This window comes from Jeotgalibacillus marinus, from assembly GCF_040801915.1.
In the GTDB taxonomy this organism is placed as follows: domain Bacteria; phylum Bacillota; class Bacilli; order Bacillales; family Jeotgalibacillaceae; genus Jeotgalibacillus; species Jeotgalibacillus marinus.
Genome location: NZ_JBFMIA010000002.1, coordinates 230,687 through 346,029, shown reverse-complemented (window position 1 = coordinate 346,029; position 115,343 = coordinate 230,687). Strand labels below are relative to the sequence as shown.

110 protein-coding genes and 3 riboswitches (1 of these 113 cut by a window edge) are annotated in these 115,343 nt (G+C 36.7%); of the genes, 80 read left to right on the top strand and 30 right to left on the bottom strand.

The window, feature by feature from the left end; translation table 11 throughout:
• On the bottom strand, positions 1-275 hold the 5' portion of the coding sequence (locus AB1471_RS04680; protein WP_367778441.1) for a DMT family transporter. The gene continues 625 nt to the left of window position 1, outside the view; 275 of the gene's 900 nt are visible here — the first part of the coding sequence; the start codon lies at positions 273-275; its stop codon lies off the left edge, out of view.
• A gap of 450 nt (positions 276-725) precedes the next feature.
• Between AB1471_RS04680 and AB1471_RS04675 the strand changes: the two genes are divergently transcribed.
• Complete coding sequence (locus tag AB1471_RS04675) at positions 726-1,910, top strand: Alp7A family actin-like protein (RefSeq protein ID WP_367778440.1); 1,185 nt, start codon at positions 726-728, stop codon at positions 1,908-1,910.
• 12 nt (positions 1,911-1,922) lie between these two features.
• The gene (locus tag AB1471_RS04670) at positions 1,923-2,525 is read left to right on the top strand and encodes a hypothetical protein (RefSeq protein ID WP_367778439.1); all 603 of its coding nucleotides are present in this window, start codon (positions 1,923-1,925) and stop codon (positions 2,523-2,525) included.
• 97 nt (positions 2,526-2,622) lie between these two features.
• Here AB1471_RS04670 and AB1471_RS04665 read toward each other — a convergent pair whose 3' ends face one another.
• The 3 genes from AB1471_RS04665 to AB1471_RS04655 form a co-directional block, all read right to left on the bottom strand.
• The gene (locus AB1471_RS04665) at positions 2,623-2,823 is read right to left on the bottom strand and encodes a hypothetical protein (protein WP_367778438.1); all 201 of its coding nucleotides are present in this window, start codon (positions 2,821-2,823) and stop codon (positions 2,623-2,625) included.
• Between the two features lie 213 nt (positions 2,824-3,036).
• Positions 3,037-4,272 carry a peptidase T gene (gene pepT, locus AB1471_RS04660; protein ID WP_367778436.1) on the bottom strand — a complete coding sequence of 412 codons (1,236 nt, stop codon included), beginning with the start codon at positions 4,270-4,272 and terminating at the stop codon, positions 3,037-3,039.
• Positions 4,273-4,371: 99 nt separating this feature from the next.
• Entirely contained in the window at positions 4,372-4,941 is a 570-nt protein-coding gene (locus AB1471_RS04655) for an ECF transporter S component (RefSeq protein ID WP_367778435.1), read from the bottom strand.
• A gap of 179 nt (positions 4,942-5,120) precedes the next feature.
• A riboswitch (FMN riboswitch) is annotated at positions 5,121-5,256 on the bottom strand.
• Positions 5,257-5,544: 288 nt separating this feature from the next.
• On the opposite strand from AB1471_RS04655, the gene AB1471_RS04650 reads away from it, so the two are divergent.
• From AB1471_RS04650 to thiE, 6 genes are all read left to right on the top strand, one after another.
• Positions 5,545-7,326 (top strand): S9 family peptidase, encoded by a 1,782-nt coding sequence (locus AB1471_RS04650; protein WP_367778434.1) that lies wholly within the window; start codon positions 5,545-5,547, stop codon positions 7,324-7,326.
• Between the two features lie 204 nt (positions 7,327-7,530).
• Positions 7,531-8,289, top strand: coding sequence for an AAA family ATPase (locus AB1471_RS04645; protein ID WP_367778432.1), 759 nt, complete (start codon positions 7,531-7,533; stop codon positions 8,287-8,289).
• 878 nt (positions 8,290-9,167) lie between these two features.
• Positions 9,168-9,284, top strand: a riboswitch (TPP riboswitch).
• Between the two features lie 84 nt (positions 9,285-9,368).
• Positions 9,369-9,863 (top strand): energy coupling factor transporter S component ThiW, encoded by a 495-nt coding sequence (gene thiW / locus AB1471_RS04640; RefSeq protein WP_367778677.1) that lies wholly within the window; start codon positions 9,369-9,371, stop codon positions 9,861-9,863.
• Between the two features lie 3 nt (positions 9,864-9,866).
• Positions 9,867-9,958: riboswitch (TPP riboswitch) on the top strand.
• A 73-nt stretch (positions 9,959-10,031) separates the two neighbouring features.
• Positions 10,032-10,727, top strand: coding sequence for a thiaminase II (gene tenA / locus AB1471_RS04635; RefSeq protein ID WP_367778431.1), 696 nt, complete (start codon positions 10,032-10,034; stop codon positions 10,725-10,727).
• Between the two features lie 302 nt (positions 10,728-11,029).
• Complete coding sequence (thiM, locus tag AB1471_RS04630) at positions 11,030-11,806, top strand: hydroxyethylthiazole kinase (protein WP_367778429.1); 777 nt, start codon at positions 11,030-11,032, stop codon at positions 11,804-11,806.
• Positions 11,803-12,426 (top strand): thiamine phosphate synthase, encoded by a 624-nt coding sequence (gene thiE, locus AB1471_RS04625; RefSeq protein ID WP_367778427.1) that lies wholly within the window; start codon positions 11,803-11,805, stop codon positions 12,424-12,426. Before thiM ends, thiE begins: the two co-directional genes overlap by 4 nt.
• Positions 12,427-12,545: 119 nt before the next feature.
• Here thiE and AB1471_RS04620 read toward each other — a convergent pair whose 3' ends face one another.
• Positions 12,546-13,148, bottom strand: coding sequence for a hypothetical protein (locus tag AB1471_RS04620; protein WP_367778426.1), 603 nt, complete (start codon positions 13,146-13,148; stop codon positions 12,546-12,548).
• 626 nt (positions 13,149-13,774) lie between these two features.
• On the opposite strand from AB1471_RS04620, the gene AB1471_RS04615 reads away from it, so the two are divergent.
• From AB1471_RS04615 to AB1471_RS04405, 43 genes are all read left to right on the top strand, one after another.
• Positions 13,775-14,530 (top strand): YveK family protein, encoded by a 756-nt coding sequence (locus AB1471_RS04615; protein ID WP_367778425.1) that lies wholly within the window; start codon positions 13,775-13,777, stop codon positions 14,528-14,530.
• Positions 14,484-15,161, top strand: coding sequence for a CpsD/CapB family tyrosine-protein kinase (locus tag AB1471_RS04610; RefSeq protein WP_437342330.1), 678 nt, complete (start codon positions 14,484-14,486; stop codon positions 15,159-15,161). The genes AB1471_RS04615 and AB1471_RS04610 overlap by 47 nt, the downstream gene beginning before the upstream one ends.
• A gap of 312 nt (positions 15,162-15,473) precedes the next feature.
• Complete coding sequence (locus AB1471_RS04605) at positions 15,474-17,306, top strand: polysaccharide biosynthesis protein (protein WP_367778423.1); 1,833 nt, start codon at positions 15,474-15,476, stop codon at positions 17,304-17,306.
• Between the two features lie 15 nt (positions 17,307-17,321).
• Positions 17,322-18,200, top strand: a complete 879-nt coding sequence (gene galU, locus AB1471_RS04600; RefSeq protein ID WP_367778422.1) for a UTP--glucose-1-phosphate uridylyltransferase GalU — start codon at positions 17,322-17,324, stop codon at positions 18,198-18,200.
• Between the two features lie 24 nt (positions 18,201-18,224).
• Positions 18,225-19,376, top strand: a complete 1,152-nt coding sequence (locus tag AB1471_RS04595; protein WP_367778421.1) for a glycosyltransferase family 4 protein — start codon at positions 18,225-18,227, stop codon at positions 19,374-19,376.
• Positions 19,361-20,479 carry a glycosyltransferase family 1 protein gene (locus tag AB1471_RS04590; RefSeq protein WP_367778419.1) on the top strand — a complete coding sequence of 373 codons (1,119 nt, stop codon included), beginning with the start codon at positions 19,361-19,363 and terminating at the stop codon, positions 20,477-20,479. The genes AB1471_RS04595 and AB1471_RS04590 overlap by 16 nt, the downstream gene beginning before the upstream one ends.
• Complete coding sequence (locus AB1471_RS04585) at positions 20,476-21,375, top strand: glycosyltransferase family 2 protein (RefSeq protein WP_367778418.1); 900 nt, start codon at positions 20,476-20,478, stop codon at positions 21,373-21,375. Before AB1471_RS04590 ends, AB1471_RS04585 begins: the two co-directional genes overlap by 4 nt.
• 26 nt (positions 21,376-21,401) lie before the next feature.
• Positions 21,402-22,475 carry an EpsG family protein gene (locus AB1471_RS04580; RefSeq protein ID WP_367778417.1) on the top strand — a complete coding sequence of 358 codons (1,074 nt, stop codon included), beginning with the start codon at positions 21,402-21,404 and terminating at the stop codon, positions 22,473-22,475.
• A 70-nt stretch (positions 22,476-22,545) separates the two neighbouring features.
• Positions 22,546-23,598 (top strand): UDP-glucose 4-epimerase GalE, encoded by a 1,053-nt coding sequence (gene galE, locus AB1471_RS04575; RefSeq protein ID WP_367778416.1) that lies wholly within the window; start codon positions 22,546-22,548, stop codon positions 23,596-23,598.
• A 138-nt stretch (positions 23,599-23,736) separates the two neighbouring features.
• Positions 23,737-24,336: a sugar transferase gene (locus tag AB1471_RS04570; protein ID WP_367778415.1), complete on the top strand. Its 600-nt coding sequence runs from the start codon at positions 23,737-23,739 to the stop codon at positions 24,334-24,336.
• A 2-nt stretch (positions 24,337-24,338) separates the two neighbouring features.
• Positions 24,339-24,980 (top strand): acetyltransferase, encoded by a 642-nt coding sequence (locus tag AB1471_RS04565; protein WP_367778414.1) that lies wholly within the window; start codon positions 24,339-24,341, stop codon positions 24,978-24,980.
• A 20-nt stretch (positions 24,981-25,000) separates the two neighbouring features.
• Complete coding sequence (locus tag AB1471_RS04560) at positions 25,001-26,179, top strand: DegT/DnrJ/EryC1/StrS family aminotransferase (protein WP_367778413.1); 1,179 nt, start codon at positions 25,001-25,003, stop codon at positions 26,177-26,179.
• 10 nt (positions 26,180-26,189) lie between these two features.
• A complete protein-coding gene (locus AB1471_RS04555; protein ID WP_367778412.1) occupies positions 26,190-26,540 on the top strand; it encodes a helix-turn-helix domain-containing protein in 351 nt (116 codons plus the stop codon).
• 46 nt (positions 26,541-26,586) lie between these two features.
• The gene (locus tag AB1471_RS04550) at positions 26,587-27,744 is read left to right on the top strand and encodes a glycosyltransferase family 1 protein (protein ID WP_367778411.1); all 1,158 of its coding nucleotides are present in this window, start codon (positions 26,587-26,589) and stop codon (positions 27,742-27,744) included.
• Positions 27,716-28,894 carry a glycosyltransferase gene (locus AB1471_RS04545; protein WP_367778410.1) on the top strand — a complete coding sequence of 393 codons (1,179 nt, stop codon included), beginning with the start codon at positions 27,716-27,718 and terminating at the stop codon, positions 28,892-28,894. Before AB1471_RS04550 ends, AB1471_RS04545 begins: the two co-directional genes overlap by 29 nt.
• Before the next feature lie 12 nt (positions 28,895-28,906).
• A complete protein-coding gene (locus AB1471_RS04540) occupies positions 28,907-29,962 on the top strand; it encodes a glycosyltransferase family 2 protein (protein WP_367778409.1) in 1,056 nt (351 codons plus the stop codon).
• Positions 29,959-31,143 carry a CDP-glycerol glycerophosphotransferase family protein gene (locus tag AB1471_RS04535; protein WP_367778408.1) on the top strand — a complete coding sequence of 395 codons (1,185 nt, stop codon included), beginning with the start codon at positions 29,959-29,961 and terminating at the stop codon, positions 31,141-31,143. Before AB1471_RS04540 ends, AB1471_RS04535 begins: the two co-directional genes overlap by 4 nt.
• On the top strand, positions 31,130-31,546 hold the full coding sequence (locus AB1471_RS04530; RefSeq protein ID WP_367778407.1) for an FAD synthase family protein: 417 nt from the start codon (positions 31,130-31,132) through the stop codon (positions 31,544-31,546). Before AB1471_RS04535 ends, AB1471_RS04530 begins: the two co-directional genes overlap by 14 nt.
• 21 nt (positions 31,547-31,567) lie before the next feature.
• Positions 31,568-32,539, top strand: a complete 972-nt coding sequence (locus AB1471_RS04525; RefSeq protein ID WP_367778406.1) for a glycosyltransferase family 2 protein — start codon at positions 31,568-31,570, stop codon at positions 32,537-32,539.
• A 210-nt stretch (positions 32,540-32,749) separates the two neighbouring features.
• Positions 32,750-34,561: an ABC transporter ATP-binding protein gene (locus AB1471_RS04520; protein ID WP_367778405.1), complete on the top strand. Its 1,812-nt coding sequence runs from the start codon at positions 32,750-32,752 to the stop codon at positions 34,559-34,561.
• A gap of 1 nt (position 34,562) precedes the next feature.
• Entirely contained in the window at positions 34,563-35,741 is a 1,179-nt protein-coding gene (locus tag AB1471_RS04515) for a phosphotransferase (protein ID WP_367778404.1), read from the top strand.
• A 90-nt stretch (positions 35,742-35,831) separates the two neighbouring features.
• Positions 35,832-37,013: a phosphotransferase gene (locus AB1471_RS04510; protein ID WP_367778403.1), complete on the top strand. Its 1,182-nt coding sequence runs from the start codon at positions 35,832-35,834 to the stop codon at positions 37,011-37,013.
• An 82-nt stretch (positions 37,014-37,095) separates the two neighbouring features.
• Complete coding sequence (locus AB1471_RS04505; protein ID WP_367778402.1) at positions 37,096-38,112, top strand: polysaccharide pyruvyl transferase family protein; 1,017 nt, start codon at positions 37,096-37,098, stop codon at positions 38,110-38,112.
• Complete coding sequence (locus tag AB1471_RS04500) at positions 38,109-39,374, top strand: peptidase (RefSeq protein ID WP_367778401.1); 1,266 nt, start codon at positions 38,109-38,111, stop codon at positions 39,372-39,374. Before AB1471_RS04505 ends, AB1471_RS04500 begins: the two co-directional genes overlap by 4 nt.
• A gap of 15 nt (positions 39,375-39,389) precedes the next feature.
• On the top strand, positions 39,390-40,910 hold the full coding sequence (locus tag AB1471_RS04495) for a lipopolysaccharide biosynthesis protein (RefSeq protein WP_367778400.1): 1,521 nt from the start codon (positions 39,390-39,392) through the stop codon (positions 40,908-40,910).
• A gap of 139 nt (positions 40,911-41,049) precedes the next feature.
• Complete coding sequence (locus tag AB1471_RS04490) at positions 41,050-43,101, top strand: hypothetical protein (RefSeq protein WP_367778399.1); 2,052 nt, start codon at positions 41,050-41,052, stop codon at positions 43,099-43,101.
• Between the two features lie 4 nt (positions 43,102-43,105).
• Complete coding sequence (locus AB1471_RS04485; protein ID WP_367778398.1) at positions 43,106-43,801, top strand: HAD family hydrolase; 696 nt, start codon at positions 43,106-43,108, stop codon at positions 43,799-43,801.
• Entirely contained in the window at positions 43,791-44,885 is a 1,095-nt protein-coding gene (locus AB1471_RS04480) for a class II aldolase/adducin family protein (protein WP_367778397.1), read from the top strand. Before AB1471_RS04485 ends, AB1471_RS04480 begins: the two co-directional genes overlap by 11 nt.
• Positions 44,886-44,908: 23 nt before the next feature.
• On the top strand, positions 44,909-46,228 hold the full coding sequence (locus AB1471_RS04475) for an NTP transferase domain-containing protein (RefSeq protein WP_367778396.1): 1,320 nt from the start codon (positions 44,909-44,911) through the stop codon (positions 46,226-46,228).
• 131 nt (positions 46,229-46,359) lie between these two features.
• A complete protein-coding gene (locus AB1471_RS04470) occupies positions 46,360-46,533 on the top strand; it encodes a hypothetical protein (RefSeq protein WP_367778395.1) in 174 nt (57 codons plus the stop codon).
• Complete coding sequence (locus AB1471_RS04465; protein ID WP_367778394.1) at positions 46,530-46,928, top strand: GtrA family protein; 399 nt, start codon at positions 46,530-46,532, stop codon at positions 46,926-46,928. The genes AB1471_RS04470 and AB1471_RS04465 overlap by 4 nt, the downstream gene beginning before the upstream one ends.
• Positions 46,925-47,632, top strand: a complete 708-nt coding sequence (locus AB1471_RS04460) for a glycosyltransferase family 2 protein (protein ID WP_367778393.1) — start codon at positions 46,925-46,927, stop codon at positions 47,630-47,632. The genes AB1471_RS04465 and AB1471_RS04460 overlap by 4 nt, the downstream gene beginning before the upstream one ends.
• Positions 47,632-48,222, top strand: a complete 591-nt coding sequence (locus tag AB1471_RS04455; RefSeq protein WP_367778392.1) for a phosphatidylinositol-specific phospholipase C/glycerophosphodiester phosphodiesterase family protein — start codon at positions 47,632-47,634, stop codon at positions 48,220-48,222. The genes AB1471_RS04460 and AB1471_RS04455 overlap by 1 nt, the downstream gene beginning before the upstream one ends.
• Before the next feature lie 26 nt (positions 48,223-48,248).
• The gene (locus tag AB1471_RS04450) at positions 48,249-49,973 is read left to right on the top strand and encodes a DUF6798 domain-containing protein (RefSeq protein WP_367778391.1); all 1,725 of its coding nucleotides are present in this window, start codon (positions 48,249-48,251) and stop codon (positions 49,971-49,973) included.
• A 325-nt stretch (positions 49,974-50,298) separates the two neighbouring features.
• Positions 50,299-52,239, top strand: a complete 1,941-nt coding sequence (locus tag AB1471_RS04445) for an asparagine synthase-related protein (protein ID WP_367778390.1) — start codon at positions 50,299-50,301, stop codon at positions 52,237-52,239.
• A gap of 16 nt (positions 52,240-52,255) precedes the next feature.
• Complete coding sequence (locus AB1471_RS04440) at positions 52,256-52,411, top strand: paeninodin family lasso peptide (protein ID WP_367778389.1); 156 nt, start codon at positions 52,256-52,258, stop codon at positions 52,409-52,411.
• A gap of 254 nt (positions 52,412-52,665) precedes the next feature.
• The gene (locus AB1471_RS04435; protein WP_367778388.1) at positions 52,666-54,462 is read left to right on the top strand and encodes an ABC transporter ATP-binding protein; all 1,797 of its coding nucleotides are present in this window, start codon (positions 52,666-52,668) and stop codon (positions 54,460-54,462) included.
• A 354-nt stretch (positions 54,463-54,816) separates the two neighbouring features.
• Positions 54,817-54,930 carry a paeninodin family lasso peptide gene (locus AB1471_RS04430; RefSeq protein WP_367778387.1) on the top strand — a complete coding sequence of 38 codons (114 nt, stop codon included), beginning with the start codon at positions 54,817-54,819 and terminating at the stop codon, positions 54,928-54,930.
• Positions 54,931-55,082: 152 nt separating this feature from the next.
• Positions 55,083-56,048 carry an aldolase gene (locus tag AB1471_RS04425; protein WP_367778676.1) on the top strand — a complete coding sequence of 322 codons (966 nt, stop codon included), beginning with the start codon at positions 55,083-55,085 and terminating at the stop codon, positions 56,046-56,048.
• Entirely contained in the window at positions 56,026-56,322 is a 297-nt protein-coding gene (locus AB1471_RS04420) for a lasso peptide biosynthesis PqqD family chaperone (RefSeq protein WP_367778386.1), read from the top strand. Before AB1471_RS04425 ends, AB1471_RS04420 begins: the two co-directional genes overlap by 23 nt.
• 41 nt (positions 56,323-56,363) lie before the next feature.
• Entirely contained in the window at positions 56,364-56,810 is a 447-nt protein-coding gene (locus AB1471_RS04415; protein WP_367778385.1) for a lasso peptide biosynthesis B2 protein, read from the top strand.
• Positions 56,811-56,828: 18 nt separating this feature from the next.
• Complete coding sequence (locus AB1471_RS04410) at positions 56,829-58,016, top strand: nucleotidyltransferase domain-containing protein (RefSeq protein ID WP_367778384.1); 1,188 nt, start codon at positions 56,829-56,831, stop codon at positions 58,014-58,016.
• Between the two features lie 276 nt (positions 58,017-58,292).
• The gene (locus AB1471_RS04405; RefSeq protein ID WP_367778383.1) at positions 58,293-59,285 is read left to right on the top strand and encodes a metallophosphoesterase; all 993 of its coding nucleotides are present in this window, start codon (positions 58,293-58,295) and stop codon (positions 59,283-59,285) included.
• 82 nt (positions 59,286-59,367) lie between these two features.
• Here the strand turns inward: AB1471_RS04405 and AB1471_RS04400 are convergent, their stop codons facing one another.
• The 3 genes from AB1471_RS04400 to rluF form a co-directional block, all read right to left on the bottom strand.
• A complete protein-coding gene (locus AB1471_RS04400; RefSeq protein WP_367778382.1) occupies positions 59,368-60,051 on the bottom strand; it encodes an ABC transporter ATP-binding protein in 684 nt (227 codons plus the stop codon).
• 12 nt (positions 60,052-60,063) lie between these two features.
• Positions 60,064-61,476, bottom strand: coding sequence for an ABC transporter permease (locus AB1471_RS04395; protein WP_367778381.1), 1,413 nt, complete (start codon positions 61,474-61,476; stop codon positions 60,064-60,066).
• Positions 61,477-62,083: 607 nt separating this feature from the next.
• Positions 62,084-62,791, bottom strand: a complete 708-nt coding sequence (gene rluF, locus AB1471_RS04390; RefSeq protein ID WP_367778380.1) for a 23S rRNA pseudouridine(2604) synthase RluF — start codon at positions 62,789-62,791, stop codon at positions 62,084-62,086.
• A gap of 248 nt (positions 62,792-63,039) precedes the next feature.
• Between rluF and tlp the strand changes: the two genes are divergently transcribed.
• Positions 63,040-63,261: a small acid-soluble spore protein Tlp gene (gene tlp / locus AB1471_RS04385; protein ID WP_367778379.1), complete on the top strand. Its 222-nt coding sequence runs from the start codon at positions 63,040-63,042 to the stop codon at positions 63,259-63,261.
• A gap of 282 nt (positions 63,262-63,543) precedes the next feature.
• On the top strand, positions 63,544-64,743 hold the full coding sequence (locus AB1471_RS04380) for an NAD(P)/FAD-dependent oxidoreductase (RefSeq protein WP_367778378.1): 1,200 nt from the start codon (positions 63,544-63,546) through the stop codon (positions 64,741-64,743).
• 173 nt (positions 64,744-64,916) lie between these two features.
• On the opposite strand, the gene AB1471_RS04375 is transcribed toward AB1471_RS04380, so the two are convergent.
• Both AB1471_RS04375 and AB1471_RS04370 read right to left on the bottom strand, forming a co-directional pair.
• Positions 64,917-65,594 (bottom strand): HAD family hydrolase, encoded by a 678-nt coding sequence (locus AB1471_RS04375; RefSeq protein ID WP_367778377.1) that lies wholly within the window; start codon positions 65,592-65,594, stop codon positions 64,917-64,919.
• 266 nt (positions 65,595-65,860) lie between these two features.
• Complete coding sequence (locus AB1471_RS04370) at positions 65,861-66,103, bottom strand: hypothetical protein (protein WP_367778376.1); 243 nt, start codon at positions 66,101-66,103, stop codon at positions 65,861-65,863.
• A 769-nt stretch (positions 66,104-66,872) separates the two neighbouring features.
• Between AB1471_RS04370 and AB1471_RS04365 the strand changes: the two genes are divergently transcribed.
• Positions 66,873-68,243 carry an aspartate kinase gene (locus tag AB1471_RS04365; protein ID WP_367778375.1) on the top strand — a complete coding sequence of 457 codons (1,371 nt, stop codon included), beginning with the start codon at positions 66,873-66,875 and terminating at the stop codon, positions 68,241-68,243.
• Between the two features lie 143 nt (positions 68,244-68,386).
• Positions 68,387-69,322 carry an arsenic resistance protein gene (locus AB1471_RS04360; protein WP_367778374.1) on the top strand — a complete coding sequence of 312 codons (936 nt, stop codon included), beginning with the start codon at positions 68,387-68,389 and terminating at the stop codon, positions 69,320-69,322.
• A gap of 12 nt (positions 69,323-69,334) precedes the next feature.
• Here AB1471_RS04360 and AB1471_RS04355 read toward each other — a convergent pair whose 3' ends face one another.
• On the bottom strand, positions 69,335-70,216 hold the full coding sequence (locus tag AB1471_RS04355) for a LysR family transcriptional regulator (RefSeq protein WP_367778373.1): 882 nt from the start codon (positions 70,214-70,216) through the stop codon (positions 69,335-69,337).
• A gap of 319 nt (positions 70,217-70,535) precedes the next feature.
• On the opposite strand from AB1471_RS04355, the gene AB1471_RS04350 reads away from it, so the two are divergent.
• Complete coding sequence (locus AB1471_RS04350; RefSeq protein ID WP_367778372.1) at positions 70,536-71,855, top strand: GntP family permease; 1,320 nt, start codon at positions 70,536-70,538, stop codon at positions 71,853-71,855.
• Positions 71,856-71,905: 50 nt separating this feature from the next.
• On the top strand, positions 71,906-72,682 hold the full coding sequence (locus AB1471_RS04345) for a 3-hydroxybutyrate dehydrogenase (protein ID WP_367778371.1): 777 nt from the start codon (positions 71,906-71,908) through the stop codon (positions 72,680-72,682).
• A gap of 216 nt (positions 72,683-72,898) precedes the next feature.
• Here AB1471_RS04345 and AB1471_RS04340 read toward each other — a convergent pair whose 3' ends face one another.
• Complete coding sequence (locus tag AB1471_RS04340) at positions 72,899-73,201, bottom strand: hypothetical protein (protein WP_367778370.1); 303 nt, start codon at positions 73,199-73,201, stop codon at positions 72,899-72,901.
• A 163-nt stretch (positions 73,202-73,364) separates the two neighbouring features.
• Here AB1471_RS04340 and AB1471_RS04335 point away from each other — a divergent pair, with 163 nt between their 5' ends.
• The 4 genes from AB1471_RS04335 (at position 73,365) to AB1471_RS04320 (ending at position 77,044) form a co-directional block, all read left to right on the top strand.
• Positions 73,365-73,649 (top strand): hypothetical protein, encoded by a 285-nt coding sequence (locus AB1471_RS04335; protein ID WP_367778369.1) that lies wholly within the window; start codon positions 73,365-73,367, stop codon positions 73,647-73,649.
• A 231-nt stretch (positions 73,650-73,880) separates the two neighbouring features.
• Positions 73,881-74,492: a TetR/AcrR family transcriptional regulator gene (locus AB1471_RS04330; RefSeq protein WP_367778368.1), complete on the top strand. Its 612-nt coding sequence runs from the start codon at positions 73,881-73,883 to the stop codon at positions 74,490-74,492.
• A 160-nt stretch (positions 74,493-74,652) separates the two neighbouring features.
• On the top strand, positions 74,653-75,783 hold the full coding sequence (locus tag AB1471_RS04325) for an MFS transporter (protein ID WP_367778367.1): 1,131 nt from the start codon (positions 74,653-74,655) through the stop codon (positions 75,781-75,783).
• A gap of 235 nt (positions 75,784-76,018) precedes the next feature.
• Positions 76,019-77,044 carry a serine hydrolase domain-containing protein gene (locus AB1471_RS04320; RefSeq protein ID WP_367778366.1) on the top strand — a complete coding sequence of 342 codons (1,026 nt, stop codon included), beginning with the start codon at positions 76,019-76,021 and terminating at the stop codon, positions 77,042-77,044.
• Between the two features lie 146 nt (positions 77,045-77,190).
• Here the strand turns inward: AB1471_RS04320 and AB1471_RS04315 are convergent, their stop codons facing one another.
• Positions 77,191-77,697, bottom strand: a complete 507-nt coding sequence (locus tag AB1471_RS04315; RefSeq protein ID WP_367778365.1) for a hypothetical protein — start codon at positions 77,695-77,697, stop codon at positions 77,191-77,193.
• A 393-nt stretch (positions 77,698-78,090) separates the two neighbouring features.
• Between AB1471_RS04315 and pxpB the strand changes: the two genes are divergently transcribed.
• Genes pxpB through AB1471_RS04295 form a run of 4 tightly spaced genes read left to right on the top strand, consistent with a single transcriptional unit; the run spans position 78,091 to position 81,783 of the window.
• The gene (gene pxpB, locus AB1471_RS04310; RefSeq protein WP_367778364.1) at positions 78,091-78,795 is read left to right on the top strand and encodes a 5-oxoprolinase subunit PxpB; all 705 of its coding nucleotides are present in this window, start codon (positions 78,091-78,093) and stop codon (positions 78,793-78,795) included.
• A complete protein-coding gene (locus AB1471_RS04305) occupies positions 78,792-79,784 on the top strand; it encodes a 5-oxoprolinase subunit C family protein (RefSeq protein ID WP_367778363.1) in 993 nt (330 codons plus the stop codon). The genes pxpB and AB1471_RS04305 overlap by 4 nt, the downstream gene beginning before the upstream one ends.
• 20 nt (positions 79,785-79,804) lie before the next feature.
• Entirely contained in the window at positions 79,805-80,566 is a 762-nt protein-coding gene (locus tag AB1471_RS04300) for a 5-oxoprolinase subunit PxpA (RefSeq protein ID WP_367778675.1), read from the top strand.
• Positions 80,567-80,595: 29 nt separating this feature from the next.
• A complete protein-coding gene (locus tag AB1471_RS04295) occupies positions 80,596-81,783 on the top strand; it encodes an NRAMP family divalent metal transporter (protein WP_367778362.1) in 1,188 nt (395 codons plus the stop codon).
• A 103-nt stretch (positions 81,784-81,886) separates the two neighbouring features.
• Here AB1471_RS04295 and AB1471_RS04290 read toward each other — a convergent pair whose 3' ends face one another.
• The 5 genes from AB1471_RS04290 to AB1471_RS04270 form a co-directional block, all read right to left on the bottom strand.
• The gene (locus tag AB1471_RS04290; protein ID WP_367778361.1) at positions 81,887-82,237 is read right to left on the bottom strand and encodes a DoxX family protein; all 351 of its coding nucleotides are present in this window, start codon (positions 82,235-82,237) and stop codon (positions 81,887-81,889) included.
• Positions 82,238-82,260: 23 nt separating this feature from the next.
• Positions 82,261-82,710, bottom strand: coding sequence for a MarR family winged helix-turn-helix transcriptional regulator (locus tag AB1471_RS04285; protein ID WP_367778360.1), 450 nt, complete (start codon positions 82,708-82,710; stop codon positions 82,261-82,263).
• Positions 82,711-82,974: 264 nt separating this feature from the next.
• Positions 82,975-83,331, bottom strand: a complete 357-nt coding sequence (locus AB1471_RS04280) for a DoxX family protein (RefSeq protein ID WP_367778359.1) — start codon at positions 83,329-83,331, stop codon at positions 82,975-82,977.
• A gap of 326 nt (positions 83,332-83,657) precedes the next feature.
• Entirely contained in the window at positions 83,658-84,206 is a 549-nt protein-coding gene (locus tag AB1471_RS04275) for an isoprenylcysteine carboxyl methyltransferase family protein (RefSeq protein ID WP_367778358.1), read from the bottom strand.
• 1 nt (position 84,207) lies between these two features.
• The gene (locus tag AB1471_RS04270) at positions 84,208-85,299 is read right to left on the bottom strand and encodes a type III polyketide synthase (RefSeq protein ID WP_367778357.1); all 1,092 of its coding nucleotides are present in this window, start codon (positions 85,297-85,299) and stop codon (positions 84,208-84,210) included.
• Between the two features lie 172 nt (positions 85,300-85,471).
• Here AB1471_RS04270 and AB1471_RS04265 point away from each other — a divergent pair, with 172 nt between their 5' ends.
• The 5 genes from AB1471_RS04265 to AB1471_RS04245 all read left to right on the top strand — a co-directional run bounded on the left by AB1471_RS04265 (position 85,472) and on the right by AB1471_RS04245 (position 89,736).
• Positions 85,472-85,648 (top strand): hypothetical protein, encoded by a 177-nt coding sequence (locus tag AB1471_RS04265; protein WP_367778356.1) that lies wholly within the window; start codon positions 85,472-85,474, stop codon positions 85,646-85,648.
• A gap of 745 nt (positions 85,649-86,393) precedes the next feature.
• Positions 86,394-87,047, top strand: a complete 654-nt coding sequence (locus AB1471_RS04260) for an ABC transporter permease (RefSeq protein WP_367778355.1) — start codon at positions 86,394-86,396, stop codon at positions 87,045-87,047.
• Between the two features lie 18 nt (positions 87,048-87,065).
• Positions 87,066-88,058, top strand: coding sequence for an ABC transporter ATP-binding protein (locus tag AB1471_RS04255; protein WP_367778354.1), 993 nt, complete (start codon positions 87,066-87,068; stop codon positions 88,056-88,058).
• A 4-nt stretch (positions 88,059-88,062) separates the two neighbouring features.
• The gene (locus AB1471_RS04250) at positions 88,063-88,800 is read left to right on the top strand and encodes an ABC transporter permease (RefSeq protein ID WP_367778353.1); all 738 of its coding nucleotides are present in this window, start codon (positions 88,063-88,065) and stop codon (positions 88,798-88,800) included.
• A gap of 27 nt (positions 88,801-88,827) precedes the next feature.
• Positions 88,828-89,736: a glycine betaine ABC transporter substrate-binding protein gene (locus AB1471_RS04245; protein WP_367778352.1), complete on the top strand. Its 909-nt coding sequence runs from the start codon at positions 88,828-88,830 to the stop codon at positions 89,734-89,736.
• A gap of 142 nt (positions 89,737-89,878) precedes the next feature.
• Here AB1471_RS04245 and AB1471_RS04240 read toward each other — a convergent pair whose 3' ends face one another.
• The 5 genes from AB1471_RS04240 to AB1471_RS04220 form a co-directional block, all read right to left on the bottom strand.
• On the bottom strand, positions 89,879-91,618 hold the full coding sequence (locus AB1471_RS04240) for a carbon starvation CstA family protein (protein WP_367778351.1): 1,740 nt from the start codon (positions 91,616-91,618) through the stop codon (positions 89,879-89,881).
• A 418-nt stretch (positions 91,619-92,036) separates the two neighbouring features.
• Complete coding sequence (locus tag AB1471_RS04235; RefSeq protein WP_367778350.1) at positions 92,037-92,960, bottom strand: ArsA family ATPase; 924 nt, start codon at positions 92,958-92,960, stop codon at positions 92,037-92,039.
• A 33-nt stretch (positions 92,961-92,993) separates the two neighbouring features.
• The gene (locus AB1471_RS04230) at positions 92,994-93,254 is read right to left on the bottom strand and encodes a cory-CC-star protein (protein ID WP_437342329.1); all 261 of its coding nucleotides are present in this window, start codon (positions 93,252-93,254) and stop codon (positions 92,994-92,996) included.
• Between the two features lie 74 nt (positions 93,255-93,328).
• Positions 93,329-95,068 (bottom strand): carbon starvation CstA family protein, encoded by a 1,740-nt coding sequence (locus AB1471_RS04225; protein ID WP_367778349.1) that lies wholly within the window; start codon positions 95,066-95,068, stop codon positions 93,329-93,331.
• A gap of 559 nt (positions 95,069-95,627) precedes the next feature.
• Positions 95,628-96,476, bottom strand: coding sequence for an aminoglycoside 6-adenylyltransferase (locus AB1471_RS04220; RefSeq protein ID WP_367778348.1), 849 nt, complete (start codon positions 96,474-96,476; stop codon positions 95,628-95,630).
• A 301-nt stretch (positions 96,477-96,777) separates the two neighbouring features.
• On the opposite strand from AB1471_RS04220, the gene AB1471_RS04215 reads away from it, so the two are divergent.
• From AB1471_RS04215 to AB1471_RS04195, 5 genes are all read left to right on the top strand, one after another.
• On the top strand, positions 96,778-97,320 hold the full coding sequence (locus AB1471_RS04215; protein WP_367778673.1) for a GNAT family N-acetyltransferase: 543 nt from the start codon (positions 96,778-96,780) through the stop codon (positions 97,318-97,320).
• A gap of 159 nt (positions 97,321-97,479) precedes the next feature.
• The gene (locus tag AB1471_RS04210; RefSeq protein WP_367778347.1) at positions 97,480-98,268 is read left to right on the top strand and encodes an ABC transporter ATP-binding protein; all 789 of its coding nucleotides are present in this window, start codon (positions 97,480-97,482) and stop codon (positions 98,266-98,268) included.
• Positions 98,265-99,887, top strand: a complete 1,623-nt coding sequence (locus AB1471_RS04205; RefSeq protein ID WP_367778346.1) for a hypothetical protein — start codon at positions 98,265-98,267, stop codon at positions 99,885-99,887. The genes AB1471_RS04210 and AB1471_RS04205 overlap by 4 nt, the downstream gene beginning before the upstream one ends.
• A gap of 61 nt (positions 99,888-99,948) precedes the next feature.
• Positions 99,949-100,443 (top strand): GNAT family N-acetyltransferase, encoded by a 495-nt coding sequence (locus AB1471_RS04200; protein ID WP_367778345.1) that lies wholly within the window; start codon positions 99,949-99,951, stop codon positions 100,441-100,443.
• A 19-nt stretch (positions 100,444-100,462) separates the two neighbouring features.
• Positions 100,463-100,723, top strand: coding sequence for a hypothetical protein (locus AB1471_RS04195; protein ID WP_367778344.1), 261 nt, complete (start codon positions 100,463-100,465; stop codon positions 100,721-100,723).
• Positions 100,724-100,972: 249 nt separating this feature from the next.
• Here AB1471_RS04195 and AB1471_RS04190 read toward each other — a convergent pair whose 3' ends face one another.
• The 3 genes from AB1471_RS04190 to AB1471_RS04180 all read right to left on the bottom strand — a co-directional run bounded on the left by AB1471_RS04190 (position 100,973) and on the right by AB1471_RS04180 (position 103,515).
• A complete protein-coding gene (locus tag AB1471_RS04190; protein ID WP_367778343.1) occupies positions 100,973-101,947 on the bottom strand; it encodes a hypothetical protein in 975 nt (324 codons plus the stop codon).
• Positions 101,948-102,160: 213 nt separating this feature from the next.
• Entirely contained in the window at positions 102,161-102,295 is a 135-nt protein-coding gene (locus AB1471_RS04185; protein ID WP_367778342.1) for a hypothetical protein, read from the bottom strand.
• 176 nt (positions 102,296-102,471) lie between these two features.
• The gene (locus tag AB1471_RS04180) at positions 102,472-103,515 is read right to left on the bottom strand and encodes a CAP domain-containing protein (RefSeq protein WP_367778341.1); all 1,044 of its coding nucleotides are present in this window, start codon (positions 103,513-103,515) and stop codon (positions 102,472-102,474) included.
• A gap of 528 nt (positions 103,516-104,043) precedes the next feature.
• Here AB1471_RS04180 and hutU point away from each other — a divergent pair.
• The 4 genes from hutU to hutH are packed head-to-tail and all read left to right on the top strand — an operon-like array spanning position 104,044 to position 109,541.
• Complete coding sequence (gene hutU / locus AB1471_RS04175; RefSeq protein WP_367778340.1) at positions 104,044-105,723, top strand: urocanate hydratase; 1,680 nt, start codon at positions 104,044-104,046, stop codon at positions 105,721-105,723.
• Positions 105,724-105,752: 29 nt separating this feature from the next.
• Positions 105,753-107,009, top strand: coding sequence for an imidazolonepropionase (hutI, locus tag AB1471_RS04170; RefSeq protein ID WP_367778339.1), 1,257 nt, complete (start codon positions 105,753-105,755; stop codon positions 107,007-107,009).
• A 13-nt stretch (positions 107,010-107,022) separates the two neighbouring features.
• The gene (locus AB1471_RS04165; RefSeq protein WP_367778338.1) at positions 107,023-108,030 is read left to right on the top strand and encodes an agmatinase family protein; all 1,008 of its coding nucleotides are present in this window, start codon (positions 107,023-107,025) and stop codon (positions 108,028-108,030) included.
• A 2-nt stretch (positions 108,031-108,032) separates the two neighbouring features.
• Entirely contained in the window at positions 108,033-109,541 is a 1,509-nt protein-coding gene (gene hutH, locus AB1471_RS04160) for a histidine ammonia-lyase (RefSeq protein ID WP_367778337.1), read from the top strand.
• A gap of 169 nt (positions 109,542-109,710) precedes the next feature.
• Here the strand turns inward: hutH and AB1471_RS04155 are convergent, their stop codons facing one another.
• The 4 genes from AB1471_RS04155 to AB1471_RS04140 form a co-directional block, all read right to left on the bottom strand.
• Positions 109,711-111,603, bottom strand: coding sequence for an FtsX-like permease family protein (locus AB1471_RS04155; protein WP_367778336.1), 1,893 nt, complete (start codon positions 111,601-111,603; stop codon positions 109,711-109,713).
• The gene (locus AB1471_RS04150) at positions 111,578-112,354 is read right to left on the bottom strand and encodes an ABC transporter ATP-binding protein (RefSeq protein WP_367778335.1); all 777 of its coding nucleotides are present in this window, start codon (positions 112,352-112,354) and stop codon (positions 111,578-111,580) included. Before AB1471_RS04150 ends, AB1471_RS04155 begins: the two co-directional genes overlap by 26 nt.
• 120 nt (positions 112,355-112,474) lie before the next feature.
• The gene (locus AB1471_RS04145) at positions 112,475-113,494 is read right to left on the bottom strand and encodes a sensor histidine kinase (RefSeq protein WP_367778334.1); all 1,020 of its coding nucleotides are present in this window, start codon (positions 113,492-113,494) and stop codon (positions 112,475-112,477) included.
• Positions 113,491-114,192, bottom strand: coding sequence for a response regulator transcription factor (locus AB1471_RS04140; protein ID WP_367778333.1), 702 nt, complete (start codon positions 114,190-114,192; stop codon positions 113,491-113,493). The genes AB1471_RS04145 and AB1471_RS04140 overlap by 4 nt, the downstream gene beginning before the upstream one ends.
• Before the next feature lie 307 nt (positions 114,193-114,499).
• Here AB1471_RS04140 and AB1471_RS04135 point away from each other — a divergent pair, with 307 nt between their 5' ends.
• Positions 114,500-115,219 (top strand): YebC/PmpR family DNA-binding transcriptional regulator, encoded by a 720-nt coding sequence (locus AB1471_RS04135; protein ID WP_367778332.1) that lies wholly within the window; start codon positions 114,500-114,502, stop codon positions 115,217-115,219.
• The last annotated feature ends 124 nt before the right edge of the window (positions 115,220-115,343 follow it).

Genomic DNA, 115,343 nt, shown 5'->3' with positions numbered 1-115,343 from the left:
GTATACTGAAGTGCTTCATAAAGTAAATAGTTATATCCAACGATTCCTAGACCAGCCATGATCGAAAGAGGTTTCCAAGACTTCCACACTTTTTTCCACTCAGGTCTTTCAATCCAATGAGCAAGGGGAAACAACAGTACAATTGCTATTAACCATCGTATAAAAGTCATTTGTAATGGAGTCATTTCTTGTACAACATACTCTCCAAAGACGTAATTCCCCGCCCAAAACAAGGGTGCCAAAATTAAAAACCATAAGACGTAAAATTTCTTCATGACAAAACCGTCCTCTTCTAATGTTTGCCTTAATAAACGTTATTGTTTTCACTATAAATGAGAAGGCGGTATTTTAATAGTGTGTTAGCTTCGATTCATTTCCCCTTGGTATATGCGCCCGAAGATGTAGATATGAGAAAAGTTTAATAGGTTAGCCGAGATCTTTGGGGGTAAAATGGAGGAAAACACTATTGTGTATACAATTTGTATACAAGAAAACAAATTGTATACACTCTGTATACAAAAACGTGTACTTGTACACAACTGTGTACACAACCTTGTGTGACAACATGTATACACAATAGATTAGTTGTATACAAAAACGTATACAACTAATCTATGTAGAATGCAACTTATGAATGATTGACGTTTGTGTTAGTTTTCTATAATCTTATATTTAGTGGTAAATGAAATACCTTTGTGAAATACATACTTGAGAGGAATGATTGGATGAGCAATTCAAGAATTGCAGCAATTGATGTTGGAAATGATGCCGTTAAAGCATTGTTTGGTAAGGCTGACTTTGAACTAAACATTCCCAATGTAATCGCTAGAGACCGTGAAGACCGACCTGTTATAGGAATAGAAGATTTAAACGAAAAAAATCCATTAGATGGCATTCATATTCGAGTGCACTCCCCTGCCCTTCAAGAGAACAATGTGATTTATCGTGTGGGAAATCTGGCTACGAAAAGTGACAACGCTACAGAGTTAGATCCAGGTAGCAGTAAATCAGAAGAAGATCAATCACTTGTCATGTTGTTTGCAACGCTTGCTCTTGATGCAGTGAGAGGTGAAAATTCAAATCAATTTAAAAAGAACAATAACGTCCTAGACGCAAATTACACCCTAGGAACTGGATTACCTTTGCGTGAAGTTAAGGAAGGCAAAGATGTAGGCTTCCGTTCACAGCTTCTAGGATCTGTGCATCAAGTGGAATTCCTAGTGACACCTAAATACCAAGGTCAAAAAGTAAACATCAAATTTGATGAAGTGAAAGTGTATCCTGAAGGATTTGCCGCTTTTATTAACCTAGTAATGGATAATGAAGGGAACATTATTAACCGTGACTTGATTGATAAACAAATTTTGATTCAAGATATTGGTGGCCTGTCAACTGATATCGCTGTCATTCGTAACCGCAATGTTGATGATGATAAGGCGCAAGGCTTCAATCTAGGTGTTTCTGAGTCATTAGAGGCTATCAGAGAAGAAATACGCACAAAGCATGGTGTTGAGCTAGATACTCGTCGTGACGTTGTGGACATCATTACAAAGAAAAAAGATCGCAACCATATCATGGTCAAAGGTAGTCGTACAAGTGTACATGACATTACTGACCGTATCCTTCTTGATCTAGCTAAAAAAGAATATCGTCATCTACGTAACGTATGGCAGAAAAACTCTCAAACTGAGATTTGCTATTTCGTTGGTGGTGGAGCAATGGTCTTAAAAGAGTATCTAAAAACGTTAAATAATAATTTGGATGGCTATAATATCGATTTCTTTGAAAATGAAAAAGAAAGTATTTGGATGATGGCAAATGCTTACTATAAACTAATATCTGATTTTTCTAGGAAAAATAATAAAGAGACTGCTCAGAAACCAAAAGAGAAAACAGCAGTCGGAAAATAACAGGGCCTATTTATGAGTGAAATGTCTAATAGTGGTATTAAAAGAGGGCAAGCGATAACATTTCGCATCCCAGCTAATACCCCGGATCACATAATTCGAGAACTGCAGAAACTTAAGGAGATAGAGCGCAGAAATTTTTCAAGTAAAATCGCTGAGTTTGTGTTAGAAGGTGTGGGTAGTCACTCTCAATCAAAAGAGAGAGAAATCGTTTCGGTCCCTTTGCCTAAGCCATTAAGCAAAGAACAACGTAGTTGGATTCGCCATTCACACTCCGAAGCACTCCTTGGGAACATCATTTATCAACTTTTAGCAGATCCTGTGCGAGCAACATCTATATTAGCGTCTATGAATAGTACTGCTTTAGATATTGATGAGGCCTTGTACCTTCAAGAAGATGTTAAACGGTCATATGCTAAAAATGATGAAGAAGGTTCAGTAGATGAAGAGGAAAGTGAAGTTGCTGTAACAAGCAATGATGACGACCTAATGAATTTTGATTGGGATATGGCTAAATCTAAAAGAGATCATAGCGATGCTAGCGAAGATGAAGTTGAAGATAAAGTAGAAAACATCGATGATTTGCTTGGTGGTTTCTTAGATCGGATGAATAAATAAAATAAATAAAAAGACATCTATTGGGTATAGGTGTCTTTTTATTTTAACAAAAAACCTTTATTTGTATAATGATTAAAATAAAATACTGTTTAATCTGCTATTTATTGTCGGTAGATTCCTCTTTATTTTTACGGTATCGGCTATTCGTAAAAAGTATAACCGCACCAACTGTAGAGAGGAATAAAACCATATAATCAACTGGTTTTGGGTCGGCAGACGTTGCAATTATGTAGAAAATGCGGATAGAATTCAAAAGCAAAACAACACTAAGAACAAGATCAAGTTTACGCATGTTCATCTAGTCACCACCTTGGAATTTTTACGTAGGAATTATTTAGAGTTTATACTTTATTGTATCAAAATAATAAGAAATGAGCCTTTAAAATTTATAACGGATTGATAGACTACTACTTGATTTTGTCCCATTGATCGAAGTCATAAAGGAGCGTAAAAAAGCAAATCAAGTTAGGTGAAAGGAGCCCATAAATCGGCTCCTTTTGTCTAATGAACCTTATTTTCCTTCAGCTTCAAACAATTTCACAATTTCAATAATGGTTTGTGTTGCTTTTTCCATATTTTCAACGGAGATGTATTCAAATTTGCCGTGGAAGTTTTCACCGCCAGTAAAGACATTGGGTGTTGGCAGTCCCATGTAAGATAGCTGTGAGCCGTCCGTTCCGCCGCGAATGGGTTCAATAATCGCTTTTATGTCAAGGTTGTTCATTGCTTTTTCAGCGTAATCAACAATTTGGTGTTCGGGTTCAATTTTTTCACGCATGTTGTAGTATTGATCTTCCATTTGGAGCGTCGCCGTACCTTTTCCGCGTTTAGCGTTAACTTCTTTAACAATACGCTGTAAAAGTTTTTTACGTGCTTCAAATTTTTCACGATCGTGGTCTCGAATGATGTATTCCATTGTTGTTTCCTCAACATCGCCTTCCATTTTCATTAAATGGAAAAACCCTTCGTAGCCTGACGTAAACTCTGGTGCTTCGTCAAGTGGTAATAATCCATTTAATTCTATGCTGGTTTTTAACGAATTAACCATTTTGTTTTTTGCGGTTCCAGGGTGAACGTTGGTCCCTTTGACGACAACTTTTGCGCTTGCTGCGTTAAAACTTTCGTATTGAAGCTCGCCAAGTGGTCCACCATCGATGGTGTAGGCGTACTTAGCATCAAATGCTTTCACATCAAACTTGTGAGGACCGCGTCCAATTTCTTCATCCGGTGTAAATGCCACACGTATGCGACCATGTTTGATAGCAGGATTTTGCACTAAATAATGCATCGCAGTCATGATTTCAGTGATTCCAGCTTTGTTATCAGCACCAAGCAATGTAGTGCCATCTGTAGTCATGAGTGTATGCCCTTTATAGTTTGCTAGCTCTGGAAATTCTTTTGGTGTCAGGACAATATTCAGCGCTTCGTTTAACACGATGTCATTGCCGTCATAGTTTTCTACGATTTGAGGATTAACGTTTTTGCCAGTAAAGTCTGTTGCTGTGTCAACGTGGGCTAGAAAACCAATTGTTGGAATGTCTTTATTGGTATTTGAAGGTAAAGTAGCCATTACATAAGCATGGTCATCAATTGTTACTTCTTGCATACCAATATCCTTTAGTTCATTTACAAGATGTCGTGCAAGCTCCCACTGACTTTTAGTGGATGGTGTCGTCGAAACGTTTGGGTCTGATTGTGTTTCCATTTTTGCATATGTAGTTAACCGTTTAATTAAGTCTTTTTTCATCATAAATCCTCCTGTTCCTTCTGCTTTTTTTCAGTATATCATTTAAGGGTGCCAGCTACCTCTCAAATAAGTAGAGAAGTTGCTGGCACCCTATTGTATTTAGTCTGTTTGAACTTGGTTGTGTAGTATCCAAGGTCGTAATTTTATAAATAACGGGATAAACAAAGCGGTAATAATAACCCCTTTGATTAAATTAAATGGTAGAATCGCACCGATTGTGGTGTACCATTTGACAGTTGGATCTAACATAAAGTCCATGCCGAAAAACCACGCGTAGGCTGGAAGAATTAAAAAGTAATTTAAAACAGCTAGCAAAAGCGCCATAATGATTGTGCCTGACACAAGTCCAGCTGCCAACGCCTTTTTCGTATTTCTTTTATGGTAAATGAATGCGGTTGGAAGAATAAATGCACACCCAGCGATAAAATTAGATAATTCGCCGATTGGTACGCCGCTACTACGAAAAAGGTAGTACAAAATGTTTTTCAACGCTTCAACGATGACCCCTGCCATTGGTGAAAACAAAAGTGCAGCCAGTAAAGCTGGTATGTCGCTAAAATCAATTTTCAAATATTCGGGTAAAAACGGTAGTGGAAAATTGAGTAGCATTAAAATAAATCCAATTGCACTAAACATCGATAACTTCACTAACATTTGAGTGTTTTTCATACGAGTAATCTCCTATTCCTTCGTTCCACTCATTGAAGTTTTTGGCACATTGACGTGGCTCATATTGGAATAACCATATTTTTAGCCCACAAATAAACCCCTCTGACGCGTTCAGAAGGGGAGAAGGCAGCTTTAAAAAGAGGGTATTATTCCACAGAAAAGAACCCTCGTCGCAATGCCTCCATCTTCTCCCATCCAGACTGTAACTGTCGGCCTCCGGTTCGCACGGAGTCAGCAAATAGAAATCTATTCGCTCGCGGGCTCAAACAAAGTTTTACCGCCGGTCGGGAATTGCACCCTGCCCTGAAGATGGAACGATATTTTATTTTACTCTTTAGTTATACACTGCTGGGTCATAAATTTCAATGAATCGGTACTTTCATTAAAATAATGGTGAGGTAAATGGGATATCGAAGTTTGGTGAAATATACGCGTTTCCTCCTTTTTTTATCGAAGCCAATGCTTGTTTTATCCGCAACTCATTGACCTATGAACTATAAAACACACCTTTTATAGAAAAAATTTTACATTTCAGCAGGGTTTTCACCATATATTGGAGAAGTACGTCAGTAGATTGAATTATAGTAGGGGGTTTCAACGAATATGATTTCATTTAACCAGCCTGATGTAGAAAACTTTTTCCAAACGTTTGGAATTCAATCATTTGCCGTAAGTCCAGACGAATCACAGCTTGTTTTTAGTACAAATTTAAATGGGAAATATAATTTATGGGCGATGGATTTGCCGAATACGTTTCCTTATCCACTAAGCTTTCATAATCAAAGCTGTTCAGAGCTCAAATATGATAAGAACGGCAACTTTATCATTTCTATCATGGATAAAGATGGTGATGAGAATGGTCAAATTTATGCGTTGCCACCTCAAGGCGGGGATTTAAAGCCAATTCGTCTAAAGGAAGATTCACGTCATATGGTCGCTCAGCTTTCGGATGACGGTAATCGCTTGTATTATACATCCAACAAAGATGATCAAACGTATTTAAAATCATATTGTTATGATGTGACGACTGGTGAGGAAGAAGTCATCATTCATGGTGAGGGCGCTGCAACATACTTGGTTACGAAAAGCCCGAATGAAAAGAATTTCATTTACCTTAAGCATTTTGCAAATACATACACATTAGCTTATGCGAAAGTTGGAAATAATGATGTATTGCTAACGCCTGAAACGGATAAACATCATACTGTTTCAAGTGCTGTATTTGTGTCTGACAACGAAATTTATTTTGTTACAAATTATGAATCAGACTACTCGTATTTAGCTAAATTTGATTTAGAGAAAAGTGAATTTAAAAAAGTGATTGAGGTTGAAAATGAAGACTTCATCGATGTTCAATATGACAAAATAACCAAATCACTTTACCTCGCAAGCCAGCAAGGAGTTAGTGATAACTTATACCAGGTTCATCTAGAGGATGAATCGATTGAAAATGTAGAGTTACCAGCAAGTGTCATTGAAGGGGTAACGATTGCTGAATCGGGAAACCTTTATATTTTGGCAAGTTCAGCTACTCGACCGGCGAACCTTTTCCAACGAAAAGAAGGCTTATGGAATGCGCTGACAAATTACGGTGTACCGGGTGTAAAAGAAGAAGATTTAGTAGAACCAGAAGTCTTTTCTTATCCGTCTTTTGATGGGCTAGCCATTGAAGCACAATTATTCAAGGCGAAAGAAGAGAATAGTAACGGCCATGTCATTTTATGGCCACACGGTGGACCGCAATATGCTGAGCGTGCAACGTTCCGCTCTTTGTTTCAGTTCCTCGTTCACCGCGGCTACAGTATCTTTGCACCAAACTTCCGTGGTTCAACGGGATACGGTCTAGCTTTTACAAAAATGGTGGAAGGCGACTGGGGGCATGGGCCAAGGCTTGATAACATTGAAGGGCTAGAGTATTTGATTCAGCAAGGCTATGCCGATCGTGAAAAAATATTGCTGATGGGTGGAAGCTACGGTGGTTATATGGCACTGCTTCTGCACGGCAGACATCCTGAATATTTTAAAGCGGTGGTCGATATTTTCGGGCCTTGTAATCTGTTTAGCTTTATTGAATCGGTTCCTGAACATTGGAAGCCAGTGATGAAGCAGTGGGTGGGCGATCCTGTTGAAGATAAAGGAAAGCTGACAGAGGACTCACCGATTGAATACCTTGATACGATGACAAAACCGATGCTTGTCATCCAAGGTGCGAAGGATCCACGAGTTGTTCAGGCAGAATCCGATCAAATCGTTCAAGCGTTAAAGGACAAAGGGCGAGAGGTCGATTACCTTGTGCTTGAAGACGAAGGACATGGGTTCTCCAAAAAAGAGAATGAGATCAACGTTTATCGTAAAGTGTTAGCATTTTTTGATCAGTATATTTAAGTAAATGAAATCAGTTTTCTCAAACTTTGAGGAGGCTGATTTTTTTCAATAAATAAGCTGATGTTAACGCAAATAAGTATTTTTCCTATATATTAAACCTATTCGTTTATACCTAATGAATAGGTTTAGTTCTCTTGAAGATAGTTAATTCGGTGGAAAAGATTTAATATAAAAATATAAAGGAAAGTAAGAGGAGGTGCGAAGATGGCAAAATTGCGTTCAGAAAACCAATATATTAAATCAGTTAGACTAAAAAGAGACCAAATTAAATCTTTCAATCATTTCCCACTCAATCTCCCTGCCATCCAATCGTTGGATAATCTATTGTTCCATCCAAATATCACCTACATCATTGGTGAGAATGGGATGGGGAAATCAACGTTGCTTGAGGCGATTGCTGTTGCATTAGGGTTTAATGCCGAGGGTGGATCAAAGAATTTCAATTTTTCAAGCTATGACTCCCATTCTTCTTTGGATGAGTACCTACGAGTTGCAAGAGGTGTACAAAGGCCAAAAGATTGTTTCTTTTTTCGAGCGGAAACATACTATAACCTTGCTACAAACATAGAAGAAATGGATCAAGACTCTGTGGGAGGAGCGAAAATCATTGATGGATTCGGTGGAATTTCGCTTCATAAACAGTCACACGGTGAATCATTTTTTGCAGCATTTCTTCATCGTTTTCGCGGACATGGATTATACATATTGGATGAACCGGAAGCAGCACTATCTCCCCTAAGGCAAGTATCGATGCTTGGCCGTATCAATGAATTGGTTCAAGAAGGATCACAGTTTATTATTGCAACACATTCCCCGGTTCTTATGGCTCATCCAGATTCTACAATTATTCAATTATCCAACGAGGGCATGAATGAACTAATGCTTGAGGAAACAGACCATTATACGGTCATGAAACAATTCTTTGACGACAAAGACCGATTGCTTCATCACTTATTTAAATAAATTACCATGGGGTTCAGGGGGATATCATTTTGCTATTACAGTTGATAGTAATCGAACTGAATGCCACGTTTGCTCCGCTCAATATCTCAACAAGATCAATTGACGGTTTTGTCGAATGATATTTTTTATCTAATACAGTAAAAACCCTAAAGAATGGACTAGATTCTTTAGGGTTATCCACTACTCATATGGATTTTGGACTTTCCGTGCTTTCTGCAATGGGTTGCATTACATAATGTACTTTGAATAGATTAGAAAACAGTTTACGCTACTAATCTAATTTATCATAAGTAAGCGCTAATGTGTATAGATAAAAAACCCTATAATGGAAGCGTTATCTATAGGAGTAATCACCTAGCAATAAAAGAAATGTGAGAATATAAATGACACTACCGTATTGATTTTACCTGTTATTTGTTCTTTAATTCCTTATACAATGAGCCTTTGACTCACCTGTTTTCTCCGTGATCTCCTTGATACTGTATTTCTTTGTATCGTATAGATCGTCTTTGATAAAACCCATTTTAATAGAATTGAATCACCTTGAATCTTTAATACTTACAAACATACCTTCCCACTCCTACTTATTATTTTGGGATACTGAACATGTTCCACAAGCTAAGATATCATACACCCCTGAAAGAAAAAACTTAAAAGCCAGTTTTTTCTTTCGGGGCTACAGTAATGCTTAGTTAGATAGTGATAAGGCGATTAGTTCTTATTCTAGATCGATTGCTGGAAACTAAACTAAAACTTTAGCGGATAATTCTATCAATTTTGTTGATCCCTAGTTCACTTTACCAAGTGAGTATTACTTTTAATTGTAAGATTCCAATTCATTTGTTATGATGAATCCTGCTAGATCAATTTCATACTTTTTAAACTACTAGGGGTGCCCAAATTGCGTGGGCTGAGAGGAAAGCGCGTCAAAACTTACCGACTCTTATGGACCTGATCTGGTTAATACCAGCGTAGGGAAGTAGTCGGACGTACTGCGTCTATTAACTCTACCCTTACCAAGTCAGGTCCTACAATGGAACTGGCTTTTTTGTATTTATAAAGAAGGGAGGGGGCGGCTGATTAATAGAACACATTTATTGACCACGATGGCACTCTTTGTTGCGGTTGGCGTAGTCGGAGCTCAGTTTATTTGGTTTCCAGCGGGAATAGCAAAAGCGTATCCAGTACAACATGCAGTAAACGTGATTGCAGCGATCATGCTTGGGCCTATTCCAGCTTTAATTATTGCTTTCTTAATTGGATTGGTACGCAATCTACTTGGACTCGGTACACTTCTCGCATTTCCAGGTGGGATGATCGGTGCGTTACTTGCTGGACTGCTTTATAGAAAATTTAGGCGCAAAGCTTGGGCGGTGGCAGGAGAAATCATTGGTACGGGTTTCATCGGCGCGTGGTTTGCAGTGCCTTTTGCAAAAGTTGTAATGGGAACGACATTTGCAGCATGGTTTTTTGTACCACCGTTTCTGGTGAGCAGCGTGACAGGCGCTGTACTTGGATGGTTTGTTCTATCTAGAGTAAAGCAAGATCAATTAGTGGTGAAAGTGAACCAGTAACCGGAAAACTACTAGGGGTGCTTAAAAAAGCTGAGAAGATACCCTTGGAACCTGACCTGGATGATACCAGCGTAGGGAAGTAGTCGTGGACATCAATTTAAACCTACCTCAATCCATCTACTTCTTCCATTGTCCTAGTAGCTTCCTAAAAAAAGAGGAGGCAATAATATGACATTCACATCGGCATTGCGTAAAGAAAATGAGGATGTATTTCAATCCATCTTTGACCACAACTTCGTACAAGGAATTGGTAAAGGTAAGGTCCCAAAAGAAGCACTCATCCATTATGTAAAAGCAGATTTTGAATATTTAAATGCTTTTATGAAAGTCTATGGAATTGCGATTTCAAAATCGACAACACGTGAGGATATTGCTTATTTCACTGAAAAGATCAACTTTGTATTAAATAGTGAGGTTCATCCACACAATAATTTTTGCGAGCAGATCGGCGTATCTTACGAGGAACTGCAAGGTTACCCTCTGCCGCCAACTGCTGACCACTATATTAAGCATATGATGTATCACGCCCAACAAGGGAGTTTGGGAGAAATTCTTGCGGTATTGCTTCCTTGCCCGTGGACGTATCTTGAAATTGGACAGGAACTAGTGAAGACATATAAACCAACTGTCGATCATCCTTTTTATCCATGGATCAGTTTTTACGCAGATGAACGAGTAGAAACAGTTGTACATACTATGCGCAATCGATTAGATCAGCTTGCTGAAGAATCTTCACCACAAGAACAAATGGGAATAAAAAACGCTTTTCGTAAAAGCTGCCAATTAGAATGGTCATTTTGGGAAATGGCATTTACATGTGAAGAATGGGTAGGAAAAAAAGAGGTAGTAACTGCAAGTGAATAGTCTATCGTTTGCACGAACCGTGGGGGTTGATCCTATCGAGGGTGCAGGGGCAAGCAGATTAAAAAAATTTCACTAGATAAAGAGGCAATATCAACTGAGAGAACCGAAAGAAAGAATACGCATGACAAAGGATGTACCTATTAGAAGGGGCGGTTTCTCATATTTAAGTCAAGGTGATTCTTTATCTAACGCAGATGAACGAGCGTTAAAGTTTGTCACTCTTGGTATTTGACATTCTTTTTCTTTAGGGGAAGGTAACGGATCAAATAATCACTAGGTAGCACGAGAGAAGGAAATAAATTATGAACGCTATGCTTATTAATGAAGTACGAAAGAAGAGACCGTTAATTCATCATTTAACTAATCAAGTCGTAATGAATTTTACAGCAAATGGACTGCTATCATTCGGTGGTACACCGATAATGGCAAAAGAAGAGAAGGAAGCTACCGAAATGGCAAGGATGTCGGATGGTGTACTGCTCAATATTGGTACCATCATCGAACAGGAGATTCCTGCCATGATCCAAGCAGGGAAAGCAGCAAATCAAAAAGGAATTCCCGTTGTATTAGATCCCGTAGGAGTGTCTGCAACCTCTTTTCGTAACGAAGTTGTTCGAAGAATTTTGACAGAAGTAAAACCAACAGCGATTAAAGGGAATGCTGGTGAGCTAGCTCATCTTGTTGGTATTGCCTGGGAAATAAAAGGCGTCGATTCAATTGGACGAGGGAATGTAGGAGAAATTGCTCGAAAAGTAGCGAATCGCTATCAAACGATTGCGGTAGTTACGGGTGAGGTTGACGTGATCAGCGATGGAGAGATAACCATTGAAAATAAAACCGGTAGCGCAATGTTGGCGAATGTAACAGGAGCAGGCTGTCTATTAGGCTCAATACTGACCGCCTGCTTTGCTTCGAACGATTCATTAATGGAAAGTGCTCAGACAGCTGTTGAATTTTACGGCTTAGCGGCGGAGTATACTGTAGCATTACCCGAAGTAAAGGGATCGGGAACGTTTAGTCCAAGGTTTATTGACGTATTATCGTATGATGTGGCGATAGTAAAGGGGGATCATCAATGAATCTTGATGTTAAAAACATGCTCAGAAGGTATCTTGTAATGGGAAGTCAAAATTGTGTACATGAGCCTGAAGAAACACTTAAACAAGCAATCGCAGGAGGTATCACAGCTTTCCAATATCGTGAAAAAGGACAAGGTGCTTTGGTTGGTCAAGCCAAAGAAGAGCTTGGCTGGAGACTGAGAAGGATATGCAAAAAACATGATGTTCCTTTCTTTATCAATGATGACATAGAATTAGTGGAATCATTGGAAGTAGACGGTATTCATGTTGGTCAAGACGATCATCATGTAGATGACGTGCGCCGCAAGCATCCCGATAAAATAATTGGGTTATCTGTATCAACGATACGAGAACTTGAGAGAAGTCCGATTCATCAAGTGGACTATCTTGGAGCAGGTCCTGTTTTTCCAACTTTGACTAAAGTAGATGCGAAACGAGCGGTTGGCATTGAATGGATTACAACGATTAAAAAAAACTATCCAACCCTTCCTATTGTCGGCATTGGGGGAATTGATCAACAAAATGCTGCGTCCGTTCTTAAAGCAGGTGCGGAAGGGATTGCTGTCATCTCTGCGATTACACATGCGATCAATATTGAACAAGCTGTCCGTAATCTTTAAAAGATAGATTCTCACTATCATTAAAAAACCTCGTGCATCTAAAAAAGATGCACGAGGTTTTTTAAAAACATAGATGACATAGTTATAATCCGAGTTTGCTCCTTGTTAAATGTCTGTTGTTAAAACTTCTCCAGAAAGTCCTTTAATGCTAGGTGAAGAACATCAGATTTATTGACCCTCTCAGCTTTGCAGAACTCATCTAAACGTTCACCGATCGCTCGATCAATAACGATGGTCTTTCTTGTCTTATTTCCTTGTGGTAACTGTTTAATGCGTTCATAAAGAGTTTGCTCATTAGCTTGTAACGTTGGGGCAACCTCTTGCCAAGATTTAAGCATTTCCTTAATCACCTTCACTTCAGCTTGTGTGAACTGCTCATGAACATCTGTTGAATTCGGTGTGAATTTCACATTATCTTCAGTGAACTCCTTATTACTTGATGTGACATGTCTATGAACTTTGGGTGAACTCTGCTTCTTTGGTGATGAACTCCGTTTCACATAATCAAAAATGCTCTTATCTAGTGGATTTTCACCCTCTCCTACAAAGTGCCATCCTTTTGGTGTTTGATTACTAAACTCGTACCCTGCAGCCTTTAATGCGTTTCTAAATGGTTTTTCACTTATTCCTGGGATTGCTTTAGCGACATCAGCCGTTTTGACACCCTCAACCGACAACCTTTCTAAAATGCTTCGTATGGATGATTTTTCATCTACACTCATACACTTTTCACCCTTTTCACACGGAATCATATATTTACTATTCGATATAAACAGTGCATGAACCTTCAATCAATTTAAAAAAAGCGTATGCAGAGGTTCAGTAGTATACCGATGAATTTAATGTACTCTTTCAAAATGGGTCTAGGTTTCTAATTTCTTCATATTCACTACCTATAACTATCGGAGGCAGGAGTTACTTTTAGTGAATCATTTATCTAGCATCTCCTAATATCGATGTCTATTGTTCGACCCGACTACCACAGCTAACCGTACATTTGTATATTCATCCCTTAAAACTCATGATTGACAGCAAAATAAGAAGGGTGATACGGCTCTGTTTTGTTCTCTATATTGAACTTTCGACATACACATTAAGATAATTAAACAATTGACTACCATCATAATAAATTCTTTAAAAAGAACATAATATAATGATATAGAAGGTTTTTTCAAACTTAATCCTATTACCACTCATGTAATGGTTGACTTGTTCTTTATAAAGAAATATACTTATGGATAATATAACACCCTAAATTTTTAGTGATCATAGTTGCTCCTTTTATGAATAATGTTCTTTATAAAGGTTTTTCGGTCAAGTGAAATCTCTAAAAGTGAAGGTGATAGTAGTGGCGAAGAACAGCAACAGAAAAATTCAATCTCATTTGATAAGAGATATAAATCTACATGATTATTTTAGTGTAATTAAAAAGAGATTGTGGTTAATCGGATTGATTTTCCTTATTACTACTGGTCTTGGATATTACTTTAGTGAAACAAATAATGTTTCACTATATGAAAGTGATAAGCGAATCATTATTACAACTGACAGTGAATATATGAAAACGCTGATGGTTATGATCAAAGACCCAATTATTATGAATAAAGTCATTGAAGCATTAAAGTTGGAGAAATCTCCTGAAGAACTTGCAAGTCAAATTGTAGTAACTAGAATTGATGACTCGCAGGTGATTAGTATATCGGTAACTGATACAGATCCAGAGCTGGCAGCGGCGATCGCGAGTGAGACAGCTGAATCATTCAAAAGAGAAATTAGCTCAATATTGGAATTTGAAGAGGTTCAGCTATTATCTGTAGCTGCGGTCAATCCTGTTCCTATAAACGAAACTCAAAACAAAAGTATAATTATGTTTGCTGGGTTCGGTTTAATCGCAGGTGTCGGACTAGCCTTTTTCTTAGAAATGTTTGATGGAAGGATCTATAAGGAACAAGAGGTTGAAGAAATTCTAGGTATACCAGTTATCGGTGTAATTTCAAATCTTAACAAAAAGAAAATGCTCGTTCAAAAAAGAAAAAATTCAGATGTAAATATAAGGAGTGAAATCGTTGATATTACGCAAAAAAGGGCAAGTAATGATGGCTAAAAAAAGAAAGAAAAGGAATCTAGTGACCTATCTTTATCCCGACTCTTACATTGCTGATCAGTTTAGAACGATCAGAACGAATATTCGTTTTATCACAACCGGCAGTAATAAGAGAACATTTCTGGTTGCCTCTCCGGACGCAGGTGAGGGAAAGTCGATTACCATAGCAAATTTGGCGGTGTCCATGGCACAGCAAAAAGAAAAAATTTTATTAATTGATGCAAATCTAAGAAGCCCAGTACTCCATACCATTTTTAAACTACCGAATGATAAAGGAATCACAAGTATTTTAAAGCATAAGGTTCCAATAAATGAAGCAATTTGTCACACTGAGATTGGAAAACTAGATGTTTTAACAAGTGGTTCAGTATTTTTTAATCCAGGAGAAATAATAGGATCTGATTTAATGAAAGAATTATTACAAAACGCTGCAAATGAATACGATATTGTTTTGATCGACTCGCCAAGTGTATTGGAATATACAGAAACGAGAGTATTAGCAAATTATTGCGACGGTGTGTTATTGCTATTAAAGCATGCAAAAACCGAATTAGAGAAAGCTTCAGAGGCCATTAGAGTGCTAGATCTTGCTCATTCGCAAATTGTTGGTGCAATTATAAATGATAAATAGACGAGATTTTTTTACTCAAATTGTTCTTTATTGAGAATTATAAATTCTTTATAAAATTTAATACTGAGTGATGTCTCCTTACTATTATCAATGGAGGCACTCGATCATGCTGTGGGTTGAAATAGACCTTAGACGCGAGTCGTCGTTGGTATGGGGTGAGGATGGGTTAAATGCCCATTGCTTTTATAAAGTGATTATGTGTGAGGTTTTTGTAAGACCTCACACATAATCACTTTAATATATTAATTCCTCTGTTTGGAGGACAAGGTTAAAAACTTACTAAATGCTAAGAGTTGAGAAGGGAGGACGTGTATGTCCTATAGGCAAAGGCTCTCACTGTTTATTGTCATCGATTCAATGATTGTATTAACAGCGATCTTTATTAGTGGGTTTTTAGTTAATGCAAATATTTACGTGCTAAACTATCCCGTTTTGTTAAGTTCAATTGTTATTTTATCAAGTTATCTTTTATTCTCTTTGAAGTTTAAGCTTTATAAAAAGGTATGGCAGTATGCAAGTGTGGGAGAATTATTAATCGTCTGTAAAGTGGTTTCTTATTCCATCATTTCTACCCTGATCGTACAGCAACTCATTTTACAAGAAGTATTCTTTAGACTGCTGGCAGTTACGTGGTTGCTGCATCTTCTATTTATCGGAGGTTCCAGATTTGTCTTGAGGATGTACCGAGAGCGGATGATCAATCGTTACCAGAATAGGAAAAAGACACTTATTGTAGGTGCTGGATCAGCAGGGACAATGGTGGTAAGACAGCTTCTTCAAAATAAAGATTGTGATCTAATCCCCATAGCGTTTATTGATGATAATCGTAATAAGCATAACCTCGATATTATGGGCATACCGGTTATAGGTGGAGTTGGAGAGATCGTACGTGTTGTAGAAGAATTGAATATAGAAAATATTGTAATTTCCATTCCATCTCTTAGTAAGCAGGAACTGAATATTATTTTCAATGAATGCGTTAAAACCGATGCTGACACGAAAATTCTTCCGATGCTTGAAGACCTTGTAACCGGAAAGGTATCTGTAAATCAAGTAAGAGATGTTCAAGTAGAAGATTTACTAGGAAGAGATCCAGTAGAGATGGACATTGATTTAATTTCAGATACGATTACCAACAAAGTCATCTTGGTCACTGGAGCAGGAGGTTCCATCGGTTCTGAGATCTCTCGTCAGATTTCACGATTTAATCCTAAGCAGCTTATATTGCTAGGTCATGGAGAAAACAGTATTTATACAATTGAGATGGAACTAAAAGAACGCTTTAAAGGATCATCTATCGATTTCATTACTGAAATTGCTGATTTGCAAGACGCTAAAAAGATGATGAAAGTCATGAATGACTATCACCCTGATGTGGTGTATCACGCTGCTGCTCATAAGCATGTGCCATTAATGGAACGTAATCCAGAAGAAGCGGTTAAAAATAATATGATCGGTACAAGAAATGTAGCGCAAGCAGCGAGTTCGAATGGGGTAGAAACATTTGTGATGGTGTCGACAGATAAGGCGGTGAACCCGACAAGTGTCATGGGTGCATCAAAAAAACTTTCTGAAATGATTGTTCAACAGATCGATCAAGTCAGTAATACAAAATTTGTTGCCGTTCGATTTGGGAATGTATTAGGGAGCCGAGGAAGCGTCATTCCACATTTTAAAAAGCAAATTGAAAGGGGCGGGCCTGTAACGGTCACACACCCTGATATGCTTCGTTACTTTATGACAATACCTGAAGCATCAAAACTGGTCATACAAGCAGGGGCATTAGCTCAGGGCGGTGAAATATTTGTTTTAGATATGGGAGAGCCCGTCAGAATTGTTGATTTAGCTAAGAATCTAATAAAATTATCCGGCAATTCACTTGATGACATTGAGATCGAATATACCGGCATACGCACAGGTGAAAAGTTGTTTGAGGAACTGCTGACAGAGGAGGAGGTTAGAGAAGAGCAGGTCTTTCCAAAAATTCACATTGGGAAAACAGCCGAACTTTATATGGATGACATTGAAGAAGTCATCTCAACGTATTCATTGCTAAGCAGAGAAACATTGAGAGATACATTATTAGAACTCGCAAATCGTAATCCTCGATCGAAACAGAAAAAAGTGCTACCAATATCAAGTTAAAAGGAGATTAACTATATGAAAGTTAGAAAGGCGGTCATTCCAGCGGCGGGATTGGGAACTAGGTTTCTTCTAGCTACAAAAGCGATGCCGAAAGAAATGCTACCCATTGTAGATAAGCCGACCATTCAATATATTGTCGAAGAAGCAATAGAATCTGGAATTGAAGATATCATCATTGTAACGGGTAAAGGAAAACGAGCAATTGAAGATCATTTTGATCATTCGTTTGAATTGGAACAGAATTTATTTGATAAAGGAAAATTTGATTTATTAAATGAGGTGAAAAAATCATCAACATTGGTAGATATCCATTATATTCGCCAGAAAGAACCAAAGGGACTAGGACACGCAATCTGGTGTGCGCATAAGTTCATTGGAGATGAGCCTTTTGCCGTACTTTTAGGTGATGATATTGTGAAAGCAGAGAAGCCGTGCTTAAAACAATTAATAGAACAATACAATCGCTACAATGCATCAATTATTGGGGTACAAGCGGTTAAAGAAGAAGTAGTATCTAGGTATGGAATTGTGGATGGAAGTTTCATAGATCATCGATTATACAACGTAAAGAATGTGGTGGAGAAACCAAATCAACACGAGGCACCATCAAATCTTGCCATCCTTGGTCGATACATTTTGAGCCCAAAAATAATGGATTTATTAAGCAATCAAAAACCGGGTGTAGGTGGTGAAATTCAATTGACAGACGCTATTGCTGAATTGAACCATCATGAAGCAGTTTATGCCTATGATTTTGAAGGGAAACGTTACGACGTTGGGGAGAAAATGGGATTCATTCAAACAACCATTGAATTTGCGTTAAAGCGAGAAGAATTAAGGTACGATTTATTAGAGTATCTGTCAACGATCATCGATAAAGAATTAGCTAACTGAGTGTTTAATATGGGAGGGTTGTTTTTGGCGAAAAAAGTGCTTTTTGGTGCAACAGTCGATTACCATTTCAAAGCATTCCATCTACCGTATCTAAAGTGGTTTAAGGATCAAGGGTGGGAAGTGCATGTCGCAGCAAAGGGTGACTTAAAATTGCCGTATGTCGATCATAAATACAACATTCCTATTCAGCGTTCTCCAATTTCAAAGGGAAACATTGAAGCATACAAAAAGCTGAAATGGATCATGGATAACCATCATTATGACCTGATCCATTGCCATACACCGGTAGGCGGAATGCTTGCAAGATTAGCAGCAAAAAAGGCAAGAAAGCGCGGAACAACGGTAGTTTACACCGCACATGGTTTCCATTTTTGCAAAGGTGCTCCCTTGAAGAATTGGTTTATTTACTACCCTTTGGAAAAAATCATGTCTCGTTTTACGGATTGCTTAATTACGATCAATCAAGAAGATTATCAACTTTCTCTCAAGCAATTTAATGTAGATAAGATCGAACATGTGCATGGAGTAGGGGTAGATACAATTGATTTTAAACCGTTAAGTGAGCAGCAAAAATATGAACGGAAAAAGTCATTTGGGTATCATCCGAATGACTTTTTATTAGTTTACGCAGCTGAATTTAATCGAAATAAAAATCAGCATTTTCTACTCAAGTCCTTTGCTTCCCTTAATGCTGAAATTCCAGCTGCGAAGTTATTGTTGGCAGGAGAGGGGGCTTTGCTGGAACAGTGTAAGGAATTAGCGCTAGAGCTAGGGATCAGTGATCATGTTCATTTTTTGGGATTTCGAAATGATATAAGGCAGCTGGTTCAAATGTGTGATATAGCAGTCGCATCAAGTTTTCGTGAGGGGCTACCGGTCAATGTTATGGAGGCTATGGCTTGCGGACTTCCAGTTGTAGCAATAGATAATCGAGGCCATCGAGAACTTATTCAAAATAACAAAAATGGCTGGCTCGTCAATGGCGAAGATCAAGATGCATTTAACAGCAAAATCAAACTGCTTTTTACTAATGAAGATATAAGACGAAAACTTGGTCAAAATGGGAGACAAACGATCGTAAATACCTACAGCATGAATCAGGTATTAGCTGAAAAAAGCGCGATCTATCAATCCTTCATGACAGAAACGGAGGATGCAAAATGGGTGGTCCATTAAGAGTGTTACATGTTGTAGTGAACATGAACCGAGGTGGTGCTGAAACACTAATAATGAACTTATATCGCAACATTGATCGCACGAAGGTGCAATTTGACTTTTTAACATGTCACGAAGGTGTTTTTGATGAAGAAATTAAAGCGATGGGTGGGAAAATTCATCGCATTGCCTATGTGACGAAAGTAGGTCATCGTCTTTATTTGAAAAATCTAGATCAATTTTTCAAACAACATCAACACTATAAAATTGTGCATTCCCATATGGATAAAATGAGTGGATTTGTACTAAGAGCAGCTGCTCGAGCAGCTATTCCGGTGCGAATTGCACATAGTCATAATACAAGTAGTGAAGGCGGTCCTTTGTCAAAAGCGTATAAATGGTATGCAGGAAAACACATTCTTAAATATGCTACACAATTTTATGCATGTTCTGAAACGGCTGCCAACTGGCTTTTTGATAAAAGTTCAAATCAATCATTGATTTTAAAGAATGGAATTGAATGTGATCGCTTTGAATTTTCTGTTCCAAATAGGAAAAAAATGAGAGAAGATTGTCATTTAGATCATCATTCTTTTGTCATTGGCCATGTAGGGAGGTTCAATCAACAAAAAAATCACTTGTTTTTGTTAGAGGTTTTTGCCGATCTAGTTCAATACGTTCCGCAGGCACAACTTTTATTAGTAGGAGAGGGAACCTTACAAACGTCGATCGAAAAGAAAATTCAAGATTTGCATTTAGTAAATAATGTTCATTTACTAGGTGTGCGTGAAGATGTTCATTTACTGATGCAAGGATTTGATGTTTTTGCTTTTCCTTCGTTGCATGAAGGATTGCCAGTTACCTTAATTGAAGCGCAGTGTGCTGGTATTCCATGCCTTATATCAGAAAACATTACGGATGAAGTGGACTTAGAGATGGGGCTAGTGCAGAAGATTTCCATTACCAACAAAAAAATATGGGTGAAAGCACTGTTACAAACGAGAAAGCAACATCAAGTGCGAAAAACAAATGAAAAGAAGATAAGCCAAAAAGGGTATAACATTCGTCAAACGGCTGTAACTACGGAGAAATCTTATCTGAAACTAGGAGGGATAAATAGTTGAAGAAACTCACTATCTTCACTCCTACGTATGATCGTGCCTATTGTCTAGATAGCTGTTATGAAAGCTTAAAACGCCAGACAAACAAAGATTTTATTTGGTTGATTATTGACGACGGTTCTACTGATAATACAAATAAAGTCGTGAACAATTGGATTAATGAGGGATTAATCGACATTCACTATCACTTTCAAGAAAATCAAGGAATGCATGGAGCACATAATACTGCTTACCAATTGATCACTACAGAATTAAATGTCTGTATCGACTCAGATGACTGGATGCCAGAGCAAGCGGTTGAAAAAATCATTTCCTTTTGGAATGAACACGGAAATGAAGATGTAAGCGGAATTATAGGGTTAGATGCTTGTACAAACGGAGACATCATAGGGACACGATTACCGAAGAATCTAAAACGTTCAACCTTATTTGACCTTTATAATAAGCATGGTGTTCAGGGAGATAAGAAGTTAGTGTATCGCAGTGAATTGACCAAAAAATTTCCTTATCCCCTGTTCGAAGGAGAAAGGTACGTTGGGTTAGCTTACAAGTATTATTTACTGGATCAGCATTTTAAACTACTTCTCATGAATGAGGAGATATGCATTGTAGAATACCTGCCTGATGGATCTTCCAACAATATGTTAAAACAATACATGAATAATCCAAGAGGTTTTGCATTTTACCGAAAAGAATTGATGAAGCTTCCGTTTGCTGGAATGGTTTTTAAGTATAGACAAGCCATTCACTATGTATCTAGCAGCATAATAAGTAAGAACAGGAATTTTATTAACGAATCACCAAACAAATTTCTTACCGTTTTAGCACTTCCTTTAGGTGCTACACTTTATTTATACATTTCCAGAAAAGTGCTGACAACCCATAGCTCTAAAAGCTAGTTCATGTAACGGAAAGGGTAAATGATATGACCATACTTTGGATCAATCTTATAGTCGTCTTTTTGTTAGCTTTTTTCGCACGGTACGCCGCGGTTCCTGTGGGTCATAACGAGTCAACGCTTCCCATTCAACCAAATAAATTATTGATTATTTTTGCGGCACTAACGTTAGCCGTTGTTTCAGGATTACGATCGAATATTGGTGATACATTTAATTACGTTAACATGTACACTCAAGATGTTTTTACATGGGACTTAATTTTAGCGAATAAAGATATTGGGTTTGGTTTTTTACAAATGATTTTGCAAAAGGTGTCAAGTGATCCTCAGATTTTGCTTGTTACAACGGCATTGCTTACAAATGTGTTAATCGTAATCGTATTATTTCATTATTCTAGAATGATTGAATTGAGCCTGTATGTTTATATAACAGGAGGCTTTTTTCTCGTTTCCATGAATGGGATTAGACAAACATTGGCTGCAGCTATTGCTTTTTGTGCGATTAAGTTCTTGTTAAATGGAAATTTTATTGGCTATTCACTCGTTATTCTATTAGCAACGAGTATTCACCAAAGTGCCCTAATTTTGTTACCGATGTACTTTATTGTGCGAGTAAAAGCTTGGTCCATAGCAATAGTAGCTTTGATGCTCTTAGCCATTGCGATTCCCATTGGTTTTGAAATATTCTCAACTGCATTATTTTCGGCAATTGAAGGGACTCAATATGGAGCTTACAAAGATTTTGATGAAGGTGGAGCGAGTGTCATTCGAGTAATCGTTGGAGCTGTACCTCTCGTTATTGCCTATTTAGGACGAGAAAAATTAAGAGCAATTTTTCCTAAAAGTGATGTCATTGTTAATATGTCCCTATTAAGTCTCATCTTTTTGATCGTGTCAACTCAAAGTTGGATCTTTGCTAGGTTTTCTATTTATTTCAATTTATATCAATTCATTCTTATTTCTTGGATCGTTAAGCTTTTTAGAGAAAAGGATGAAAAATTCGTTTATTTTTCTATTTTGGTTTGTTATTTCGCTTACTACTATTATGAAAATGTAGTGAGTTTGGACATTGTGTATAAAAGTAATTTTTTCAATTTTTAATAGGAGAAATTGGAGTGACTTTGGCCGAGCCAAGGTCATTTTTTATATATAAATGAAGGAGGAATCGCGAATGGCCATTCTTGTAACAGGTGGTGCTGGCTATATAGGCAGCCATACGTGTGTTGAACTTCTAACTGCTGGTTATGACATCATTGTGGCAGATAATTTTAGTAATAGTAAATCGGAATCGTTAAAAAGAGTGATCGAACTAACAGGTAAGATTTTTACTATTTCTCAAGTAGATCTACAGAATCGAAATCAAGTAGAGCATATATTTAAATCTAATCAAATTGATGCGGTGATCCATTTTGCAGCATTAAAAGCGGTAGGTGAATCGGTTGATTTTCCATTGAAATATTATCAAAACAATCTTTCCGGAACACTTATTTTGTTAGAAACCATGAATAAATACGGCGTGAAAAAACTTGTTTTTAGCTCATCCGCCACTGTTTATGGAGCGACAGATCAAATTCCCATAACGGAGGATGAACCGATCGGTGCAACGAATCCATATGGGCGTACGAAGCAAGTGATCGAAGAAATATTACAGGATATTTACAAAGCTGATCAATCCTGGAGCATGGCCATTCTGCGATACTTCAATCCGATTGGAGCACATAAGAGCGGTCGAATTGGTGAAGATCCAAATGGAACCCCAAATAATCTTATGCCTTATTTATCACAAGTGGCAATTGGTAAACGCGAGCAACTTCAGATCTATGGAAACGACTATAACACGAAAGATGGGACAGGTGTTCGCGATTATATTCACGTAGTTGATCTGGCAAAAGGGCATATAAAAGCACTCGAAAAAATACAATTAACCTCAATGCTCGGTACCTATAACCTCGGTACAGGGAACGGTTACAGTGTCCTGGAAATGGTTGAGGCATTCCAAAAAGCAACAGGTAAGAAAATTAATTTTTGTATTGGAGCGAGACGATCAGGTGATATCGCCATTTGCTATGCAGATCCGACAAAAGCGAGAGAAGAGCTTGGCTGGACGGCATCGAAAGGAATCCAAGAAATGTGTGAAGATACTTGGAGATGGCAGCAGCAAAATCCAAGTGGTTACGGTGAAGAAACAGAACTGCCGGTTGTAAACGAAGCTACACGTGCTTAAATAACAATGCTTTTTTGTAACAAGAGCTTTGGGTTTTGTATGGTCAAAAGGCATCAAGCACAATCGATTCCTTTACCGAAAATTGAAGCCATGAAATATAGCCTGTTGAATAAAATTTTTAGTTAGGAGTGAGGGCTTATGAAACGAGTATTAGATATCATGCTGTCACTCCTGTTGTTGGTTTTTCTTTCTCCAGTTTTTCTTGCGGTGGTGGTTATGATCGCGTTGAAGATGGGAAGACCAATCTTTTTCACGCAGGAGCGACCGGGTTTGAACGGAGTGCCTTTTAAGCTCTTTAAATTCAGAACAATGATGGATTTGTATGATCAAAATGGTGATTTTTTTTCAGACGAAATGAGATTGACGAACATCGGAAGAATGATTCGAAAATATAGTCTGGATGAGCTACCGCAACTGATTAATGTGCTTAGAGGAGAAATGAGTTTAGTTGGTCCAAGGCCGTTGTTGATGGAGTACCTAGTGCTTTATTCCGATGAACAGCTTGTCCGCCATGATGTTAAGCCAGGAATAACAGGATGGGCTCAGATTAACGGTAGAAATTCGATCACATGGGAGGAGAAGTTTAAGATGGATAGCTGGTATGTAAAGAATCAAAGCTTTCTACTCGATTGCAAGATCCTTCTAAAAACTTTGAAGAAAGTATTGAAAAAAGAAGGAATTACTCAACGGAATCACGCGTCGTCGGAAAAATTCACGGGTTCGAAAGAAGTGATATAAACGTGGATATTGTGATTGTTGGAAACGGTGGGCACAGCAAAGTCATTCAAGATCTTGTTTCAACCCTACAGGCCTTTGAAATCAAAGCCATTCTTGATGATTCCTTTAGTGAAAGAATTATAGAACACAACATCATTTATGACTCGATTTCTAGCTTGCCAAGCCTCTACGAGAAGCGTGTGAAGGTTGTGATGGCAATAGGAAATAACGAAAGAAGAAAACAGGTGGTGGAGAAGCTTTGCTTGCCAAAAGACGCCTATATTTCACTTATTCACCCATCGTCTGTCGTGAGCAAAAGTGCTGTGATCGGAGTAGGGACGGTCATCATGCCTAATGTGGTAATTAACGCGGATGCGGTCATTGGAGACCATGCCATCATTAATACAGGAGCAATTGTTGAGCATGACAATGTGTTAAATGATTATAGTCATCTTTCACCAAATGCCACATTGACTGGAAATGTCACACTTGGTGAAGGCGTTCATATAGGAGCTGGAGCAACGATCATTCCAGGAATTGACGTAGGTGAATGGTCAGTGGTGGGAGCGGGTGCTGTCGTTATACAATCCATTCTTACTTATCAAAAAGCAGTGGGATGCCCGGCTAAAGTAATCAACAGTACGAGAGCAATCGAGCAAATTTGATAGAAGGAGGCATTTAATAGATGAATTCAAAAATTTATCTTTCTCCTCCACATATGAGTGGAGATGAAACTCATTTTATTGATGAAGCTTTTCGAACGAATTGGATTGCACCATTAGGACCGCATGTTGATGCTTTTGAAAAAGAGATAGCTTCTTTTGTTGGAGTAAAGGAAGCGGTTGCTCTTAGTTCAGGAACAGCAGCCATTCATTTAGCACTTGCTGTATTAAATGTTACTGCGGGTGACAAAGTATTTTGTTCGACACTTACTTTCGTTGCAAGTGCGAATCCTATCTTATACCAAGGAGCCGATCCAGTATTTATTGATTCGGAACCTGAAACGTGGAACATGTCACCTGATGCATTGGAAAGAGCGATGGAAGAAGCTTGTTTGAAAGGAAAGCTGCCGAAAGCCGTCATTGTCGTGAATTTATATGGACAAAGTGCAAAAATGGATGAACTCGTAACCATTTGTGATCGATTTGACGTTCCGCTCATTGAAGATTCAGCTGAATCACTTGGATCGCTTTACAGGGGCAAGGCAAGTGGAGGATTTGGTAAGTTCGGGATCTTTTCCTTTAACGGAAACAAGATTATTACCACGTCTGGAGGAGGAATGTTGATATCAAATGATATGGAAGCTATACAGCAGGCAAGATTTTTAGCAACTCAAGCTCGGGATTTAGCCTCTCATTATCAACATAGTCAACGTGGCTATAACTATCGCATGAGTAATCTGCTTGCCGGAGTAGGAAGATCGCAGCTACAAGTACTTGAATTAAGAGTTGGAGCAAGAAGAAAGATTTTTAATGGTTATAAACGGGAGCTAGAACACTTACCTGGTGTTGATTTCATGCCGGAATATCCAGAAACAAAAACAAACCGCTGGCTAACAGCTATGACTATTGATAAAAAAACAGGAATATCCATTAAACAAATAATTGATTCTTTAGGTAACCACAACATAGAGGCTAGACAAGTATGGAAACCTCTGCACTTACAGCCTTTATTTCAGGGAGTAGAGTATTACCCTCATCGTGTTGATGAGCACGTAGCTGAACACCTTTTCAACACAGGTATTTGTTTACCTTCAGGCTCAAATCTTACAGATGATGAGCAATCCAGAGTGGTTACACAATTTAAAGAGGCTCTAAACACGGCGGGTACCAGTCAAAGGAATACTTTGATCCGGAAACTATGAGGGATTGCATATGATCGGAAAAAATATTGTAAAAATAAGAAAAGAAAAAGGTCTTACCTTATCGGAACTAGCTGAAAAAGCAGACGTGTCCAAATCGTATCTAAGCAATATTGAAAGACACATCAAACAAAATCCATCCATACAAGTGATGGAGAAGATTGCTACTGTACTTGATGTGGATTTGAATACTTTACTCGAGGAATCATCACCTGAAAACAACAATAAATCGAAAGTTCAGGAATGGAATCATTTTTTAAACGAACTTAAAGCAAGCGGTATTAACCAAGAACAACTTCGAGAGTATCGAAGTGTCCTTGAATTTATTAAATGGAAAAATAATCAGAATAAAGGATTGGACTAACGATTGATGGTGTTATCAAACATGAAAATGGTTGAGGGTGAGAAAAATGAACCAGACAAAACCAGTTAAAGTATTACAAGTAGTAGGCGCAATGAATCGAGCAGGAACAGAAACAATGCTGATGAATGTATACCGAGGAATAGACAAAAACAAAATTCAATTCGATTTTGTCTCCTACAGCAAAGAAGAATCACACTATGATGATGAAATTAAAAGCTACGGTGGAAAGATTATTAAGCTTTCAAATACATGGTCAATAAAAGAAATGGTCGGAAAGATTAACATGCATGGACCGTATGATGCAGTACATTCTCATACACTTTTTAATTGTGGAATTGCAAATACAGCAGCACAAATAGCAGGTGTGAAAATAAGAATTGCTCATGCTCATACAACGAATGATTCCAGTGATTCGCTTATTAGAAAAATCTATCTAAAGTGTATGAGGAAAATGATTCTACACAGTTCAACCCATCTATTAGCGTGCAGTAAGGGCGCGGGTCACTATTTGTTTGGTGAAAAAGGAGTGCAGAACGAGAATTATTCCTACTTTCCAAATGCAATCGATTACTCCCCCTTCTTGCAACAGGATAATAATTCGGAGGCAAGAAAATTCAAAATGCAATGTGGCTTTGGGAACAACTTAGTGATTGGCCACATTGGGAGGTTTATTAAAGCAAAAAATCACTTATTTTTGTTGAGGATCATGCAATGCTTACTAGAAAAAGATCCTTCGGTCAAGTTGTTATTAGTAGGAGAAGGAGAAGAAAAAAAGCGAATTATTAATGAAGTGAAAAAGGTTGGACTAGAGAAAAACGTTGTATTTGCTGGTATTCGAACAGACATCCCAGTCATGCTTCAATGCATGGATGCCTTTGTATTTCCATCCATTTATGAAGGGTTAGGTTTGGTCCTGCTAGAGGCGCAAGCAAGTGGGATGCCGTGTATCGTTTCTGAAGCGATTCAACCAGAAGCAGATTTGGAACTTGGTCTGATTTCAAAACAATCCCTTGATGAGCATCCAAGGATCTGGGCAAACCGAATAATGGAAGTGGTGGGGAAGAAAGAAAAGGATTTTTTAAAAATAACACGTGCGTTTGAAGAAAAAAACTACGCTGTTTCAGTTTCAATTGCAAAATTGATGTCATTATACTCAGCAACTTCTGGAGGTACCGATGAAAACTATACTGATCGCCTCATTTGATATGGAGGTTGGAGGAGTCGAGAGAAGTTTAATTAGTATGCTAACTAATTTTGATTATTCCAATTATCGAATTGATTTGATGTTGTACAGTCATACAGGTGATTTTTTGAATCTATTGCCTGAGAAATCCACATTGCTTAAGGAGAATAAAACGTATAAAACCTTTCGCATGTCTATCAAACAAACGATAAAATCAGGTCATCTTCCAATCGCTCTTGCTAGAATTTTAGCAAAGTATAAAGCAAATCAAGATCAGTCTTCAGAATCTGGTTATAAACAAATGCAATACATGTGGAAATACGCAAGTCCATTTTTGCCAAAAATGAAAAAAGAATATGATGTAGCGATTAGCTATTTATGGCCTCATGATTTGATAGCGAAAAAAGTAAAAGCGAAAACCAAGGTTGCCTGGATTCATACAGATTTTTCAACCGTTGAGACGGATCAGAAAGTCGATATGAAAGTTTGGGATCACTTTCATCACATCATCGCTGTTTCTGACGATTGTAAAAAAGCATTTGTTTCAAAATATCCGTCACTTACAAACAAAGTCCATGTCATTGAAAACATTACGTCACCTGAATTAGTCACGACTCTAGCTGAAGAAAAAGTAAACCACCCCATGATGAGTGATGCTAGATTCAAGCTAGTAACCGTCGCAAGACTTTCGCATGCAAAAGGGATTGATCAGGCAGTCGGAGCAATTAAAAAGCTGAAAGACTGTGGCTATCACGACATAGCATGGTATGTCGTCGGGTATGGTGGTGATGAGAACATGATAAGACAATTAATTAAGGAGTATCAACTGGAAAAGCAATTTTACCTTATAGGAAAAAAAACAAACCCCTATCCCTATATCAAAGCAGCTGATTTATACGTTCAACCTTCTCGTTATGAAGGAAAAGCCGTTACGGTTAGTGAAGCTCAAATATTATCAAAACCGGTTCTCATTACCAACTATCCAACTGCTAAAAGTCAGGTAGTCGAAGGATTTGATGGTACGATCTGCGAGCTATCTGTTGAAGGAATTGCAGAAGGCATTGAACGACTTTATCACGATGGTGAACTGAGAGAACGATTGGCGCAAAACTGCGAAGAAAAAAATCATGCAAATGATCATGAACTTGAAAAATTATATCAACTATCTTAGGAGGAGCAATGAATGTTACAAGAAAATAGAGTAAGCGTTATTGTTCCGATTTACAAGGTAGAAAAGTATTTAGACAGATGTATAAAAAGCATATTGAATCAAAGCTATGAAAATTTAGAAATTATACTTGTCGATGATGGTTCACCTGATAGATGTGGGAAAATAGCTGATCACTATAAAACCACTGACTCTCGTGTAAAGGTGATTCATAAAGAAAACGGTGGGCTGTCCGAAGCAAGAAATTATGGAATGAAGGAGGTCACTGGAGAGTATGTGACATATGTTGATAGCGATGATTGGATCGATGAAAAAATGATTGAAACGATGATGAATACGCTCAATGAATATGAAGCAGATAGTGTTCAATCAAGTTTTTATTATGCATATGAACGGCATAATCTTTATGATCATCGTTATTATTCAAGGGAGGATTCACCCGTTATTTTAAATAATCAATCGCTCATTCGGGAATTGGTCATTAATGAACGGATAAAAAGTTTTGCGTGGGGTAAGCTTTTTAAAACAAAACTGATCAGAGATATTCCTTTTCGAAAAGGCGTATTATTCGAAGATGTTTATTGGGCACATGAAGTGATGCGGAAAGTGGAAAAATTTGTTCTTATTCACGACCCGTTATACAACTATTTTCAGCGCGATGACAGTATTGTTGCCAATTATTCGCTAAGAAATCTTGACCAAATTAAAGGATTAAAAGAAAGACATGTATTCATCACTGAAAATTACAATAATCTTACAGAAGAATCTCACAAAGCCATTTTAAAATCTTGTTTAATTCATTATAAATTGCTTCTTTTAAATCGAAGGAAAGATAAAAGCGGTGTCCATCGAAAAGAGGTTCAACAGTATATTAAAAAAAACTATTCTAGATTTAAAAAAGCAGTGAAAGATGATAAGGAGCTTACTCAGCAATTAACGTTATTTTATTATCACCCATATATGAATTTGCTTTACTTGGGAGTTAAAAAAGGTCTTCGTAAAACAAAATTAATCGCTCAACCAGTGGGACTTCAAAAAATTAGAAAGAGCGAAGGGGTTGTCATCAAGTGAAAGGAAAAGCTCGAGTAAAAGAAATTATCTCTATTCTATTAATCTATATTTTTAATTGTTTCCCAGTTAAAAATAACAAAATATTTTTATTTAGTTATTATGGTAGTCAGTACGGGTGTAATCCAAAATCGATATCGGAATACATCACTCAGCATGATTTAGAAAAAAAATACGATGTCGTTTGGGCGTTAAATGACAGTCAACAATCCAAACAATTACGTCGTGTTAGAACAGTAAAAACGATGTCTTTAAGATACTTTTACGAGCTTTGCACATCAAAAATTGTGATAACGAATTTTCGAACGACATCCCATTATGTGAAAAGAAAAAATCAATATTACATTCAAACGTGGCACAGTTCGTTGCGATTAAAGCAAATCGAAAAAGATGCTGAGAACTCACTGTCGAAACAGTATATAAAAATGGCGAAAAAAGATTCTCAGAAATGCGATCTGTTGTTATCGGGCTGTAAATACAGTACGAGAATTTTTAAGCGCTCTTTTTGGTATACAGGTGAAATTTTTGAATACGGTACACCGAGGAACGATGTCCTATTTAAAAATAATAAACAAAGAAAAGATGAAATTATAAAAAATCTAGGTCTCAACCCTAGTAAAAATATTATTTTGTACGCACCAACTTTCAGAAAAAATAATAGCATAGGTGTTTATGATTTAGACTTTAAAAAAATAAAAGAGAAATTAAATAAAAAGTTTGGAGGGGAGTGGGTGTTTTTAGTCAAGCTACACCCCCACCTTCTGGATATGTCAAATCAACTAATTCATGATAACCAAGTGAAGGATGTAACATCCTATGACGACATCCAAGAGTTACTCCTAATTGCGGATGTGTTAATTTCGGATTATTCATCATTAATATTTGATTTCTCGTTAACAGGTCGCCCGTGCTTTTTATATGTTCCGGATTTTAAAGAATATACGAGCAGTGAACGACAGTTATATTTCGAGTTATCAGAGCTGCCATTTATAACGGCAACAAGCAACGTTGATTTGGAGGGAAAAATAATTGAATTTGATGAAAAAAAATACAAATCAAATGTAAACGAATTTTTGGATGGAATCGGTTCATTTGAAGAAGGGCTGGCATGCAAAAAATTGATGGAACGGATTGCTGCCATTTGCTTTGAACAACAAAGGAGTGAAATGAATGAAGCAATTTAAAGTGGGGTATACAACAGGAGTTTTTGACTTGTTTCATGTAGGTCATTTGAATATTTTAAAAAATGCCAAAGAGCAGTGTGAGTACCTCATCGTTGGAGTGAGCACAGATGAGCTCGTTATGGAATATAAAAATAAGCTTCCAGTAATTTCACATGCAGACAGAATGGAAATTGTTGAGGGAATCAAATACGTAGACCAAGTTGTACCGCAATTTAGTAGAGATAAGTTTTTTGCTTGGGAACGTTTACATTTCAACGTCATGTTTGTTGGTGATGATTGGAAAGGAAATGCTCTTTTTGATGAAGTTGAAAAGAAGTTTAATCATGTCGGGGTAGAGGTTGTTTATTTTCCGTATACAAAGAATGTTTCATCGACACTTGTGAAAGAGAGAATAAAATTATAAAGAAATGGGATTGGTGGCTCTATGAAACCAATAATAAGCATTATTGTACCAGTATATAATGTGGAAAATCACCTTAGAAAATGTCTTGATAGTCTACTCGCACAAACATTAACAAATTTTGAGGTCATTGTAGTTAATGATGGGTCAACAGATAGAAGTGGCAAGATATGTGATGAATATTCAGTGAAGGATATGCGAATTAAAGTCATTCAAAAAGAAAATGGTGGTTTAAGCTCTGCAAGAAATGTAGGAATAAAGGCAGCCGAAGGGCAATATATAGGTTTTGTTGATGGAGATGATCGAATTGACGTAAATATGTATGAAAATCTTTATAGACAAAGTATTGATACTAAAAGTGATATCTCTGTTTGTACTCTAGGAAGAGAAATAGATGGAACACTAGTTAATGAAGAGAAAGAGAAATTAGTAAAAGAAATGGATAATGTGGAAGCTATGAGAGAACTTTTTAAAGGGGATTTATATAGATTTTCTGTATGTAATAAACTATTTAAAAAGCACTGTTTTGAAAATGTTCAATTTCCTGAAGGGCGAATTCATGAGGATCTATCCACAACGTACAGACTTTTTGCTAATTCTAATAAAACCGTATTTAACAACCATATTGGATATATTTATGTGAAAAGAAAAGACAGTATTCTAACATCACAATTCTCCGAAAAAAGATTAGATTCATTTACTGGGTGGAATGAAATCCTTTTGTTTATGAATAAGAAATACCCACAACTATATAGTGAAATTTTAGCGGCATTTACTTTTTGGTGCGTGGATAATATGTATTACATTATTAATCAAGTTGAGACGAAAGAAAAAAAGAGAGAATATTTGAACGTAATTCAAAAAAATGTGAAAAAGAATTATATAAGTATCATGAAAAACTATGATTTGTCATTAAAATATAAATATTTAATAACGTTGATAAATTACAATGTTGATTTAATGCTGTTCATGAATAAACTAAAAAAACTAATGTAAAAGTTTTGCGGTGAATGTATTAGATATATAGTTTTCCATACTTTTCCTAAAATATGATTACAGACATCGTCTATGAAAAAAGTGTATTTTTTAATCTAAATAAAATATTTCACCTCAAATTTTAGTCGGGTTCTCTTTTTTAGCAGTAGGTATGTATAAATATAATTCGGAAAATTTTAAATTTAATAACGAGTTGAGGGAGTGACTAATTTGAGAGAAACATCGAAGAAGGTGTTAATGCTCTTTAATAAAAAAGAAAAGAAAAAATTAGCTTATTTGTTTATCATGATGATTTTTGCTGCGTTATTAGAAACAGCCGGGATTGGCTTAATTGTTCCCCTTGTTGGATTGCTAATGACACCAGAGAGTATAAACGAACAAGCCTTTTTATCTGCTATATACAAAGGATTAGATTTCCAATCAACCACAGCGTTTATCGTATTTGCAGTAATGGCATTGCTTGCTGTGTTTATCATAAAAAATGTATATCTTTTTATATTTAGTTATGCTCAGCTCAGGTTAATTTTAAATCAACAAGTAAAGCTCTCACGAAATTTATTTAAATCCTATCTAACGAAGCCTTATACATTTCATTTACAGCGCAATACTGCTAACTTGCTGAGAAATATAAATAGTGAAGTTCCGAAAGTTCTTCAGGGTATCGTAATGGCAAGCTTTCAACTGTTAACCGAAGTTTTGGTGATTCTGTGTATTTTGCTGTTACTGCTGTATACTGCCCCCTTAGCAACCCTTACCGCTTCAATTTTATTAGGGTGTAGTGTTTCTATTTTCTTTTTAATCTTCAGGAAGAAAATTAGTACTTTAGGAAAAGAACAGCAAAAAGTAAACGGTGGCATGATTAAATGGGTGAACCAAGGGCTGGGTGCAAGTAAAGAGGTAAAGGTGTCTGGGAAAGAAAGCTTTTTTATTAACGCTTATGCGAAGAAAAGCCAAGTCATGGCGAGCAATAGTCGATATATGGGAATGCTCCAGCAAGTACCAAGACTTTTTATCGAGACCCTTTTGGTTTCTACCGTTCTTCTAACGATGCTGATAACTGTTTTCCAAGGAAAAAATACAACCGAACTTGTCGCAACAATGGCACTTTTTTCTATGGCAGCTTTTCGCTTAATGCCTTCTATCACACGCGTTGTGGCCCTTATAACAACCATTCGATATAGTCAGCCGGCACTAAATGTGATTTATGAAGATTTGTATAGAATGGAAGAGAGTATGATAACTAGAAATCTTGGTCAAGAGCAGGGCGCTGCTTTTAATAATGATGGAAAGAAAGTATTTAACCAATCAATTGACCTAAATCATGTGTCCTTTCGTTATCCAAATCAAGAGGAGATGACTATTAAAGATGTTAGTCTAACGATACCGATCGGACAATCTGTCGCTTTTATAGGAGAATCAGGAGCTGGAAAAACAACGTTGGTTGATATTATTCTCGGTCTATTACATCCCGAAAATGGAGAAATATTAATTGATGGAGACAGTCTTAATGATAAGAAAACGCTCTGGCAGCAAAAGATTGGGTATATCCCTCAATTCATTTTCTTATCAGATGATACAATCCGAAGAAATGTGGGTTTTGGGCTTGAAGAGCATCAGATTGATGATAAAGCCATATGGGCAGCATTAGAACGAGCGCAACTAAAAGAATTTGTTAAGTCCCTTCCAGATCAACTTGATACCTCTGTTGGAGAAAGAGGTGTAAGACTTTCAGGTGGGCAAAGGCAAAGAATTGGCATTGCGCGCGCCTTATACCATAAGCCTGAAATATTGTTTATGGATGAAGCGACTTCAGCTCTTGATAATGAAACGGAAAAAGAAATTATGAAAGCAATTGATGGATTGAAGGGTGAGAAGACCTTAATTATTATTGCTCACCGTCTCAGTACGATTGAAAATTGTGACATTGTTTTCAAAATGAACAATGGAGAGCTAGAGACTAAACAGGATAAAAACAAGAAAATTATATCTGATCTAAACAAGTATAAGGATCAGGGGGCATAGGATGGGACAGGAGAATAGTTATATTCTTGTAGATAATTATTTATACGTAAATAGGCGTATAAGCTTGATTACATTGTATTTACTGTTATTTTTTAAAGCCAAGCCATTTGAGTATTTTGAACAGCCGACTAAATTTAACGTGATTAATGCATCTAAATTGCCAGTAATTAGAGCGATTAGAGTGTTTAAATTCGTATGGTTGTTTCAGATACAAAAGAAGGTCGAAAAAAAATCAACATTTCTAGACATTCATTGCTACGGGCATTGTGCTTTACTTTTGGCAGAGAAGGAATGTAAGGTATTCGATTTACAAAAAGAAATGGTTTATACGATCTACCCACCCTCGCGTTCAGAGTCGTATATAAGAAAAAAATTAGAACAAGTAAAAATGGCTGGAGAATTGATGGTTGGACCGAAATATATTTCGGCAAATATAAAAGAAAGAATAGTAGTTGAAGAATATATAAACGCTTACAGACTTAACTATTCCGTTTGTGATTCAACAGATCTATTTCCATTATTGAAAAAAATGGTTGCTGTTCGTGGTCAAAGGGAAGTTAACCTCTTGGAATATTTGAAGGATAGGCGAGCTACAATCACCTCTTTACTAAATGAAAAAATAATGTGTGATATCTCTTCAGAAGAAAATATGTTAGTGATTGAAGAATTTAAAGATCAAATAAGTACATGTATACAACAAATATATAAAGGAGAAAGTGTTTATTTATGTTTATCTCATGGTGATTTGTGGCATGGAAATCTGTTAAAGGATCAAACTCGGATTCGTGTAATTGATTGGAATACATTAGATGTTCGAAACTGCTATTATGATTTCTTTTTTATGTCATTTGTGGCTGCTAAAAAAGAAAATATTTTTGTACATTTAACCTCAGAAAATAGTGTGTTGCTTCTAGATCGAATCAATCAACACTTTTTGTTGATGCAGTCAAACTTATCGGATGTGATTGAGCCTTTATATAGAAACAAAACGGATGCAAATCTACAAAGATATATATTTTACCTCGAATTCATTGAGCTAAAGTTACAACTAATAAAAAAGGGTCATATAAATTATATTAATGGTTTGCTGAATTGGATAGAGCGATTTACATCTTTTGAAAAAAACGTAGGAGCTATTCTTTTTAGTAATGTTCATGATGAAGGCAATATGGCGAAATGAAAAGATCAACTAAGTTTTTATTGACTTAGATAATGCTTGTTCTGAAGGAGATGTGAAATCGAGGGAATTTATATTAAGGAGACTGATACGGTGAATAATAAAATCTATAAATATATTCTTATCGACAATTCAATCTATATAAATACAGAACAAGGTGTTATCGATCTATTTATAAATTTGTATAATATGAAGCCGTTCTCATTTTTCGGAAGAACAACTAGAAGTGAGGTATTCAACCGTTTGCCTGCATTCATAATAAGAGGTTTACGAGTTCTTCAGTTCATTTATGAATTTCATAAAAAAAGATTAAATGGAAGTTCAAATCGAGTAATTACTTCTCATTTTTTTGGGGGGGTTATGTTAGAGCTTCGTCAAGGAGGGTATAAAATTTTTAATTTAAAAAAGCAGGAAGTAATGACAGTCTTCCCGAAACAGATGCCCCTTTTAGAAATTGAAGAAAGAATACGTACTACAAGAGAAGCAGCTCGGTGTTCGTTAGCTCCAAAAGTAATTAAGTGGAGTGTCGCTGAGAGATATTTAACAGAAGAATATATTAATTTAAAGTCACCTTTGTATTCTTTTGATAACCGGGAAAAGTTATGTTCTGAGGTGTTCCCTATACTTGAAAATATTTTATTAACTACTGAACCTGAAGTATTACCTTTCGAAACATACACCAGAGATAAAGTTATTCATTTAGAACTTTTAATTAACAGACTGCAAAGTACGACGAATGAAACGATTAGTAATGTAGAAAAAGTAAAGGGGTTTATTTCCTTGTTGAAAATGAGACTTCAAGAATACTCTCGTCAAAAGGAGATCGTATTGACATTTTCACATGGAGATTTTTGTGAAGGGAATATCCTCATTGCGAATCAATCTTCACGTGTCATTGATTGGAATACACTTGGTAGTAGAAGTTTCTATTTTGATTTTTACCATATGATGTTTAAGGTTGGGCGTTACGAAAACATGGATCAACAAGAAATAGCTAGGTATAGAGAAGAATTAGAAGCAGGTGTTGAGCTGTTTTATACTAAATTAAGGGAAAATGCGAATTTTCATTCTCTACACGAGGTTAATGAATTAAATAGTTTTGCTGTTTATCGTTATTTATTTTATATAGAGCTAATTATTCTTAAATTACAATTTACTGGGTTTAGTGATGATGAAAAAATAACAAGGTTGATGAAATGGATAAGAAGGATTGAGGTTTTTGAAAAAGTGGATGCTGAATCGTATGGTCAAATAGGTAAATCCATCGCTAATTAATTTGTTCTCTATAATGAATTTTACCAGTTGCTTTTACTATCTCAATATTTTTGATAATACAAAACTGGGAGGTTTTATCTTAATGGATAATGTTTTATTACTTGATACATCAGTGGGTTCCCTTAATAAAGGTGACGATATAATCATGAAATGTGTTCGGTATCATTTAGAGGATATCACCAAAAATGACTATATACTAACTTTGCCAACTCACGTTTCCCCTTTTCATTGGTATCAGGTAATGAGAAGGTCGAATAGAGTGAAGGTCTATAGCGAGGCCAAACATAAATTTGTAGGGGGTTCAAATTTACTAACAATGGATATGTTAACTCATTTCCCACAATGGAATATTAATATCTTTAATTGTGGCCCTTTAAAGGGAAGTATATTGTGCGGTGTTGGTGCAGGGAAAGGCAATAAGATAAACGGTTATACAAAAATGCTTTATAAAAAAGTTTTGTCGCATGATTATATTCATAGTGTCAGAGATGAAAGAACAAAAAAGATATTAGAAGAAATGGGATTTAAAGCGTTAAATACAGGTTGCGCATCATTGTGGACACTCACTCCAGAATTTTGCAAGGAGATCCCAACACATAAAGCCGATTCAGTCATTTTAACATTGACACATCATACTAGAGACAATAAATACGATCAACTATTAATAGATGTCTTAAACGAAAATTATAAAAATATCTATTTTTGGATTCAGGATAAGAAGGATCTAAATTACTTTAAAACTTTTGATAATATACAGGATATTAAAATTGTCCCACCTACAGTAGAAGCTTTTGAGAAAGTACTTAATAAACATATTGATTACATTGGAACTCGTTTACACGGTGGAATACTTGCAATGCGACACAAAAAACGAACAATTATTATTGGTATAGATGAGAGAGCTCGTGGAATGAGTGAAACATATAACATTAATCAAGTTGATAGAAATGAGTTAAGTGATCTAGAAAAGACCATTAATTCAACCATTGTAACAGATGTAAATATAAATTTTGATCGTATAAATACTTGGTTAAATCAATTTATACATCAACAAAAGAGTGAATCAGATAAAGTAACTAAAACAAGGGACATAATATGAAAGGTATAACTTTAAATAAAATCGTTGTTAAAGGTAAAAGGGTGGACTACTTTTTTAGTGTTAATGGAAATGTTCAAAAGTACTTTAAAAAAAGCAATCATTTGTTTTTTGAATACAATTATGATGTTTCTAATCTGCCAATTAGCATTTTAACTATTCCATTTGTAGCGAATATCGCACCACTTGTTTGGATTACAGACTGTCAACTAAGTGTAGAGGAATTGGATCAGTCATTCCATGAGTGCCTTCTCAATATAAGAGAAGCTTATCAAATGATGTATCCAGGTGTTCAGTTTCAGGGAGAAGTACTAGCATCAAGTATTGTTAATAACTCATATACTTCAGAGTACGAAGCAGCACAATTGTTCAGTGGAGGTCTTGATGCACTGGCTACATTTATTAGAATAAAAGACAAACAGCCATTATTAATTACTGAATATGGGTGGCATAAAGAAGATATAAAAGAAAGTGATGTATGGAACCAAGACAAAAAACATGTGGTTGATTTTGCAAAAAATTATGGGTTGGACAATATTCTTATCCATTCTAACTATGGAACGTTTATGAACGCACAAGTGATTGACCGTGATTTTCTAAAAAAATTGGGCGATTCTTGGTGGCACGGATTACATCACAGTTTGGCAATTATATCTGCGGCTATCCCTATTGCTTTCAAGCTAAAGGTAGAATGCATTTATATAGCTAGTTCATATTTTGAGGGATATAAAGCAAAATGTGCATCGGATCCAACCATTGACAATGAGATAAAATTTGCCTCGGGTAGAGTATTTCATGATGGATATGACATTCATAGGCAAGAAAAAGTTAAAGTTGTCGTTGATTACTCCTTAAATAATAATCAACATATCAATCTAAGAGTATGCTTTTTAAATGAGGAAAATTGTTGTAACTGTGAAAAATGCGTTAGAACAATTATAGGTATTGTAGCTGAGGGTGAAGACCCGCGGAAATTCGGCTTTAATATTTCTGACAACCTCTCACTTCACATAAAAGATTTCTTAAAAGATAATGTTAAATTTTTCACACCTGCAAGAGTCATGCAGTGGAACTTATCCAAAAAAAGAATGATAAAAAATCGTGACAATATCTTTAATAAGGACTTATTAGATTGGTTTTTGGATTATGATTTTGTCGTTGAGCGAAGAAAGTCATTACTTAAATATAGAATCACTAAATTTTTACCTATCGTAAAAAGGAAGATTAGTACAAGAGTAAATCGCATATTTGAAACAAATAATTAAAGTGGAAAGGTTACTATGAGAATTCAAAATTCATTAAAGAATATGTTTTTTGGTCTATCTGGTCAAATTATTAGCCTAGCGATGGGTATGGTAGTTCGTACTGTTTTTATTTACACACTCGGAATAGAGTATTTGGGTGTAGATGGACTGTTTACAAGTATATTCTTGATGTTATCGTTAGCAAATTTAGGTTTTGATACAGCGATGATTTTTAGTTTATATAAACCATTAGCTGAAAGCGATACTTACAAAATACAGGCTCTGATGAATTTATATAAAAAGGCTTATAGGATAATAGGGGGAGTAGTATTATTAATCGGTTTATCATTATTCCCATTTCTATCTTATTTAATGAATGGTGAAACAAAGATAGATAATATAAATACTATCTATCTTTTATTTTTACTGCAATCAGTACTTTCTTATTATTTTGTGTATAAGCAGTCAATTATTATTGCTGATCAGCGGAACCATATTATTTCTAAGATACACAGTATTTTTATCATTATATCTAACCTCATCATAATCATTGCGTTGGTGACGATAGGGAACTATGTATTAGTACTTTCAATACAAGTCGCCTTTAGAATTATTGAAAATGTTTATATTGCAAAGAAAGCAGACAAATTGTATCCATTTTTAAAAGAAAGTAATAACGCAAGCTTAACTAAACCAGAAAGGAAAAATTTTTATGAGAATTTATATTCTCTTTTTTTATACAAAATTAGTGGAGTTGTAATAAATGGAACTGACAATATTATCATTGCTATATTTGCAGGAATTACATGGGTAGGGATCTACTCGAATTATTTACTGATAATTACCACAATTACTACTTTTGTGGGTTATATTTTCTATTCCATTACTGCTAGTGTTGGAAATTTAAATGTGAACGCAGGCAAAGAAGAAAACTATTTTATATTTCGTGTCATGAACTTTGCGAATTTTTGGGTGTACGGTTTTTGTGCCATTTGTCTTTGGATATTAATAAATCCCTTCATTTCAATTTGGTTAGGTGAACAATATCTTTTGAACATGTTAATTGTCTTTGCGATAATTTTAAATTTTTATACTGCTGGAATGCAAAATGCTACTACAACTTTTAGAGAAACTACGGGTTTATTTAAGAAAGGAAAATACAGACCTATTATTGCTGCCATTATAAATATTGGGATCTCGATTACTCTCACCCAAGCAATAGGAATAGTAGGTGTATTTTTGGGAACCGTTATTAGCAGGCTGTGTGTATATTTTTGGTACGACCCGTACGTTATATTTAAGTATGTGTTTCACAAGTCGGTTAAGTCCCATTTCACTCGTTATATGTGGTTTACTTTGTTGGTTATTGTTACTGCAATAATATGTGAATTTGTTGTAAGTCTTTACAGTAATAATATGTTAATAAATTTCATCTATAGGTTGGGCGTATGTTTAATTATCCCTAATATTATTTTTTTTATGGTATTTAGAAAGTCCAAAGAATTCATATATTTATTAAATATAGTTAAACAGATAGTTAATAAAAAGACGATTTAAATTATTATCATGGGTACAAACCTTACAAATACCTTGCCTTTCAGTTCAATTGAGTACAAATAGCTACACCTTAAAGAAAGTACTAGTTTAGTGTTGACATATCACTTTAACAAAGGAGTATTTATCTGGAGGGGGATTTATGAATAAGCTTAAATTTAAAGATCTTTTAAGGAGTAAGTGGTTTATTTTTATTACTATAATAAAAATAATAACTATTTATGTATGGATGCCTAAAGAGATTATTGATTCGATTATCCCTTTTATATCACACTTTTTATCTACTCTTGAAAACCCATGGCAATTTTTTTACGAAAACAATGAAGATCTCAATACTTTTCCATATCCGTCCGGAATGCTGTACATCTTGTCAGCTTTCTTGCTCCCTATTAAGCTAATTTCAGTAATTCCTGAACAAATTCAAGTCTTTTTAATACAGTTACCAACGCTATTGGCAGATATTTTTATCTATTATTTCTTGTTGAGAAAATTTCCAACGAAACAAAAGTATGTAACGTTCATTTATTATGGTTCCCCTATTATATTTCTAGCTAGTTATATTTACCCCAATCATGATTTAATCGCCATTGCAGCTTTATTTATTTCAGTATTTTACCTGATTAGAAAAAAACTTTTATTAGCAGGAGTGCTTTTTGGAATAGCGCTATCAATAAAAATGCCAGTTTTTTTTGCATTACCATTACTACTAATTTACTTAATTAAATCTCATAACAAAATAGACGTTTTAAAATATAGCATAGTTGTTTTTCTTAGTTGGTCAGTTTTAGTAAGTCCTTTTCTCTTTTCAAAGGGGTATCAGATGTTAGTCTTCAATAATGAAGACCAATTTAAAATGTTTAAGTTTTATTTTGAAATAGATTATCTCAAAATTTATATTGCACCATTGTTTATTGCCTTAATGTACATTCATTTTTTAAGATTTGAAAAAATAAATGTTGATCTATTATTTACCTATCTTGGCATGCTTTATTTTGCATTTGTGCTTTTTATTCCACCAATGCCACATTGGTATGCCTGGTCCTTTGTATTTGCATCGGTATTTTTTATAAATACATTTGAGAATAAGCACAATATGTACCAATATTTATTGCTAACTATCGCTTACATGGGCTATTTTACTCTTTTTTATCCAAGCACAAACCATACAATACAGTCTATGGCAAATGTTCATGTAGATTATTATGAAAACTTTTTAGCGAATGTAGTTTTCACCCTGTTCCAAGGTATTTTATTATTTTTAATTTGGATATTTTATAGATATGGAATTATAAGTAATTCGATATATAAGATTAATTTGAAGCCAACTGTCATTGGAATAGGAGGAGATAGTGGAGCTGGTAAAACCACATTAACGAAAGGGTTAATGAAATTGTTCGGGACGGAGAGGTTGTTAATTGTAGAAGGAGATGGCGACCATAAATGGGAGCGGGGACATGATAAATGGAGTGAATTTACTCATTTGAATCCGAAAGCAAATTTCTTACATGAACAAGCATCAACACTAGAGAAATTAAAAAATGGAAATTCTGCTCAAAGAGTAGAATATGACCATAAGAATGGAAAATTTACTAGTCCAAAAAAAATCGACCCAAATGACTTTATTGTTATGTGTGGCTTACACCCTTTATTGTTGTCCAAAACTAGAAAAATTGTAGACCTCAAGATTTATGTTGATACTGATGAAAAATTACGTAGACATTGGAAAATTATTAGAGACTGTGGTGAACGTGGCTATACTTTAGAGAAGGTTAAGAGACAGATTGAATCTAGAATGGCAGATGCCAAGAAATATATTTACCCACAAAAGGAATTTGCAGACTTAATTATTAGGCAATTTACTGAAGAGGATTTTAGTGTGGGGGATCCAAGTGAGAATCCATTAATTAAGTTAAAACTTACTTGTGATGCCAATTTATTCTTAGAAAAGATTATAAATAAAATGGATGACTATAAGATCAACTATATTCATGATTATGACAATAACCTAAAGCATCAAATTCTTATTTTGGAATCCCCGATAGGTAAGGGGCTAGTAAATGAAATCGCCAATAGCTGTATTAAAAACTTAAACGAAGTTACCCGAGGGCAAATCATTGAGTGGAGCGATGGATATGATGCATTTATACAACTTATTTTACTACTATGTATAAGTGAGAAAATGAAGGGAGAATAGCTACATGAGCTATAAGGGGATTTTATTAGATCTTGACGATACGCTTTATAACTATGAATTTGCTCATAAAAAGGGAATTGATAAAGCTTTTAGACATGCATCAGGGATCTTAAATAAAAATAGAGATGACATTGAGATAATGTTTTTGAAAGCAAAAGAATCTGTCAAATTAGAGTTAAATGAATCAGCAGCTTCTCATAATCGAATGCTCTACTTTCAACGTATGTTTGAAAATTTCAATGTAAATGCTCAACTACATGCTTTAGAAACATATGAATTGTATTGGGCTTCTTTTCTAAAGTCTATGCATTTTTATAATGGGGCGAAAGAATTTCTGGAATTTAATCAAGACATTCCGATTTGTCTAGTAACTGACTTAACTGCTCACATTCAACATCGGAAGTTAGAAAGACTCGGGGTTCAAACTTATATTAACTTTATGGTAAGTAGTGAAGAAGCAGGGAAGGAAAAGCCGCATCCATATATATTTATGAGCGCTTTAAACAAATTAGGGCTACATGCAAAAGATGTCATTATGATTGGAGATAACTTAAAAAAGGATATTATCGGTGCAAGTTCATTAGGGATTAAATCTTTCTGGTTAAATCACTACCAGAAAGAAACGCCCAATCACTTCAAGCATTCTGAAACCATTGTTGACTTTCTGCAACTAAAGGAGAGGCTAAGTTATGTTTATTGATGAAGAAATACAGAAGAATTTTATAACTATATCAAAATTTGCTGGAGAGCGCTACGACCTTATTCAGGCAGGAGGGGGCAATTCTTCAGCTAAATTAGAAGAGGGTAAGATGTTAATTAAAGCATCTGGCCATTTACTATCAGATGTAGGTGTGAATAACGGGTATGTTTTAGTGGATATAGAAGAGGTATTAGCGATATTCGAGGATTCTTCAATAATCAGAGAAAAAAATAAAAGGAAAAGGGAAGATCAAGCAGCTGTTCTGATGAAGAAATCAATTGTTCAATCAGATGGTAGGAATAGACCATCTATCGAGACGTTCTTACACGCAATATTATACAAATATACACTTCATACACACCCAATAGCCGTTAATATGCTCACATGTAAAAATGGTTGGGAAGAACAGTTGAAGGACTTATTCCCGAAAGCTTTGTTTGTACAATATAAAACACCAGGAATCGATCTTGCATTAGAACTTAGAAAAGAGTGTGCGATCTATCAAAAACAAATAGGTCGACTACCAAAAATTATTTTTTTGCAAAACCATGGGTTAATTATTAGCTCAGATGATCCTATAGAAATTTTCACTTTAACGAACAAGGTGATCTTTGTAATTGAAAATGCTCTAGGTGTTGATTTAAAAAGATACAAACTAACGAATGAATTAACAACTATTATGAGTGAATTAGGAAATAACCAAGTGATTTCATACTTATCAGAAGACTCCTATCTAACTAAGAAATTACTACTTGGTAATCGTTCGTTATTAAATCAACTTCCTTTATGTCCTGATACACTGGTCTACTGTGGTTATCGCGCTGTTGAAGTGGTAGATGATATCGAAGTACACAAAATAGAAGAATACTATGATATGTATCGTCAATTTCCAAAAGTAGTCGTGTATAAAGGCTGCTTATTTTTTGTATCTAATACAATTAAAAAAGCTAAAGAGGCAGAAGAGGTATTTAAGGGTCATATTATGACGCTTGAACATATGGTCGGACAAGGAGACTCGTTGCCACTAAATGAATTAAGGTATTTGGACAATTGGGAAGCTGAAAAATTTAGACAAGGAGTTTAGCAGACTATAGGGGAGGGAATGGTATGAAAATAGTAATACCAATGTCTGGTAGAGGGAATCGCTTTTTACAGGCTGGTTACAAAGATCCTAAGCCATTAATTGAGGTTGATGGAATGCCAATGATTGAACATGTGGTCAATATGTTTCCTGGAGAAACTGATTTTTTGTTTATCTGTAGTCGTGACCACCTTGAAACTACTAATATGAAAGAAGTTTTAACACGAATTGCTCCGTTGGGGAAAATTGTTGGAATTGACCCTCATAAGAAAGGACCGGTATTTGCAGTATCCAAGGTATTGCAAGAATTAGGTGATAGTGACGAAGTCATTGTAAACTATTGTGATTTTTCCTGCTATTGGGATTACAGAGACTTTCTGAAGAATACTCGGGAACGAAATGCAGATGGGGCAATACCCGCATATAAAGGTTTTCATCCACATATGCTAGGAAGTACAAACTATGCCTTTATGCGTGAAGACAATCTATGGTTGCAAGAAATAAAGGAAAAAGAGCCATTCACTGATAATAGAATGGAAGAATATGCTTCTAGTGGGACCTATTACTTTAAAAAAGGATCTTACGTAAAAAAATATTTTACAGAGCTAATGGAAAAAGGTATTCATTTAAATGATGAGTATTATGTAAGTTTGACCTATAACTTACTACAAAAGGAAGGTTTAAAAACGAACATCTACGAGATACAGCACATGCTCCAGTGGGGCACCCCAGAAGATGTTGAAGAATATAATCGCTGGTCCTCATACTTTCAGGATGTAGTTCAGAAAAGAACCCAACTGAGCTTGCCATATCATACAACAACGATGATTCCTTTAGCAGGAGCAGGAAGCAGGTTTTCTAAAGCTGGATATAAGGATCCAAAACCTTTAATTCCAGTCTCGGGTAAGCCAATGGTAATTCAGGCAAGTGAGTACCTACCCAAATCAGCACATCGGATATTTATATGTCTAGAGGAACACTTACATCGCTATGAATTAGAAAAATGTATTACTTCATTTTATGAAAAGACAGAAATTCTCTCGATAAAACAACTAACAGAAGGGCAAGCGAAAACATGTGAGATAGGGCTTGAGAATATCAATCTTGAAGATTCTCTACTTATTTCCGCTTGTGACAATGGCGTGTTATGGAACCAAGAACAATACGATCAATTAATGCGTGACAAGGATGTAGATGCAATCGTATGGACGTTTAGAAATCATGTTTCAAGTAAGAGAAATCCAGAAATGTATGGATGGGCCAAAATAGATTCAAAGCAGAATGTAACCTCTGTATCAGTAAAAAACCAATTAGTGAGGACCCGTTTCATGACCATGCGATCGTAGGAACTTTTTTCTATCGAAAAGCAAAGTATTTCAAGGAAAGTATTGAAAGCCTATTTTTGAAAAACAAAAGGGTTAATGGAGAGTTTTATGTTGATAGTACTATTAATGAGTTAATCAAAATGGGGTTGAATGTGAAAGTTTTTGAGGTTGATCATTATATTTGTTGGGGAACGCCTAATGATTTGAAAACATTCGAATACTGGCAAAGCTTTTTCCATAAATGTAATTGGCATCCTTACACTTTGGACAAAGATCCATATTTGGATAAAGGTAAAATAAAAGAATTAGCTGAAACATATCGATGAAACAAGTCAGTTTACAGGAGAAACATAAAGTTGATACACAAATTAAGCGTTTCATGATAGCCGGTTTTTCCGCGGTTACCATGGATACTCTCGTATATTTTTTGTTAGTACAACTCTACTCGCCATCATTATCTAAGGTACTCTCATTTTTGTGCGGAACACTTGTTGCTTATCTTTTAAATAAATTCTGGACATTCAAAAAAAATTCCCATTCCTTAAGTGAAGTTTTAAAGTTTATTATTTTATATACTTCGACTCTGGTAGTAAATGTAAGTGTTAATGCTTTATGTCTGATTTATATAAGTTCTGCCAAACCCATTGCATTTGTAATTGCAACAGGTGCAAGTACAATTTTAAATTTTACTGGACAGAAATGGTGGGTGTTCAAAAAATGAAAAAATATTCGATCGTCATACCTTGCTATAATGAAGAGAAAAATATTCCTTTAATTCTAGACAAATTTCAAAAAGTTATCAATAGGGATGATATTGAAATTCTCTTGATAAACAATGGCTCACAAGATCAAAGTAAAAAAGTCCTAAATGAGTTAGTTCCCCAGTATCCTTTTGCTGAAGCAGTGGAGGTTGAAGTGAATCGGGGCTATGGATTTGGCATTTTATACGGACTAAATCAGGCTAAAGGTGACTATTTAGGTTGGACGCATGCCGATATGCAGACGGATCCGATTGATGTGATAAAGGCTATTGAAATAATTCAAAATAATCATTCTCCAACAGACATTTTTGTTAAAGGAAGTCGTAAAAACAGACCTTTAGTTGACCAGTTCTTTACAGGTGGAATGAGCATGTTCGAAAGTGTTTATTTACGAGAAAAGTTACAAGATATCAACGCCCAACCAAACATATTTCACAGGAGCTTTTTGCTTGAATGGGAAAATCCCCCTTATGACTTTTCTCTCGATTTATATGCGCTCTATATGGCTAAAAAAAGAGGGTTAAATATTCACAGATTTAATGTTATATTTCCCGACAGGATTCACGGTCAATCAAGTTGGAATACTGGGATTGCTGCCAAGGCGAAATTTATTAAACGTACATTACATTTTAGTAGTAGGTTAAAAAAGGAGCTGGGGAAATAATGAATTTTATTGCACATAGGATAAACACCATTGAAGAACTGAAAAATATTCCATTGAATTATGGCGTTGAAATTGATTTGCGAGATTTAGGTGAAAGGCTGATTTTGCAACATGATCCTTTCAAAGATGGAGAGGATTTTGAAGAGTATTTAAAACATTATCACCATGGAACAATGATAGTAAATATTAAAAGTGAAAGAATTGAGCATAAGGTATTGGAATTGCTTAAGCTTTATAACATCACGGATTACTTCTTCTTAGATTCTTCCTTCCCAATGATTCATTTATTATCAAAAAATGGTAAACCTAATATCGCTCTAAGGTTTTCGGAGTTCGAAGGATTAGAGACAATTCTTGCTATGGAAGGTAAAGTTAAATGGGTTTGGATTGATTGTTTTACTAAACTGCCGATAACCAAAGAAAATTGCACTACATTAAAGAATGCAGGGTTTAAGTTATGTTTGGTTTCACCAGAGTTACAAGGTAGGCCTGAAGATATTATGCCTTATAAGCAATATATAAATGAAAAAGATATTATGTTAGATGCTATATGTACAAAAAGTATTAATATTAATGCTTGGAGATCCTGACTATATTATGAAAAGGAGAGACTATCATGGAAGGTGGAAAATCCTCAAACTTTATCTTTAATCTTACTTTAATTTTAATTGGATTATTTTCAGTCTTTTTTTATCAAATTGCTTGGGGATGGCCTATTGTTGATAGTTATCCTCAAGTCGAAAGATTATTAGACAGTGATTATTTAAAGAATGACTTCTATACTAATACATTTGAAGAGTTTTCTCCAAGGTTATATATAGCGTACTTTTATATTTATGGTTCATATTTATTTAATATTGATTACACTAATTTTATTGGTTATCTTAATTTACTAAGAATATTTCTACTAACGATTTCTGTGTTTGTATTTTTGAGAGCTCTCTCTGGAAATAAGTATATCGCTTTGATTGGATGCTTTATAGGGTCCGTCTCGTTTTATAGTATACCTAAAACGGTAGCGTGGTTTTTCAGTACACCTGTATTTACTGCGGCGGAGTTTTCATTGATCTTTATTATATTTGGATTGACTCTTATATATAAATCGAAAATTCCCCTAGGATTACTACTGTTTTCAATTGCTATGTTTTTTCATCCTGTTATAACCGCTCATGGTATAGCTCTTGCTGGTATTTTATATATTTCAAAGTATGGATTTAAGCATTTGAAAAACTTAGTTAATATCAGTTCAGTTCTCAGTTTAATTGTATTGATCAGTGTTTTTCTACTAAGTTATCTTCCATATAAGAGTTCTTTAAAGGGACTCGAATTGTTATCTAGCGAAGAGTTCACTCAAATCAATGCAACAATACGACATCCTCATCATTATATTCCATCTGCATTTGGTTTAGAGACATGGTTCATATTTATCCTGTACATCGTAACCTTTTTTTATATGATCTATATGTTAAGAGACCAAATGGCACAGCATATTTATAGATTTCTAAAATATTATTTATTTTTTCTTGGTCTGGCTATGGTAGCAGGATATCTTTTTGTGGAGGTTTATCCTGTAAAATTAATCGTCACTTTAACTCCGTATCGGTTTATGGTATTTTTTTCTTTAATTTATTTATTAGTTTACAGTTCCTATATGCATTACAAGTTCAAGAATAAGGATTATGTATCTTTTTTATTACTCCATATCCCTTTTATCCCGTTTATTACCGAAAACGTAAAAGTATCCACTCTTGCGATAGTAATAGCCTTTTCGTACGCTATTCTAAACGACATTCTATTGAAAAATAATATAAGGCTAAAAATCTATGTTGATGAATATATCTTCGAAAAAATCAACTTAAAATATTTTTACTTGATTCTCATTACAGTTGCAATTGCAGCTTCTTACTTGTTTTTGGATAAAAATTTAAGGTTTAATACTCCCAATATTGATGAAAAAGAAAATGAAATTTATTTATGGCTAAATGAAGAAACGCCAAAGGATGCCACGATACTATCTGAAATTAACGTAGACGATTTAGTAAATCAAAAAATAAGATTACTTGCAAAGAGAGCTATTCCGTCTAGTAAGGATTTTCCTTTTAATGAACAGTATTACAAGGAGTGGAGTGAAAGATATTTAGAGGTGTATGATGGTGTATATGAAAACAAAGGTTATATAGATAACTTAACAGTGGATGAGTTGAATCGAATATCTGAAAAATACAATATTAATTATATTCTTAGAACAAAAAAACTGAACCAAAGTGAATATTTTAAATTAGAGGATACAATACAATTATTTGATAGAAAAATATTTATATATTCTAGAAAAGAAGTGTAGGATATTTCGAATGAACTGAAAAGTAAATGTAATAAAAAAGGATACCACGCCGTTTGTTGGATGGATTAAAAGGAAATACGGTGATCACTACAGGGAATGTTGGATTACCTTTTGACCGTAAACAAGGTTCTTCATATTTGTCGATTTAAATATATTGAAAATTTCGTGAATGTATTGACAAGGTATGAAATAAGTGTAAAATCAAACTATAAATTTCTTTATAAAGAACAAAATAGGGTTATTAATCGAGAAGGATGGAAGTCCTAATTTTTGTATCTGTTTCGTTCTTTTATGAGAACAAATTTTATTAACAAGGGAGCATTATATGAGCGCAATCGCTGGTCTTATTAATACAAACCAAGAACCGATCGCAATTGAATACGGACAAGCAATGATGAGATCTTTGGCTCAGTTTCCTTCGGATGATCGGCAAGTTTTTCATAAGAAAAATGTATTCATGGGGTGTCATGCGCAGTGGATTACACCAGAGTCCGTTGGAGAACAGCTTCCCTATTATGACTATGATCGGCACTTGATTATTACAGCCGATGCGATTATCGATAATCGTGAGGAGCTGTTTGAGAGGTTGCAAGTAAAAAAATACGACCGTAATGAAATACCCGATAGCCAATTAATCTTACTTGCTTACGAAAAGTGGGGAGAAGAATCTCCTAAACATCTAATGGGCGACTTTGCTTTTCTGATATGGGATGAAAGAAAGCAAATGCTCTTTGGTGCAAGGGACTTCTCGGGAAGTCGAACCCTTTATTTTTATAATAATCAACAGCAGTTTGCTTTTTGTACAGTTATTAATCCTCTATTTACACTGCCGTATATTAAAAAGCAATTAAATGAAGAGTGGCTGGCTGAATTTTTGGTAATTTCAACTACGGTGGAAGCGGTTGATATGTTTTCAACAGTTTACAAATCCATCCAACAAGTACCTCCTTCACATAGTATTACTGTTGTAGATGGTAAAGTTTTACTTTCAAGATATAACACCATCGAGGTTAAAGATAAGTTAAATCTTAAATCGAATGATGAATATGAAGAAGGGTTTCGACATGTGTTTCAAAATGCAGTAAAGGCTAGGCTCCGTACTCACGGAGAAGTAGGATCACATTTAAGTGGTGGATTGGATTCTGGTTCTGTCGTTAGCTTTGCAGCAAAGGAACTAAAAAAGGAAAATAAACCATTACATACCTTTAGTTATATTCCAGAAGAAAGTTTTAGAGACTGGACTCCTAATTATTATGTGACTGATGAAAGACCATATATACAAGAAACAGTAAACCATGTAGGTAATATATCAGATAACTATTTACGCTTTGAAGGAAAGTGCTCTTTGTCTGAAGTAGATGATTTCCTAGACATAATGGAGATGCCATATAAATTTTTTGAAAATTCTTTCTGGTTAAAAGGAATTAGTCACAATGCAAGACAAAAAGGAGTGAAAGTCCTTTTAAATGGAGCTAGAGGAAACCACTCTATTTCCTGGGGGTCGATGAAATTAACGTACAATTTTTACACAGATTTATTTAAAAAGTTAAAATGGATTCGACTTTTAGATGAATTAGATTCATACTGTAAAAATTTTAGTACGGGTAAGTCAGTTATGGTTCCATTCATTGCAAAAAAAGCATTTCCGGCAGTTTTTACAAAGAACGAAGAACATAATTATCTACCCACATATATCAACCCGTCATTTGCACAAAAAACACATGTCTTTGAAAAGGTAGAGGAACATGGAATTGATACAAGTGGCAGTCCTGTTAATGATTTAACTGAATATAGAAATAATTATTATAAGAAATTGTACGTGTGGAATAAAAGTGGTGTTGTTGGAACGAAATTATCGTTGCGCAATTCATTATGGGACCGTGATCCAACCAACGATTTAAATGTTATACGTTTTTGTTTAGCGTTACCGGAAGAACAATATGTCATAAATGGAATGGATAGATCGATAATACGTAGGGCTATGAAGGATCATTTACCTAATAAAGTTAGACTAAATCAAACAAATCGTGGAATACAAGGAGCCGATGTGGTTCATCGTATGGCTTCAAGTTGGAGTACATTTATCACGGAATTACATGAGCTTACTAATACCTCTATTATCAATGAATTTATTAATGTTCAAGTGGTTAAAGACTCATTATTAAAAATAGGGAATGAACCGAAGCCTGAGTTGGTATTCACTGATGAATTTAAAATTCTAACACGTAGTTTAATTGTTCATCGCTTCTTAAAGCGTTTTAGTTAAGGGGGTGATATAAAAAATGAATAAGTCTTGGGAAAAACCAATGTTGGAAATTATTGATATTAACATGACGTTGAATGGACCAGGAAATGCAAATGCTGATTGTTTTGATGAATCTGAAGGACTTCAAGAGACTCATCCTGGTAGATCAAATGCTAGTTGCTTGGATAGTTAGGAACTAGCTATTAATTTATTTAAGAAAATAGCCCTTTTTCTTTTTGTCGTAAAAGGGCTATTAAAAAGGTGGGTGAGAATATATATCGTTTTTTGCGCTAAATTTTTGTACACGTTTCGATAAAATAACGCCACCATTAGCCTCGTATTATTACATCAAGTAATTGTGTTACCAATACAATCTACCCACCAAAATGCTGATATTGTTGAAGGTGAGAAAGACGATGGAAACACGCACTACCTAGGGGGGGTTAGATGAAAGATGTGGTCTTTTTTTTAAAGCAAATCCATTCTTATGCGGGAAAGATTCTTTATCTAAATCTTGCTGCCATGATCTTAATTGGATTACTTGAAGGCGTAGCTATTTTACTTCTAATCCCGATGATCAGCATAAGTGGGATTATCGATCTTAATGTAGATGGGATTCCCTTTATTGGAATGTTTTCTTTTCTTAAGGCTACTCCGGTCTCAATAGGATTACCAGTTGTATTGAGTACTTTTGTTTTATTGGTTGTGAGTCAAAATTTACTGCAACGAAAAATCTCGATTCGTAATTCGATTATTCAACAAGGTTTTTTAAGATACATTCGAGTGGAGACATATAAAAAACTGATTTATTCAAATTGGAGCTTTTTTGTTGAAAAAAGGAAGTCTGATCTTATTAATATTCTTACTACAGTAATTGGGCGAGCGAGTGCAGGAACTCAGGCAGTTTTGCAATTTATGTCTTCTTTTATTACAACAATTATCCAAATAGTGTTGGCATTTTTACTTGCGCCTACCATCACTATTTTTGTTTTGCTTTGTGGAGTTGTACTCATGTATTTTAATCGGACTTTTTTAAAGCGTTCGTTCGTCTTAGGAAAACGAAACATTAATTTATCAAAAAGTTATATTGCAGGAATTACAGATCAAATGAATGGCATAAAAGATATAAAAAGCAATACACTGGAACATTCAAGGTTGGAATGGTACGAAACGATAACTAAAGATATGGAGTCTGAACAAGTAGAACACATGAAATTAAGATCAACGTCCCAATTATATTATAAAATTGCTTCGGCTTTATTTATTGCTATCTTTGTCTATGCTTCAATTAATTTATTTAACGCTCAAGTTGCTCAACTAATGTTAATTATAGTCATTTTTTCACGCCTTTGGCCAAGGGTGGCGGGAATTCAAGCTTCTCTAGAGCAAATTGCAGCCATTATTCCTTCATTTAAAGAAGTCAAAGCATTGCAAAATGAATGTATGGATTCAGAAGAACTTGAAATAAATGTTAATAGAAAAATTGAACCAATTTCTTTCCAAAATGAGATTGAATGCCGTAATGTTTTTTTTCGCTATAATCAAAATGAACCTGAAAGCACATTAAAAAATATAAATATACTTATTCCATCTTATAAAATGACAGCTTTTGTTGGACGATCTGGGTCCGGTAAAAGTACATTAATTGACCTATTAATGGGGTTGAATCAGCCTGAAAAAGGAGATGTTTTGGTTGATGGTGTTCCCTTATCGAGTGAAAATTTATTGTCATTAAGGCGTGCAATTAGTTATGTACCTCAAGAACCTTTTCTTTTTAACACAACCATAAGAGAAAATTTAACGTTGGTTGAACCGGATGCAAGTGATGAGCAGCTCTGGGAATCATTGGTGTTTGCTTCAGCAGCCGAGTTTGTTGGTAAGCTTCCTCATGGGTTAGATACAATTATCGGTGATCGAGGAATTCGCCTTTCTGGTGGTGAGAGACAAAGGATTGTGCTGGCGCGAGCTATTTTAAGAAAACCATCCATTCTTGTGCTAGATGAAGCAACAAGTGCGCTTGATACAGTCAGTGAAGAGAGAATACAAGAAGCGATTACTCGGTTGAAAGGTAAGATGACCATTGTTGTCATCGCTCATCGATTATCGACAATAAGAAATGCAGATCAAGTCATTGTACTAGACCGAGGGAGAGTTATTCAACAGGGTCATTTTGATCAACTTTCCCAAGAAAAAGGAAAAACGTTCAGCCATTTATTAAGGAAACAAGTTGAATTAGCACCTTAGATATATCAAAACGGAAAATATATTAAATTTTCTGTATACTATTGACAAGAGAGAAAATCAGTGTGAAAATCAAACTATAAAATTCTTTATAAAGAACTAAATGTGATGGTTAACAGGGGTATTCGTTTTTTTTACCTGAGTTGTTCTTTAGAAAGAACAACTATTCTTCATATGATATTTATGAATATAATCGCTGGTCTTAAAAATCGATCGTATTTAATATGGTCAAGCGATGATGAGTTCTTTTGCTCTATTTTCCTTCTAATGGTCAGTAGCCTTTTCAACATAAAATCATTAAAAAGATGATGTGAGAATATGTAAATATTTTAAGGGTATTGCTTGAAGGGAGGTGAAATGGTGAAAAAAGAATGGAAAAAGCCAGAAGTTGAGCTATTGAATGTGCAAATGACAATGGATGGTCGGTGGCCTTGGCCTTGGAGACCCGGTAAACCCGGCGAGGATAGTTAACATATTTAAACATTAATATTTGATACTATACTTAGAATATTTGAATTATCTACTACAGAGCCTCTGTATATTTATTTAAGTATGGAGGCTTCTCTTTCAAAAAAGATTGTTTTTCTTTTTTCTCAAATAGCATTCAGGCCATGCATTTTATAATGTTTATTTTGGAGGAAATAACTGTGAGATTATCTTTTTATAAAGCATTTGGTTTAACGATTTCAAGTGAAGTGAAAATTCGTGGATTACGTGAACTATCGTTTGATCATAACAAAATTGATGTCACCATTAGAAAAGAAGATCTTAATAATTTATGGTTATGTAGATTTGAAGAAAATAAACACTTTTATATAAAGAAGGATATTATTATGTTCGAAATACCGAACGTAGCTATCTTCCTTATAAAAAATGGCTCGGAAATTTATGTATCACCGCATGAATTTTCAAAACAGGATAAAATCTGTCTTTATATTTTAGGAACCTGTATGGGGGCAATATTAATGCAAAGGTTTGTTTTTCCTCTCCATGGTAGTGCAATTGCTATCGGCGAAAAAGCCTATGCCATCGTCGGTGAATCAGGAGCGGGTAAGTCCACACTTGCATCAGCGCTATTAAAGAAAGACTATAAATTGCTGAGTGACGATGTAATTCCAATAACATTGAATGAATCTGGTGTTCCAATTGTTACACCAGCTTATCCACAACAAAAGCTGTGGCTCGAGAGTTTGAACCAATTCGGCATAGAGTCTTCTAAGCTTCGACCGATTATTGATCGTGAAGCTAAATTTGCCGTCCCGGTTGAATCGCAATTTGCTTCAAATACAATGCCACTAGGAGGGGTATTTGAATTAATAAAAACGGACTATGGAAGTATTGAACTCCAGCCAATCAATAATCTCCTACGCTTTCAAACAATGTTTACTCACACCTATCGACCATTTTTTGTTAACCCACTTGGTTTAATGGAATGGCATTTTACTACTTCTTCAAAAATCATCAATCATATCAAACTTTTTCAACTTAGAAGACCACAAGATGAATTTACAGCGCACGAATTAGCTGATTTAATCTTATCGACCATTAAGAAGGAGGCAATTGTACATGAATCATACTCAAATGCTTAGTACAAATCATATAGTCTCTCAAAAACCTGGGAACATAGTAAGTGATATGGATGGAGAAAAAGTTATGCTTAGTGTTAAAAATGGAAAATATTATAACATGGGTGACATAGGCGGGGTGATATGGGAAAGAATGAAAGAGCCGATTGTAATTGATAAGCTCATTACCGAGTTAACTAATATATATGATGTAGCAGTTAGTGTATGTGAAGAACACGTATTAAGCTTCCTCGATCACTTAGCGAAGGAACAGTTGATTCGTGTTACGACTCATTGATAAATCAGTACTAATTCTTCTAGAAAGGAACGTTAAGTATTATGGGAAAGTTTAAGGCTTTTTTCTCATTTAATAGAGAAGTTAAAATGATGTTATTAGAGTCTTATGTTTATTTAGCGAGAGCACGATTAGCGAAGGCCATTCCTTTTTCCAGGGTAGCTCCATTTTTAGGGGAACATATGGCTGAAACAACGTTTAGGGTCAATCCAGCGAACAGAAAGAAGTTGGCCAGTGTATCTCAAACCATTCATATCATGAGTCGTTACACATTCTGGGAAAGTCAATGTTTAGTGAAGGCGATTGCTGCTATGAAAATGTTAGAAAGACGGAACATTGAAAGTACCCTTTATCTAGGAACGGGAAGAGATGATGAGGGGAAGCTAGTAGCACATGCATGGCTGCGGAGTGGTTCTTATTACATTACGGGCTCTGAAGGAAAGGAAAGGTTCACTGTTGTGGGGAAATTCGCCAAATATATTAATCTTTAATAGATAGAAGGGGAGAGAATGGGACAAACATTTTGCCTTGATTCTAGTAAAATATCCAACGAATTAAAGTTTATTCTAGAACTGCTAAAAGCTGATACTGATCAAGCTGTGCATTGTATTAATCCTAATCTAGTTGAAATGATTGATTGGAATTTATTTATCGCTCAAGCCAGGCACCATCGTGTCTATCCTGTTCTTTTATCAAAAGTTAAAGTAATGGATGAAAAGCTTATACCATCATTTGTTGTGGATACTTTATCACGTGAATATAAACAAAATACTTTTAAGATGCTTCACATGAGTGCGGAAATGGAGCAAATCCATCAGTTGTTTGAACAACAATCGATTCGTATGATTTGTTTAAAGGGGCCAATACTTGCAAACGAATTGTACGGTGATCTGTCGTTGAGAACTGCAAATGATTTAGATATTCTCATCCCTATCGAGGATCTGCTAAAAGCAGAAAATCTACTTATAGAGGCGGGTTATCAAAAGGATGACTATATTCAGACGGTACTTAATGATTGGAAATGGAGACATCACCATGTGACGTATTTTCATCCACAAAAAAGAACCAAAGTTGAGGTGCATTGGCGATTGAGCCCCGGACCAGGTAAAGAGCCTAGCTTTTTAGAGTTATGGGAGCGAAAGCAGAAATCCACACTATTCGGTTCTTCTGTTTATTTACTAGGGAAGGAAGACCTTTTTTTCTTTCTTGCTGCACATGGTGCCAGACATGGCTGGTCACGTCTTCGGTGGTTAGTTGATATGAAGCAGCTGATGAAGATGGACCTTGATTGGGTTACGCTACAACAATTATTAAAAAAGTACTATATTCAGCATATAGGTGGGCAGAGTATTGTATTAGCAACACAATTACTAAAGGTACATTATACGAGGGAAATGATGGTGCTATTAAGAACAAAGCGTGCACAAAAGTTAGCACAACAAGCGATTTTTTATATGGAAATTATGATCAATTTACATACCTATCCTGTTCCAGGAGAAGTATCGAAATATCACAAAAAGCATTTATTTTCACTGATGTCAATTCAGCAAAAAAGCCTTCATATCTTAAGTACACTTCATCCGTACCCAGAAGATGTTAAAACATTACCTTTACCCGTTAAATTTCATTTTCTCTACTTCCCTCTTCGTCCAGTGTTATGGATGTGGAGAAAAACGAGGAAACATGCTCTACCTTAGAATGGATTTCTCATTGACGATGATTTTAATACAAATAGATGAGATTTTCTAGAAATCTTAAGAATGGACAAGGCGGAATGAGTTCAGTTGCGAGCGAAGTATGGCTCCGAACGGCTACTCATTTCTTTTTATGTGTCGATCGTTATTTGGACCGATATGCCGGTGCCGAATTCCGTTACCTTTGGCATTTTCTCCATGTAACTCCAACTATATATTCCCCGTAACAGACGTGGTCACACAAAAAATTATTAGTTTGAGAAAATGGGGCGCTCAACATTGAAAAAAACAGTGATAACCCTCTTCATTGTAATTGTAGTTATTATGTTAGCTGCTGTTGTTTTTAGTTATTTTAGTAACAATCGAATTATAATAGAACAACAGGATATTCGAATAAATCAACTCCCAGAAGATTTTGAAGGTTTTACTATTCTACAAATTACGGATCTGCATGAAAAGGAATTTGGGGACGACCAAGAACAACTAATTGCAGCGATAAATTCGCTTCAATATGATGCCATTGTCTTCACTGGCGACCTATTAGATGATACCAGTAGTTTAAATTATGAATCGTTCTATAAATTGATACGGGAGATCAAAAACAAAGAACATGCCCTTTATGTGGCAGGTAATAATGATCCTGAAAATTATATTCTGAGCGCAGAAGGTGTGCTTGAAAAAAGTGAATTCGTCAAGGGAATGGAAGAACAAGGGGTTATGCTTCTGGAATCACTAAACACGATACAAAAAGGGGATGCCGAGCTGCATTTTGTTAATTTTGATCTTTCTATTATGGATCCAGAACATGGATTTCAAGATATTAATGGCAGAGAACAACTATTGATTGAATCTGATGCTCAATATATTGAACATCAAAACGAACGCCTTCAAGATTTTACTATCTTAATGGAGCGGGAGGATGATGTGCTTGTCGCACTTAGCCATTACCCAATCGCTGATGCTCAAATCGATTATTTCGAAGACGCTTCTCAGTTTACGCTTAGAGACTATGACCTAATCATAGCGGGGCATTATCACGGAGGACAAATGCGTCTCCCTTCTTTAGGTGCCCTTTTTGTTCCAGAGGCGTGGAATGAAAGAAACGGTTTGTTGCCTTCACAAGACCGTGTAAAAGGGCTTTGGGAATATCAACAAATCCAACAGTATGTAAGTGCAGGACTTGGCAGCAGTGAGTCTTTTCCATTTTTAAATTTTCGGGTATTCAATCCCCCTGAGATCAATTTATTACGACTCACAAATGAAAAAAAGTAGCGTGAATCCAAATAAATTAGGGTTCACGCTACTTCTTTCATCGTAAGGGCTTAGCAAATCTTTTATATAAAAGAATATGAAACTATGTTTGTTTGTTGTGAATAATTTCAAAATTCCCTTTTGACATTCTTAGCGTCACATCTGAACATTTAGCTATGCTGTGATCGTGTGTAACGACGATGATACATTTATTCTCTTCGTGAGCGAGATGTTGAAAGAGCTTCACAGTTTCACGAGCTGTATCTTCATCTAAATTCCCAGTTGGTTCGTCAGCTATGATCAGGTCTGTTTCACAACAAAGAGCTCGAGCAATCGCGATACGTTGTTGTTGACCTCCACTGAGCGTGAGGACCTTTTGTTTGGCTTGCTCTGGTGAAATACCAACCTTTCGTAACATGTCTAAGGCGATTTCTCTTTTGTTTGTTTTCTTTACTTTTGTGATTTCCATCGCTGTCAAAATATTTTGAAGTGCCGTCATGTAAGGCAATAGATTGTATGATTGAAAGACAATGGATACATACTGATTTCTAAACGTTGAGTAGCCGATAGTTGAGATATCTTGGCCATCAAAGTGGATCATGCCTTCCTTAGGGATGTCTAGGGCACCCGCAAGAGAGAGAAAGGTCGTTTTACCTGATCCAGAGGGACCAACGATGGTATAAAATTTGCCTTTGTCAAACTCAAGGTTCACATTTGAGAAAATAGTTGAACGCTTCTGATCGTTCGAATACCAATAGCCTACATCTTTAAATTGTAATAAACTCATCTACTTAGCCTCCTATTCCTGTTTTGTGAGTATTGTTTTTGGTTGAAGTCTTAGCACAGAAAGAGATGGAATCAAAGTTGAAATTAGAGCAATCATAATCCCAATGACAGCCATTATTCCGAAGTCTTGTGGAGAAATGTTGATTTGAAGTTCATCAATTGCTTCGGCATTATCAGACTCATCACCAAAACCACCACCCACGCTTATCATCATTGTTCCTTGTTCTTGTTGTTCTTGTGATTGTGTTATTTGTTGCTCAAGTAATTGGTCTCCTATCGCCCCAGCGATCATTTGACCACCTACAGAAGCAATTCCAAGTGCTAGTATGGCTACGATTAAAATTTCTGTGGCAAATTGACCAATTAACTTCCATTTTTGTTCACCAAGTGCAAGTAAAACACCCATTTCGTATTTTCGCTCTCGGATTGCCATCATAACGATAAGCCCCATTATAATAGCGCCTGCAATGGCAACTAGATACACGACATTGTTAGTGATTGAGGCAACGTTCTCAATCGGTCCCGTCATTGTCTGATAAGCCTCGTCATGAGCTGATAACGAGTAGAAATCATTTAAATCAGCAGTCGCTTCAGCTTCCTCTAAAAACTCATCTAGTTGAGATGGCTTTTGAAGGTAGTAAACTGCGCTTTGAATCACTGGTTCCTCATTTTCTTGCTCACCAAAACCAAACTCAGGGGCTACTATGTATGGAACATAAAGTCTGTTATATGGATCTAAAACTGGACTACCCGGAAATGGTGATGTCTCCGTTGTTGAATAAATACCGATGATTTCAAGTTCCAAACTTTTTTCTTCGTAAGTGCTTCCGACAGTCAGTGTATCTCCGACTTCTAAATTGTTTAATTCAGCAAGATTTTGCTCTATCATTACTACGTTTTTGTCCATGTGTTCTTCTGTAATAGGTTCTCCTTCTTCTAATACAGCGTCTCCATTTATAAATGAGGGAGATGAATTGGAATCCAACACGCCACTAAGAGTTATTTCAGGTTGTGCAAACTCTTCGCCAGCTATACTTTCTGCCATAACCCCGCCGGATTCTTCATCTTCTTCATCAGGTGAAATAAATTCAAAATCGTCAGCTACAGCAAATCCTTCTGTGAAAAAATTGTATCCCTTTAAAAAGTCTAAAGACGCAATTTTTTTCGCCTCTGATACGGGTACTCCATATATCGGTTCTATATCTTCACCTTTTTGATCTGCATTCATCATCGATTGGTAATCGACACTAAGGGTGACATCTGCTCCTAGCGTTTCTCTGGCTAATTCACTCGATTTTTTGGCTGCACTCTGAATCGCTAATCCAGATAATACAAGCGCAAAAATGGCTGAGAAAATAAAGATTTGCAAGAAGCTTTTTCCTTTTCTTTCCTTCACGCTTAATAAGGCACGTTTTATAAAATTCACTTGTTATCCTCCCCTGATATAGTTTGTTCTATCTGTGTCTTCATTTGATTTAAGACAAATCTATTATTACTAGGCAATATGAAATTTAGATGAAATTAAAATGAAACTAAAATGAAATTTATATAATTTTTTAAATAATTAAGTAGTTACGTTTAAAACCATCGTTTTATGCACGAAAAAAGCCCACCTTTGTTCAGTCGTCTTCAAATTTTTTCCGCGAGCGATTGGACGATTCGGATCGAATAGTAAACCTTAAGTTAATCAGAGAGGACGATCGAGTTGAAACGAGACAGAATCCAAGAAAAATTAGGCTGCCATCTCTCCAAAAGAATTTGGAGAGATGGCAGCCTAAAGGGTGTTTTATATGTGGCTCATATCGCTAGGTATTTGTATAAGATTATAGGTGATGGTACACCTGGTTTTACTGGACTGACATTATAAAAGAAGTTGGCTCGTATCTTAGAGAAAGACTCGCTCTGCGGTTTAAACACAATGGGTTCTATTTTTTACGTAGGCGCCGAATAAGAAATTCAATACTCTCCTTTGGATTGTTTTTTCTTATACTCGTATTAAACCAATCATATCTGTAGTTTGTATGTTTTAATGTTTATCGCTGTTTAGGTTTGTAGTCTAAATCCGTAAATAGTTGATTTCGTTCATGTTCAGTCAAATCACGCCATTTTCCATGTTCGAGCCCTTCTAAATGGATGTTCATGATGCGTATGCGTTTTAAACTGCGTACGCTATATCCAAGACTTGAACACATGCGACGTATTTGACGATTTAATCCTTGCATCAGCGTGATTTTAAACACATGACTTGAGAGTTTTTCGACTTTACACGGAAGCGTTTTTGTATCTAGAATTTCCACACCTTGGGACATTTTTGTTAGAAAATGCTCCGTAATCGGTTGATCAACAGTGACGATATATTCTTTTTCATGCTTGTTCTCTGCACGTAAAATTTCATTTACGATATCGCCGTCATTTGTCAGTAAAATTAATCCTTCTGAGTCTTTGTCCAGGCGTCCTACATGAAAAATGCGTAAAGGATGTTTGACGAAATCTACGATGTTTCCTTTAATATGACGTTCAGTTGTACTTGTGATTCCTACTGGTTTATTTAAAGCAATATAAACATAATCTTGCTCAAGTGTGACAAGGTTGCCATCTACATGAACTTTATCGTTTGACTCTACGCGGCTACCCAGTTCAGCTAGTTCACCATTGATTTTAACTCGACCGTCTGCAATCCATTTATCCGCTCCGCGTCGAGATACAATCCCAGATTCACTTAAATATTTATTTATACGCACTCATAACAACACCTTTTTGCTTATTCTGTGTACTTAAGATAACGCATTTTACTCTACAAATACAACCTTGGTACAAAAGCATAGGCGTCGCACCATGGAATTAGGGGGACGAGTAAATGTGTACATGTTAGTTACTGGGAATTCTGTTTTTACCGCTACCCTTGTATATTTCCTTTCGCTCTAAGGAATAATACAGCCAGTAATAAATGAAAGATTTTTAATAAAATTTGGGAGGCAGGGAAGAGATTATGACACACAACAACACGCCTAAGCCGGATGATCGATCGGATAATGCAGAAAAATTAAAGGATATGGTACAAAATACAATTGGAAATATGGAAGCAGCAGAAGAAACAATGGCTTTTTCAGATGGTAAAGAGAGAGATGCGATTAAGGCAAAAAATGAACGTCGAAAAGAAAGTATTGAAGGTATGCGTAATGAAATAAAGGATGAAATATCACAGGAATAACAAATCGAAAAAAGGGTAGCAAGTCATACTATAACGACTTTTTATGGTTGAAAATTCAAGAGCCAACTTCCTATACCCTAGGAAAGTTGGCTTTTGTTCGATCATTTTTCCTGAACTAAACACCCGTACAACCTTCCTCTGATACTCCAGTTGATTTCATCGTATAAGTAACACTAAAAAAAACTGCCAACTGTAGTCGATTTTTTAGAAGTGGCTTGTTTTTGGGTTTTGAGTATTCACTCACTGGGGATAGTTAAGATATATATTAAGGAGGAATAGGGGATGAGATTACATAATGGAAGCCTGTATTGGCCTGAGACAGAAGTGGATAAAAAGAAATACCCAACACTTGAAGAAGATATCACATGCGATGTTTTGATTGTTGGTGGAGGGGTAGCGGGAGCATTATGCGCCGAAGAATTTTCTCGAACATCACTTAAAACAACCCTCGTTGAAAAAAGTACAATTGGAAGCGGAAGCTCCTCAGCAAATACCGGTTTGCTTCAATATTCCAATGACACGATGCTTCATGAATTCATAGAAGACATCGGTGAAGAGAAAGCCGTACGTTTATATAAATTATGTCTAGAAGCAGTCGAAGAGTTGCAACAAGTCACGGAAACCTTGTCACATACGGTGGAGTTTGTTCGCAGACCAAGTCTATATTACGCAAGTAACAAAAAAGGTGTAGCTAAAATAAAAAAAGAATATAAAGTGTTAAAAAAACATGGGTTTAAAGTAGATCTCTTGGATAAAGAAAAAATAATAGAACTTTATGGTTTTGAAAAACTGGCTGCGATTATGACGTACGGAGATGCCGAGGTTAATCCGTATCGGCTTGTTCGTGCGCTAATCGATAAAGCTCATACACGTAAAGTGAGTATCTATGAACACACTGAAATCAAAGAAGGGGGGACAGATGGTGAGTATGTACGATTTGAATCACCAAAAGGAACCATTTTATCTAAAAAAGTGATTTATTCAACCGGTTATGAAACCGTACCATTTGCAGAAAAATTAGGGGCTGACATAAATCGCACCTATGCGATCACCACTACACCGATAAATGATTTTCCTAAATGGACAAATCGTGAGTTAATCTGGGAAACGAAGCGACCCTACTTTTATATGAGGACAACAGAAGACGGTCGCATCATTGCGGGCGGACTTGATGAGGACAAAAGGGAAGCACCACTTGATGAGGACATCATTAAAGATCGTGGACAAAGGCTATTAGACCGCGTAAAAGAACATTTTCCAGCGTACAACATTGAAGTCTCACATGCATGGGCTGCGAGCTTTGGAGAATCAGATGATGGACTTCCATTTATCGGCCGACATCCTGATAAAGAAAAGGTATATTATTGTCTAGGTTTTGGTGGGAACGGAACCGTCTATAGTAAATTTGGAGCCAAACTACTTTGCCAAATGCTTCACGGTATAGAAAACGAAGATGCAGAGATTGTTCGCTTGTATCGATAAAAAAATTGTTTGTAAAAGTTCACCTAGTAGGAAAAGGTGAACTGTCGTTTGCATTCTTCTTTAACTAACGCAAACGTAAGCTCCTTTCTCATTGGTCCTGTCCCTGCTTGCGTAAAGCAATTGGGGACAGGACGAAAACCCTTGGCAAGAATTCACTGACTTTCTTTATCGCTTCAACGTACGGCGGATCTGTCCCACAATTGAACGATCTCAATCAACTCACTTAATTCATCAATTTCAGCATCAGCCTGCACATTTTGGCTGTACGTATGCTTTTTCCAAACAGCCTTCATTCCAACATGTTGAGCTGCTGAAATGTCTTTTTCTGCATGGTCACCCACAAATATTGCTTCAGTTGACGTGATATCAAGTCGATTCAACGCTCGATTGAAAATCTCTGGATCTGGTTTAGCGCAGCCTTCTTTTACGGAAATTAGGATTTCATCAAAGAACGGTTCAATTCCAAGTCCTTGAATAGATCGAGTTTGGACGAGTTCTAAACCGTTTGTAATCATACCAAGTTTATACCCTTTTTCTCGGAGTGTCTGAAGCATAGTATGTAATCCAGGGTAGGGGATGCAGCTTTCTTGAAAATGGTCTGTGTAGTCCTGTACGAGTAGCTCGCTCGAACAACCACTAATGTTAAATTCTTCAATGAGTTTTTTGTAAACATGCTCTTTCCAAACGTAGCCACGTTCTTCAAGCTCGTTAAATCTTTTTATGAAGGTATTTTTGGGGATGTTTTTTAACCAAGGTTTCAACCTGTCATATTGTCTTTCTAAAAATAAATCTATTGAAGCTTCACGGTCTAATAGGGTGCCATCAAGGTCGAAAACAATTGCTTTAATCATATGCTCCTCCTTTGGATAGTCCCGGAGACAAGAAGGACTATAAACTAAGATAAAACACCATAATCAGCAAGACGTATGGGGGGAGAATCGATAGTCTGAGTGTAAAATCGTTGTTCACTCTTTCTTCATTGCTCAACCTCCATACGGTTTATTTAAGGTTATCACGTTTTATTAAACAGGTGCAACGGAATCCAAGGGAACAGTATAGTGATTACATACGTCCATTCTGTGTCTTCAAGGCGGTCTCCAATGGGGAATGGCTTGCCTTAGCCTATTAAATTGGTGAGAAAATATAGAAATAAAAAAAGACCAAAAGAGCCAAGGTTTGTAAAAAGAACGACAAGCGAAAGCGTTAAATACTCCCCTTTTGATAGGAGAACTCCTGGAACAATAATCCCTATGATAAATAAGACTCCCCAAAAGTGAAGCATAGGATCTGAACTGATTAGCAGATTACCAATAAAAAATAGGTTAGCTAACAAAAATAAAACTAGAATAATTTTTTTCATTTACGCCTCTTTTTCTTTTTTTTCCTAATAATAACATCGATCCCCTAACAGTACTACCTTGATATCACGAGAATATATATAGGTTATAACGAACTCTCTGCCTAAATTATCATGCAGGGAGTTCTAATTAATTTGGGCTGAAACCTTTATAGGTCTTTAGCGATTTAACGTCACCATAGGGAGTGTCCCTATAAATGCTTTACCGCATCAACACTATAGCTTGTTTTTCAAGCGATAACTTTCTGGCCAAAGGTTGCTGCCGAGGGGTAGAACAAGTTTCCTAGTTCCCCTTAATTAAAGTGATGAGCGGAAAATATTTAAAAAAATCAGAAAAATACAACGTAGGAGAATTAATACGTGTATATTCACCCAGGATGAATGTATAATAATCTGTATATTTATTTGTGTTCTCAACTGGACATAAAAAGGATGGCGACTCACAATGTATTTAACAATTACAGAAACAGCAAATACTTTACCCCAATCAACCATATTAGTGCATGAACAGCGTATTGAGCTTCGATTTCATAAGGTATTAATAGTTTGGTAATAATTTGTTCATATGTTGTTGCTACGATAGTGATTCAGTTTGTGATCAATCGCGATCAATTTCGACATATAAAACAAGTAGAAAAGCCCAAAAAGTAGCTTGATGAATGGAGAAATGAGCCTACCCATAAAGAGATGTAAAAGAGGAAGATTAATTATTTTTGAAAATAACGTTTGTATTTAACATTAGGACAAAAATGTGTAAGGGAGTTTTGTCTGCATGAAAGTGGCGAAATTTGGTGGGAGTTCTGTTGCGAACGCTGTTCAATATAAAAAAGTGGCGAATATTATTCTGTCGGATGCAGAGCGTAAAGCTGTTGTCGTTTCAGCACCCGGGAAACGACATAGTGACGACGTGAAAACGACAGATTTACTGATCAACTTAGCTACTAGTATTAACGAAAATGGCTATGATGAAGCGGTTTTCAACGCAATTCTTGACCGTTATAAAGAAATTATTGAAGGTTTAACTTTAGATGATGAGTTACTTAAAAGCATTTCAGATAGCTTGCAAGAAATCATTTCACTATATCGCTATGACGAAGAGCGGTTATTAGATGCACTTAAATCGAGCGGTGAAGACAATAATGCAAAAGTCATGACAGCCTATTTAGTTTCGCTTGGTCAAAAAGCGACTTACATTTCACCAAAAGAAGCGGGATTGATTGTGACAGACGAGCCTGGAAATGCGCAAATTCTACCTGAAGCGTATGAAAAGGTTGCTGAATTACGTAATCGTGAAGGGATTTTAGTTATTCCGGGATTTTTCGGTTATTCGTATCAAGGGCATATAGTAACGTTCCCTCGAGGTGGCTCTGATATAACTGGATCAATCATTGCTGCAGGGATGAACGCTGTTGAATACGAAAACTTTACTGACATTGATTCGATCTATTGTGTCAATCCGAATATGGTTAAGAACCCATGTGCACTAAAAGAAATAACGTATCGCGAAATGCGGGAACTTGCTTATTCAGGATTTTCTATTTTTCATGATGAAGCGCTACAGCCTATCTTTCAAAAAGGAATTCCTGTTTGCGTGAAAAATACAAATCATCCAGAGGCCAAAGGGACAAGAATCGTGTTAGAACGGGAGCTAAATGAAGAACCAGTCATTGGGATTGCAAGTGACGCTGGCTTTTGTAGTGTCAATATTACAAAATATTTAATGAATAGAGAGCTTGGTTTTGGACGTCGTCTGCTGGCTATTTTAGAAGATGAAGGCATATTGTATGAACATACACCTTCTGGAATTGATAATTTGTCTATTATTCTTCGTGAGCATCAGCTTGACAACGGCAAAGAAGAGCGGGTCTTTAATCGAATTCGTCAGGAGTTGCTCGTAGATAATGTGAATATTGAGCGAAATCTAGCCATGATCATGGTAGTGGGCGAAGGGATGAAACATGCAGTTGGCATCGCATCAAAAGCAACACAAGCACTGGTGGATTCAGGCTCAAATATTAAAATGATCAACCAAGGGTCATCAGAGGTGAGTATGGTGTTTGGAGTCGATGGTGATTCGGTGAATCGAGCTGTTAATTGCTTATATAATGTTTATTTTCCGGTACAAGAAAAGACATTCCAGTGAGGGGTGTCTTTTCTTGTGGTGGGGATGGTCCTTACATCCCGAACACAGTAAATTTTAGATCGATTCAGATTTATGGTAAGTGTTAGTATAGTTGATGGAATCATGTCATGATGAAAGAAAAGGTATTGGAGAAGGTGTTTGGAATGAATCTAGTCGAAAAGTTGTATCCGTTATGGATTATAATGGCGGTTGGTGTGGGGGTGTTGCTTGGAGGAGTTTCTAGTGTTCAGCGGATTGCTTTAGAATTCGTGACGCCTCTGCTCATCGCCATGCTCTTTTTCGCATTCCTGCAAATCCCTATGATGCAGATTCGACAAGGATTTTCACACCGTCGATTTGTGTGGAGTAGTGTGACGTTGAATTTTGTTGTGACGCCACTACTTGCTTGGGGATTAGCAGCATTATTTTTAGCAGATTACCCTGCTTTGTGGATTGGCTTTATCATGCTGATGGTGACACCGTGTACAGATTGGTATATCATTTTTACGCAAATGGCGAAAGGGAATGTAGGGCTATCAATGAGTATACTGCCACTAAATTTAGTGATGCAACTCATTCTTTTGCCTTTATACTTCTATCTTTTTACTAGTACTACGGGATTGGTGGAAATGTCATTTGTTTTAGAAAGCATCGTGTTCGTATTGTTTCTTCCATTTATACTTGCACTCATTGTGAAAAGACTTTTTAAAAGAAACCAACATCTGCTAGTGAAAGTAGGGGGCGCACCGATCTTCTTTCTTTGTTTAACGATTGTGGCGATGTTTGCTTCACAAGGGACGTTGCTTTTTAATAATCAATATTTATTAGGAAGGTTGCTTGCTGTCATTCTTTTATTTTTCGTTTTGATGTTCATCATCGGAAGGTTGACTGGAAGGTGGCTTCGTTTTTCGAATGCTGATAAAGCGAGTTTAAATATGACCACGCTCGCACGAAATTCACCGATCGCTTTAGCTATTGCACTCACTGCATTTCCAAATGAACCGTTAATTGCATTCGTATTAATTATTGCACCATTAATTGAGCTACCTGTTTTATCTGTGGTAGCGTTTGCTATTGCATTGTTGGATCGCCGGGAGTAGGTATGTGTTTGCCTATGGTTGTGGCAATGACTTTACAAGTTGAATAAATGCCCTAGATGCATAGGGTACATACCTGTTTTTAGCTAAAATAATGCCGAGTACCCAAGGAAATGAGTTAGTGAGTGAAATCATTTTAACGGGACCATCTTTTACACGATCACAAATTAGCTTTGGCATAAGAGTGACGCCCAAGTTTTTTTCTACCATCCCCACGATGAAATCCCACTGAGAGCTTTCGTACGCAATTTTTGGGGTGAATCCCTCTCTGATACAAACCTCTATCGTTCGACTATTTAATGTAAATTCCTTATTCAATAAAAGGAATGAATCGTCTTTTAATTCAATTAGATCGACCACGTCTCGATCAGCAAGTGGGTGGGATTTATGGATGAGCAATTTGATTTCCTGATGCACAAAAGGGATAACGTCGAATTTTTCTCCGTTGACTGGAAGTAATACAAAACCTAAGTCTATTTCACCGTCCAGAACCTTTTGTTCGACTTTTTTCGCACCGTCTTCAGCGAGCATGACCGTTACAGCAGGATAAGCTTTCTGAAATTCTGCAATAATCGTTGGGAAAAAAAGTGTACTAATAACAGGGGGAATCCCTATTTTAATTTTTCCTTTTTTAAAATTCATTACGTCATACAACGACGTGGACAAATCATCTAGTCCATTCACTACTTTTTGCGCTTGTACAAACACTATTTCACCAGCATCTGTTAAGGAGATTTGCCGAGCAGATCGATCAATAAGGGTGACATCTAACTCATCTTCAAGCCCTTTGACCATTTTACTTAAGGCTGGTTGTGTTACATGCAGTACGCGAGATGCTTTTGTAAAGCTTTTATTTTTTGCTACTTCGATAAAATAACTTAGCTGTCTAATGTCCATTCTAGAACTCTTCCTTTCTATAACTTTTTGTTATAAGTATTATAGCTATTATTCATTTTACCTATTGAAAATGAAAAGGTACACTGTAAATAGTTAATTAGTCATAATTTTCATTTAAATTTTATTTGGTAAAAAAAGAGATGTTCATTTTGAAATGTGTATATACGTCATTTGATAAAGTGATTGAATCCCATGAAGCTTTGTTAAGCGTAAGTGATTGAGTAAAAGAAGAAGCATATTAATCATGGGAAGGCGCTCTCTGCTGAATTTTTTAGTAGAGGGTTTTGTTATAAAAATGCATAACAAGGGTGGAAAAGAAATGTTAAGTATGATCGGGTTAGTCGGCGGACTTATTCTTCTCATCGTATTAACCATGAGAGGCATGAATTTGCTTGTGGCTGGTCCGCTTTGTGCATTAGTAGTTGCACTAATGAGTGGTATGCCGCTATTTCCACAGCTTGTGGAAGAAGGTGGATCGGATTTTCTAACTAATTACATGGATGGATTTTCAAGCTTTATTACCTCCTGGTTTCCAATGTTCCTACTTGGAGCGATTTTCGGAAAAGTAATGGAAGACAGTGGAGGAGCAGACAGTGTATCAAGATGGCTGGTTGGGAAATTCGGTTTAAAACAAGCGGTGCTTGCAATTGTTCTTGCGTGTGCAGTCTTAACTTATGGAGGCGTTAGCTTATTTGTTGTAGCGTTCTCGGTTTATCCAATGGCACTGAGTCTTTTTAAGCGAGCAGACCTTCCGCGACGTTTTATTCCAGCAGCACTTGCGTTTGGTTCAGTAACATTCACGATGACATCCGCTGGGTCACCTGAAATTCAAAATTGGATTCCAATTGACTATTTAGGAACGACTCATTATGCAGGATGGGAAGTCAGTCTAATTGTGGCAGTATTTATGGCTGTGCTTGGTTACTGGTGGTTGAAACGTATGATCAACAAAGCAGTGGCTAAAGGAGAACGATTTGAAGCAAGTGAAAAAGATCCTGTGGTGGAAAATCGTGAACTACCACATCCTTTAATGGGTCTTATACCGTTATTAGTTGTGTTCGTTATTTCGTTTATTTTCCATGATGAGTTAAAAACATCGGCGTTAATAATTGCTTTATTTGGTGGGATTATCGCAACGTATCTATTAAACAGAAAATATTTCTTGAACTTTGGAAATGCGATGTCAGAAGGAACGGTTGGTGCACTGATTGCAATTGGCAATACTGCAGCTGTTGTAGGATTTGGAGGCGTTGCTAAAGCTGTTCCAGCATTCGAAGTAGCAGTTAGTGCAATGACAGGAATTCCGGGAAGTCCGTTAATTGGTGGAGCCATCGCAGTCAGTGTGATCGCTGGTTTAACAGGATCGTCTTCAGGAGGTCAGGTTATCGCTTTACCACTCCTTGCACCTCACTACATCGAGCTCGGAGTTAATACAGAAGCGCTTCACCGTACGCTTGCCATTTCTTCTGGTGCACTAGATTCATTACCACATAACGGCTATGTTGTAACAACCATTCGTGGTGTTTGTGGAGAATCGCATAAAGACGCTTATGGTGCTGTCGGCGTTGTAACAGTTATTGTTCCGTTAATCGGTCTTGTCATTGCGATCGCTCTTTTTTCATTAGGTTTAGGGGTGTAGTCACAAAAAAATAATGTATCGAGGATATTACTGTACAAGGGGGAGTAAACATGGTTGAAAATAAGGTTGTGTTTATTACAGGAGCCGCTAGTGGTATTGGTTATCAAATGGGTGTTGAATTTGCAAAGGATGGAGAGAAAATTGCCTTTACTGATATTAATGAAGACGCGGTAAAAGAGGCTGTTAAGCTTTTAACTGAAGAGGGCTTTGACTGCATCGGTTTGAAATGTGATGTCACGAGTGAAGAGGAAATACAACGTGCAATCGACCAGACAGTTCAGCACTTTGGCAGACTGGACGTATTAATTAACAACGCTGGATTACAACATGTATCAGCTATTGAGGAGTTCCCAACTGAAAAATTTGAGCTATTAACGAAAGTCATGCTTGTAGCTCCATTTATGGCAATAAAGCACGTTTTTCCGATTATGAAAAGACAAGGATATGGTCGTATCATCAACACGGCGTCAATCAATGGGCTTGTTGGGTTTGCGGGGAAAGCTGCATACAATAGCTCCAAGCATGGTGTCATCGGCCTAACGAAAGTGGCGGCATTAGAAGGCGCAGAGCATGGGATCACCGTAAATGCGATTTGCCCAGGGTATTGCGACACACCACTTGTTCGCAATCAGCTCGTAGATTTAGCCGAAAACCGAAATATTTCATTAGAAAGGGTCTTAGAGGAGGTTATTTATCCCCTTGTACCTCAAAAACGTTTATTGTCCGTACAGGAAATCGCTGATTACACAATGTTTTTAGCGAGCGATAAAGCAAAAGGCGTTACAGGTCAGGCTGTTGTGCTTGATGGTGGGTATTCAGCGCAGTAAATAACTAATAAGAGGTCGAGGTCACAGGTGCACTCACTGCATTTCCAAATGAACCGTCAATTGCCTTCGTGTTAATTATCGTAATGTTTGCCGGTGAAAAATTATTTTGTGACTTGATGAAATAATCAATTTTGATCCTGTAATTAAAAACAGAAGCCCCGTTGTGTGGATCACAACGGGGCTTCTGTTTTCATGTTCGAACCATTTCCATTTAATTTAATAATAGCCACCATACCCATAAGGAGATCCATAAAAATATGGGTAAGCGTATGGAGCAAGCAAGAGCCCACCAAATCCAAACGGTCGACCGAAACCGTATGGTCGTCCAAATCCAAACGGTCGACCGAAACCGTATGGTCGTCCAAAACCAAACGGCCGTCCGAAACCGTATGGTCGTCCAAATCCAAATGGTCGACCGAATCCGAAACCGAAACCGAAACCTCCGAAACGTTCATCTGTTGAAGGCTCATCATTTTCATAGGTGTTCACAATAGGTAAAGAATGCAAAGAGGTGTTCATGAGCATCAGCCTCCTAAATGTCTGTTCAATAAAGCATATGCCTATTGATAAAGTGTTTCTTGTGTGAATATCCATGTTTTTAAAAAAAGAAGAAAATGGAGTTAAAATATTCGAATGGGATCTTCGATAAAAAGGGAAACTATATAAAAAAGGGGAGCAGATCATGAATTTTCCTACTATCTATACAAATATTTGGGATGTCTTTTTGGCTGTTCCTCTTATTATTATCACAGTACAAACATTAAAAATAATGTTGAAAATACCTAAAACATACGTACCTTCTTTAGCAACTGTACTGGGTTTGTTTATCTCCATGTTGATCAGTCATAGAGGTGAAATCACGGCAGGAATTTTCATGGGGTTTTTTTATGGAGGAGCAGCAGTTGGAACGTATTCGTCTATTAAAACGACGATTATTTCGTTTCTTAACAAGCGTAATATTAATTGATGCTATTACCTAGGTGATGTATTGGGGACTTTTCCCACAGTACTCTAAACGAACTCCCATTTCAAATTTTGTCAATTAGGACAGACGAAGCTTTGCCGCTTGATTGTGTTTAGCACATTCATTGTGGAGAATTAAAACTTCTTAAAAATGTAAAAATATGTTGACTGTGCCTGAAAATGGTGTTATTTTTTGATTGAGTAATCAATCAAAAAATAAAGATGGGAGAAAAGAATGCCAAAGACAGTAGAGCAGAATAAAAAATTAAAAGAAGAGAAAAAAAAACTGATATTAAAAGAAGCTATAAAGTTATTCTCACAGAATGGATATTCGAATACGACAATTGAAAAAGTAGCAAAAGCAGCTGGAGTAAGCTTTGGAAGTGTATTTTCATATTTTAAAAATAAAGAATCACTATTTAACGCTGCTGTTTTAGACCCGTTGTCTGATAGTAAAAAATATTTAATGTGTATTGATGATTTTGAGGGAACACCTTTAGAAAGAGTTAATCAAGCAATTGATAAACATATTTATTACTTTTCTAGGAACGGTGAGTATTTACGCTTGCTCCAATTTGTATTAGCTCAGCCAAATCGTTATCCGGCTTTAATTTTAGAACTAGACTGCTTTCTAATGGACTTTCAAACATCTTTAGTTAAAGTAATTAAAGAAGGACAACAAACAAAAGAACTTTATACTACTAACCCTGAATGGATCGCTTTGTCATATTTTAGTTTTTTAAATGGTGCTCGTTTAACATTAACGGTTGAACCAGATCACGACATATGGAAACTGTATAAGATGCAAGCATTAAGATTATTTGCTCCTTTGCAAGAAGATATGTAGTTGAGGGGCTAAATGTTTAAAAGTTAATAGTTGCGAGAAAGGTTACTAAAGTGTTTTTTGTAGCACTATAAGGCTTTTCTTTGTGATTAATTATTTGAATAATCACTCTATATTTTAGATTAAAATTTTATATAAGGATAAAAAAGAAAAGAGGGGTGTCTTGAAAAGAATATTGTACATAGTTTTTATGTTTAATTTTTTGTTTATGTCATTGACTTCTATTCTTCCCTTACTGGTCTTTTCTCTTTCAAACTCTTCGGCTTCTTCAGGTTATGTAATGGCAACGTTTATGCTCGCACTGATTACAGTAAGGGTGTATTTGTTTTACAAGTATATACCACTTAAATTTTTAAGTAGAGTCGGTATTATTTCGTACTGTTTAGGTTTTTTAGTACTCGTCATGTTTTCTGAAACAATGCTTTCTTTTTATATTGGTGCGGTCTTCCTAGGTATGGGTGTTGGTATAGTAGTCCCCATTTTATTAACATTACTAACAAAATCAGCTACAAACAGAAACGGAATGATTAACTATCATAATATTCTTCTGGCTCTTGCCTCCTCTACAGGTCCGTTTATAGGAATGTATTTATTTGATAATCTAGCAAGGCAACAATTATATCAAATACTACTTTATATGGGACTTTCTATGGTATTAGTAAGTCTCTTTTTAGGTAAAGACCCTAAACAAGAAAACACTTCGATGAGAGGGTTAAATTTAAAGGCTATTTTTCTTAATAAAAATTATTCTGTTAATTTCTTCGTTTTTTTTATTACTTCTATTAATTACGGGTGTATAATTGCATATTTACCAATTTTATTAGGAATACGGGAAATGAGGATTGACTTCTTTTATTCTATATTTTGGTTATGTTTCGCATTAGCACAGATCTATACTTCTAAGCTTGCAAAACGTGTGAATGAGAAAAAGCTAATGTATCTTTTTCTCCTCGTTTTAACGATATGCACAGCTACTCTTGCTATTGTTGGTGAATATAAATTTCTCATACCAATCGGAGGATTGTTTGGGTTTTGTTACGGGGCATTGACAAACTTATTTTACAATAACATAGCCTTGATTGATGAAGAAAAGTATAAGACGGATGCTTTCTCTATTTTTGGATTAATGTCTTATCTAGGAGTCGGTGTAGCTTCCTTCTCATTAAGCCCTATCGCAGAATACTCCTTGTCACTGACATTTTTGTTAGCAGCTCTGTTTACATTGATCATCGTATGTATGTTTATTATTTTCAATACGATTTCAAATAATAAAAGACAACGACAGAGAGCGTAAAATATCTTACGTGTTGTAACGATACGATACAATTCAAGATGTTGGGGGCGTTCCTTTTTCAATGTACTAAAAAGTCAGTTACATTTAAAATTTACTTATAGAAAAAAGGTTTTTTATATTGGTTTGAAGAATTAAAAAATGAATCGATCGATATGAGGGTGGTCCATGCATACCAGTTAAATTACTGGATCTGTATGATTAGGAAATGTCGATAAGTAAAAGGGAGCGATAAATTATGTTAAATAACGTAATGTCTATAAATGATAGGTTAAAAGAGATTAAAAAAGAGGTGAACTTTTCGGGGGTTATTTGCCTAAAAAATGATCATGATACGGCCTTGGAAAGTGCAAGTGGTTATTACAACAGAGCAGATGAACTAACGAATAATATTAACACAAGATTTGGAATAGCGTCAGGGTGTAAATTATTCACATCCATTGGTATTTGCCAACTGGTAGAAAAAGGAGTTATATCATTTGATACAAAACTTAAAGATTGCTTAGATATTGAATGTCCAAATTTTGATGAGGAAATTACTATACATCATCTATTAAGCCATACTTCTGGCATTCCAGATTACTTCGATGAAGATGTTATGGATAATTTTGAAGACCTTTGGAAAGAAAGACCTATGTATCTTTTGAAGAGTCTTAAAGATTTCCTGCCAATGTTCCAAAATAATAAAATGATGTTTAAACCGGGAGAAAGGTTTTATTACAATAATGCAGCATTTATCCTTCTTGGTTTAATTATTGAGCAACAAACAAAAGTATCGTTCACTGATTATATTGAAACAAATATTTTTAAAAGAAGTGGAATGAATCATTCAGGATATTTTTCAATGGATAAACTTCCAAAAAATACAGCGTTAGGTTATATCGGAAATGAAGATGGCTCATGGAGAACTAATACTTATTCCATTCCTGTTAAAGGTGGAGCAGATGGTGGAGCCTATATAACAGCACCTGACATGGTGAAGTTTTGGGAAGCGCTATTTAACTATAAACTTTTGAGTAAAAGAACGGCAGATCTATTATTGACCCCTCATGTACAACAAAAAGATAATGAGTATTATGGATACGGTATATGGATAACCAAAAAAGACGAAAGTATATTTAAGTACCATGTGATGGGATATGATCCCGGTGTAAGCTTTAAGTCATCTGCTTATCCGAATCATGGAATTAAACTTGTGGTAATTTCAAATAAGGGCGGTGGTCCTTATCAAATTACTGAAGAAGTTGAAAAATCTTTGGTGTAGATGAAAAACTAAAACGAAAAGCCGTTAGATCACACACTTTTTTCCGTTTCGATCAATTTGTTAATACTTTTGAAAAAGAAGGTTCTAAAAGCTGAAAAACAACCGATCCCAATTAGAGGACCGGTTGTTTTTATATACTGAAGCGTTCAAAATAAAAACACGAAAAATAAATAAGCAGCAATTGTAACAAAAAATGAGCGGTGAATAATCGTTTCAGAAGAAGCTTCATCTTGAAACCGGATTAAAACGGAAACGACCAATAAATAAAACAGCAAAAGGAAATAACTTAACATTAGGTCAAGGACCCATCTGTACTCGATTCCAAAATTCACAGGTATACTCACGGTTGTGAACACGGCCATCAGCACAATTGCAGATAAAGTAAATACACCTACTAATATCAACGGCATCTTCTTCCACAATTTGTGTGAGAGAAAGGTGCCAGTTTTCTTTTCTTGAAAAAAGGTCAGTAAGTAGAAACAGCCTATGAGAAATATAAAGAAAAGCAAGGAGCTAATGATTGATCCTGGAATAAACAAGATATCGCTATGTAACAGTTGCTGCAATCGTTCTGCAACCTGGCTAAGTGTGAAAAAGACAGCAAGCATAAATAAAAGGATGCCGAGCTGTAAGGTACTCCATTTGGAAAGCATAGCCCTCCCCCCAATCTGTCAATGTATCTCTATCTGTCAATACGATATTTTTTTGAACTAACCACCACTTATCCGACTTTACGGTTTGGATTGAAGTGGTCTCTATCGTGATGAGTTCCACAAGCCACTTTCTTTTAGATAAGTTAATTATACCATTATTCAAGTGAGTTTTGACTGACGTCCACCGAAATTCGTCCTCCACTTAATGCTGGGCTACGCTCTCCACGTATTTGAAGTGGAAGTATTCTTTCGGGAAAAGATAGATAAAAGTTTCACTCATCGGTAAGACAAAAGATAGGAATCTAGACATTGGGTTGATACATTGTTTACAAATACGATACAATGCATCTATGCGAAATTTTCAGAATTATGTCTAAAAAGGAGGGTATCCGTTTGGACTATTCACTCCATCCATTAGGAGATCAAGCCATACTCATTGAGTTTCCCCAAGAAGTAAATGCTTTTGTGCATGCGGATGTACAGAAGGTGAAAAGGCTACTTGAGCAGCAAGTAGCAGACTGGTTAGTCGAGATCGTACCTGCATTCGCATCTGTTGCAGTTCATTACGATATTCGTAAACTTATACAGCACCCTTTGCCATATGATTATGTGGCTAAACAGATCGCTTCAATACTTGAGCAAAATGAAAAAACGGAAAAGCCTAAGTCTCGGATGATCGACATCCCCGTTTTTTATGGTGGGGAACTGGGACCTGATTTAGAAGAGGTTGCCAAACAGAACGATGTCACACCTAAACAAGTAATTGATTTACATATGGCTGCAAATTATACCGTGTATATGCTCGGTTTTGCTCCTGGATTTCCATTTATAGGTGGATTGAACGACAAAATTTCCACACCTAGAAAATCAAAGCCAAGGCTGAAAATTCCGCCAGGTTCAGTAGGCATCGCAGGGAAACAGACGGGTGTTTATCCCATTGCAACGCCAGGTGGGTGGCAAATCATTGGTCAAACACCTGAACCTTTATTCCGACCGGATAATGAAGCGGAGCCTACACTGTTGCAAGCAGGTGACACGGTCCGATTCTATGCGATTTCAGAAGAGGAATTCCGTGAGCGAAAGGAGAGAAACACATGATTCGAGTAAAAGAACCAGGTCTTCTCTCAACCGTTCAGGATGAAGGACGTCATGGCTTTCAACAATTTGGCGTCATCACAAGTGGTGTAATGGATCCTTTTGCCTTGCGCATTGCTAATCTTCTTGTCGGAAATGATGAAAAAGAAGCAGCGATTGAAGTAACGTTGACGGGACCAACGATAGAATTTGAAGAAGACGCACTTATTGCAATTTGTGGTGCAGATTTCTCGGCTGTACTTGACGAAGAACCTTTGCCTCTTTGGCGTCCTGTTGTCGTGAAAAAAGGTAGCACATTACATATGAAATTTAGTAAAACAGGATGTAGAGCGATTATCGCAATGGGTGGGGGACTTGACCTGCCTTTCATAATGAATAGCAAATCTACATACGTACGTGCTGGAATTGGCGGGTTTGATGGACGGGCATTTGATAAAGGAGATGTGATTAACGGAAAGCCTTTGTCAAAAACATCTTCTCAAATCGTTCGTTCTTTAACGAAAAAGACTAGGAAAGCGCTAACGGCAAAGTGGTCGATCTCCTCTGTCTATTTAGCTGAACTTTACAATCGAAAGACGATTCGCGTAATCAAAGGAAGACAATATGATGATTTTTCTGCTGAAAGCCAACAAGATTTTTGGAATGAGCAGTACAAGTTATCTTCTCAATCTGATCGAATGGGTTTTCGGTTAAATGGTCCAAACTTGGAACGAATCGTATCAGAAGACTTGTTATCTGAAGCTGTAGCATTCGGTACGATACAAGTTCCATCAGATGGTCAACCAATCATTTTACTTGCAGATCGTCAAACTATAGGTGGCTATCCGAAAATGGGACAAGTGGCATCTGTGGATTTACCCGCTTTAGCCCAAAAAAAACCAGGAGAAACGATGCAATTTCAAGAAGTTTCTCATCAAGAGGCTCAACGACTGCTTTTAAAAAGGGAACAGGATATTCGTGAATTAAAATGGATTATTGATAAAAAAAATTAAGGTTGAAGGGAAGAATGAACATGCTACGAGTTGATTTAAACTGTGATATGGGTGAAAGCTTTGGAGCATATAAAATGGGAAACGATGAAGACATTTTAAATTATGTTACCTCTGCGAATATCGCATGTGGTTTCCATGCTGGAGACCCATCAACGATGAAGAAAACGGTTAATCTTGCTTTAGAAAAAGGGGTAGGAATAGGTGCACATCCTGGGTTCAATGATGTTGTTGGATTTGGTAGAAGGAATATAGCCATGACACCAGAAGAAGTCTATGACCTCGTTGTGTATCAAATTGGGGCATTAAATGGTTTTGTAAAAGCTTCAGGCGCAACACTTCAACACGTAAAGCCTCACGGTGCCTTGTACAACATGGCTGCGCGTGATCGTAATCTAGCAAAAGCGATTGCGAAAGCTGTCTATGATGTGGATTCAACTCTTGTGCTATTTGGACTTTCAGGTGGAGAGCTTATCTTGGCGGGAGAGCAAGCAGGATTAAAAACGGCCAGTGAAGTTTTTTCTGATCGCACCTATCAAGTAACAGGTGAACTGACTTCTAGAACAGAAGCAAATGCATTGATTGAAGATGACAATCAAGCTGTCGAGCAAGTTGTTCGCATGATCAAAGAACAAAAAGTACAAGCTACAACAGGTGTCGATGTAGCTATTAAAGCGGATACGATTTGTATTCATGGCGACGGCGCGCATGCGTTAACCTTTGCAAAACAAATCAATGAAACATTAAAAGCAGAAGGTATTGAATTGACGGGAATTGGTAAATAATTAGCTTTTGTTGAAATGGGGAAAATAGCATGAAGCAATCGAATCGTAGTATCCTGCTTGGCGCAGCCTTTTTGATGGCGACGTCTGCGATCGGACCGGGATTTTTAACACAAACAACAACGTTCACTCAAACGCTCGCAGCAAGTTTTGGGTTCGTCATATTAATATCTATTATTATTGATATTGGGGCTCAGTTGAACATTTGGCGTATCATCGCCATTTCTGAAAAACGAACACAGGATATTGCCAATGATGTATTGCCTGGGTTAGGTTATGTTCTTGCAATATTAATCGTCATGGGAGGACTTGCGTTTAATATCGGAAACATCGGGGGAGCGGGTCTAGGAACCAATGTGTTATTTGGCGTTTCTCCTGAATTGGGTGCGTTATTTAGCGGACTTGTTGCGGTTGGAATCTTTTTAGTGAAAGAAGCGGGGCGCCTGATGGACCGTTTCACACAAATACTCGGCTTTCTTATGATTGGTTTGACGATTTTTGTCATGTTCCAGTCGCAACCACCGATTGGTGAAGCTGTGACGCGTACCTTCATTCCTGAAACGATTGATTTTTTTGCCATCGTTACACTTGTTGGTGGAACGGTAGGTGGTTACATTACCTTTGCTGGTGGTCATCGTTTACTTGATGCTGGGTTGAAAGGGAGAGAAAATATAAGAGAAGTGACGAAAGCTTCGGTTTCTGCCATCGGAATTGCTTCGATTATGAGAATTTTCTTGTTCCTTGCAACGTTTGGTATTGTGGCACAAGGTTTACAAATTGATCCGAGCAACCCCCCTGCTTCAGTATTCCAGCTTGCAGCAGGTAATATAGGCTATAAAATCTTTGGAGTCGTGATGTGGGCAGCTGCTGTAACGTCCGTTGTAGGTGCAGCCTATACGTCTGTTTCCTTTATTAAAACGTTTAGTCCAATCTTGGAGAAATATGAAAAGCTAGTCATTGTCAGCTTTATTGTCATTTCAACGACGGTTTTTGTGATTGTAGGACAACCCGTAACGATTTTAATTCTTGTTGGTTCAGTCAACGGACTCATCCTGCCATTGGCACTAGGCATTATGCTTATTGCAGCACATAAAACAAAAATTGTTGGAGATTACAAACACCCAATGTGGATGACTATTTTCGGTGTAATCATTGTCGTGATGATGTCGTATATGGGTATCCATACACTTATCAATGGGATTCCTCAGTTACTTTCATAAGAATATTTAAATACGCCTGATTGAACAATAAAAAAGACATACAGTTCAGAGCTGTATGTCTTGAATTTTTTATTTGAATACCTTTTCTTTTGTGTGAAAAATGTTATTTTATCTTTCCAATAAAAACAACAATTCCTAAAACGAAGAGGACCAATGAACGCATTGCTTCTTCAAAACCTTGCCCCGCATTAAAATGCGAATATGCTGCACCGCCCATGAGTAACACTAATCCTCCAGAAGCAAGTAAAGCAATCTTCGACTTCCAAAATCCAATCAGTAGTCCAAGGGCTCCTAAAATTTCACATACACCTACAAAGTACATGAATGATTTAGAATAATCGAAAGTTTCCGTAAACAGTTCTACTTGATCTACATTACCAGTTAGCTTCATTATACCGGCCATAACAAATGCAACTATAAGGAGAGCTTGAAGAATACGAACAACCCACTTCATAAAAAGCATTCTCCTTTCTTTACTTATTTTAATTCTTTAGCACCAAGCCCAATTTTCTTTAGTAAATGAATCAATTGTTGTTTCTCCTCTTTATTGATAAACGATAAATTTTGAGATATCGTTTCAACATGTTTTGGAAAAATCTCGTCAAATAGCATTTTTCCTTTTTCAGCAAGGACCACATTTGAGGTTCTTCGATCCGTTGGTGTAGGTTGTCTTTTTACTAATTCTTTTTTTTCAAGTTTATCTACTACGTACGTGATGCTTCCACTTGGGATAGAAAAAATTTCACTAATTTTTTGGACTGGATGGGGACCTTTACTATATAAAAGTTCTAGAATCATAAAATGATCACGACTAATTCCACAACGGTCAATATCTGCTGTAAGGTTATCAAATACGGTTTTGGAAGCCTTCGACCAGACACGAAATAGTCTTAAATCAAGATGGCTTTGTTCATCTCCTAGATACATAAACGTATCCTCCTTTCAAATAACCACTATAACATTTATCTTGGTTTGCGGTACAAAGGAGGATCGTTAACTTCAGTAGTATCACCTTATCTTTCCTGTGCACCAGTATTATATGCTCTTGGAAGATCCTCATGCGTAAACGTTGAATAGATTAGTCCTCGTTTAAATATGGTTAAAGACAGGTGAGGAGTTCTTCATTTAGTCCTCCGATTTTACGCTTCGAGTCTTCATTTGTAATCTATTACTTTTTTAAAATTCCATCTCTCACACCAATAGGGAACTCCAATTCAAAACGACAACGATCAATCCCAAGATTAATAAAATAATGGGCATCATTGCTTTTGATACAGGATCCTTTACACGTAGGTGGGTAAGAATGGCTCCGACCATCGTGAAAGATATTAACAAACCGCCTATAACTGCAAATGTAGTATTCCAAATACCGGCGATTATAAAAGCAGCCCCGATGATTTCAACCAAACCTGTTACAACCCGAAACCATTGTGGCAAGCGAAAACGATTGAATTCATCTACCATTTGCTTTGCGCCGAATTTCATTAGACCGAACATCAGGAATCCTAATCCTAAAATACTTTGAATAACAATTGATAAAACATTCATTGTTACTTCCTCCTTATATTATCCTATTATTAGATATCCTAACCTTAGGGTGATTATATCCTAACATTAGGATATGTTTGTGTCAATAAAAAATGCACCCCAATTTTATAAATAATTGAGATGCCGGATCGTTTGCGAAAGGTTTCCTTTTTTAGTTTCCATCGTAACCTCAGCGGTGTACAACGGATTATTTGAGGAATGATGATACGGTTGTTGTGTTTAAACTTGATCGACTAGCATAGAGGACAAAGCAGTTAATTGATCTTTTGGAAGTATCGAACGAACGTGGTATTCCATTTCAATCAACATCAACAGCGTAATTTCCATCAAATCCTACTATCCTTTTTAGCATGTAAAAAAATTTCATTATAATTGGTTACTTTCATTAAAGCCTTCTCTTCCTCAGGGATTCTCACAGATAACATAGCTACATTTAATAGTGAAAAAACGATTGCTGTAAAATATGCTTGGAAAAGTAGGGGGAGTAGAAGGATTTCCATAGTGACGATTAAGTAATTAGGGTGTCTGATGAATTTGTAAGGTCCTTTTTTGACTACCTCTGCCCGTGGAAGTACGAGGATTTTTGTATTCCAAAACCGTCCAAGAGACAGTAAACACCAAATGCGGGCTGCTTGTGTGAGTAAAAACAAGGTAATTAGCGACTGCCACGAAGGTGAAATGGCTCGGTCAAACAATATGACCTCAACCAGTAAACTTAGAAAAAAGCTCGCATGAAGTGCAATCATGAAGGGGTAGTGACTTGAACCAGCTTCAACAGCACCTTTATCTAGCATCCATTTTTCGTTTCTTTTAGCAATCCATAGTTCGATAAGTCTTTGCACACAAACCATCGCGATAATGAATAAAAATAGCATATTATCCTCCTTGATTTTTCCATTCTATTAATAGAAGTTCTCCACTGAAACCAGGTCCAAGAGCAGCCATTAACCCAGTGTCTCCACTAGAACATGGATTTTTCATAAAATGCTCGAGAACATATAAAATGGTAGGAGATGACATGTTCCCATTTTCCTCTAAAATTGCTCTGGATCCATCTGTTTTAGATCGATCGAAGGCGAGTGTCTCTTCATAGGCTTCTAGCACTTTTTTGCCTCCAGGATGTGCAACAAAATGGGTGATATCCTGTGCAGACTTGTTATGGGTGGATAGAAACTGCTGAACAAAAGGCCCAAGCCAACCTCGTATAATCGTAGGAATGTTTTTAGAAAAGACAACATGAAGCCCGTTGTTTTTCATGTCCCATCCCATGATATTTTCCGAGTCAGGCATCCATTTTGAAGCGGTGGCAATTATGGATGGAATCGCTTTTTGAATTGGAATGTCAACATCATCCCCACATACTAATGCACAAGCTACACCGTCAGAAAAGAGGGACGCTCCTATTAAGTTGCTTTTTGAATGGTCTTCACGTTGAAACGTCAGACTGCACAATTCAACACATACTAGCAGTACTTTTTCTTTTGGGTGTGCAAGGCAGTAGTCAAAAGCACGGCTTAAACCACTTGCACCGCCCGCACAGCCAAGTCCCCAAATCGGCACTCGTTTTAACTCGTCATTAAATGGAAGACGATTCATGATTCTCGCGTCTATACTTGGTGTTGAGAAACCCGAACTGGAAACAAAAATGATGGCATCAATTGAAGAGGGATCAATATTTTCTAATAAAAATATTTTATTTTGTAAGCATTTTTTTATGGCCTCAACTCCGTAAGTAGTGGCAAGCTCTATGTATAAATGATTACGTTCTTCTAGTGTATGTGGTTGACCGAACCATTCGATTGGGACACAAAAGTGTCGTTTTATAATTTCCCCGTTTTCAAATACTTTTAACAATCGTTCAATGTCTTCGTAGTTCTCCTGAAATAATTCTCTCGTTAAGCGCACCGCATTTTGTTGTGTAATCACATACGGGGGCTGATATGTACTGATAGAGAGGATCTTTGGCATAACTATATCCACCAGCTTTCAAATTTTTAGACTGATTCTTATTTTTCCCTAGCGGTTGTTTTCCATACTTAAAGACATCTTGTAAACGATGGAAACTCATTGTTTTTTAATAATTTTCCATACATACATTCATCTTAAAAAGGTTAAATTAATCTTCTGGAGGCGATAGACAATGAAAAACAAACAACCAAATCACAAAAATGGTAACCAAGCCAAGGGTCAACGAATGCAAGCTACTGAATCGAATAACCAAAAGTATGGTACTGAATTTGGAGCTGAAACAAACCCAGCTCAATCAAATGCTGAGCGTGCAAGACAGCGTAATCAACAAAAACGAAATAATCAATAATATTAGCAAAAAAACCAAAAAACCTTCTAAATTTGGAAGGTTTTTTGGTTTTTAAATGTAATGTGAGAGCAGCGGTAGCGGGTATATGCTCGCTCAAACTGATTTTACTGTTGGTTTTGTTGATCAAAAGCAATTTACAAACGTTGATTTTAATAGAAAGAAAAAGAACACGTTTTGAAAAAAGATTGATCAAAATGGGTGCTTTTATAGTTAATTTTTATAAAAAAGTTTGATCAAAAGTATAATTTCCAAAGGGGTAAAACGGTTAAACTTTATTAAATAAAGTTTTAGGTAATCAGGGTGTTGGTATCTTGTTTGATATGGACTCTCAAGATAATAAAGTCCTCTTCAATCGAGCATTCTTTAATTTTACCTTTGACATTCAAGATGATGACAATAATTTTTTCCAAGGAAACAAGTGTGGAACGTCATCAGGGGTTAATGTAGATTGCCCGAATTAAGAGCTTAAAAGGGCTCTTTTTTTATTTTGTACCTCCTTTTACGACCGTTACGCTTATTTAGTGAAAAACCAACCACCCTGTGCATTCCTGAAACAAAAACATTCCAATATCACCCTTCTTTTTTAAATTCAATAAATATTATGTAAACTGTGATACACTTTAAGTGGTTAAGAGATAGAGTTGCTAGATTTTTAAGATCTTATCAGCTCTTTATTTTGGTTATAAGTAATACAGAAAGGTTAGGTTTTACTGGACTTTTCTAACTCTAGAAAGGAGCTATTACATTGGAGGAATGGTTACGATTTCTTGAGGTAAATTCACCTCGTATTTTGGAATTGACGATCGATCATGCTGTACTTGTCACTTTAGCAATTATTGTTGCGCTATTAATCGGTGTCCCACTTGGCATTTATTTGACCACAAACGAATACCTCGCAGGAACAATTCTTCAAGTTGCTTCGATTACGTTAACGATTCCGAGCATAGCACTATTTGGTGTGATGATTCCTATTTTTTCATTGATTAATCAAGGAATTGGTTTCCTGCCGGCTTTTGTCGCGCTTGTACTATATTCTCAGCTTCCGATTATTCGTAATACATATACCGCTATTAAAAACATCAATCCAGAAATGCGTGATGCAGCGATTGGCATGGGTATGAAAACACATCAACGTTTATTACGAGTTGAGATTCCGAATGCGTTACCTGTCATTATGGCTGGTGTACGGACTTCGGTTGTTCTTAATATTGGGATAGCCGTCATAGCAGCGTATATTGGTGCCGGGGGTCTAGGTGTTCTGATTACGCAGGGGATCAGCAGAGGAGACAACTATTTAATCATTAGTGGTTCTCTGGCCGTCGCATTGCTAGCGGTTATTGCAGATGGTATTTTACTGACGATTCAAAAACATTTTACGGCAAAAGGATTAGTGGATTAACTGTAGAGAGGTGAAAAAATGATATCGTTTAATCATGTAACAAAAAAGTACAATGAAAATACAACAGCAGTCAATGATGTTAATTTCACCGTTGAACAAGGAAAAATTGTGGTCTTGCTTGGTCCATCTGGTTGCGGAAAAACAACTCTATTAAGAATGGTCAACCGACTAGAGCCCATTTCAAATGGGGAGATCATTATTGATAACGAAAATTCGATGGATTTAAATGCAATTGAATTAAGAAGAAAGATAGGTTACGTCATTCAAAGTAATGGACTTTTCCCGAATATGACAATAGAAGAAAACGTGATGATTGTTCCTGATCTTCTTGGTTGGAGTAAAAAAGAGAAGCGTGAAAGATTCATTTACTTAATGAAACTAATCGGTCTAGACGCTGAAGACTACCGTAAGCGCTACCCACATGAAATGTCAGGTGGTCAACAGCAGCGTATCGGCGTGGTGCGCGCACTTGCGGCTGATCCTCCTGTTATGTTAATGGATGAACCGTTCGGAGCACTTGATCCAATCATTCGAGAAAAAATTCAAGATGAGTTTTTGGAAATTCAAAAAACAGTGAAAAAAACGATCTTATTTGTTAGTCATGATATCGATGAAGCACTCAAAATGGCTGATAAAATCATGCTCTTACGTGATGGAGAAATCATGCAATTCGATACACCTTCAGAAATGCTAGCACATCCTAAAAACGAGTTCGTGTCTCAATTCTTTGGTAAAGATCGTGCAATTAAGAGCTTAAGCTTGCACACCGTTAAAAATTTACAAGAGGTTATTGGACTAGCTCGAATTGATAAATCAATTAAAAATACAAAAACGATCAATGTACATCAGGATCTACGTAATACTTTGTCTCTGCTTATGAATCAAGAAGCCGATCAAGTGGTCGTAACGAATGACCAAGGTGAGAAAATGGGTTCGATTACGATTGATCTTGTACAAAAGTATCTTCATTTTGAAATAAAAGGGAAATTGTCCGTGTCCCAGAAAGGGTGATTCGGTGAATAGTAAAAAATTAATAGGCAACAGTGTTAGATTTTTAATCTATGCGATGGTGATCTTGTTCTTTATCTGGGCGATTAATAATCAATATTTCACTCCTATTTTTAGTCAATCAAGTACGTTTTTTGTCCTATTAAGGCAGCATGTTGAACTTGTGCTTGTTTCCTCGATATTCGCCATTATTGTTGCAGTGCCAGCAGGTATTCTCATTACTCGCCCAAGGTTCAAGAAAGCAGAATGGGTTGTTACCAATCTCGTTAATTTCGGACAAACGATCCCTAGTCTGGCCGTTCTCGCTCTCATGATCAGCGTTTTGGGCATTGGTTTTCAAACGGCAGTTTTTGCGCTGTTCATTTATTCGATTCTACCCATTTTTCGGAACACTGTGGCCGGTCTTGACACGATTGATAAAAATTTAATCGATGCTGCAAAAGGGATGGGGATGACACCTTATCAGATTTTAATTCTCATCGAACTTCCAAATTCAGCTTATTCGATCCTTGCAGGTATTCGAACGGCTGTCGTATTGAATATAGGTACAGCAGCTCTTGCCTATGTGGTTGGAGCAGGTGGCCTAGGGGTTTGGATTTTTACAGGAATTCAATTATTTGATAATGCATTTTTAATTTCAGGAGCAATTCCTGTGACCTTATTGGCTATTCTGGCTGATTATTTACTTCGTAAGTTAGAATATGTGGTTGTACCAAAAGGATCAAGACGTGTTGCGAAAACGTAGCGATAGAGGATAGGAGGTATTGGATTTGTGAATAAATCACTCAAACTTATTCCCCTAATGATAATCACAGTCATACTTACTGCCTGTTCTAGTTTGGGAATTTCAGGAAAAGAAATTACAGTAGGGGGAAAAAATTATACCGAGCAATACTTATTATCAGAAATGACCGGTTTCTTGTTGGTGGAAGAAGGGTTTAAAGTAAATCAAATGAATAACCTTGGAAGTAGTGTAGTACGTTCAGCATTAGAAAATGGACAAGTGGACATGATGTGGGAATATACAGGAACGGCACTCGTTACCTTCATGGGAGAAGAACCTCTTGCTGATCCAGAAGAAGCCTTTCAAAGGGTTAAAGATATTGATAGCAAAAACGGCATTCATTGGATGAATATGTCGAATGTCAACAACACATACGCTCTTGCTATGAGAAGTGAACAAGCAAGAGAGCTTGGACTGCAATCAATAAGTGACCTAGCAGACTATATCAATGAAAACCCTGGAAAGTTAGCAATCGCATCTGACGCCGAATTTGCTAATCGTCTAGACGGGGTGCCAGGTGTAGAACAAACATATGGCTTTGAATTTGGTTCGAATCAGATAAAACAAATGGATCTCGGTTTAACCCAGCGATCTCTAGATAATGAGCAAGTGGAAGTTTCTGTAGCGTTTGAAACAGATGCCACCATTAAAAATTATGACCTCGTCCTTCTAGAAGATGATGAACAATTCTTCCCATCTTATCGTGTAGCTGTTGCAATTAACGAGGAAGTGTACAAGAAATATCCTGAAATTGAAGAAATCACAGCGCGATTAGCAGAAAAGTTGGACAGTACCGTCATGAGAGAGTTAAATTATCGTGTGGATATTGAAAGAGAAAGTGTTTCAATTGTTGCCTATGAATGGCTTATTGAAAACGGGTTGTTGGAAAAAAAATAAGAATATTTTAAACATGTAAAAGGTCACAAGTAACCCTTGTGACCTTTTTGTATGCCAGAGTGAATATCAGACATTAAACTAAACAACGCGAGCTGGAAAGAGATCATGTAAAAATAATCCCTTCCCTGAACGTAATCGTTTTTTAATCTTCTAAATCAATTTTCGTGTCATCATTCCTTGTCAATACAGAAATGGATGTTAGAATAATCCAAATAGAAAATACCATAATGATTGCTCCGAACACAAAGAGAAGCGAATTTGTGTCATCGCCCCACCACGACCACTGCCCAAAAACTTGTTGAATCATTGCGTATAACGTCATGAATAAAATGAATAACATCGGTATGAGTGTAACTAAGTAATTTCGGCCAAGTCGTTTTAGCCAAATGGAGATAAGCAGTAGACTGATTCCAGCTAGTAACTGATTGGCAGTACCGAATAACGGCCAAAGAAGGTAACCACCTGACCCAAAGCCATTGGGTCCTTCAGGAATTAACACGAGCGCAGCACTTGAAGAAACAGCAATCGTTGTAGCTACGTGTGTTTTAGTTATAGCAGGTACTTTGTATTCCACACCAAGCTCAGCGATAATATAACGCATAAGTCGAACAGCTGAATCGAGTGATGTAGCTGCAAAACTTACGACAATGATGGATACAATTGTTCCAGCAACATCAGCAGGTATTCCTAAGCCGGTTGCAAGTTGACTCGCCCCTTGAATAAAGCTACCAAGACCTTCAGCATTAGCCGCTCCAAAGCTGTTATACGTGGCTAAAAAGTCTTCTTTTGTTGGGAACAATGTAACTACAGCAATAATAGCAGCAAGTGCAAGGATTCCTTCACCAACCGCTCCTAAGTATCCAACAAAACGTGCATCTGTTTCTCTATCTAACTGTTTAGAGGATGTTCCGGATGAAATAAGTCCATGGAAACCAGAAATCGCTCCACAAGCAATCGTAATAAATAGCAGCGGGAACCAAGAAACATCATCCGCACCAGGGTTTGTGATTGGGGCAGTGATCTCAGGATTCGTGAATAAAAGGCCAAGGTATAAAATGCCTAACCCAACAATAAGTTGATGTGAGTTAATAAAGTCTCGTGGTTGTAGAAGCTTCCATACTGGTAGGGTAGAAGCGATATACACATACACCATTAAGATCATGATCCAAATAAAGAATGCGGAAGAGACTGCACCGAGTCCAAAAATTCCTGCTGCATCTTCACCACCCATATATCGTACAAGGTCGATCTGTAAGAAATCAACTTTAGCAGACACGATGGCAACAAAATACATTATTGCTAGTGCGATCAAAGAAGGAACAAGCATTTTTATGTTCTTTTTATATACGGCATGACCAATCCAAATCGCTAATGGGATCTGGATAAATACTGGCAATACGCTTGATGGGTAGGTAATAAATAAGTTTGCAATAACCCAAGAAAATACAGCGTTGACCATTAGAACGAGAATAAGAATGATGAATAGAAACAAAATTTTTGCACGTTGACCAATTAGTTTGTTTGCAAGTGTTCCAACTGATTGACCTTTATTACGCACGGAAAGTACGAGTGTTCCAAAGTCATGTACCCCTGCAGCGAATACAGTCCCAAGCACCACCCATAAAAGTGCTGGTAGCCAGCCCCAATAGACGGCAATCGCAGGACCGAGAATTGGCGCAGCCCCAGCAACGGAGGTGAAATGGTGCCCCCAAAGTACAAATTTATTCGTTGGGACAAAATCCACCCCGTCTTTAAAACGATGTGCAGGTGTTACATAGTTCGGGTCTAAACGGAATATTTTCTCAGCGACAAACTTTGAGTAAAATCGATACCCAAGAATGAAAATAAAAATACCAATAGCTGCTATTGCAATGGCGTTCAAATGATTCTCCTCCTTCTACATAAGATAGTTTTTGTGATAGACGAAGTATTTTGTTAAATAAAAATGTAAGATTCTAAGACTTATCTTAATAATAGATTGAAAAATCAGAAATGTAAATGTGTTTATTGTCGAAGTTTGGCTATCCATTGTGCAAGATTACTTATACTAGAGTTGGTAATGATAGTGGTGACCGAGCATTTATTCTTTCAAAGCTCTTTAAAAACCTTTTGTGAGAAGGAGGAGAGTGGAATGAGTAGAAAGTTTAAATAAGTTACATCGCGCTGATACTGCAGCTGTTGCCTAAGTGTGGTTTCCTTGCGAACGGTTTGTTGGAAGAATAATAAGAATGATTTACGTATGCAAAAAGATCACAAGCAATCTCTTGTGACCTTTTTGTTATTCGAGATGAATTAGGTTTTTAAAAATGATCACTAAATGATTCTAGATGATTTTTGCTTACGATATCTTGTGAGAACAATGGAATATAGATCAATTGCTGTTTTGTAAATGTTTCTTTAATCAATTGAGTATACTTCTTCTCGTGTTTTTTTCGTTCGAGAAAGAAAGCTCCATCTGCTTCTTCCGGCAATACTTTATTGATAATTAAGGTTTTGACGTGCAAATCATATTTATTCAGTAATTCAATTGCCTTTTCCGTCTCTAAAATCGGGAGACGCTCTGGGTTCAAAACAAAGATAAATCCTGTTTCCTTTTCACTTAGCAATATGTCTCTTGCCTTAGAAAATCTTTCTTGTCTTGTTTTTAATACTTCATAAATAGGATCTTCAACTGGTTCACCATCATTCAATAGTGCTGCATAGTTTTCGTTCGTTTTTTTCCGTTTATCAAGTAACCCTTCGATCCACACGCCCATTAGCTCTGGCAATGTAAGCAAACGAATTGTATGACCAGTAGGTGCGGTATCGAACACCAATTTATCAAAATTTGCTCGTTCTTCTAAAATAATTGAAATCAACTTATCAAATAGGGCTGCTTCATCGGCTCCAGGAGAGGCTTTTGCTGTATCAAGCTGACGATGAACTTCCTCCATCATGTGAGAATGTACGACCCCTTTAATATTTTCTTTTACCCCTTTAATATATGTGGCCGTTTCGATTTCTGGATCGATCTCAAGCGCATAAAGGTTTTTCGAGATTTCAACGGTTTTACCATCCAATTTCCGGTTGAAAATATCACCAACGTTATGTGCGGGATCGGTTGAGATTAGCAGTGTTCGATTGCCTTGTTGAGCTGATTTCCAAGCAATAGCAGCGGCAGAAGTAGATTTACCAACGCCGCCTTTTCCACCTACAAAAATAATGCTTTTACTTAAGACTTCCATTGCCATTCTCCTTTATGCCAAATTAATCTTGTTCTAACAACAACGCATACCTGCTAATGGTGATTTCTCCATTCCCATTCTTAAATGCCAATCATGAAATTTCTCAATCATGTAAGGATAAAGTTCAAGCGTATAGTAATAAACAGGGTTTGGAATGCCGATCATTTCTGAATAAAGTAACAGAAGGAATAGATCGTCTTCATCTCTCAACTCACGAGCAATTTCCTGGCGATGTGGCATGCTTAACACTTCCTCGTAATAAGCGATAAGTGTTTTCATTTTATCGAGCATCATAGTTAATCACCCCTTCGTAAAATACAGGAAAGGGACCATGTGAAAATGATCCCTTTCCCTAACGTAATCGTTCTTTAATCTTCTAAATCAATTTTCGTGTCATCGTTACTTCTCAATACTGAAATGGCTGTTAGAATAATCCAAATCGCAAATCCCATAATGATCGCTCCGAACACAAAGAGAAGCGTATTTGATTCACTTCCCCACCACGACCACTGAAAGATAACCTGCTGGATCATCGCGTATAACGTCATGAATAAGAGGAAGATCATCGGGATAATTGTAATCATGTAATTTCGGCCCAGTCGTTTCAGCCAAATTGAGATAAGGAGTAAACTGATCCCAGCTAATAATTGATTGGCGGTACCGAATAAAGGCCAAAGAAGGTAACCACCTGACCCAAAGCCATTGGGTCCTTCAGGAATTAACACGAGCGCAGCACTTGAAGTAACAGCGATCGTTGTTGCTACGTGTGTTTTAGCTAAAGCAGGTACTTTGTATTCCACACCAAGCTCAGCGATAATATAGCGCATAAGTCGAACAGCTGAATCGAGTGTTGTAGCTGCAAAACTTACGACAATGATGGATACAATCGTTGCAGCAATATCAGAAGGGAGTCCTAAGCCAGTCGCAAGTTGACTTGCCCCTGCAACAAAGGAACCAAGACCATCAGCATTAGCTGCTCCAAAGCTGCTATACGTAGCTAAGAAGTCTTCTTTTGAAGGGAACAATGTTACTACAGCAATAATAGCAGCAAGTGCAAGAACTCCTTCACCAATCGCCCCTGAGTACCCAACAAAACGTGCATCTGTTTCCTTATCTAACTGTTTAGAGGATGTTCCGGATGACACAAGTCCGTGAAAACCAGAAATCGCTCCACAAGCAATTGTAATAAATAGTAGTGGGAACCAAGAAACATCATCCGCACCAGGGTTTGTGATTGGGGCAGTGATTTCAGGGTTCGTGAACAAAAGACCAAGATATAAAATGGCTAACCCAACAATAAGTTGATGCGAGTTAATAAAGTCCCGTGGTTGTAGAAGCTTCCATACTGGTAGGGTAGAAGCGATATAGACATACACCATCAAGACCATGATCCAAATGAAGAATGCGGTAGAGACTGCACCGAGTCCAAAAAGTCCTGCAGCATCTTCACCACCCATATATCGTACAAGGTCGATCTGTAAGAATTCAACTTTTGCAGACACGATGGCAACAAAATACATGATTGCTAGTGCAATAATAGAAGGAACAAGCATTTTTACGTTCTTTTTATATACTGCATGACCAATCCAAAGAGCTAGTGGAATTTGGATAAACACTGGCAATACACTTGATGGGTTCGTAATAAATAAGTTCGCAATAACCCAAGCAAATACTGCGTTAAGCATTAGAACAAGAATAAGAATGATGAAGAGAAACAAAATTTTTGCACGTTGACCGATCAACTTGTTGGCAAGTGTTCCAACTGATTGTCCTTTATTTCGCACGGAAAGCACGAGTGTTCCAAAGTCATGTACCCCCGCAGCGAATACAGTACCAAGTACCACCCATATAAATGCTGGTAGCCAGCCCCAATAGACGGCAATCGCAGGACCGAGAATTGGCGCAGCCCCAGCAACGGAGGTGAAATGGTGCCCCCAAAGTACAAATTTATTCGTTGGGACAAAATCCACCCCGTCTTTAAAGCGGTGTGCAGGTGTTACGTAGTTCGGGTCTAAACGGAATATTTTCTCAGCAACAAACTTTGAGTAAAATCGATACCCAAGAATGAAAATGAAAAGCCCAATGGCTGCTATTGCAATGGCATTCAAATAAATTTCCTCCTACATAAAGTGATATTTTTTTGTTTTACAAGTTAGTCTGTTAAATAAATATAAATGGAATCGTTTTCAAAGATTCGTTTTAATAATAAAATAAAAGGCGGCTGATGTAAATAATATAAATATTTTGTCGTGTTTTATCGAAAAAATAATACCATAAGGGTGTTTTTTGTTTTTGAAACTAAGCAATCATTCATAGTTATATATCTTTTTTATGGGAGTTTACTAGGTGAATAGTGGTGATTGTACATGAAGTGGAACGCCTTTCCAATAGAGACTTTCTGGAGGACTTTAAATTAGTTTCTCTAATACGCTAAGGAATTGGTGTGATTTGTTAGAAAATGATAAGGATAAAGAGGGTTCTGGAGTAGTTCAGTTTTACTGCGAGGCTAGGTGTGACTCTTAAATCATATTTTCCCACTGCTAAATTAATGGGGAAAGAGCTCTCTCCCGTTACTGACAGGAGAGATTTTATCCAAAATTATTAATAAATCATGTGTTTGGGGTGATCAAATTTTTTAAAATGCACCTAATACGGGAAATGAATTAATTACTTGAGTGTGGATATGTCTTTGCAATACTGTGTTAACTTTTCATCGATTTGATCATCATATTTATAGTCTAGCGATGCTCCTACTTCTTTGGCCAGCTTCCTAAATAAGTCCATCATGGCAAAAAGTGATTTCCAGTTATCCTTAATTTCTCCCCCAGCATATGTTTGTTCAATTTCTATCCAAACATCAGAGTCTACATACCGTTTAAACCACCTTCCAACTTTATTTGGATTAACGGCCCAATCATATTTTACACCGAGATGCCACTCGATCATTGGTCGCAAATAAACGATACGAATGATACTATCCAATATATATTTTGCGAAAAAAAGTTCATCACGCCACAAGCTTTTGGCAACGTACGACGTATCCCACCAGAAATCATTAACGAGTTCTTGGTAAGCCTCTTTTGTTGGTGGAGACACGTAATAAGCTGTATGGGAAGGGGCTTTAAAGTGTTCTGTGAGATGATCTTTATCGAGTAAAACTTGGTAACCATTATCATATTCAGGTGGGAGAGTTTGAAACTTTTGAAGGCAGTCTAGATGTTGGATTTGGAAATCAATTTTCGTTCCATCTTCAAACAGGACAAGCCGCGTTAGGTGTTGATGATCGATCATCGGATTTAATGGAACAGCTGCGATTAGTTCTCCAAATTGAGCGAGCCACTTATCTTGTAGGAACCATTCAAGATCTTCTACAAACAATTCAATATCATAATCTGTAAACCGGTCTTTAAATGCATGTGGATTTGCCCGTGAACTTGTTTGTAAGACAACGCGAATCGATTCGAATTTCTCAGCCCAGTTCAAGAGAGTTGGGTAAAATTGTTCTTCACTTTGCACAGGTAGTACCTCCGATTCTATTAGGAATCTCTCCAACTAATATACCATTAAAATATCAGAAGATTAAAACCGTTCATTGAGAAGTTTTTAAAAAAAAGATCTAGAAATACCTACCAAAACAGAAGTGCTGTCAAAGAGTTTGAATTGCTAAAAGACACACTAGCTAAACAATATCTTGCCAATGGAAAAGAATACATAGATCGGAACGATTCTTTCTAAAAGAGTGCTATAAGGGGTTGTACATCTTCTTATGATGTGGGTAAAATAGGAAAAAGTCTGAGGGGATGTGCTGCCGATGTCAATGGAACATGTGTATTTAACTAGACCTTCTGAAAGATTAAAAGATCAATATTTAGCTTATTATCAAGAATGGATAAAAAGCGGGGAACCATTCATTCCTCAAGCGATTACAAAAGATCCTTCTGACTTCCAAGAGATGTTAAAGCTATTTACAAATGAAGAAAAAGGAATAGGTTTGAGAGCAGGATGGGTATCGAGCTCTACATTCTTACTAATCGGAGAAGACGAGAGAATGATTGGTGCCGTTCATATTCGTCACAAGCTAACAGAAGATTTATTGAATAGTGGGGGGCATATCGGCTATGGTATTCGACCAAGTGAACGAAGAAAAGGGTTCGCAACTAAACTCCTGGAACTAGCGCTGATCGAGGCAAAAAGTCTAGGAATTTCAAAAGTGCTTGTCGTTTGTGATGAAGATAATCGTGCATCAGCTAAAACAATTAGTAACAATAATGGCTTACAAATAGAAGATTTTATCGAAGAAGACGGTAATGTTATTCAACGCTTTTGGATCGATACATTTGAAAGGACATTAAATCCTTAAAACTTGGATTCCGGGTGAGCGAAGCATTAGGAAAACGTTTAATCAATTGCTTTACAAAGCTGATTTTCATGCGTTTTAGCAACAAAATAAAATCTTAAAAGTAAATGCCGTCTACGATTCATGTAGGCGGCTACTTTTACCTAGGGTGGTCGGAAGTAGATGGATAGAAAAGAAGTAATCAGGCTTGAAGGTTTAACAAAAAGTTACGGTGGAGAGGATGTGCTCAAAAGCATTAACTTGACGGTGTATCAAGGGCAAATTGTGGGCTATATCGGACCCAATGGAGCAGGTAAAAGCACAACAGTAAAAATGATGCTTGGTCTTGTCGAAGGATACAGTGGTAGCATCAGTGTCTTCGGAACGGATATTCAAGACCAAGATCATTTATATAAAAGACGAATTGGCTATGTGCCGGAGAATGCAGAGATTTATGATAGCTTAACGGCAAGTGAATATCTTGCGTTTGTCGCTGGGTTATATGGAATCGATGAAGAAGAAGCGCTTGATAAAGCAAGAAAACTGATGAGTCAATTTGATATTGACCAAGTCATTTATTCACGTCTTTCTTCCTTTTCAAAAGGGATGAAGCAGAAAGTGCTAATCATCTCAAGTTTATTACATAACCCTGATTTACTGTTTTTAGATGAGCCATTGAGTGGTCTTGATGCCAACAGTATGCTTGTTGTAAAAGAAATTTTATCGCAATTAGCGGCACAAGGAAAAACAATTTTTTACTCCTCACACATCATGGATATTGTTGAGAAAATCAGTCATCGGATCGTTCTGATTTCAGGTGGTAACGTTGTGGCTGATGGAACGTTTGAAGAATTAAGAGAACAAAATAAACAAGGGTCACTCGAAGACATTTTTAATGATTTAACAGGCTTTCACCAGCACAAACAAATCGCTTCTGAATTTGTTGCCATTGTCCAAGGAGTTTCATCATGAGTGATTTCATGAGTCTACGTTTTCTTGATCGTTTTGAAAAGGGATTTAATAAGGTGGGGATTGAATATCCACTGTTGAGACATATTTTAAAAATCAAACTTACGATGGACTCAAGAAGAATTCCAACAGTATACAGCCAACAAAAAGTGGATGAGAGTAAAGACAAAAACCATTTTCTTCGTTCACTTTGGATCTATGCTTTGTATGGGCTAGCGGTAGTACCCTTTTTATTTTTTGCTGATCAATATTTCTTTCAAATGAGCATTATTTTTGGTGTCTTAATGTTTATTCTCATGACCTCGATGATTTCCGACTTCTCTGCTGTGCTTTTAGATATTCGAGATCGAGCCATTATCGGACCAAAACCGATTAACAAGAGAACATTAAGTGCAGCAAAAATGATTCACGTCAGTATTTATATGTTTTTTCTAACGACAGCGACCGTTGCGGTTCCACTCGTTGTTTCGTTATTTAGTATGGGGATAGGGTTCTTTTTGTTATTTTTACTTGAAGTTATTCTTCTTGTGATGTTGATTCTTGTCTTAACAGCATGTATATATATTTTCATCTTGCGTTTCTTTGATGGAGAACGCTTAAAAAACATGATCAATTATATTCAGATTTTGTTAACTATTGGGATTTTCATCGGTTATCAAGTTGTCATTCGTTCGTTTGAATTTATCGCGATGGAAATCAATTTTACTCCTGCGTGGTGGCAGTTGTTGACACCTCCTGTTTGGTTTGGAGCATTACATGAAGTCATCTTGCAGGGAGAGCGTTCAATATTTGTCATCATCCTTGCCGTGATGGCCATACTGATTCCAATTTTGATGATGATCCTATACGTTAGATTAATGCCAACCTTTGAACATCAACTGCAGAAACTTTCTCACACAGAAGTTGGAGTGAAGAAACGCCAAGCTAAATGGAAGAAGACATTTGTTAAATGGATTAGTCCAAATAAAGAAGAGCGCAGTGTGTATTATTTTGCTCGTTCAATGATGAAAAGTGAAAGAGAATTCAAATTAAAGGTTTATCCTTCACTTGGTTTTGCAATCGTTGTTCCCTTTATTTTTATGTTTTCTATGTCTCAAGCCTCTTCGTTTGATGACCTGAGAGACGGTAATTCTTATTACTTTATTTACTTTAGCTTGCTCGTCATCCCAACGATTTTTTCCATGGTGAAATATTCATCAGGCTATAAGGGGTCTTGGATTTATGAGGTGGCTTCAATCCAGCATCGTTCATCCATTTACAGCGGTACGTTAAAAGCAGGGCTAGTTACATTATTTTTTCCGGTATTTTTCATTCAATGTATCGTATTTCTTTGGCTGTTCTCTTACCAAATATTTGTGGATTTGCTTGTGGTATTGATGAGCTCTATCATTTATTCAACCGCTTCATTAAAGGTATTAAGTAATAGGGCGTTTCCATTTTCTGAATCATTTTCACTCGCGCAGCACAAAGAAAGTGGGAAGGTTTTTGGACTTATCTTGGTCATCGTTGCCTTCTATGGACTCCATTCCGTTAGCTCGTTGTTTCCGAACGGAACCTATGTATATGCAGTGATTTTATTTATTTCCATGATTGTTACTTGGAAAATGACTTTTCGAAAATGACGAAGAGGTAGAAGGAGTCAATGTAGATCGGTGAAAATAAACGTAAAAGGTAGGTTGGACAATGATTATTAGACACGCAGAACCAAATGACGCTGAAAAACTAGTTCATTTGATGGAACAAGTAGAAAAATCGAACTTCATGTTATTTGAACCTGGAGAAAGAAAAATTCCAGTTGAAGCGCAGAGGAAAAGAATTAAAGCGATCAACGAAGACTTGACTTCTTCTATTTTTTTAGCAGAAGATGATGGGGAATTAGCTGGCTTTTTGTTTGCGACAGGAGGAAATCCAGCACGAGCCAAGCACAGGGTATATGTCGTGTTAGGAGTTGCGAGTCATTTTAGAGGAAAAGGAATCGGAACAAAATTATTTGAACATCTTGATAGGTGGGCTAAAGAACAAAGTATTCATAGATTAGAATTAACGGTCATGCACCATAATCATACAGGAATTGGATTGTACAAAAAGATGGGGTTTACAATAGAAGGAACAAAAAAGCATTCATTATTTGTGAATGGAAAATATGTGGATGAATATTATATGTCTAAAATCATTTAATTTGAAAGGAGAATTAATCATGGTTAAATCTCCAAATCCACCTTATTATGAAATATTGAAATCAAGAAGAAAAATACTTTTATTCTTTTTTTTAGTTTCAGGGATTGGGGTATTTACCTCAAAAGTAGATCTCGTTTTTAAAGATGAAAACATATTAACGTCGATTGTCTTCTTGATACAAGTCATCGTTATGCTTCTTAGTATTGTAGGTATTATGATCATAAAAAGGAAAATGACAGTTGAACGAGAGAAAGAACATAAAAGAATTAACGAAAGCTAACGGATCGATTCATTTACTCGCCGGTAATTTTCTTGGTTGATGATTGAGTTCTTTCCGAAGAAAACTGAGCTAGCAGCTGATCTCAGAAAACGAACGACAACGATCCATCGATTTAGAACGCTAAAGGGTATGTGCACATTGCCAGCAGTTTGAGGAAAAACAAATACCCCCAGAATAGAAAATGCTGATTTTTGTTAGAAATCGGTGTTTTTTCATTCTGGGGTATAACTATAGAGTTTTTAAATCTCTTCACTCATGCACAGTAGTGAGTACATTATAAAGATTTGATAGCAGCGTTGTACGCAATTCAACTAGCTCAGGGTACTGATAAAAAAAAGAAATTTTTTCATCAGCAACCGTTTCATTTTCGGGTTTATAGGATAGAACGAAGTAGCTCCATGATTCGGCTATATCCTCTGATGGATGAGTTGCAGCATAGTCTGTTACAAATTCATCCTCATGATTTGTAAAAAAATGATCAAGGTCTTCCTCGTTTGTTTCTACATCGAGTGACTCCCACTCCTCAATAATCTCCACCCAAAAACGTTGGTAAAATTGATTAATGTAGGATTCAGGGGCACTGCAACCATATGAGGTGAAATACTGTAAGCAGTTTGTTTTCAATCTCTCTAACACTTGGTCATTTTCTAGATCAGCAAAAGTAGCCTCGCTAAATGGAACCTGTTCTTCATTCAAAAATAATAGATGGCCGAATTCATGTATAAGTGTATCTATTAATTCTTTTGTATTATCACTATCTGCTATGTCTAGACTGAGAAGCCATTCTTCTGGATTTTCATAGCGTGGCTCAACAGCACCTAAGGTATTGCCGACACCATCGGTAAATACATAGAATCCTGTAACCATTTCACGTTCTTTAGAAGGAACGATACTAGCGAATAACTGCCAAAGCTGAGTATGTTTATCAATATCCTGTTGATAATGTTCCCATTTCTTATCTTCTACCTCTAGAATAGGATTAGAAAGCTCATCGTCAATCACATCATAGGATATAAGCGGTGTTTCTTCCTCTTGACTTCCGTTATCGCTTTCTTCTTCCACTTCAACTAACTCTCCAAGAACTTCAGATAGCTTATCAATGTATTCATCACCGATTCCTACATTCGTAACTTGTCTAATTTCCTCGTTTGTTTCCTCACTACTACATCCTGTAATCATTACAAAGAATACAGAAAGTAAAATGATTCTGATTATACTTTTCATAAAATAAAATGATCCTCCTTGTGTATCTTTTTATCGTAAATGATCATCCAAACTATTTGCAATGTAACTTATTGGTTTCCACGCTAAAAGAGCGTCTTGGTGTTACAGACGCTCTTTTGTCTGAATTTATAGAAATTTCACCGTATGGTTACCTTGATAGTAAATATTTTTAAAGGTGAAAACATAAGAAAAGCAGGTGAATATGATTTGTCACTATGATTTTTTTAGAGGATCTATTTTCGTTGAATCATCAAGGTTAAGCGATGATCGCAGAAAATAAACGAAAATCCCGCCTACCATACCCAAAAGAAAAACATAGCCTACTGTCACCGTCCATAAGTATGCCACACAAACCGCCTCCTTTTTTGATCTATATGCAGGAGGACGACCATTATTGTTTTTTTTTATTAAAAAAGATTGGCTGAGATAAGTGAGCGAAAAGGACAAAAACTCACATTATATCAACCAATCCTGTTATTCCTTGTCTTAGGTATTTTTGCAACAGTGCTGAATGAAAATAAAAATTATCGATTGAAAAAATTCTCCGTAAAGTACGGTTGTGAGTCTTCATTGAACGCAACCCCAACGCCTAAAAAAGCATAGCTATCGTTCAATATATTTTCACGGTGGCCTAAGGAATTCATTAAGCCTTCGTGAGCAAATATGCTACTAAATTGTCCATATGCCAAATTTTCACCTGCGACAGTATAGTGTATGCCATCTTGTTCCATTCGATCAAAAGGAGATTGGCCTTCCAAGTTTTCATGGTCGAAAAATAAGTTTTCTGCCATGTCTAAGCTGTGTTTTCTTGCCGTTTCTTTCACTAATTCATCCCACGTTAATACATTCAACCCATGGTTCACACGCGCCGCATTAGTTAAATCAAATAACTGATATTCGAAACCTTCGTTTAATGCGGTTGATGGGTCACTATAAAAGTCGGATCGGTTTGCTTCAAGGTCCTCATGTATGATTTGAATGGCTGTTACTGTACTGTTTGCATGCTTGTCATAAAAAACAGTGACGTAGCTATCCTCTAGCTTGAAAAGGTCATATTCACCTTCGCTCTCAAGCTGATAACGTATTAAACCCTTGCGAATGGTCGTCAACGGATCACCAAGTTCTGCATGTACAGTTTCTTTTGAACTTTCAAGTGTAATGCCAATTGATGAAGAAAGTAAATCTTGGTTTGTAAAAAGGCCATTTACTCTATTCTCTTCATTGTAAGAAATCATTACAAAGTTTTGATAATCCTCATGATAGGTGAACCATTTCGTTCCAAACTCATTGGTCGACTGGCGCTTTGGTGCACCGACTTCCTGTTCTACTTGTTCTTTTGATTCACCTAGCTGTACATTATAAACGGAAAAAAGTTGTTCCGTTGGTGTCTTTAAATTAGGTTTTGCTACGGAATTTGTTTGCTGGTCTGACTCTAAATCTGGTGCTTGCTGAATAGCATCATTTATATCGATAATCATTGTAGTTAACGTATCCTGAAAATGATCAAGTGCGTTCATAATCGTTGGAGAATCGCCAACCGATAAAACTTTATCAGAGATCGTATCCATAAAAGAAACATCCACGTACGAGGAAACCTTGTCCTCCCATAGCGGCTTCGAGATGAAAACAGCAACGATCAACAGTATTAATAGAAAAAATTTCCTCAATCGATTTCACCCCAATCCTACCCTCATTCTAACCTAAATTGACATATTGTATTAAGGGAAAGCCCTTGTGGAAATAAGATTTAGTATCAAAGTCACAATCGAACAAAAAATCTATATGCCTACATATTAACCGAAGCCGTGGTGGATATTCGTGGATACATAGCATTTATCGAAGTTTATTTGGGGGATATCCGCGTATTAGACCCAATATCGAAGTCAGCATAGCACTTATCCGCACCTCGTGACAAACGTCCTAGCTGCTATGTTAAATAGCAATCTCTAATTGTGATCCTTTAGTTCGCTAATTCACTTCTTAATTAGCGAACTAAAGGATAATATTTACTTTAAATTAATATTTTTTTCTATTTTAAATTGTAATTTTATAATATTTGCAATAGTATAAAGTTATTGCTATCGAGGAGGAATAAAATGAAAACGCATACAAAAGATTCGGAATCAATTACAGCAAAACACGGCACAGAGCTCGAGACAAAGGGTTGGCAGCAGGAAGCAGCTCTTCGTATGTTGATGAATAATTTGGATCCAGACGTGGCGGAACGCCCTGAAGACCTAGTTGTCTATGGCGGTATCGGAAAGGCTGCACGAAATTGGCCTGCTTTTCAATCAATTGTCAAGTCGCTTAAGGAGCTAGAAAACGATGAAACATTACTTGTTCAATCAGGAAAGCCTGTTGCGATATTTAAATCACATAAGGATGCGCCTCGTGTTCTTTTAGCAAATTCAAATTTGGTTCCTTCCTATGCAAACTGGGAGACTTTTCACGAGCTCGATAAAAAAGGGTTGATGATGTACGGGCAAATGACAGCGGGTAGCTGGATTTACATCGGTTCACAAGGAATTGTACAAGGTACGTATGAAACATTTGCGGAAGTAGGTAACCAACATTTTAACGGCTCTCTTCAAGGGACAATATCCGTTACTGCGGGGTTAGGTGGAATGGGCGGTGCTCAACCGCTTGCTGTCACAATGTGCGGTGGGGTTTGTATTGGGATTGACGTGGATGAAAGCCGTGTGGATCGTCGACTTGAGACGCGCTATTTAGATGTAAAAACGCATTCGTTAGATGAAGCGATTGAGTTGGCACAAAAAGCAAAAATAGAGGAAAAGGCTTTATCCATTGGGTTAATTGGAAATGCAGCTGAAGTGCTACCGAAAATGCTTGAGAAAAGTTTTGTACCAGATATCTTAACTGATCAGACCTCTGCACACGATCCATTAAACGGTTATTTGCCAGTAGGTTTAACACTTGAAGAAGGTACAGCAATGAGAAACGAACAACCAGATGAACTGGTAACACGCGCAAAAAAATCAATGGCCCTACATGTGCAGGCAATGCTCGATTTGCAAAAAAAGGGTGCGATTACGTTTGATTATGGCAACAACATTCGTCAAGTAGCAAAAGACGAAGGTGTCGACAACGCCTTTGATTTCCCTGGCTTTGTCCCTGCATATATTCGACCCCAGTTTTGCGAGGGGAAAGGACCGTTCCGATGGGTAGCACTATCAGGGGACCCAGAAGATATTTATAAAACAGATGAAGTGATTCTTCGTGAGTTTTCATCAAACACTCACCTTTGTAATTGGATCCGGATGGCTAGAGAAAAAATACAGTTTCAAGGATTGCCTTCCCGCATTTGCTGGTTAGGGTATGGGGAGAGAGCAAGGTTTGGAAAAATCATTAACGATATGGTTAAAAGCGGTGAATTAAAAGCGCCTATCGTCATTGGTCGTGATCATCTAGATAGCGGATCGGTTGCTTCACCTAATCGTGAAACAGAAGGGATGCTAGATGGTTCCGATGCTGTTGCAGATTGGCCGATTTTAAATGCGATGATCAATGCAGTTGGCGGTGCGACGTGGGTTTCTGTTCACCATGGTGGCGGTGTTGGAATGGGGTATTCCATTCATGCTGGGATGGTCATTGTAGCTGATGGCACAGATGAAGCAGCCACTCGGCTCGAGCGCGTTTTAACGACTGATCCTGGTATGGGAATCGTGCGCCATGTGGATGCAGGATATGATTTAGCGAAAGAAACAGCGCGGGAAAAAGGCGTTAATATTCCAATGCTCGATCAAGACGAAAACTAATTTTCATGTAACGAAAGGATGGCTTGGTGATGAAACCAGTTTGGATAAAGCACGCAACTCAACTTGTCACGATGGCTTCGTCGTCTCTTACAGGACCACGTACGAAAGAGGCGATGAGTGAGCTTGGCATAATAGAAGATGGAAGTCTATGGATCGAAAATGACGTCATCGTCAAAATTGGAACAACGGAGCAACTCGAACATGATTTTGCAGACCGGGCACATGAAGCAGATGTGGTTGATGCAAAAGGAAAACTGGTTACACCAGGACTTGTTGACCCCCACACTCATGCCGTCTACGGAGGAACACGTGAGCAAGAATTTGAAAAGCGTCTGGAAGGCGTTAGTTATATGAACATTATGAATGCAGGTGGCGGCATCCATGCTACGAGTCGAATGACGCGCGAAGCAACAGAAGATGAGCTTTTCGAGCAATCTTGGCGTCGACTTGATTCATTTTTAAAGCATGGTGTTACGACTGTAGAGAGTAAGAGTGGCTACGGATTAAATCTGGAAACTGAACTTAAGCAATTACGAGTGATGAAAAAGTTAGATGAAGCACACGCCATTGATCTAATACCAACTTTTATGGGAGCCCATGCGGTTCCGAAAGAATACAAAGGAAGAGAAGATGACTATATCACGCACATTATTGAGGTAATGATTCCTAAAGTTGTTGACGAAGAACTTGCTCAGTTTAACGATGTGTTTTGTGAAAAAAATGTCTTCACGCCGGAACAGTCCGAACGAATATTAAAAGCCGGTAAGGAGTTTGGTCTGACACCAAAAATTCATGCGGATGAAATTGAGCCATTTAATGGGGCAGAGCTTGCAGCAAAAGTCGGCGCTATTTCTGCCGAGCATTTGTTAAAAGCATCAGATGAAGGGATCACTGCAATGGCGAAAAGCGGGACCATCGCTTGTTTATTGCCTGCAACAGCCCTATATTTACGCGAAGAAGCAGCACAAGGCCGTAAAATGATCGATGCAGGTGTGGCTGTTGCCATTTCAACAGACTGTAACCCAGGCTCTTCACCAACAACAAGCATGCCACTCGTAATGAATCTAGCTTGTATTTCAATGAGATTAACTCCTGCAGAAGCTTTGTGTGCAGCTACTATAAATGCAGCGTATGCAATCGGTAGAGAAGAACAAGCTGGTAGTTTAGAAGTCGGTAAAAAAGCAGATGTTGTCATGTGGGATGTTCCTAATTATCGTATGCTTCAATATGCATTTGGGGTAAATCATGTGGAAGCAGTATGGAAAAATGGTCAACAGGTTGTCTAAAGGAGGTCTAAAAATGCCAGATATCTACCACGATCTCCAACAGTCATTTGTTCGAAAAGCAGAATGGAGCTGGACAAAAGAGGCTGAGCATAAAGGAAGAGTTCATCAGTGGATTCATACAATAGAAGAGTGGCAGCAGCCTATGGAAAACATTGATGTTGTCCTGCTTGGTCTGCCATTATCACGTTCTTCAATCAGTGTGTCAGGTGCATCGGAATATCCACTTGCCTTCCGTAAAGGATGGAAAGGATTCCAGACCTACAATATAGAAGAAGAAGTTGACCTTGCGTCATTAAGAATTGTTGATTTAGGCGATGTTAACATGCACGGAACGGATATTGCTCAATGCCATGAACGCATTGAGCAAGCAACTAGTGTGGTTGCTCGCAATTTCGCGAATGCGGTTTCGGTAAATATTGGTGGCGATCATTCTGTTACGGCTTGTACGGTTCGTGGATTGAATGAAATCTATCCACACGAAACGATCGGTATTTTACAATTTGATACCCATCTTGATCTACGTGACCCATCCCAAAATGGACCATCAAACGGAACTCCAATCCGTCAATTGATAGAGGGTGATGTGATTAAAGGTGAGAATGTATATAACATCGGATTACATGGTTATTTTAACTCTTCAGACCTCGTACAGTACGGTAAAGAACATGGTGTTAACATGATTACACTTAAAAAAGCGCGACAGCAAGGAATGAAGGAAACAGTTCGGGCTTCATTAGCAGCTTTGAAGGAAAAAGTAGATCGTATTTATGTAACGGTGGATATGGATGTATTAGATGTCAGCTTTGCTCCAGGTGTGCCAGCGTCAACGCCTGGTGGCATGACCACACACGAATTATTTGATGCACTACTTGAAGTAGGTAAAGATGATCGTTTTCAACATATTGATTTTGTATGCCTTGATCCTTTAAAAGACGGGACAGCCTCACCCACGGTAAAAGCTGGTGTATACAGCTTTTTACAAGTAATGACGGGGATTGTATTAGCGAAAAAGGGGGATTAAAAATGATCACGTTAAACGGCAATGATTTAACGATTGAGCAAGTAAATCGAGTGCTCTATGAGGGAGAGCTAGTTAGAATCGCCGACGACAGTATGGAACGTGTGATGAACAGTCGCTTCGCTGTTGAGAAAATCGTTTCAACCCATAACATCACATATGGCATTAATACGGGATTCGGTAAATTTAGTGATGTAGAAATTGATAAAAAAGATGTTCATGCATTGCAGCTTCATTTAATTCGCTCACATGCATGCGGAGTCGGAGAACCCTTTCCAGAAGTGGTGTCGCGAGGGATGATTTTACTTCGCTTGAATGCATTATTGAAAGGGTTTTCAGGTGTTCGACCGATTCTTGTTGAGAGATTGATGATGATGGTCAACGAGCGCATTCATCCTGTTATTCCACAGCAAGGATCTCTTGGTGCATCAGGTGACCTCGCTCCGTTGTCTCATTTAGCTTTGGTACTCATTGGGGAAGGCGAAGTATGGGATGGTTCGGAGCAAATCGAAGCTTCAAAACGCTGGGGATCAATCGGTGTGACACCGATCGAATTGCAAGCAAAAGAAGGGCTTGCTTTGATAAACGGAACGCAAGCGATGACGGCAATGGGAGTAGTCAACTATATCGAAGCAGAGCGGTTAGCCCTTCAAAGTGAATACATTGCAGCGATGTCAATGGAAGGATTACATGGTGTGATGGATGCTTTTCAGTCAAGCATTCATGAAGCGCGTGGTTATCCGCAGCAAGTGGCAGTGGCAGAAAGGATGAGAGCTCTTTTACAAGATAGCAAGCTTACGACAAAGCAAGGTGAACGACGTGTGCAGGACGCTTACTCATTGCGTTGCATCCCGCAAGTACATGGAGCAAGTTGGCAAGTACTTGATTATGTAAAAGAAAAGCTAGAAATCGAGTTGAATGCAGCAACGGATAATCCACTTATATTTGATGATGGTGGAACCGTAATCTCAGGTGGGAATTTTCACGGCCAGCCGATCGCATTCGCCATGGATTTCCTAAAAGTAGCCGTTGCAGAGCTTGCGAACATCTCTGAACGTCGAATTGAACGCTTAGTAAATCCGCAATTAAGTGATGGCTTGCCAGCTTTTTTAAGCCCGGAGCCTGGGCTTCAATCGGGTGCGATGATCATGCAGTATTCAGCGGCAAGTCTAGTTTCTGAAAATAAAACGCTTGCTCACCCAGCGAGTGTTGACTCCATTCCTTCTTCAGCAAATCAAGAAGACCATGTCAGCATGGGTACGATTGGTTCGAGGCATGCTTACCAAATTATTCAAAACGCTAGGCGCGTATTGGCGATTGAAGCAATCTGTGGCATGCAAGCGGTGGAATATAGAGGGGCAGATGGGATGAGTTCTGTGACAAAAAGGCATTTCGAAGAATGGAGATCGATTGTTCCGCCGATTGTGGAGGATCGCAGGTTTTCAAAGGATATTGAAAAGCTAAGTGCCCATTTGAAGGAAGGTAGAGTAAGAGAACCGGTAGGAAGTTTATAATTGGGGAAATTTTTAACTATCTAGATTGTTCAAATACATCATCGAGATGAAGAAATTATTTATTAGAAGGTCAAGTACAAATAGCTTGAACATTGGGGAATCAAGTGTGAATCCATAACACTTGATTCGCACATGTTCAAGCTATGTTTAGATTGAGCGAGTTAACTTCTCACATTACAAGCTGTATTTTTCTAACATACAGTCTAAGGATAAATAAATAATAAAGGAACTGAATTAACAAGTAACTTAGTATCGTAACCGTACAAACAAACCAAACAGACCCCGGTATCATATTTTGTAATGCTATAAAAGCAAATATAGCGTGTACAGTAGCGACCAGAAAAGGTACAAAGAATAAGACTGCCAGCTGTTTGGATGCGATGTTTCTCATTTCAGAAATGGTTAAGCCAATTTTTGATAATGCCTTATAATGGTCAAGGTCTCGATCAATTTCGTTATAGAGCTTAAAATATAAAATACTGCCCGCACTAATAAAAAATAGAATGCTTATAAAAAATCCAATGAAAAAGATTTCTGAAAAAATGTTCTTTAATAAATAAAAACCTGCAATTTTTGAATTGAAATTAGGGTGAGTAATCGTCTGTTTTAAATCAATATCCAATTGTTCTTGTCTTTCCCAGTTTGGAAAGTTGACACTATAGTAGCGCTGGAGCTCGTTCGGGTTCATATTTTCGTTGAATGATCGGTACAATTCATCATGAACAACCGTTCTCAAACCATAATCGTTAATCACTTTACCATCATAAACTTCTTTCACATTCAATGTATGTGACTCTGTTTCGGTCATTAATGTGACTTGTGACTCGTCAAAATCAAAGAAACCTTCCACATCTGATCCTGATATTAGAAAAATTTCTTCTTCATTTAATGACAGTTGTTTTAATCCGATATGTTTTGCTTGTATATTGAAATCTGTTAAAGACATAATGCTTGTTGGACTTTGGTCTGTTAAATAGCTGATCTTAACAGGGAGAAGCTGAAACTCATTGTTTGTAAAGGTAATACTTTCTTCCATTAAATTCTGGTTTAAATTTTCTTTTTCTTTTTCATATTGCTCCATTGTTGAACCATCACTAGAAATGCTAAATACATCTGGATAAAACTGTTCTGCTTGATCTTTCTTTGAGAAATAAAAACTAGCAAGTACACCAGTTGCCGTGAAGGTGATGGCAGTCATAATTGCTACTACTGTTAAAATGCTAGAGTTATCCTTCATCTTATATGAAAGATCAGATATGGTAAGCATATTTGTTTTTTTATAATAAGTGCTTTTTCTTTTTTGTAAAATACGAATGATAAAAATACTTGCTTGAGTAAATAAAAAGTAAGTTCCAGGAATAACTAATAGTAAAATAGGAATCATTCTAAAGAATATCGTCCTTAAGTTAGCATCAAATGATAAATAATACGCAAAACCAATTAAAATGAATGCCATGATAGATAGAATCCATGAATACGTTGGATACTTTTTAGGTTTTCGAGAGCCCTGTAGTAATTCAAGCACACGATTTTTATTTATGGAAAATAAAGTTAAAAAACTGTTCGCCAAAAAAAGAATAAAGAACAAACTGATTGTTAAAACTATTGCATTTGTTGGAACATAAAATGATATCGGTGCATCTAAAGCTAAAACGAGAGAATAAATCATTAGAAACAGTTTAGAAAATAAAAAACCAATTGCTATTCCTGTAATAATAGCACCTATTCCAATCATCATATTTTCTAAAATAACAAGACGATTCAATTGTCCTTTTGTGATCCCTAAAATCGTTAACAAACCAAATTCTTTCGACCGATTTTTGACAAATGTACTCATCGAATAATAGACAAAAAAGACAGCAAAAAAGTAGATTATAAATTCTGCAACAACAAAACCCATATTAACCGTTGACGGTAAAGCTTCATTGTTTATTTCTGGGTGAAAGCTTATTACGGCATATAAAAAGAAAATCAATACGGTAAATACACTGCTTAAAAAATAGGCCGAATAGCTTTGTTTATTTCTCATCACATTTTTAAAGGCGAATTGTCTGAAACTCATTTACGTCCCCCCCTAAAAGTGATAAAACGTCCAGTATTTCTTGAAAAAATGCTTGCCTATTTGAACCTTGATGAATTTCTGTAAAGTATTTTCCGTCTTTAATAAACACTATTCTTTTACAGTAACTTGCTGCGAATGGATCATGTGTCACCATTAAAATTGATGTTTTCTGTTGTTCATTTAATTTTGTCATCGATTGCATGACATCTTTTGAAGCTTTTGAATCGAGGTTTCCAGTTGGTTCATCCGCCAATACAAGTAGAGGATTTTGAATAATAGCCCGTGCAATGGCAGCACGTTGCTGCTGTCCACCGGACACCTCATACGTTCTTTTTTGTAAAATGGACTCAATTCCAAAATTTTCAGCTACAGTATTCACTCTCTGTTTCATTTCTGACACGTTTGTTTTATCTAGAGTTAAAGGTAATATAATATTTTCTTCAATTGTTAGCGTGTCTAATAAATTATAGTCTTGAAAAACGAAACCTAACTCTTTTCTGCGAAAGAGGGCCAGCTTTTTACTTGATAGTGTAGCTGGATTAAAGCCTTTAATTTTCAACTCTCCTGAGGTAGCTGTGTCGATGGTTGCCAAGATGTTTAACAAAGTCGTTTTCCCACTTCCAGAAGGTCCCATAATCCCAACAAATTCACCTTCTTCTACCGTTAAATTAAACTCATCTAACGCTCTGTGAGAAATTCCTTTTTTTACTTGATATATTTTTGATAATGAGTTCGCTTTAAGAATCGCCATTGGTACATACCTCCAAATGTTTAGTGATTAATATAGTTTCAGTATAATGATAAGGAGGATGAACTCGTATTGATTTTCCTTTCATTTATTAAGTTTAATCTTTCAGTTTTGTCACGTTACTCACAAAGAGACATTATGAAAAATAATGGTGACTTTTGTTCCTTCTCCTTCGGTAGAATCGACTGTCACATTATGACCGAGTTTTTCATATATTTGTTTCACAAGGTAAAGCCCCATGCCGGTAGATTCTTGAAATTTCCGTCCATTTATCCCTGTGAAAAATGGGGAGAATATACGCTTTATGTCTTGTTCAGGTATACCGACACCACTGTCTGTAATAGATAAATGAACGTCTTTTTCTTTTAATACAGCTGCAAATACTATCTTTGAATTTGTTCCCGAAGCATATTTAATGGCATTGGTGATGATTTGATCTAACATAAATGCACATGATTTCTTATCTGTTTCCACAAATAGATTGTCATCGATATTCATGATAGGGTACACGTGGTTTCGGATAAAAGCACGTTTATGATGATGGATTTGCTTGCTAACTAAAGAGGAAAGCTGAACTCTTTTTACGTGAAAATCAGACTCAAATTGTTTTAATCTAGCAGCATATAAAACCATATCTAATCCGTTTCTTAAACGATCTAACTCTTCACGTATGCTATCGGAAGAATTTGTGTTTGAAGACTTATCGACCTTTTCTTGTTCAAGTAGGAGCTCAATGACAGACAACGGTGTTTTCATTTGGTGTACCCATTGATTCATAAATGTTATTTGCTCCTGTAATTGTTGGCGATAATATGATAATTCATAAAAATAGTGTTTATATTGTTGTTGTAACTTGTTTTCAAATGATACAAGTATTGAAGATCCTTCAAGTGTAATCACGGAGTCATCGAGTGACTTGTCAACAGTAACTAGTTGCTGCAAAGAATCCCTCTGTCTCATATATCGATATATAAGGTAACCGATTAAAATGGAACTTGATAAAATAATGATGTATAACAAATTTCCAAGCGCTATTGATGAATTATTTTGTAAAAAGTCCAATTGTGTGATTAAAAGGATAAAAAATACATTGATATAATAAACGATGATAAATGGAAGATTTTCTTTTAAAAACAGCTTCATGTATTCTTACTCCATGTTTTATTAAATCGATATCCTACCCCACGAATCGTTTCCAGGGCATTTTTTATGTTGAGTAGCTCCAGTTTTTTTCTTACTCTAGTCACATTTACAGATAACGTATTATCATCTACGAATTTCGTATCATCCCAAAGAGCTTCTAATAACTGCTCTCGAGCTACCACCTGTCCATGTTTTGTGAGCAAACAATCCAGCAGGGCGAATTCTCTTTTACTTAATTCTAAAATTTGTCCAGCGTACTCCAACTCAAGACGGTGATGATGCAGGTATAATCCATTTAGTTCTGTGACCTTCGAATTTGAATCCACCGCGTAACTCCCATACGTTCTGCGTAGCAAGCTTTTTATTTTGGCAATGACAATTTCAATATGAAACGGCTTTGCAATATAGTCATCTCCGCCATTTTCAAGCGCCATCACTTGATCCATTTCTCCTGTTCGCGCAGAAATAAAAATGATAGGACAGGTTGTAACAGTACGAATTTGCCGACACCAATAAAAACCATCATATCGAGGAAGGTTGATGTCCAATAAAATCAGGCTAGGTTGTACCTCTAAAACGGATTGTTTTATCGTTGTGAAATCTTCTATTATATAACAATGAAAATCATATTTTTCAATATGGGATTTTAATAGAGTTGCAATTTTTTTATCGTCTTCGATAATAAGGATTTTGTGCATGGAAAGACCTCCTCATAAATAGTGAATAATTACCATTATAAAATATTTTAGATGGTATTACACTAGGTGGTTTTTATGAGAAAAGTGGTCATTCTTATTGAGCATAAACTGTCTTTATTACCCTCAATTCTTCATTATAAAGAATTGCCTTTTTGGTGAGTAAATCGATGATAATTTTTGCAAGTAAGGTATAATAGTATCTAGAGATTAGTAACATGAATTAGAAAAAACTACTTATCCCTAGTTTGAAAAAATGTTTAGGAAGATGCGTAGTTTTGTTCAATTACAGTGGAAAGAGAGTGAGACTATGGGACGTAAGTGGAATAATATAAAAGAAAAAAAAGCCTCAAAAGATGCAAATACAAGTAATATATATAACAAGTTTGCACGCGAAATTTATGTAGTAGCGAAGCAAGGGGAACCAGATCCAGAATCAAATCAGGCGCTAAGAGTCGTCCTGGAGCGAGCAAAAACGTACAATGTACCGAGAACGATTATTGACCGAGCGATTGAAAAAGCAAAAGGTGGTTCAGAAGAAAGTTATGATGAACTGCGTTATGAAGGTTTTGGACCAAATGGCTCGATGGTAATCGTGGATGCACTGACAAATAACGTCAACCGTACTGCATCAGAAGTACGTGCTGCATTTGGAAAAAATGGTGGTAACATGGGCGTCAGTGGATCTGTAGCTTATATGTTTGATGCAACGGCAGTCATCGGTCTTGTTGGTAAAACAGCGGATGACGTACTTGAACTTTTAATGGAAGCGGATGTAGACGCACATGACATTTTAGAAGAAGATGAAGCGGTGATAGTGTATGCTGAACCTGATCAGTTCCATGCCGTGCAAGAAGCATTCAAGAATGTTGGGATAACTGAATTTACAGTGGCAGAACTAACAATGGTTGCACAAAACGATCTTGCACTTCCAGAAGACGCACAAGCACAATTTGAAAAAATGATTGATGCACTAGAAGAATTAGAAGATGTGCAGCAAGTGTATCACAACGTAGATTTTGGTGAATAAGTGTTTGTTTTTTACCAACTAGAAAACAGATCTTTTTAAAAAAGGTCTGTTTTTTTATGGGCAAAATGGGTGTGGAAGAACTGCGCTCGCCGATTACGCACAAAATAAAGACATCGTGGAAGGG

Excerpts from the sequence above, each read along its gene's own strand:
- tenA (WP_367778431.1), top strand. The coding sequence starts at position 10,032 with ATGACATTCACATCGGCATTGCGTAAAGAAAATGAGGATGTATTTCAA.
- AB1471_RS04550 (WP_367778411.1), top strand. The coding sequence starts at position 26,587 with ATGAACCAGACAAAACCAGTTAAAGTATTACAAGTAGTAGGCGCAATG.
- AB1471_RS04360 (WP_367778374.1), top strand. The coding sequence starts at position 68,387 with ATGAATCTAGTCGAAAAGTTGTATCCGTTATGGATTATAATGGCGGTT.
- AB1471_RS04425 (WP_367778676.1), top strand. The coding sequence starts at position 55,083 with ATGTTTATTTTGGAGGAAATAACTGTGAGATTATCTTTTTATAAAGCA.
- AB1471_RS04195 (WP_367778344.1), top strand. The coding sequence starts at position 100,463 with ATGGTTAAATCTCCAAATCCACCTTATTATGAAATATTGAAATCAAGA.
- AB1471_RS04525 (WP_367778406.1), top strand. The coding sequence starts at position 31,568 with ATGAAACCAATAATAAGCATTATTGTACCAGTATATAATGTGGAAAAT.
- AB1471_RS04650 (WP_367778434.1), top strand. The coding sequence starts at position 5,545 with ATGATTTCATTTAACCAGCCTGATGTAGAAAACTTTTTCCAAACGTTT.
- AB1471_RS04270 (WP_367778357.1), bottom strand. The coding sequence starts at position 85,299 with ATGCCAAAGATCCTCTCTATCAGTACATATCAGCCCCCGTATGTGATT.
- AB1471_RS04205 (WP_367778346.1), top strand. The coding sequence starts at position 98,265 with ATGAGTGATTTCATGAGTCTACGTTTTCTTGATCGTTTTGAAAAGGGA.
- AB1471_RS04290 (WP_367778361.1), bottom strand. The coding sequence starts at position 82,237 with ATGAAGTGGGTTGTTCGTATTCTTCAAGCTCTCCTTATAGTTGCATTT.
- galE (WP_367778416.1), top strand. The coding sequence starts at position 22,546 with ATGGCCATTCTTGTAACAGGTGGTGCTGGCTATATAGGCAGCCATACG.
- AB1471_RS04490 (WP_367778399.1), top strand. The coding sequence starts at position 41,050 with ATGAATAAGCTTAAATTTAAAGATCTTTTAAGGAGTAAGTGGTTTATT.
- AB1471_RS04440 (WP_367778389.1), top strand. The coding sequence starts at position 52,256 with ATGAATAAGTCTTGGGAAAAACCAATGTTGGAAATTATTGATATTAAC.
- AB1471_RS04210 (WP_367778347.1), top strand. The coding sequence starts at position 97,480 with ATGGATAGAAAAGAAGTAATCAGGCTTGAAGGTTTAACAAAAAGTTAC.
- hutH (WP_367778337.1), top strand. The coding sequence starts at position 108,033 with ATGATCACGTTAAACGGCAATGATTTAACGATTGAGCAAGTAAATCGA.
- AB1471_RS04190 (WP_367778343.1), bottom strand. The coding sequence starts at position 101,947 with ATGAAAAGTATAATCAGAATCATTTTACTTTCTGTATTCTTTGTAATG.
- AB1471_RS04455 (WP_367778392.1), top strand. The coding sequence starts at position 47,632 with ATGAATTTTATTGCACATAGGATAAACACCATTGAAGAACTGAAAAAT.
- AB1471_RS04670 (WP_367778439.1), top strand. The coding sequence starts at position 1,923 with ATGAGTGAAATGTCTAATAGTGGTATTAAAAGAGGGCAAGCGATAACA.
- AB1471_RS04355 (WP_367778373.1), bottom strand. The coding sequence starts at position 70,216 with ATGGACATTAGACAGCTAAGTTATTTTATCGAAGTAGCAAAAAATAAA.
- AB1471_RS04215 (WP_367778673.1), top strand. The coding sequence starts at position 96,778 with ATGGAACATGTGTATTTAACTAGACCTTCTGAAAGATTAAAAGATCAA.
- AB1471_RS04620 (WP_367778426.1), bottom strand. The coding sequence starts at position 13,148 with ATGAGTGTAGATGAAAAATCATCCATACGAAGCATTTTAGAAAGGTTG.
- AB1471_RS04135 (WP_367778332.1), top strand. The coding sequence starts at position 114,500 with ATGGGACGTAAGTGGAATAATATAAAAGAAAAAAAAGCCTCAAAAGAT.
- tlp (WP_367778379.1), top strand. The coding sequence starts at position 63,040 with ATGACACACAACAACACGCCTAAGCCGGATGATCGATCGGATAATGCA.
- AB1471_RS04465 (WP_367778394.1), top strand. The coding sequence starts at position 46,530 with ATGAAACAAGTCAGTTTACAGGAGAAACATAAAGTTGATACACAAATT.
- AB1471_RS04675 (WP_367778440.1), top strand. The coding sequence starts at position 726 with ATGAGCAATTCAAGAATTGCAGCAATTGATGTTGGAAATGATGCCGTT.
- AB1471_RS04155 (WP_367778336.1), bottom strand. The coding sequence starts at position 111,603 with ATGAGTTTCAGACAATTCGCCTTTAAAAATGTGATGAGAAATAAACAA.
- AB1471_RS04370 (WP_367778376.1), bottom strand. The coding sequence starts at position 66,103 with ATGAAAAAAATTATTCTAGTTTTATTTTTGTTAGCTAACCTATTTTTT.
- AB1471_RS04275 (WP_367778358.1), bottom strand. The coding sequence starts at position 84,206 with ATGCTATTTTTATTCATTATCGCGATGGTTTGTGTGCAAAGACTTATC.
- AB1471_RS04280 (WP_367778359.1), bottom strand. The coding sequence starts at position 83,331 with ATGAATGTTTTATCAATTGTTATTCAAAGTATTTTAGGATTAGGATTC.
- AB1471_RS04420 (WP_367778386.1), top strand. The coding sequence starts at position 56,026 with ATGAATCATACTCAAATGCTTAGTACAAATCATATAGTCTCTCAAAAA.
- AB1471_RS04265 (WP_367778356.1), top strand. The coding sequence starts at position 85,472 with ATGAAAAACAAACAACCAAATCACAAAAATGGTAACCAAGCCAAGGGT.
- AB1471_RS04380 (WP_367778378.1), top strand. The coding sequence starts at position 63,544 with ATGAGATTACATAATGGAAGCCTGTATTGGCCTGAGACAGAAGTGGAT.
- AB1471_RS04285 (WP_367778360.1), bottom strand. The coding sequence starts at position 82,710 with ATGTATCTAGGAGATGAACAAAGCCATCTTGATTTAAGACTATTTCGT.
- AB1471_RS04590 (WP_367778419.1), top strand. The coding sequence starts at position 19,361 with ATGGGTGGTCCATTAAGAGTGTTACATGTTGTAGTGAACATGAACCGA.
- AB1471_RS04560 (WP_367778413.1), top strand. The coding sequence starts at position 25,001 with ATGAATTCAAAAATTTATCTTTCTCCTCCACATATGAGTGGAGATGAA.
- AB1471_RS04300 (WP_367778675.1), top strand. The coding sequence starts at position 79,805 with ATGCTACGAGTTGATTTAAACTGTGATATGGGTGAAAGCTTTGGAGCA.
- pepT (WP_367778436.1), bottom strand. The coding sequence starts at position 4,272 with ATGAAAAAAGACTTAATTAAACGGTTAACTACATATGCAAAAATGGAA.
- AB1471_RS04430 (WP_367778387.1), top strand. The coding sequence starts at position 54,817 with ATGGTGAAAAAAGAATGGAAAAAGCCAGAAGTTGAGCTATTGAATGTG.
- AB1471_RS04485 (WP_367778398.1), top strand. The coding sequence starts at position 43,106 with ATGAGCTATAAGGGGATTTTATTAGATCTTGACGATACGCTTTATAAC.
- AB1471_RS04340 (WP_367778370.1), bottom strand. The coding sequence starts at position 73,201 with ATGAACACCTCTTTGCATTCTTTACCTATTGTGAACACCTATGAAAAT.
- AB1471_RS04255 (WP_367778354.1), top strand. The coding sequence starts at position 87,066 with ATGATATCGTTTAATCATGTAACAAAAAAGTACAATGAAAATACAACA.
- AB1471_RS04605 (WP_367778423.1), top strand. The coding sequence starts at position 15,474 with ATGTCCTATAGGCAAAGGCTCTCACTGTTTATTGTCATCGATTCAATG.
- AB1471_RS04315 (WP_367778365.1), bottom strand. The coding sequence starts at position 77,697 with ATGCTTTCCAAATGGAGTACCTTACAGCTCGGCATCCTTTTATTTATG.
- AB1471_RS04530 (WP_367778407.1), top strand. The coding sequence starts at position 31,130 with ATGAAGCAATTTAAAGTGGGGTATACAACAGGAGTTTTTGACTTGTTT.
- AB1471_RS04365 (WP_367778375.1), top strand. The coding sequence starts at position 66,873 with ATGAAAGTGGCGAAATTTGGTGGGAGTTCTGTTGCGAACGCTGTTCAA.
- AB1471_RS04555 (WP_367778412.1), top strand. The coding sequence starts at position 26,190 with ATGATCGGAAAAAATATTGTAAAAATAAGAAAAGAAAAAGGTCTTACC.
- thiE (WP_367778427.1), top strand. The coding sequence starts at position 11,803 with ATGAATCTTGATGTTAAAAACATGCTCAGAAGGTATCTTGTAATGGGA.
- AB1471_RS04515 (WP_367778404.1), top strand. The coding sequence starts at position 34,563 with ATGGGACAGGAGAATAGTTATATTCTTGTAGATAATTATTTATACGTA.
- AB1471_RS04645 (WP_367778432.1), top strand. The coding sequence starts at position 7,531 with ATGGCAAAATTGCGTTCAGAAAACCAATATATTAAATCAGTTAGACTA.
- hutI (WP_367778339.1), top strand. The coding sequence starts at position 105,753 with ATGAAACCAGTTTGGATAAAGCACGCAACTCAACTTGTCACGATGGCT.
- AB1471_RS04345 (WP_367778371.1), top strand. The coding sequence starts at position 71,906 with ATGGTTGAAAATAAGGTTGTGTTTATTACAGGAGCCGCTAGTGGTATT.
- AB1471_RS04655 (WP_367778435.1), bottom strand. The coding sequence starts at position 4,941 with ATGAAAAACACTCAAATGTTAGTGAAGTTATCGATGTTTAGTGCAATT.
- AB1471_RS04435 (WP_367778388.1), top strand. The coding sequence starts at position 52,666 with ATGAAAGATGTGGTCTTTTTTTTAAAGCAAATCCATTCTTATGCGGGA.
- AB1471_RS04145 (WP_367778334.1), bottom strand. The coding sequence starts at position 113,494 with ATGAAGCTGTTTTTAAAAGAAAATCTTCCATTTATCATCGTTTATTAT.
- AB1471_RS04295 (WP_367778362.1), top strand. The coding sequence starts at position 80,596 with ATGAAGCAATCGAATCGTAGTATCCTGCTTGGCGCAGCCTTTTTGATG.
- AB1471_RS04375 (WP_367778377.1), bottom strand. The coding sequence starts at position 65,594 with ATGATTAAAGCAATTGTTTTCGACCTTGATGGCACCCTATTAGACCGT.
- AB1471_RS04180 (WP_367778341.1), bottom strand. The coding sequence starts at position 103,515 with ATGGATACGATCTCTGATAAAGTTTTATCGGTTGGCGATTCTCCAACG.
- AB1471_RS04165 (WP_367778338.1), top strand. The coding sequence starts at position 107,023 with ATGCCAGATATCTACCACGATCTCCAACAGTCATTTGTTCGAAAAGCA.
- AB1471_RS04545 (WP_367778410.1), top strand. The coding sequence starts at position 27,716 with ATGAAAACTATACTGATCGCCTCATTTGATATGGAGGTTGGAGGAGTC.
- AB1471_RS04230 (WP_437342329.1), bottom strand. The coding sequence starts at position 93,254 with ATGATGCTCGATAAAATGAAAACACTTATCGCTTATTACGAGGAAGTG.
- AB1471_RS04500 (WP_367778401.1), top strand. The coding sequence starts at position 38,109 with ATGAAAGGTATAACTTTAAATAAAATCGTTGTTAAAGGTAAAAGGGTG.
- AB1471_RS04665 (WP_367778438.1), bottom strand. The coding sequence starts at position 2,823 with ATGAACATGCGTAAACTTGATCTTGTTCTTAGTGTTGTTTTGCTTTTG.
- AB1471_RS04570 (WP_367778415.1), top strand. The coding sequence starts at position 23,737 with ATGAAACGAGTATTAGATATCATGCTGTCACTCCTGTTGTTGGTTTTT.
- AB1471_RS04415 (WP_367778385.1), top strand. The coding sequence starts at position 56,364 with ATGGGAAAGTTTAAGGCTTTTTTCTCATTTAATAGAGAAGTTAAAATG.
- AB1471_RS04140 (WP_367778333.1), bottom strand. The coding sequence starts at position 114,192 with ATGCACAAAATCCTTATTATCGAAGACGATAAAAAAATTGCAACTCTA.
- AB1471_RS04150 (WP_367778335.1), bottom strand. The coding sequence starts at position 112,354 with ATGGCGATTCTTAAAGCGAACTCATTATCAAAAATATATCAAGTAAAA.
- AB1471_RS04445 (WP_367778390.1), top strand. The coding sequence starts at position 50,299 with ATGAGCGCAATCGCTGGTCTTATTAATACAAACCAAGAACCGATCGCA.
- AB1471_RS04200 (WP_367778345.1), top strand. The coding sequence starts at position 99,949 with ATGATTATTAGACACGCAGAACCAAATGACGCTGAAAAACTAGTTCAT.
- AB1471_RS04450 (WP_367778391.1), top strand. The coding sequence starts at position 48,249 with ATGGAAGGTGGAAAATCCTCAAACTTTATCTTTAATCTTACTTTAATT.
- AB1471_RS04320 (WP_367778366.1), top strand. The coding sequence starts at position 76,019 with ATGTTAAATAACGTAATGTCTATAAATGATAGGTTAAAAGAGATTAAA.
- AB1471_RS04480 (WP_367778397.1), top strand. The coding sequence starts at position 43,791 with ATGTTTATTGATGAAGAAATACAGAAGAATTTTATAACTATATCAAAA.
- AB1471_RS04475 (WP_367778396.1), top strand. The coding sequence starts at position 44,909 with ATGAAAATAGTAATACCAATGTCTGGTAGAGGGAATCGCTTTTTACAG.
- AB1471_RS04350 (WP_367778372.1), top strand. The coding sequence starts at position 70,536 with ATGTTAAGTATGATCGGGTTAGTCGGCGGACTTATTCTTCTCATCGTA.
- AB1471_RS04400 (WP_367778382.1), bottom strand. The coding sequence starts at position 60,051 with ATGAGTTTATTACAATTTAAAGATGTAGGCTATTGGTATTCGAACGAT.
- AB1471_RS04335 (WP_367778369.1), top strand. The coding sequence starts at position 73,365 with ATGAATTTTCCTACTATCTATACAAATATTTGGGATGTCTTTTTGGCT.
- galU (WP_367778422.1), top strand. The coding sequence starts at position 17,322 with ATGAAAGTTAGAAAGGCGGTCATTCCAGCGGCGGGATTGGGAACTAGG.
- hutU (WP_367778340.1), top strand. The coding sequence starts at position 104,044 with ATGAAAACGCATACAAAAGATTCGGAATCAATTACAGCAAAACACGGC.
- AB1471_RS04505 (WP_367778402.1), top strand. The coding sequence starts at position 37,096 with ATGGATAATGTTTTATTACTTGATACATCAGTGGGTTCCCTTAATAAA.
- AB1471_RS04305 (WP_367778363.1), top strand. The coding sequence starts at position 78,792 with ATGATTCGAGTAAAAGAACCAGGTCTTCTCTCAACCGTTCAGGATGAA.
- AB1471_RS04410 (WP_367778384.1), top strand. The coding sequence starts at position 56,829 with ATGGGACAAACATTTTGCCTTGATTCTAGTAAAATATCCAACGAATTA.
- thiM (WP_367778429.1), top strand. The coding sequence starts at position 11,030 with ATGAACGCTATGCTTATTAATGAAGTACGAAAGAAGAGACCGTTAATT.
- AB1471_RS04580 (WP_367778417.1), top strand. The coding sequence starts at position 21,402 with ATGACCATACTTTGGATCAATCTTATAGTCGTCTTTTTGTTAGCTTTT.
- AB1471_RS04460 (WP_367778393.1), top strand. The coding sequence starts at position 46,925 with ATGAAAAAATATTCGATCGTCATACCTTGCTATAATGAAGAGAAAAAT.
- AB1471_RS04235 (WP_367778350.1), bottom strand. The coding sequence starts at position 92,960 with ATGGAAGTCTTAAGTAAAAGCATTATTTTTGTAGGTGGAAAAGGCGGC.
- AB1471_RS04495 (WP_367778400.1), top strand. The coding sequence starts at position 39,390 with ATGAGAATTCAAAATTCATTAAAGAATATGTTTTTTGGTCTATCTGGT.
- AB1471_RS04330 (WP_367778368.1), top strand. The coding sequence starts at position 73,881 with ATGCCAAAGACAGTAGAGCAGAATAAAAAATTAAAAGAAGAGAAAAAA.
- AB1471_RS04540 (WP_367778409.1), top strand. The coding sequence starts at position 28,907 with ATGTTACAAGAAAATAGAGTAAGCGTTATTGTTCCGATTTACAAGGTA.